The sequence below is a fragment of the Candidatus Erwinia haradaeae genome, from assembly GCF_900699015.1.
GTDB lineage: Bacteria > Pseudomonadota > Gammaproteobacteria > Enterobacterales > Enterobacteriaceae > Erwinia_E > Erwinia_E haradaeae_E.
The window spans coordinates 1-115,343 of record NZ_LR217737.1 but is presented as its reverse complement, the minus strand read 5'-3'; the positions used below and the strand labels follow the sequence as shown (position 1 = coordinate 115,343).

70 protein-coding genes, 1 tRNA gene and 2 pseudogenes (1 of these 73 running past the window's edge) are annotated in these 115,343 nt (G+C 30.9%); 36 read left to right on the top strand and 37 right to left on the bottom strand.

What is annotated here, in order from left to right:
• The 3 genes from lepB to coaE form a co-directional block, all read right to left on the bottom strand.
• Positions 1-8, bottom strand: the beginning of a protein-coding gene (gene lepB, locus ERCIPICE3303_RS00365) for a signal peptidase I (RefSeq protein ID WP_157990787.1). 943 nt of this gene lie to the left of the window's left edge; only the first 8 of its 951 coding nucleotides appear in the window; the start codon lies at positions 6-8; the stop codon falls past the left edge of the window.
• Positions 9-36: 28 nt separating this feature from the next.
• Positions 37-1,836: a translation elongation factor 4 gene (gene lepA, locus ERCIPICE3303_RS00360; protein ID WP_157990786.1), complete on the bottom strand. Its 1,800-nt coding sequence runs from the start codon at positions 1,834-1,836 to the stop codon at positions 37-39.
• A gap of 766 nt (positions 1,837-2,602) precedes the next feature.
• A complete protein-coding gene (coaE, locus tag ERCIPICE3303_RS00355; RefSeq protein WP_157990785.1) occupies positions 2,603-3,223 on the bottom strand; it encodes a dephospho-CoA kinase in 621 nt (206 codons plus the stop codon).
• Between the two features lie 1,255 nt (positions 3,224-4,478).
• On the opposite strand from coaE, the gene ERCIPICE3303_RS00350 reads away from it, so the two are divergent.
• Entirely contained in the window at positions 4,479-4,676 is a 198-nt protein-coding gene (locus ERCIPICE3303_RS00350; protein WP_157990784.1) for a helix-turn-helix domain-containing protein, read from the top strand.
• Between the two features lie 374 nt (positions 4,677-5,050).
• Complete coding sequence (locus tag ERCIPICE3303_RS00345; RefSeq protein ID WP_157990783.1) at positions 5,051-6,187, top strand: IscS subfamily cysteine desulfurase; 1,137 nt, start codon at positions 5,051-5,053, stop codon at positions 6,185-6,187.
• A 600-nt stretch (positions 6,188-6,787) separates the two neighbouring features.
• Here ERCIPICE3303_RS00345 and nuoN read toward each other — a convergent pair.
• From nuoN to bamE, 16 genes and pseudogenes are all read right to left on the bottom strand, one after another.
• Entirely contained in the window at positions 6,788-8,230 is a 1,443-nt protein-coding gene (gene nuoN / locus ERCIPICE3303_RS00340) for an NADH-quinone oxidoreductase subunit NuoN (protein WP_157990782.1), read from the bottom strand.
• Between the two features lie 6 nt (positions 8,231-8,236).
• The gene (gene nuoM / locus ERCIPICE3303_RS00335; protein ID WP_157990781.1) at positions 8,237-9,757 is read right to left on the bottom strand and encodes an NADH-quinone oxidoreductase subunit M; all 1,521 of its coding nucleotides are present in this window, start codon (positions 9,755-9,757) and stop codon (positions 8,237-8,239) included.
• 128 nt (positions 9,758-9,885) lie between these two features.
• Complete coding sequence (nuoL, locus tag ERCIPICE3303_RS00330) at positions 9,886-11,730, bottom strand: NADH-quinone oxidoreductase subunit L (RefSeq protein WP_157990780.1); 1,845 nt, start codon at positions 11,728-11,730, stop codon at positions 9,886-9,888.
• Positions 11,727-12,029, bottom strand: coding sequence for an NADH-quinone oxidoreductase subunit NuoK (gene nuoK / locus ERCIPICE3303_RS00325; RefSeq protein ID WP_157991270.1), 303 nt, complete (start codon positions 12,027-12,029; stop codon positions 11,727-11,729). The genes nuoL and nuoK overlap by 4 nt, the downstream gene beginning before the upstream one ends.
• Before the next feature lie 2 nt (positions 12,030-12,031).
• Positions 12,032-12,580, bottom strand: a complete 549-nt coding sequence (nuoJ, locus tag ERCIPICE3303_RS00320) for an NADH-quinone oxidoreductase subunit J (protein ID WP_157990779.1) — start codon at positions 12,578-12,580, stop codon at positions 12,032-12,034.
• A 12-nt stretch (positions 12,581-12,592) separates the two neighbouring features.
• Complete coding sequence (gene nuoI / locus ERCIPICE3303_RS00315) at positions 12,593-13,135, bottom strand: NADH-quinone oxidoreductase subunit NuoI (protein ID WP_157990778.1); 543 nt, start codon at positions 13,133-13,135, stop codon at positions 12,593-12,595.
• Between the two features lie 14 nt (positions 13,136-13,149).
• Positions 13,150-14,094 (bottom strand): NADH-quinone oxidoreductase subunit NuoH, encoded by a 945-nt coding sequence (gene nuoH, locus ERCIPICE3303_RS00310; RefSeq protein WP_157990777.1) that lies wholly within the window; start codon positions 14,092-14,094, stop codon positions 13,150-13,152.
• Positions 14,095-14,123: 29 nt separating this feature from the next.
• Positions 14,124-16,847, bottom strand: coding sequence for an NADH-quinone oxidoreductase subunit NuoG (gene nuoG, locus ERCIPICE3303_RS00305; RefSeq protein ID WP_157990776.1), 2,724 nt, complete (start codon positions 16,845-16,847; stop codon positions 14,124-14,126).
• 133 nt (positions 16,848-16,980) lie between these two features.
• Positions 16,981-18,252, bottom strand: a pseudogene (gene nuoF / locus ERCIPICE3303_RS00300) (NADH-quinone oxidoreductase subunit NuoF); the annotation flags it as partial.
• Positions 18,249-18,764 (bottom strand): NADH-quinone oxidoreductase subunit NuoE, encoded by a 516-nt coding sequence (gene nuoE / locus ERCIPICE3303_RS00295; protein WP_157990774.1) that lies wholly within the window; start codon positions 18,762-18,764, stop codon positions 18,249-18,251. The gene nuoE and the pseudogene nuoF, both read right to left, overlap by 4 nt.
• A gap of 1 nt (position 18,765) precedes the next feature.
• The gene (nuoC, locus tag ERCIPICE3303_RS00290) at positions 18,766-20,538 is read right to left on the bottom strand and encodes an NADH-quinone oxidoreductase subunit C/D (RefSeq protein WP_416046615.1); all 1,773 of its coding nucleotides are present in this window, start codon (positions 20,536-20,538) and stop codon (positions 18,766-18,768) included.
• 160 nt (positions 20,539-20,698) lie between these two features.
• On the bottom strand, positions 20,699-21,373 hold the full coding sequence (locus tag ERCIPICE3303_RS00285; RefSeq protein WP_157990773.1) for a NuoB/complex I 20 kDa subunit family protein: 675 nt from the start codon (positions 21,371-21,373) through the stop codon (positions 20,699-20,701).
• Positions 21,374-21,382: 9 nt separating this feature from the next.
• A complete protein-coding gene (ndhC, locus tag ERCIPICE3303_RS00280; protein ID WP_157990772.1) occupies positions 21,383-21,826 on the bottom strand; it encodes an NADH-quinone oxidoreductase subunit A in 444 nt (147 codons plus the stop codon).
• 1,412 nt (positions 21,827-23,238) lie between these two features.
• A pseudogene (locus ERCIPICE3303_RS00275) lies at positions 23,239-23,439 on the bottom strand (amino acid kinase family protein); the annotation flags it as partial.
• Positions 23,440-24,793: 1,354 nt separating this feature from the next.
• On the bottom strand, positions 24,794-25,507 hold the full coding sequence (purC, locus tag ERCIPICE3303_RS00270) for a phosphoribosylaminoimidazolesuccinocarboxamide synthase (RefSeq protein WP_157991268.1): 714 nt from the start codon (positions 25,505-25,507) through the stop codon (positions 24,794-24,796).
• A 2,788-nt stretch (positions 25,508-28,295) separates the two neighbouring features.
• Complete coding sequence (gene bamE / locus ERCIPICE3303_RS00265; protein ID WP_157990770.1) at positions 28,296-28,670, bottom strand: outer membrane protein assembly factor BamE; 375 nt, start codon at positions 28,668-28,670, stop codon at positions 28,296-28,298.
• A 302-nt stretch (positions 28,671-28,972) separates the two neighbouring features.
• Between bamE and tusA the strand changes: the two genes are divergently transcribed.
• From tusA to cysE, 4 genes are all read left to right on the top strand, one after another.
• Positions 28,973-29,221 (top strand): sulfurtransferase TusA, encoded by a 249-nt coding sequence (gene tusA / locus ERCIPICE3303_RS00260; protein ID WP_157990769.1) that lies wholly within the window; start codon positions 28,973-28,975, stop codon positions 29,219-29,221.
• A gap of 3,155 nt (positions 29,222-32,376) precedes the next feature.
• Positions 32,377-32,829: a protein-export chaperone SecB gene (gene secB, locus ERCIPICE3303_RS00255; protein ID WP_157990768.1), complete on the top strand. Its 453-nt coding sequence runs from the start codon at positions 32,377-32,379 to the stop codon at positions 32,827-32,829.
• Positions 32,830-32,837: 8 nt separating this feature from the next.
• Entirely contained in the window at positions 32,838-33,887 is a 1,050-nt protein-coding gene (gpsA, locus tag ERCIPICE3303_RS00250; RefSeq protein WP_157990767.1) for an NAD(P)H-dependent glycerol-3-phosphate dehydrogenase, read from the top strand.
• Positions 33,888-33,923: 36 nt separating this feature from the next.
• A complete protein-coding gene (cysE, locus tag ERCIPICE3303_RS00245) occupies positions 33,924-34,745 on the top strand; it encodes a serine O-acetyltransferase (RefSeq protein WP_157990766.1) in 822 nt (273 codons plus the stop codon).
• 858 nt (positions 34,746-35,603) lie between these two features.
• Here cysE and pfkA read toward each other — a convergent pair.
• Positions 35,604-36,566: a 6-phosphofructokinase gene (gene pfkA, locus ERCIPICE3303_RS00240; protein ID WP_157990765.1), complete on the bottom strand. Its 963-nt coding sequence runs from the start codon at positions 36,564-36,566 to the stop codon at positions 35,604-35,606.
• A 328-nt stretch (positions 36,567-36,894) separates the two neighbouring features.
• Positions 36,895-37,797: a CDF family cation-efflux transporter FieF gene (fieF, locus tag ERCIPICE3303_RS00235; RefSeq protein WP_157991267.1), complete on the bottom strand. Its 903-nt coding sequence runs from the start codon at positions 37,795-37,797 to the stop codon at positions 36,895-36,897.
• 3,084 nt (positions 37,798-40,881) lie between these two features.
• Here fieF and ERCIPICE3303_RS00230 point away from each other — a divergent pair.
• The 3 genes from ERCIPICE3303_RS00230 to dut all read left to right on the top strand — a co-directional run bounded on the left by ERCIPICE3303_RS00230 (position 40,882) and on the right by dut (position 44,738).
• A tRNA-Leu gene (locus ERCIPICE3303_RS00230) sits at positions 40,882-40,966 on the top strand.
• 163 nt (positions 40,967-41,129) lie between these two features.
• Entirely contained in the window at positions 41,130-43,985 is a 2,856-nt protein-coding gene (locus ERCIPICE3303_RS00225) for a valine--tRNA ligase (protein ID WP_157990764.1), read from the top strand.
• A gap of 297 nt (positions 43,986-44,282) precedes the next feature.
• Positions 44,283-44,738, top strand: coding sequence for a dUTP diphosphatase (gene dut, locus ERCIPICE3303_RS00220; RefSeq protein WP_198411031.1), 456 nt, complete (start codon positions 44,283-44,285; stop codon positions 44,736-44,738).
• A 692-nt stretch (positions 44,739-45,430) separates the two neighbouring features.
• Here dut and ERCIPICE3303_RS00215 read toward each other — a convergent pair.
• On the bottom strand, positions 45,431-47,152 hold the full coding sequence (locus tag ERCIPICE3303_RS00215) for a potassium/proton antiporter (RefSeq protein WP_157991266.1): 1,722 nt from the start codon (positions 47,150-47,152) through the stop codon (positions 45,431-45,433).
• 1,029 nt (positions 47,153-48,181) lie between these two features.
• On the opposite strand from ERCIPICE3303_RS00215, the gene ERCIPICE3303_RS00210 reads away from it, so the two are divergent.
• The 4 genes from ERCIPICE3303_RS00210 to ERCIPICE3303_RS00195 all read left to right on the top strand — a co-directional run bounded on the left by ERCIPICE3303_RS00210 (position 48,182) and on the right by ERCIPICE3303_RS00195 (position 54,878).
• On the top strand, positions 48,182-49,198 hold the full coding sequence (locus ERCIPICE3303_RS00210; RefSeq protein WP_157990762.1) for an AI-2E family transporter: 1,017 nt from the start codon (positions 48,182-48,184) through the stop codon (positions 49,196-49,198).
• Positions 49,199-49,489: 291 nt separating this feature from the next.
• Entirely contained in the window at positions 49,490-50,491 is a 1,002-nt protein-coding gene (locus tag ERCIPICE3303_RS00205) for a zinc-binding alcohol dehydrogenase family protein (RefSeq protein ID WP_157990761.1), read from the top strand.
• A gap of 869 nt (positions 50,492-51,360) precedes the next feature.
• The gene (sbcB, locus tag ERCIPICE3303_RS00200) at positions 51,361-52,797 is read left to right on the top strand and encodes an exodeoxyribonuclease I (RefSeq protein ID WP_157990760.1); all 1,437 of its coding nucleotides are present in this window, start codon (positions 51,361-51,363) and stop codon (positions 52,795-52,797) included.
• Positions 52,798-53,561: 764 nt separating this feature from the next.
• On the top strand, positions 53,562-54,878 hold the full coding sequence (locus tag ERCIPICE3303_RS00195) for a basic amino acid/polyamine antiporter (RefSeq protein ID WP_157990759.1): 1,317 nt from the start codon (positions 53,562-53,564) through the stop codon (positions 54,876-54,878).
• Positions 54,879-56,420: 1,542 nt separating this feature from the next.
• Here ERCIPICE3303_RS00195 and prmB read toward each other — a convergent pair.
• Complete coding sequence (gene prmB / locus ERCIPICE3303_RS00190) at positions 56,421-57,353, bottom strand: 50S ribosomal protein L3 N(5)-glutamine methyltransferase (protein ID WP_157990758.1); 933 nt, start codon at positions 57,351-57,353, stop codon at positions 56,421-56,423.
• Positions 57,354-59,010: 1,657 nt separating this feature from the next.
• Here prmB and rsxA point away from each other — a divergent pair.
• From rsxA to rsxG, 5 genes are all read left to right on the top strand, one after another.
• Complete coding sequence (gene rsxA / locus ERCIPICE3303_RS00185; RefSeq protein WP_157990757.1) at positions 59,011-59,592, top strand: electron transport complex subunit RsxA; 582 nt, start codon at positions 59,011-59,013, stop codon at positions 59,590-59,592.
• Positions 59,592-60,116: an electron transport complex subunit RsxB gene (rsxB, locus tag ERCIPICE3303_RS00180; protein WP_157991265.1), complete on the top strand. Its 525-nt coding sequence runs from the start codon at positions 59,592-59,594 to the stop codon at positions 60,114-60,116. The genes rsxA and rsxB overlap by 1 nt, the downstream gene beginning before the upstream one ends.
• Positions 60,117-60,155: 39 nt before the next feature.
• The gene (gene rsxC, locus ERCIPICE3303_RS00175; protein WP_157990756.1) at positions 60,156-61,580 is read left to right on the top strand and encodes an electron transport complex subunit RsxC; all 1,425 of its coding nucleotides are present in this window, start codon (positions 60,156-60,158) and stop codon (positions 61,578-61,580) included.
• A gap of 414 nt (positions 61,581-61,994) precedes the next feature.
• Positions 61,995-63,062 (top strand): electron transport complex subunit RsxD, encoded by a 1,068-nt coding sequence (gene rsxD, locus ERCIPICE3303_RS00170; protein WP_157990755.1) that lies wholly within the window; start codon positions 61,995-61,997, stop codon positions 63,060-63,062.
• Positions 63,063-63,066: 4 nt separating this feature from the next.
• Positions 63,067-63,699 (top strand): electron transport complex subunit RsxG, encoded by a 633-nt coding sequence (gene rsxG, locus ERCIPICE3303_RS00165; protein WP_157990754.1) that lies wholly within the window; start codon positions 63,067-63,069, stop codon positions 63,697-63,699.
• A 946-nt stretch (positions 63,700-64,645) separates the two neighbouring features.
• On the opposite strand, the gene gntU is transcribed toward rsxG, so the two are convergent.
• Entirely contained in the window at positions 64,646-65,986 is a 1,341-nt protein-coding gene (gntU, locus tag ERCIPICE3303_RS00160) for a gluconate transporter (RefSeq protein ID WP_157990753.1), read from the bottom strand.
• Positions 65,983-66,537: a gluconokinase gene (gene gntK / locus ERCIPICE3303_RS00155; RefSeq protein WP_157991264.1), complete on the bottom strand. Its 555-nt coding sequence runs from the start codon at positions 66,535-66,537 to the stop codon at positions 65,983-65,985. The genes gntU and gntK overlap by 4 nt, the downstream gene beginning before the upstream one ends.
• Positions 66,538-68,467: 1,930 nt before the next feature.
• On the opposite strand from gntK, the gene atpB reads away from it, so the two are divergent.
• The 10 genes from atpB to groL all read left to right on the top strand — a co-directional run bounded on the left by atpB (position 68,468) and on the right by groL (position 77,780).
• Entirely contained in the window at positions 68,468-69,292 is an 825-nt protein-coding gene (gene atpB / locus ERCIPICE3303_RS00150; RefSeq protein ID WP_157990752.1) for a F0F1 ATP synthase subunit A, read from the top strand.
• Between the two features lie 86 nt (positions 69,293-69,378).
• Positions 69,379-69,618 carry a F0F1 ATP synthase subunit C gene (gene atpE / locus ERCIPICE3303_RS00145; RefSeq protein WP_157990751.1) on the top strand — a complete coding sequence of 80 codons (240 nt, stop codon included), beginning with the start codon at positions 69,379-69,381 and terminating at the stop codon, positions 69,616-69,618.
• 108 nt (positions 69,619-69,726) lie between these two features.
• Positions 69,727-70,200, top strand: a complete 474-nt coding sequence (atpF, locus tag ERCIPICE3303_RS00140) for a F0F1 ATP synthase subunit B (RefSeq protein WP_157990750.1) — start codon at positions 69,727-69,729, stop codon at positions 70,198-70,200.
• 11 nt (positions 70,201-70,211) lie between these two features.
• Complete coding sequence (atpH, locus tag ERCIPICE3303_RS00135; RefSeq protein WP_157991263.1) at positions 70,212-70,745, top strand: F0F1 ATP synthase subunit delta; 534 nt, start codon at positions 70,212-70,214, stop codon at positions 70,743-70,745.
• A 13-nt stretch (positions 70,746-70,758) separates the two neighbouring features.
• Positions 70,759-72,297 (top strand): F0F1 ATP synthase subunit alpha, encoded by a 1,539-nt coding sequence (gene atpA, locus ERCIPICE3303_RS00130; RefSeq protein WP_157990749.1) that lies wholly within the window; start codon positions 70,759-70,761, stop codon positions 72,295-72,297.
• A gap of 55 nt (positions 72,298-72,352) precedes the next feature.
• Positions 72,353-73,222: a F0F1 ATP synthase subunit gamma gene (gene atpG / locus ERCIPICE3303_RS00125; protein WP_157990748.1), complete on the top strand. Its 870-nt coding sequence runs from the start codon at positions 72,353-72,355 to the stop codon at positions 73,220-73,222.
• Between the two features lie 159 nt (positions 73,223-73,381).
• A complete protein-coding gene (gene atpD, locus ERCIPICE3303_RS00120) occupies positions 73,382-74,764 on the top strand; it encodes a F0F1 ATP synthase subunit beta (RefSeq protein ID WP_157990747.1) in 1,383 nt (460 codons plus the stop codon).
• A gap of 78 nt (positions 74,765-74,842) precedes the next feature.
• Complete coding sequence (locus ERCIPICE3303_RS00115; protein ID WP_157990746.1) at positions 74,843-75,295, top strand: F0F1 ATP synthase subunit epsilon; 453 nt, start codon at positions 74,843-74,845, stop codon at positions 75,293-75,295.
• 510 nt (positions 75,296-75,805) lie between these two features.
• The gene (locus tag ERCIPICE3303_RS00110) at positions 75,806-76,096 is read left to right on the top strand and encodes a co-chaperone GroES (RefSeq protein ID WP_157990745.1); all 291 of its coding nucleotides are present in this window, start codon (positions 75,806-75,808) and stop codon (positions 76,094-76,096) included.
• Positions 76,097-76,142: 46 nt separating this feature from the next.
• Positions 76,143-77,780, top strand: coding sequence for a chaperonin GroEL (groL, locus tag ERCIPICE3303_RS00105; protein WP_157990744.1), 1,638 nt, complete (start codon positions 76,143-76,145; stop codon positions 77,778-77,780).
• Positions 77,781-78,122: 342 nt separating this feature from the next.
• On the opposite strand, the gene ansA is transcribed toward groL, so the two are convergent.
• Positions 78,123-79,160 carry an asparaginase gene (ansA, locus tag ERCIPICE3303_RS00100; RefSeq protein ID WP_157990743.1) on the bottom strand — a complete coding sequence of 346 codons (1,038 nt, stop codon included), beginning with the start codon at positions 79,158-79,160 and terminating at the stop codon, positions 78,123-78,125.
• A gap of 107 nt (positions 79,161-79,267) precedes the next feature.
• The gene (gene sppA, locus ERCIPICE3303_RS00095) at positions 79,268-81,133 is read right to left on the bottom strand and encodes a signal peptide peptidase SppA (RefSeq protein WP_157991262.1); all 1,866 of its coding nucleotides are present in this window, start codon (positions 81,131-81,133) and stop codon (positions 79,268-79,270) included.
• Between the two features lie 2,754 nt (positions 81,134-83,887).
• Between sppA and tcdA the strand changes: the two genes are divergently transcribed.
• On the top strand, positions 83,888-84,679 hold the full coding sequence (gene tcdA / locus ERCIPICE3303_RS00090; protein ID WP_157990742.1) for a tRNA cyclic N6-threonylcarbamoyladenosine(37) synthase TcdA: 792 nt from the start codon (positions 83,888-83,890) through the stop codon (positions 84,677-84,679).
• 691 nt (positions 84,680-85,370) lie between these two features.
• Here tcdA and purN read toward each other — a convergent pair.
• The 5 genes from purN to rpiA form a co-directional block, all read right to left on the bottom strand.
• Entirely contained in the window at positions 85,371-86,015 is a 645-nt protein-coding gene (purN, locus tag ERCIPICE3303_RS00085) for a phosphoribosylglycinamide formyltransferase (RefSeq protein ID WP_157990741.1), read from the bottom strand.
• A complete protein-coding gene (gene purM / locus ERCIPICE3303_RS00080) occupies positions 86,012-87,052 on the bottom strand; it encodes a phosphoribosylformylglycinamidine cyclo-ligase (RefSeq protein WP_157990740.1) in 1,041 nt (346 codons plus the stop codon). The genes purN and purM overlap by 4 nt, the downstream gene beginning before the upstream one ends.
• A gap of 290 nt (positions 87,053-87,342) precedes the next feature.
• The gene (polA, locus tag ERCIPICE3303_RS00075; RefSeq protein ID WP_157990739.1) at positions 87,343-90,138 is read right to left on the bottom strand and encodes a DNA polymerase I; all 2,796 of its coding nucleotides are present in this window, start codon (positions 90,136-90,138) and stop codon (positions 87,343-87,345) included.
• A gap of 971 nt (positions 90,139-91,109) precedes the next feature.
• Entirely contained in the window at positions 91,110-91,982 is an 873-nt protein-coding gene (gene lgt / locus ERCIPICE3303_RS00070; RefSeq protein ID WP_157990738.1) for a prolipoprotein diacylglyceryl transferase, read from the bottom strand.
• A gap of 229 nt (positions 91,983-92,211) precedes the next feature.
• Positions 92,212-92,871 (bottom strand): ribose-5-phosphate isomerase RpiA, encoded by a 660-nt coding sequence (rpiA, locus tag ERCIPICE3303_RS00065; protein ID WP_157990737.1) that lies wholly within the window; start codon positions 92,869-92,871, stop codon positions 92,212-92,214.
• A gap of 1,446 nt (positions 92,872-94,317) precedes the next feature.
• On the opposite strand from rpiA, the gene tadA reads away from it, so the two are divergent.
• From tadA to apaH, 7 genes are all read left to right on the top strand, one after another.
• Positions 94,318-94,794, top strand: a complete 477-nt coding sequence (tadA, locus tag ERCIPICE3303_RS00060) for a tRNA adenosine(34) deaminase TadA (RefSeq protein WP_157990736.1) — start codon at positions 94,318-94,320, stop codon at positions 94,792-94,794.
• Between the two features lie 1,723 nt (positions 94,795-96,517).
• Positions 96,518-100,411 (top strand): phosphoribosylformylglycinamidine synthase, encoded by a 3,894-nt coding sequence (purL, locus tag ERCIPICE3303_RS00055; protein WP_157990735.1) that lies wholly within the window; start codon positions 96,518-96,520, stop codon positions 100,409-100,411.
• Between the two features lie 238 nt (positions 100,412-100,649).
• Positions 100,650-100,904 carry a 30S ribosomal protein S16 gene (gene rpsP / locus ERCIPICE3303_RS00050; protein WP_157990734.1) on the top strand — a complete coding sequence of 85 codons (255 nt, stop codon included), beginning with the start codon at positions 100,650-100,652 and terminating at the stop codon, positions 100,902-100,904.
• A gap of 12 nt (positions 100,905-100,916) precedes the next feature.
• Entirely contained in the window at positions 100,917-101,468 is a 552-nt protein-coding gene (gene rimM, locus ERCIPICE3303_RS00045) for a ribosome maturation factor RimM (RefSeq protein WP_157990733.1), read from the top strand.
• 38 nt (positions 101,469-101,506) lie between these two features.
• Positions 101,507-102,259 carry a tRNA (guanosine(37)-N1)-methyltransferase TrmD gene (gene trmD / locus ERCIPICE3303_RS00040; protein WP_157991261.1) on the top strand — a complete coding sequence of 251 codons (753 nt, stop codon included), beginning with the start codon at positions 101,507-101,509 and terminating at the stop codon, positions 102,257-102,259.
• 59 nt (positions 102,260-102,318) lie between these two features.
• On the top strand, positions 102,319-102,666 hold the full coding sequence (rplS, locus tag ERCIPICE3303_RS00035) for a 50S ribosomal protein L19 (protein WP_157990732.1): 348 nt from the start codon (positions 102,319-102,321) through the stop codon (positions 102,664-102,666).
• Between the two features lie 1,049 nt (positions 102,667-103,715).
• The gene (gene apaH / locus ERCIPICE3303_RS00030) at positions 103,716-104,540 is read left to right on the top strand and encodes a bis(5'-nucleosyl)-tetraphosphatase (symmetrical) ApaH (protein WP_157990731.1); all 825 of its coding nucleotides are present in this window, start codon (positions 103,716-103,718) and stop codon (positions 104,538-104,540) included.
• 1,593 nt (positions 104,541-106,133) lie between these two features.
• Here the strand turns inward: apaH and rho are convergent.
• The 5 genes from rho to mnmG all read right to left on the bottom strand — a co-directional run bounded on the left by rho (position 106,134) and on the right by mnmG (position 114,959).
• Positions 106,134-107,393, bottom strand: a complete 1,260-nt coding sequence (gene rho / locus ERCIPICE3303_RS00025; RefSeq protein ID WP_157990730.1) for a transcription termination factor Rho — start codon at positions 107,391-107,393, stop codon at positions 106,134-106,136.
• Between the two features lie 392 nt (positions 107,394-107,785).
• Positions 107,786-108,115, bottom strand: coding sequence for a thioredoxin TrxA (gene trxA / locus ERCIPICE3303_RS00020; RefSeq protein ID WP_157990729.1), 330 nt, complete (start codon positions 108,113-108,115; stop codon positions 107,786-107,788).
• A gap of 253 nt (positions 108,116-108,368) precedes the next feature.
• Positions 108,369-109,667, bottom strand: coding sequence for a phosphopyruvate hydratase (eno, locus tag ERCIPICE3303_RS00015; RefSeq protein ID WP_157990728.1), 1,299 nt, complete (start codon positions 109,665-109,667; stop codon positions 108,369-108,371).
• 90 nt (positions 109,668-109,757) lie between these two features.
• A complete protein-coding gene (locus ERCIPICE3303_RS00010) occupies positions 109,758-111,395 on the bottom strand; it encodes a CTP synthase (protein ID WP_157990727.1) in 1,638 nt (545 codons plus the stop codon).
• 1,644 nt (positions 111,396-113,039) lie between these two features.
• Positions 113,040-114,959, bottom strand: a complete 1,920-nt coding sequence (gene mnmG / locus ERCIPICE3303_RS00005) for a tRNA uridine-5-carboxymethylaminomethyl(34) synthesis enzyme MnmG (RefSeq protein WP_157990726.1) — start codon at positions 114,957-114,959, stop codon at positions 113,040-113,042.
• Between the last annotated feature and the right edge of the window lie 384 nt (positions 114,960-115,343).

Sequence of the window (115,343 nt, the reverse complement as noted above, 5' to 3'; positions counted from 1 at the left end):
TGCGCCATCTTATATCCTCTAACCTCATAATACCCTCTATCTGCGATCTTTATTAAGATTCATCATTGCTAGGAAGACTTCCTGGGATAACTCAATCTGCCCGATCTTTTTCAACCTCTTCTTTCCATCTTTTTGTTTCTGTAACAATTTTTTTTTACGACTAATATCACCGCCATAGCATTTTGCAAGAACATTTTTTCTCAATTGCTTCACTGAAGATCGAGCAATAATATGACTACCAATAGCCGCCTGAATAACAATATCAAACTGCTGTCGCGAGATAAAATCTGAAATTTTATCTATCAAAATACGACCGCAACGATATGCATCATTACGATGAACCATTAAAGATAGAGCATCAATTCGATCACCATTAATAATCAAGTCAACACGAACAAGATCGGCAATCATAAATTTTTTAAAGTTATAATCTACTGATGCATATCCTCGTGAAATAGATTTAAGATGATCATTAAAATCAAGAATAACTTCAGACATAGGAATGTCATAAGTTAAAGACACTTGAAGACCATGATAAACCATACTAGTTTGAACACCACGTTTTTTAATACACAGCGTGATAATATTACCCAGATACCTCTGAGGAACTAAAATATTACACTCAGCAATTGGTTCACGAAGTTCTACAATTTGGTGAGCTAACGGCATCTTAGCAGGATTATCTATATAGATAATCTCTCCGCTAGTCATCTTTACTTCATAAACTACCGTTGGAGCTGTAGCGATCAAATCAAGATGATACTCACGCTCTAAACGCTCACGAACGATTTCCATATGAAGTAAACCAAGAAAACCACAACGAAACCCACATCCAAGAGCAATAGAGTTTTCTGTTTCATAAACCAAAGAAGCATCATTTAAACGCAGTTTTCCTAGAGAATCTCGGACAGATTCATAATCATGCGATCTTAGAGGAAATAAACCAGCATAAACTTGTGGTTTAACTTTTTTAAAACCAATCAGAGCTTGATCAACACCATGATGCGCTAATGTCAACGTATCCCCTACTGGTGCACCTAAAATATCTTTAATTGCACAAACTAACCAACCCACTTCTCCACAATTCAGACAATCAGTATCTTTACGTTTTGGAGTAAAAATTCCTAAACGATCTATCATATAAACCTGACCAGTACTCATTACCTTGATTTTTTCCCCTTTACGCAAAGCACCATGTTTAACACGGACCAGTGAAACAACACCAAGATAATTATCAAACCAAGAATCAATAATGAGTGCTTGCAAAGGACCACTAGGCATACCTTGCGGAGGAGGAAGATCACGCACTAAGCGTTCTAATACATCAGGCACCCCCATACCTGTTTTTGCTGAACAGCGAACAATATCATTTGTATTAATTCCTATAATATTATTGATTTCTTTTAAAACTCGATCTGGATCTGATAACAGCAAATCTATTTTATTTAAAACTGGTATTACTAATAAATTCATTTCTATAGCACTATAAAAATTAGCTACAGTTTGAGCTTCTACTCCCTGTGAAGCATCAATAACAAGAAGCGCACCTTCACAAGCAGCTAAAGATCGAGAGACTTCATATGAAAAATCTGCATGACCAGGAGTATCAATAAAATTTAATTGATAAGAGCAACCATCTGCTGCTCGGTAAAAGAGAGTAACACTCTGTGCTTTAATTGTAATCCCACGCTCACGTTCTAAATCCATAGAATCTAAAACTTGCGCGGCCATCTCACGCTTACTCAATCCACCACATAGCTGAATCAAACGGTCAGAAAGTGTTGACTTACCATGATCAATATGGGCAATAATAGAAAAATTTCGTATATAATTCATATTTTATATAAAGTTTCACAATTCTTGTTCTTGTCATACATAAGAAACAAACTTAAAACCTTGAAGGTTTTCTAGTAATCAAAATTCTTCAATCAAAAAAATGGAATCAGTGTGAATAAAATTATTAGGTAGTAGAATATGTAGTACTTAAAAAAATAGATGATCTTAATCTAGCTCTATCTATAAAAATCTTGATTTTAACATTAACAATAACTTAAGCAATATTCTGGTCCATAATTATTAATTTATCCTATACATCAATGATAAGACTGGATAATAAATAAATCACTACCTCCTAAGTTTCTTTCATAGACTACTAATGGTAAAAACTCAAAACTTAAATACTTCTTAGTAAATAAATTATAAAATATGGAAGCTTTATTAAAAATCATCTTATCTAGACATAAACTTTTTTTAATCATTAATGGAGAGCCAATACTCATACTAAAAAGGAATATTATTATCTAAATTTAATCATCTGACTTCATCACACAAAACTATGATATTATTCAATAATAATCTTAGTCATTCAGAAATGTTAAATAACAAAAACTAGGATATCACATCTAATATCTAATACGATATAATAGATTATACAATGAACATAAAATACATAGATTATTTTATATAGACTTTATAGATATTTGGATCCTGATCATCTAGGATAAAGCATCCAATCAATAAACAAAAATGATTAGCAATCTTTAATTAGATATTACCTATATCGATAGGTTAAAATGAATCTATTCTACATTAATATATGAAATTATAATGATACGTGCTTATCCCTATTTGAAGATAAAAATAAATAATATCCATGTAATAAAAGAACCTTTGTTTTAAGTGTATCTAATGAACCACTATTATCTATAATATCATCTGCTATAGCCACTCGTTGAGACCGACTAGCTTGAATAGATAAAATTTTTTCAATCTCTTCAGACTTCATATTACTACGCATCATCGTTCTATGTACTTGAGTGACAGAATCTACATCTACTAATAAAACTCGATCAGCATAACTTTGTAAGCTGTTTTCTACTAATAATGGCACAACCCATAAACACCACGGCGAACGTGAACACGCTAATTTTTTACGAGCTATCTTACGTATAACAGGATGTAAAAGATTGTTAATCCATTCTCTATCGTTATCTGAATTGCAAATTTTTTCACGTAGTACAAAGCGATTAAGAACACCATTTCGCATTAATATTTCATCACCAAAATATGCATGAAGTGCTAATAAAGCTGGCTGACCAGGAGAAAGTACTTGACGGGCAATAATATCCGAATCTATTATATCAATACCCATCTTACCAAACATTTGTGCAATAGTACTCTTTCCACTCCCTATGCCTCCAGTTAAAACTACGGTATAACACATAGATCATCATTCTCTATTATTAATAAATAGCCATTAATACGATAAACACAGTATAAGTATTTATATTAAAAGTGATACATCAATTTATTAATTTAAAGAACCCTTTCCATTGATACTATTACTGCATGATGACGAAGAATAGAACGGATCTTCACTTACTAAATTCATACAATATTAAAAATTAACTACTTATCATCCTATTACTAAAAAAACTAGTCTTAATTTCTATTCTATAGACTGTTGTTTCTGAAAACTATTCCCCTAATCGTAAAACTATACATTTAACAGGTTAATTATAGAATTTATTTCTTATTACATGATCTATATAATATATATTCAACATAAGTATAGTATTTCTATTCTATTTCTAATAGGATACCGATCAAAGTAAGATCAAACTGTCTTTTCAGGAATAGTCTTTATTATAAAACTAATAATAATCTGTTTTTACGTAGATTCTATTTAATATATCGTAGCCCTCTATCCATACTTCTCTTAGAAAAACCACAAAATAAGTTAAAAAATTTAAATTACTGATTCTGATATGAATATTCAGCATACAACTTTTAAAAAAGAAAGATAATGAATTATCTGCTATCTTCTACTTGTGAAGATAATAAAAATAATAATATTCTTAATTAGTCTTAATTAATAATATTATTAGATGATCTGTATCCCATTAGCTCTTTATAATTTTATATAATATAAAAAATAAAATTGTAAATGATTCAACATACTGCGAAATATAAAATGAATATTAATATCAATAATATCTAACCTCTATTCATGAAACTCTGGCAATAGGTAATGATACACTATCTCAATCATAGTCTATGGATCTTTTCTTGTCTAATAACTAAAATATAAGACCTTAATTACGTTCAAGCAATTAGGTATTTCTTGATTTAGTCCAGATAGATTATTAAGAAGATTAATAATCTATAAACTGTCTCTTCGGTAATAAATACAGATAGATAAAGAGAATCGAATATAAATAACATAAACCACTAGATAGTAATCATTCCATTCAAAATATTATTAATTTTTTAAAAAATATTTCATTGATTATAGTTATCAGACTATTCATACTCAAGATATTATCATTAATACCAAAATGCTACTAAAGATATAATATATAAAATATTTGATAAATTTAATAAGGAATATTAAACTAAAAATACTCCTACACATATGTATAAAATTAAAATTGAGACTATACATACAATGATACTAATATCTAAAGGCCACATATGCTGTGACTGCTATTCTGGATATTACACTACATACTAACGAGTTGCCAGTATCCTTAACAAATATTTCAGAACGACAAGGTCTATCGTTATCATATCTTGATACACTGTTCCCATGTCTACATAAACATAAACTTCTTACTAATGCACATAGGCTCGGGGAAGGCATGATCTTGGTCAATCAGATGATATTATCACAGTAGGTGCGATTATTATTTCTGTAGATGAATTAGTTGATGCCACAAAATATCAAGGTACAACAAGCTTTCAAAGTAGATCCGAGTCCTGAACACATATATTTGAGAGCTAAATTAGTGAACACATCAATGATTTCCTTAATCATATGACTTTATCTAAGCTAATTAAGCATTAAGACATTTGAAACATAGCTGCTAGACAAAATAAACATATCATACAAAACTCAATAGAATAAATAATCATATCTAATAGGACCTATACTCGATACCTCAATATTTTGAATAGATAACCCGTTTCTCAGTCCCTTCTTATAAGAACATTATAATGATAATATGAATAAATAAAAAAACATAAAACCTATCGTAGCGGATACTAAGCAATGAAATTACCCATTTATCTAGATTATTCATCTACTACACCGACTGATCCTATCGTAGTAGAAAAAATGCTACATTATCTTACTGTAGATGGTATTTTTGGTAATCCTGCCTCACGATCACACCGTTATGGATGGCAAGCAGAAGAAGCTGTGGATATTAGTCGCCAGCAAATTGCAGAACTGTTATGCGTAGATGCGCGTGCAATTATTTTCACTTCTGGAGCTACTGAATCTAATAATTTAGCGATTAAAGGAGCAGCTTCTTATTACCAATATAAGGGTCGACATATTATTACATCTACTACTGAACATCAATCTGTACTAAATACCTGTAAGCAATTAGAACGCGAAGGATTCGTGATCACTTATCTTCAACCACACTATTCTGGAAATATAACACCTCAACAATTAGAAACTGCGATACGTCATGACACTATCCTGGTATCCCTGATGCATGTCAATAATGAACTTGGCATTATACAAGATATTTCTTCTATAGGAGATATATGTTATAAATATGGAATTATTTTTCATGTTGACGCAGCTCAAAGCGCTGGGAAAGTACCTATCACACTAAACAAGTTAAAGATTGATCTTATGTCAATCTCTGCGCATAAGATTTATGGACCCAAAGGAATTGGTGCACTCTTTATACGCAATAAACCACCTGTGCATATTACTACACAAATCCATGGAGGCGGACAAGAGAGAGGCATACGTTCTGGAACACTACCAGTACATCAAATTGTTGGAATGGGTCAAGCCTATCATATTGCAAACAACACAATGTCTTCTGATATGAAGCGAATAAGAACATTACGTCATCGATTATGGAAAGGGATTAGCCATATTAGATCTATTTCTATAAATGGATCATTAGATCATAACGCAGGACATATACTCAATATAAGTTTTCGAAATATCAACCCAGAAATACTTATGATTAATCTACAAGATCTAGCGGTTTCAACTGGGTCAGCCTGCCACTCTTCCAATATAGTTCCATCGCATGTATTAAAAGAAATCGGAGTTAGCGATGAAATGGCACGAAGCTCTATTCGGTTTTCTCTTGGTCGATTTTCTACTATAGAAGAAATTGATTATGTTATCAATCTAATCAATCAAGTGATGCAATAAATCTAAACAACATTTATTGAAATGAATAACTTTTTGTATTACTATTTTATAGATTTGACTAAAAATCTTAAGGCGTATAACAATAGAAAATCTATACTATACTATTACCATATCTCTATATGGTTATTTGCAATTTATATACAAGATATCCTTTTTATAAAGGACCTATTCCTAGTAAATAAATAAATATACAAAAAATATAGAAAAGAATAAACAAACAATCGTATTTATTGAATATAAAATAGAATTCAGATCAACATAATTCTAAATGCTAATCTAAAAAAGAAATCTATTCCTAAAAATAATCTTTACAAAAATGAATAGAAAGGATAAAAATAAAAAAATTAAACTTATTTATAACTAAGAAAACAGCTATCTCTATGCAAACATTACATCTAATATATATCTGGATAAAATAACAACCTTAATATCTTCTTCTATTCTAATATCAATGTGATTTTCCAAATAACACAATAATCCATTACTAATAGAATCAGATTCTTATGAAATTTTTTTATAAACAAAAATATTTAAATGTTTTCAATCAACTCTCGCTTTCTTATTTCATATTAAAACCTGATTCTCTGAAAACTAAACTGCTTATTTTACTAAAAAAATTAATAATTCTGGATAAATCCCGTAGATCAAAACTAAAATAACTGACAAAATTACTATCATACCTACTAAAGCAGTAGACCAAGAAGTGAAAGAAACGGAAGGATTCAAAAAATTAGAAGAATCTGAATAGAGATTTACAATGACACGAAAGTAAGAATAAACGCCAATAGCACTACCTACGATCAACACACCAATTAGCCACCACAAATGCATACTTAAAGCAACAATCATAATATAGAACTTACCGATAAACCCTACAGTTATGGGCATACCTGCTAATGACAACATCATTACAGTCATAATTCCAGCAAGCAAAGGATCTCGCCAAAATAGACCACGATAACAATCAAGTGATTGATTACGCGAATCATCCGATGAAGAAGATATTAAACTAATTATACCAAAAAGACCTATACTATTCACAAGATATCCAGCAAAATAGAAACGAACAGCCTCTTGTGCAAACTGAGAGAATTGTAGAACAATAAGTGGTAGTAATAAAAATCCTAGATGAGAAGTGGACGAATAACCTAATAGACGCTTAATATTACTCTGTCTGCTTGCCATCAAATTACCACATAATATAGATGCTACTGCAAGCATAGTGAATACAGTGCGTACAGTTTGTGCATGCATTAGTGGAGAAGAGATAAATAAACGAATTAAAACACAAAAAATTGCAATTTTACTAGCACTGGATAAAAAGTTTACAACTGAAATAGGTGCACCCTCATAAACATCTGGAGTCCATAGATGAAATGGTGCTAAAGACAGCTTAAAACTAAAACTAACAAGCATACAACCCAGTCCAGCCATAAGTAATGGTTGGGACAAAAAATTAGGATGTACATCAACTCCTAAATTTTTAAAACTAAAACTACCTGTATACGAATATATTAATGCCATACCAAAAAGCAAAAATGAAGATGCTGCAACAGATAATATCGTATATTTTAGTGATGCTTCCAAAGAACGTCGATTTAAAGTAGTGTATCCTACTAATCCAAATAACGGTAGTGACATTAATTCCATTCCAATAAAAAGAGATACCAGGTTGCTTGAACTAGTCAACACTATACCACCAATTGTTGATACTAGAACTAAAAGGTAAAATTCTTCCCGATTGCCTGGATAGGAAATAAGCCAGTGATAAGAAAAAATACAAGTTGATAAGCTTGATAAAATTACTAAAACAGTATAAAAAATTGTATGATAGTCCATCTGGAAAAATGGAATAGAATCTATATTCTGAGAAGGAGTGATAAAATACAAAGAACATAAAGCAATCACTAGACTACTGACTACCAACATAAAGGTTATAAAATGATTTCTCTGGAGTGCGATGGTCAAGAGAACTATTATTACTGCCATTCCGAGAATACATAATGGAAGAAGCATCGTAAATTGTTGGATAAAACTTGTCATAGCAACTTACAACCTTATAATTGAAATAGCAGTGGTCAACCAATTATGAATATTGATTATTGAAGCATCAGACATATCCAATATCGGTTGAGGATAAATACCTAAACATAATGACAATATTACAAGTGCTAAAATCATTAGATATTCTCGCGGTGACATATCTGACAAGGATATTAATGAATTAGCTACTCCATAGTAAATTCGTTGCATCATAAATAAAGAGTATACTGAAGCAAATATTAAACTCAATGCCGCAATAACACTAAAAATAGGAGAATGGTAAAAACTGCCAACTAAAATCATAAATTCACCAATAAAATTACCGGTCCCTGGTATCCCAAGATTAGCCATAATAAAAAATAAAGAAAATCCTGGTAACCATTTTATACGGGACCATAAACCACCCATATTTCGCATATCACGAGTATTCAAGCGTTCATAAATTTGCCCACATAAAATAAACAATGCAGCAACGGACAGGCTGTGCGCGACCATCTGAATTACTGCCCCTTGATACGATATATAACTATCACTATAAATTGCTATTAATAAGAATCCCGTATGAGAAATAGAAATATAAGCAATCAAACGCTTAATATCATATTGCGAAAAAGCTACAAAAGCACCGTAAAAAATACTAATAACTCCTAAAGACATAGCAATAGGCGCAAATTCAGAAGAAGCATGAGGAAACAATGGTAACACAAAACGAAGCAAACCATAGGCAGCGGTTTTCAATAAAATTCCTGCCAAATCAACTGAACCACATGTTGGACTCTGAGCATGAGTATCTGGTAACCAACCATGAAAAGGTACAACTGGCATTTTTACCGCAAATGCAATAAAAAAACCAATCATCAATAATTTTTCAATACCAGGAAGCATCGGAGTATTTAATAAATATTCATAATCAAAAGTCAACTCACCTGTAGCATGATAGTGAACTAGAGCTAATCCTGAAATAGAGATTAACATAAATAATCCACTCAGCTGACTATAAATTAAGAACTTAGTTCCAACTTTAACACCTATTTTACTAACTGAATCTTCATGACCCCATATTACTATGAGTAAATACATCGGTACTAACATAATCTCCCAGAACAATAGAAATAAAAACAAATCAATAGACAAAAATACACCAATTACACCAGATAAAATCCACAATAAGTTAAAATGAAAAAAACCGTGTGATTTATTAATTTCATTCCATGAACAAAGAATTGCTAATATTCCTATAAAACTTGTTAGAACTATCATAATTAATGATAGGCCATCTAAAGCTAAATGAAAATTAATTCCAAAACGTGGAATCCATGGAACAAAAAACTGCAACTGCCACTGCGGATATCCCCGTGTCTGCAACATTACCTCACTAATATGAGAACATAATAACAGAGACAATATTAACATTAGACCCATAACTATTAAAGCAATCCATCGTGGAAATGACTTTCCAAGTCTTTCGGAATACCAGCAGAAAACACCGCCAATAAAGGGTAGTGCAATAAGCCAAGGCAATAGCATAAATGTATCTTTCCTATTATATTTCTAAAAAAACAACTCTTTCTATGTAAAATAATATTTCTTTTTATTTTTTAGAGAAAAATATCTACTATAATACCTAATTATGATATAAATAGATCTTATCTTTACTATATAATTAGAAAAATAATTAGTAATAGCGCACCAGAAATTATGGAAATAAGATACCAAGACAGGAAACCACTTGCGCTTAATATCCAACTCTTTTGTCCAGCAATAAGCAAAGAAGCTGGAATACTGATTAACGTATTTAACGGATCACCTGATACAAGACGGGAAACCCAAAAATAACTATTTACAAAAACTCGCTTATATAACCAGTCAAAACCCCAAGCAAAAAACCACCACATAGAAAAAAGACGACCTAATCTACTATGAGCTATAATATTAACTAAATTAGGTTGACCCAACCAAAGCAAAGCCGATATCAAGAAACCTGATATTACCACCAAAGCTGAAATCAACTCTAAAATATACTTATCACTAGTAGATAAAACACTTGTTCCTGGAAAAACGCTTGCAAGCGGCAAAGTAATCCACGAACCAATAAATGTGGAAAGAATTAATAAAATAATTAGTGGAAAATGATGAGCAATACCTTGACGTTTTTTTATATAAATCAGTTTTTCTTTACCATGAAATACCATAAAAATCATTCGAAAAGTATAGAGAGCAGTTATTAATTCTCCAATCAATCCTACAATCACTAGTTTAAAACTACCTTGAGCTAATGCCCCAGCCAAAATTTCCTCTTTGCTGAAAAAACCTGAGGTTAAAATCGGTATAGCTGATAAAGATGAACCACCAACTAAAAAACACATATAAACTAAAGGCATACGATGACGCAACCCTCCCATTTTCAAAATATTCTGCTCATTCTGACAACCAAGAATAACTGAACCAGCAGCAAGAAATAATAACGCTTTAAAAAAAGCATGGGTCATTAAATGGAATATTGCTGCCTCCCAGGCTTGTACTCCTAGTGCAAGAAACATATACCCAAGCTGACTCATAGTTGAATATGCTAATATACGCTTAATATTATTCTGCACTAAAGCAGATAAACCAGCTAAAAGTAATGTAAACGCGCCTATTCCACCTATAAAATTTAATATACCTGGCGTAATGAGAAAAAAGGAATGAGTACGAGCAATAAGATAAACCCCAGCTGTAACCATAGTAGCAGAATGAATTAATGCAGAGACCGGAGTAGGTCCAACCATTGCATCACTCAACCAAGTCTGTAAAGGTATCTGAGCAGATTTTCCTATTGCAGCACCTGCTAACATAATAGTAGCCAAGGATAGCATATCATGATGATCAAAAGCAGCATAATGAATTGGAAGTAAGGATACCATTTCATGCAAACTTAATGTACCTAATTCGTAATATAAAATACATAATGCAATTATAAAACAAATATCACCTATACGAGTCATAATAAACGATTTAATTGCCGCTGCGCCATAAGTAGAATTAGAATAATAAAAACCAATTAACAAATAGGAACAAAGACCAACGCATTCCCATCCAAGATACATTAATAATAAATTATCTGCTAACACCAATACAGTCATACTAGCCATAAACAAATTAGTATAAGCAAAGAAACGAGCATAACCCTCGACCCCTCTCATATACCAAGATGCAAATAAGTGAATAAAAAATCCTATACAAGTTACGATTGATAAAAGAGTGAGTGATAACCCATCTAGTGTTAATTGAATATCAATCTTAAATTGTTGCACTTGCATCCAAGTCCACAACACCTGGTGAAATACCGGATAACCTTGACGTAAAAAATCAAGACCAATATAAACTGTAGTGATTGCTGATAAACCAACAAATGATAAACCAACAATTGCGGTTACATTGTCTGCCCATCGACTACCAGAAAAAGATAATAATAAAAAACCAATTAAAGGAAATAAAATAGTTAAATAAAGAAAGTTCATCCACGCATCTCACTAAGAGTGTCAATATTAATATTCTGAGTATGACGATATAATTGTAACAAGAGCGCTAAGCCGATACTACTCTCAGTTGCAGCAAGAGTAATCGCAAAAATAAACATTATCTGACCATCAACCTGTTGCCAATAACTACCCGCTACTACAAAAGCTAATGAAGCAGCATTCATCATAATTTCAAGAGAAATTAATATAAAAAGTAAATTACGACGCAACATAACACCTATCAAACCTAGGCAAAATAGGACACTAGCTAAAATCAATCCATGATGTAGATACACGATCTTTATCTCTCCTGCTTAGATTTTACTAGGTTAGATACATGATTGCATGTAATAGCATCTGTATGCGATTCACGGCCAATATGATGAGCTACAACCAACCCAGACAATAAAATCATAGACACTAATTCTACAATTAGTAGATAGGAGCTAAAAAGCTCTATTCCAACCTGTTTTCCGTCAATAATCGTACTTACGATACTTTTATCTCCTATGGACAAAATAGCATAAATTAAAATCCCAAATAAAATAATTGACAGAAGGCATGGACCAAAATAGATATTTAATCTTTGCCAATCTATTTCCTGTTTATTTTCAGATCTCCCTAAATTTAACATCATAACTACAAATACAAAAAGAACTAAAATTGCACCAGCATATACTATAATTTCTAGTGCACCAGCAAAATAAGCACCTAATGAAAAAAATACACCAGATACAGATAAAAATGAAACAATAAGATATAATAAAGCATGTATGGGGTTATGATTCTTGATAATACAAATAGTGGATAACACTGCTACTAAACTACATAAATCAAATAGATACTCCATGCTTGACTCCTGTCAAGGCAACAAATTTTTAACTGAAATTGGTTGAACTTCAGATTGAGCAAAACCTTTATCTTTACCATGAATCGCCAAGCCTGTTATCCGATAAAAATTATACTCCGGATATTTTCCTGGACCAGAAATAAGCAAGTGTTCTTTTTCATAAACCAAATCCTGACGCTTAAATTCAGCTAACTCAAAATCTGGGATAAGCTGCAAAGCATGAGTGGGACAGGCTTCTTCACAAAGGCCACAAAAAATACATCGAGAAAAGTTAATACGAAACCATTCCGGATACCAACGACCATTCATCTTCTTGGATTTTTGTAACGCAATACAGCCTACTGGACAGACTACAGCACATAAATTGCAAGCTACGCAGCGTTCTTCTCCATCCGGGTCACGCGTTAAAACAATCCGACCACGATAACGCGGTGGTAAATACACAGGCTCATCTGGATACATCAGTGTTTCGCGTTTTGAAAAAATACGAGCAGCAGTCATCCAAATACTACGAAAAATGGTACCAAGACCAATCATCAGATCTTTTACTCTCATTAAAACCCCTTATCCTACGATTTACATAAAATTACCCAGGCAGTGACTAAAAGATTTAAGAGTGTTAAAGGTAGACACACTTTCCATCCAAACGACATTACTTGGTCATATCGTGGACGTGGTAACGCAGCACGAATTAAAATAAAAATCATAATAAAGAAAGCTGTTTTTATTAAAAACCAAAAAATCGGTGATAACCATGGCCCATACCATCCACCAAAAAATAATGTGACTATCATAGAAGAGACTGTAATGATACCAATATACTCGCCTACAAAAAAAAGACCAAACTTCATTCCAGAATATTCAATGTGATAACCATCCGCCAATTCTTGTTCAGCTTCTGGCTGATCAAATGGATGACGATGGCAAACCGCAAGACTAGAAACAAAAAAAGTTAAAAAACCTAAAAATTGTGGGATAATATTCCACATATGAATTTGACTATAAACAATCTGGAGCATATTAAAAGACCCAGCCTGTGCCACTACTCCCATTAAAGATAACCCCAAAAACACCTCATAACTTAAAGTCTGAGCTGCACCTCGCATAGCACCTAGAAGTGAATATTTATTACGACTTGAACAACCAGCTAATAATATCGCATAAACTGACAAACCTGCCATCATTAAAAAGAACAAAAGACCAATGTTTAAGTCTGCTGCCATCCAAGTAGAAGTAATTGGTACAATAGCCATTGCCATTAATAAAGAAGTAAAAGCAATCATAGGTGCTAAAATAAAAATAAAACGATCACTAAAAGAAGGAACCCAATCTTCTTTAAAAAAAATTTTAATCATATCGGCGACTATTTGTAATGACCCGCCCCATCCCACTCGATTTGGCCCATAACGATTCTGGAAAAGAGCAAGAAGACGCCGTTCTCCAAAACTCATCCATGCGCCACATCCAACAACAACTAATAAAATTAATATAGATTTCACTATAAGGATAGTCATAACATTCACTTATCTAATGAACTAACTGATTAGAGCACACGACGCAAATTACTAATATCCGCTCCGCGTAAAAAAACCCCTATACCTGGAAAACCTAAAGGCAAACCTACTTGCCCCCACTGTAATTGACTTGATAAAGATACAGGAAGACATATAGTCTCTCCGTAACAAGTAAATTCTAGCAACTCACCTTCATGTACTTGAAGAATCTCCGCATCCTTAAAATTAATCATCAAGTAAGGCTTAGGCATACGTTGCTGGATGACTGAGGACTTCTGAGTCATTTCATCACTTCCAAATAAATGAAAGTAAGGCGATATACGCCAAGACTTAACAGATCTTACAAAGCTTTTAGGAATATTTGTAAACCAGTCTAATCTTCGATTCTGTTTTTTAAAAATCAGCTGACCTGGATCCCCATTACGCAGATGCCCTCCTACTTTATCTTGAAATTTATTCCAAGCCTGCGGAGAATTCCATCCTGGAGACCAAACAAACGGAATATGTGATCGAAGGGCATCTGGTTGATTATTTCCTTCCATGGAAAAAGCAAACATAGTATCCAGATCCTGAGGTTGACGTGGCTCATGAACACTAATATCCGAACGTATTGCAGTGCGTCCACTAAATCGATGAGGTGAACGCGATAACTTTTGACCGAAAATCCGAAAATCAGCATTTGGTGCAGCCTTTTTAATGCCAGCTAAAGATGGAAAAGATAAGATACAATCATTAATTATATCATCTAAGTTATACAATGCTGTCTTCGAACCGTTCATAGCACATTGAATGAAATGAAGCCAACGCCAACTTGCTAAAACCTCAATTTTATCATTATAATAAGATGGATCATATACCTGAAAAAAACGTTGAGCACGTCCTTCGTAATTAATTACTGTGCCATCACTTTCTGCAAAACTAGCACTAGAAAAAACTAAACTAGCTCTATTAGTTGTCCGAGTATACTGATGATCTAACACAATCACAGCCCGTGCATTACTCAATGCATCATCAACAATATATTTTGGAGCATGACGATATAAATCATTTTCTAAAATAATAACTGTATCTGACTCACCAGACCCCAGCTTTTTCAAAGCCTGATTTAATGAGTGACCACCCATTAGACCTAAACCTAAACTGTTAGATGCAGATGAAACTAAGCTAATCCCTACATTCAATAAACGCCTACTTAATGCTTTAGCTATATTAGCTGCTGCCTGAATAATTTCTGCACTTCCAGAATGAGTGCCAGTAATAATTAATGGTTTTTTAGCACTAATAAATGTCTGAGCGATCATTTCAACATAATTAGATACGTTTTTATCAAGATCAGGCACTGGTGGAGCACTATCATCTAACCTATGAGCAATGGCAAATGCAAAACGAGCCTGATCTTCTACCGGTGCATAGTAAGTCCATTTTGCAATATCATCTAATCGAGTAACATCAACATTAGTTAAAAAAAGAGGATATCGAGCTCCTAAACCAATATGACCAATCGCAGCACTATGCCATCCTAATACGTTTCGTTGCAAGGCAAGTTCACTAGCTTTACCTTTGACTGCTTGACGTACTGATAACGCCATGCGCGCACTAGTCTGAGTAAGATCCTCACCTAAAATAAGAATTGCATCATAACTTTCAATCTCACGTAATGATGGAGTATGAATTCCACTATTACGCAAGATTTGAAGGATTAAATTTAAACAAGACTGCTCCCCTTCGGGCATTCCAGAAGAAAAGTTCTCCTTCCCTACAAGAGAAAATAATGCAAAATTACTTTCTATGCTTGCACGAACTGAACCAATACCAATAACTTTTTTCGATTTACACAGCATAGTAGAAGCAAAATGAACCGCCTCATCGCTATTTAATGCAATTACACCATGACTATCACGCTTGATTGCAGAACGCGGCCGATCTTTTAGATTTACGTATCCATAACCAAATCGACCTAGATCACAAAGAAAATACTGATTTATCATGCCATGATAACAATTGTCAATACGACGAAGTTCACCATAACGCTCACCTGGACTAATATTACAACCAATACTGCACTGTTGGCAAATGCTAGGCGCAAATTGCATATCCCATTTACGATTATAACACTCAGAATGAGTTTTATCAGTAAATACCCCAGTAGGGCAAATTTCTACTAAATTACCTGAAAATTCACTATCTAATACACCATCACTAATACGACCAAAATATATATTATCATGCACACCATATACACCTAGATCATTTCCATCAGCATAATTATTATAATAACGAACACAACGATAACAAGAAATACATCGATTCATTTCATGAGCAATAAATGGACCTAAATTCTGATTATAATGTGTTCGTTTTGTAAATCGATAACGACGTAAACTGTGACCACTCATCACCGTCATATCCTGTAAATGACAATGCCCCCCTTCTTCACATACTGGACAATCATGCGGATGATTAATCATCAGTAATTCTATCATGCTTTTTCGAAATTCTTGTGCTTCAGTATCATTAATAGAAATACAGCTTCCATCATCAGCAGGGGTCATACAAGACATTACTAGCTGACCGCGAGAATCTGTGGCACTTTTGTATTTCTTGACTGCACATTGCCTACAGGAGCCAACACTACCAAGAGCTGGATGCCAACAAAAATAAGGAATATTTAATCCAAAAGACAAACAAGCATGTAACAAATTATCTGAACTATGTACCTTATATTCTTGTCCATCTACATAAATTGTAGACATAATACACCTGCTGCTATCAAGCTAATATAGTATTAACATGTTATGCTTATAAAAAGCGCCCTATTCAACTAACACAAATTTAAGATAGATCTCTGTAATGCTATGAGTACATACCGTGTATTTATTCTAATGTTATACCGGCTTCAAACTCCTGTCGAAAATACTTAATTGCACTCTGTAGAGGCTCTACTGCTCCCGGAGCATGAGCGCAAAACGTTTTACCTGGCCCAAGATCAGAACAGAGTTGTAGTAAAGTTTCAATATCCCCATTCCGCCCTTTTTTAAACTCCAAAGCACGTAAAATCTTCACAGTCCATGGTAAACCATCTCGACAAGGTGTACACCATCCACAAGATTCACGAGAAAAAAACTCTTCTAAATTTAAGACTAACGATACCATATTAATTTTATGATCTACTGCCATTGCTAACGCTGTTCCTAAACGACTCCCAGCCTGACTGATGCTAGCAAATTCCATTGGTAAATCTAAATGCTTTTCAATTAAAAAATCAGTACTTGCGCCACCTGGTTGCCAGGCCTTCAGTTTTAGACCAGTACACATACCACCAGCATACTCTTCAAGAATCTCTCGCGCTGTAGTACCAAATGGCAGTTCCCATACGCCTGGTGTTTGTACTCGACCAGAAAATCCCATCATTTTAGTTCCTGAGTCAATACTACTCTTTGAGAGACCCTTATACCAAGAAACACCATTAACTAAAATTGCAGGAATATTCGATAAAGTTTCAACATTATTGACGCAAGTTGGCTTGCCCCACACACCTACTAAAGCTGGAAATGGTGGTTTAGAACGTGGGTTAGCACGTCGTCCTTCTAAGGAATTAATTAATGCAGTTTCCTCGCCACAAATATAACGACCTGCTCCCATATGCACTATAATTTCCAGATTAAAACCACTACCTAGAATATCTTTTCCTAGAAAACCAGCACCAATAGCTTCTTTAATTGCTCGCTGTAAATTCACTTCTGCCTCAACATATTCACCTCGTAAAAATATATAACTACGGTGTGCTTGCAAAGCAAAAGAACTAATTAACATACCTTCTAGTAACTGATGTGGTAATTGCTCCATTAATAAACGATCTTTATAAGTACCTGGTTCCATTTCATCCGCATTACATAATAAATATCGAATATTCATAGATAAATCTTTTGGCATCAAACCCCACTTCAGACCAGTAGGAAATCCCCCTCCTCCTCGTCCTTTTAACCCCGACTCTTTTACAATCTGAACAACTTCATTAGGTGTCATGGTGCGTAAAGCAATTTCTGCACCACTATAACCATAATTTTTACGATACTCCTTTATCCAGATAGGCTGGTGATCATCCCTTAATCGCCAAGTCAAAGGATGTGTCTCAGCATCGCGTAGCACCTGCCTCATACGTATTGCTCCAGTAACTTAGAAATGTGTTCTGACATAACGTAAACATAAGTATCATTATTTATCATTATTGTTGGCCCTTTATCACAGTTTCCAAGACAGCAAGTTGGTAAAAGAGTAAAACGTTTATCTTTAGTTGTCTCTCCTGAATATATACAAAGATATGACTCTAACGCGCTTTGTATACCCTTATAACCTGTCATATAACATACTACGCTATCACAATATCGAATAACATAACGACCAACTGGAGTCCGGTAAATATGACTATAAAAAGTTGCAACTCCATCTAGGTCGCTAGCCGAAATACCTAATACTCTAGAAATAGCTTCAATCAAAATGTCAGATACCCATCCACGGTGTCTTTGTACAATGCTGAGCGCTTGAATTGAAACCGCACGAGCATCTTCATAATGACTCATTTCCTGAATAATAGCATTGTATTCCACAAGGCTAAGTTCAGAACAATTAGCTTCATACATTGTTTTAATTGGAATTCTTTGTCCATACATTTTATCGATCCACATCTGACATAACAAAATCAATACTTCCAAGATAGACAATGAGATCAGATACCAAACTACCATTAATCACTGAAGGAATCTGTTGGAGATGCGGAAAACTTGGCGTCCGTATGCGTGTACGGTAACTCATTGTACTACCATCACTAGTTAGATAATAGCTGTTAATCCCTTTAGTTGCTTCAATCATTTGAAAGGACTCATTTGGAGGAATAACTGGACCCCATGAAACTTGTAAGAAATGAGTTATTAAAGTTTCAATATGCTCTAGTGTACGTTTTTTAGGTGGTGGTGTGGTCAAGGGATGACTCGCCTTAAATGGACCTGATGGCATATTTTCCAAACATTGCTCTAATATACGGATACTTTGGTACATCTCCTCTACTTTTAACATAACACGTGTATAGGCACAACTTAGTCCATTACCAATCGGTACTTCAAAATCAAATTTTTCATAACCCGAGTAAGGACGCCATTTACGCACATCAAAATCCAAGCCTGTCGCACGTAAACCTGAACCTGTTACCCCCCATTGCAGTGCTTCTACTAAAGTATACGCAGCTATACCTTTTGCGCGACTAATCAAAATAGAATTCTTTAAAGTAGATTTTAAATAAATCTTTAAACGCTTTGGTAACCAAAGTAATAGCTTGCGTAATAAATCACTCCAACCAGCCGGCAAGTCCTGAGCAACACCACCAATGCGAAACCAAGACGGGTGCATACGAAAACCAGTAATAGCTTCTACTAAATCATAAATTTTTTGACGATCAGTAAACGCCAAAAAAACTGGTGACATAGCACCTACATCCTGCATAAATGTAGAAATGTAAAGCAAATGACTATTAATACGAAAAAGCTCAGATAACATCACACGAATCACTTCAGCACGCTCAGGTACTGTAATACCAGCCATTTTTTCTACTGCTATCACATATGGAAGTTCATTAACACAACCACCTAGGTATTCAATACGATCAGTATAAGGAATGTAACTATGCCAAGATTGTCGTTCGCCCATTTTTTCAGCACCACGATGGTGGTAACCAATATCCGGCACACAGTCAATAATCTCTTCCCCATCAAGTTGCAAAACAATACGAAAAGCTCCGTGAACTGAAGGATGATTAGGACCAAGATTAAGGAACATGAAATTTTCATGTGCTCGAGAAGATCGAAGACCCCAGTCTTCCGGCTTAAAAATTAGGGACTCCATAGACACGTCTTCTTTATCTGTTGTAAGCTGAAAAGGGTCAAATTCAGTAGCACGAGCTGGATAATCTTTACGGAGGGGATATCCTTTCCAGTCATGTGGCATAATTAATCTTGTTAGGTGAGGATGATCAATAATATCAATACCAAACATCTCCCAAGTTTCTCGTTCATACCAATTTGCATTAGAAAAAATATGGCTAATAGTTGGTATACTTAAATCGCTTTCTAATAAGCCAACTTTAATCATAAGATCATAATTATCTTTAATAAAGATAAAATGGTAAAAAATCGAGAAATCTGCTTTTGGTAATCCAGTACGATAAACTCTATGACGCTCATCCATTCCATGTAAGTCGTATAACATAATATATGGTTTAGCTAACTCATATAAAAATGCAATGATGTCAATAAGCTGTGTTTTTTGAACCCACGTCACCACTAAATCCATTTGTGTTTCTTGTATACTAAAAACATGTTTACCGAATCGGTTATAAAGATTTTCAAGTATAGGATTATTCTGATGGCTATCTTCTTGAGATAGTGGATTCATAGAGGTTGTCGTAGTTAAATTAATCATAACTAGCTCATCATTATTATTCATCTAACTAATATCACTAATATCGCTCACGCCATATAAATATTATGTATAGATTAATATAAAATCTCATTCTAAGATTATTAGTCTACCATAGAATGGTATATTTAATAGTTTAAACATGATCTGGCGTTCTCAGTGTAGTAACAGCAATACGTTCTGCATTTTTTCTATCTCTTTCAGGCTCAAAATTAGCACGATAGACACCCTGATCATCAATTACAGATGATAATGGTCTTCGTTCTTGTTGAATGGATTGTTGTAACAGCAAAAGAGCCTGTATATAGGCCTCTGGACGAGGAGGGCATCCTGCGATATATACATCTACCGGAAGAAATTTATCAACACCTTGTACTACTGAATATATATCGTACATACCACCAGAGTTAGCACACGATCCCATGGAAATCACCCATTTAGGCGCCAACATTTGATCATAAAGACGCTGTATCACCGGAACCATTTTTATAAAACAAGTTCCTGCAATAACCATAAAATCTGCCTGACGCGGAGAAGAACGAATCACTTCTGAACCAAATCTAGATACATCATGAACAGACGTAAACGCAGTAGTCATTTCAACATAGCAACAAGATAAACCAAAATTAAATGGCCAAAGAGAATGCTTGCGCCCCCAGTTAACAAGATTATGTACAGCATGTTCTAACTGTCCGAGATATACGTTTTTATGAACGTATTTATCTAAAGGATCATCTACAATCTCCTGTGTTTGAAACGGATGGCAATCATCTTCCTTTTTTAGATTGGGTCGAGTCAAAATATAGTCCATTTTTAACCTTTACTTTATGTCTTGACTTTTCTTAACGTGCGAAATAGTAGTACATACAATATTGAAGTTTCGGTAGGAGGGAGACCAGTCCAATGCTTTACTTCGCACTAGGTAAAATAAACTAATAATCAATACTACCACAAAGAGGCTAGCTTCAATAAAACCAACCCAGCCACTTTCTCGAATAGAAATTGACCATGCATAAAGATAGAGAGCTTCAACATCAAAGATCACAAAAAACATAGCCACTAAATAAAATTTTGCTGATACACGCAACTGCTCGCCTCGAACAGAGGAAATACCAGATTCAAATGGTGTATGTGTATGCCTACCCCTTAGAGTACTACCTAAAAACCAAGATCCCAAAAGCATGATAAAACAAAGAATCACAGAAGAAAAAATAAAACTAAAAAAAGTCCAATTATCGCTAGAAACTACTATAGATTGTGACATAACTTTATTATCGCTATAATATATAAATTATATATCAATATATCCATACCTAAATACTCACTTTTCACAACAATATTGTTAACATATAAAACAGATTAACAACTTAATTGAATAAAAATTAGAAACAAGAAATTACTTTTGAACTATTATAATATGTATCATTTCAAATCAATATTAATTCACTTTTTATAGAGATAATTGAAAAGATACTAGTCTTTAGTAAAGACTACTAGTTAAAACAATAAAAGTATATAGATTATGCTCCTAACAATAAAACATTGTTTTTTACCATAAATATTTTATCTATTTTAGGTATATTTAGCCTCTTTGATAAATAACTTAAAATTTTTATAAAAAATTAAAGAACACTTTATTAATTAATATGCCATATTATTAAACGTAATTATTATTGATATATACAGATTTCATTAAAAATATAAAAAATATTATATAAAAATAAGCATTATAACTAAATTATAAATCCAGCAATAATAACTAAGATCCATGATATAGATCATCTATCTTGATTCACATAAAAAGTCGATTAAGACTATTAAAATCGATAATATATGTATTCATATAAAATATATAGTATTTAACAACTAAATATTTAATTCAAAATTCTATATACGATAGTAATCACAATTATCTATATCATTATAATATATAATATAATCAAACCTACATCAGTAAACTCTAGAAGGAGTTTTCTTAATATAGAAAAATACTTTTTTAAAAAATAACTTTTTTTTAAAAACATCAACACCACTGTGTAGAAAAAGTAAAAATTAAAATTTAAAATGATCAGATCATCTTACTCTAATCCTGCAGTATATAGTGGTTTACCTATAATATAAATTCTATGTTATTTTCTCTTCTAAGATCTTTCTATGCAATATCTACATGATCTTTTCAGTATTATAACTATGAATTAAATAACAAAGTGTAGGCCTACTGAACCTATAACATATCATGAAACATATCAAACAACTCTAATAATCTTCACATCTCTTTTCTAAAATAATAAGATCTAGTAATCTTATTATCAACACTACTTGTCAATACAAGGTTCTCCTCTATCTCTAGATACCAGATAGAAGACAAATTATCTAACAAGTCTTTAGTAAGGATTCTCTTTTTAGAAAATCTTCTATGAGTAAAATCTAACATCAATAACAAAATTACTTTAGAAAAATTATAAGATCTAAATAAACACTATGATATATGAAAATCCTGAATACTTAATCAATATAATAATAATTATACAAAACATTCATGCTACGCAGTGTTAATAAAATTTACTTATTATGTCAAGTGATCAAACGAACAAACAGGAAGGACATTGGTCTTGTTTCTTGCTATCATCCCTTCTATTCATAGATGAGAGACTAAATCCAACAAATATTGACATATCACTGCGTAATACTGATAATTAATGTTGATGAATGCAATATTTTCACATCAAACATAATCATAACAACAACTTCTTTAAATTTTATTTCCTCAATAAATTTTGCAGAAGAGACTAAATCTGGATTAGTAATACAAATACCTAGCATATCTGTCCAAATATTCATTCTATTTAAATGAAGGACTTTACCAAACATAGTTGCAGTATAATTACTTTAACCACGACTAAGCATGGCAGTTTTGCCCCCTTTCTTCTTGACTAATAAATCCTTATGTCACAATTAGTAATTCTCTATTTCATGACTTTACGCAGTTATGAACTCACTACCGTAAATCTGAAACACTTTTATCTACACAACCAAATCAAGAATTCCTACATATTATTCTTTATGCATCCAATCCCCCTCTTCCGAAATTAATTCTGATAAAAACTCCAAAAAAAGAAAAGTAAACGCCATCTTACCATAACTAATTAACTCATCAATTAACTCCAGAGATACCTTTCTTTCTGATAACTCAGAAAAACTGACAACATTGTTCGTAATAGATTCAATCTGATTGTAGGGAGCTTCCTATTTTTCATTTTTTTATGATTCCATCTTGAATCTTGAATATATCATTAAGTGGAATAATTCCAGAATTTTTCTTTCTACAATTAACGTCATAAACTAATCTGTTATTTCTTCAGATATAGAAAAACCACCCATCGTATATTTCTATTATCTGAGAGAATAACGGCGATTTTATGTATAGTAATATACTAATATAGTCAGAAGAACTGTTGTCACTAAAGTTTTCTGCAATCAAGTTCTGAGATATCACAAGACATATCTTGGTGTTTGGAGCAACCAAATAACCTGAACACAAGAAACCATAACAATAAAGATCAAAAAAATAAAAGATAGGATTATCTATGAACTCTATCAAATCAATATATCTATATTTGGAAAGTACTTCTAATGCAAAAACTCATCACCAAACAAACCCAAAATACTCTATAAATTTATTATGTAATATTATAAGTTGAACTTATAGATAATTGTAGAAAGTAATTAGATAGACTAATTAAATTATACAAAATTCTACCATAATGATTATGCTGGCTTATAAATAATCAATGTTGTCAACTCTTTTGCGTCTTTGATATGAACATAAGCTCATAGTTACAGTCCAGGTGCCTGATATATCAATATCACTCATTATAATGAATAGTAGTCTACCGCCTTAATCTCCTCATACCCATTAATTATTTTTATAAAAACACTCAAATACAATAATTGGTTTCATTATAAATATTTATCATATACACTCTCTTTTACTTATTAATCACTATGTTATTAACATGATATTAATAATATGAATACTTTAAAACTGAATATAAATTTAAATATCTACAAAATCTTTTATATATATAAAAAACATGATCATCACTGCAATATATACAACCTATCTCTAGTACTACCAATGAAAAAGATAAGATCGCTTTTATCTAAGGATATTCCAAATAATAAATCAATCTAAAAATAGATCATATAGAAAAAGCAAGATTTATAAATGTTAATCCAGTATTACACCCAAACGATTAGCTACATCTTCATAAGCAGCTATTAAACCAGACAAACCATAACGATATATATCCTTATCCATTTTATTTAAAGTAATCTTATCCCAAAGACGTGCACTATCGGGTGAAAACTCATCACCTAATACTACTGTACCATGAAAAATTCCAAATTCTAATTTAAAATCTACTAAAATCAACCCTATGTTATTAAACAATCTACTAAGAAGATGATTTATCTTAAAAGATAAACTTTTTATATAAGACAGATGATTGACATTAACTAAATTTAATGTCTCACAATGAGACTCATTAACTAATGGGTCATGCTTAGCATCATTTTTTAAAAACATCTCAAAAATTGGAGGATCTAAAACCTCTCCTTCTACTAAGCTAAAACGTTTTACTAAAGATCCAGCAGCACGATTACGTATAACACATTCTAACGGAATCATATCTAAATTTTTCACCAGAATCTCGTTCTTAGAGTAAAGAGCTTCTATATGCGTTAGTATCCCGGCTTTCTCTAACATTGACATGACAAAATAATTTAACTTATTGTTAATCATACCTTTACGATCAAAATATTCAAAACGGTTACCATCTAAGGCGGAAACTATATTGCGAAACTCAATTATCAATAAATCCGGATTATCAGTAATATATACCGTTTTTACTTTTCCTCGATATAACTCATATTTCTTTTGTATCATGTACACCTGCCTCCAAATAGGATGATGATTTTTAATATTATATTTTAAGTATTTTCTCTCTGAAATATTCTACTCAGAATGTATTCTCTATCAAAATCTTACGTTATAAATTCTATCAATAAGCTATCTAAAAAATTAATTAATGAAAGAGTTTTATATAGTTTGAGAAACCTGATTTATCTTATCTTAAAATATGTAGAGTCTAATAAATATTGATGGCGCTGATATCTAATAAAATACTAAAACTACGTATTCTGTGAAATCAATATACACAGAATAAGCAATAAAAAAACCAACTAATACCCCTATATTTTAGTCAGAATTCTTACACAAATATAATTTTACAGAACAAATCAAGCGTCCTGATATTAATCAAATTATCATTCTAAGAATTAAGTAAAAATGATTCAACCATCAGTGAAATAATAGACTTTATTTAACTGATCGTTCTTCCTTGAGAACAGCATTACATTTATGTCTCTATTTTCATATATTGGATTAATTATCCATATTTTAGATCTATAAATAAAATTACAGATGCAATATTGATAAATCTTATTATCAAATAATTCATTCATTAGATATGATTTAAATGAATCAAATTTATCAATATCGTTCATCTAATTTAGTATTATGTCTGCTATAAACCTCTATATTTCTACATCCGATCTTAAATTAGAATATATTCTAGTTTTTACTAGAAAATTTATTTTATCAAACATTGATTAAACCTATAAATAAATACATATAAAAATATATTAATATATTGAATATCAATATACTTATGGAAAAACAAACTATTCCTATTCAATAAAATTTAATCTTCAACCTTTAAGTAATTCAGGTACTCATCATTAAAAAATATTTAATCATACTTATTATTAACCTATAAAATTTATCCTAAATAATTATAGCAATATATTGTTATTTAACTAAAAGAATAGATTATTTTGTAATAAAATAACTATAAATTACTTTTCATGACTCGTTTACATATTTAGATTATATATCTATAACTTTAATTATGAATAAATCTTTACATAAAATTTTTGAAAACAGTTTTCTATAGAAACTATTATATTTCAGTTGAAACGTATATAAAAATAGTACTGAGTTATGACTTATATACAAATCAACGATCTTATCCCCTTTAAAGTCAATCTAAAAATATTAATCCCATAAAGAAAATAATAATAAAAAATCTATTCACGTTCTCTGTATAAATATAATTTTAATTTAGTGAATATATCTTCAATTTTTTTAAATCGCATATAAATCCTGAATTAACATCAATCTATAACTATTCAATACATTAATTAAGATATTTTATAAACGACATATACCGATTAAATATAAAGCAAACTAAGTGTCTGGACCAAACATGGTCAGAAAAAAATACAACTCGAACCCGTTAGAGATGTCATTGAAAACCGTAACACGTCCATTTCTATTAATCGTAGTCGGGTTTTCTACCTATTTTATTAGAAGAAGATTAGATTCATTATAGATAATGACTGATAGCGATTCACTTACCTCTAATTTAGACAGCGATCTTATAACAACTTATTTTTCTTTGCTAAATGAAAAGTTGGGATATTTCACGAGCTGCAATATTAGTGATCACAGAGATAAAACTATATCCGTTTAACTGAAAAAAGCTAGTTCAGCAAGATTATCGCTACTAACTAAAATAAAATTTTCTTTAATCAGAAACTGTGGTTAAGTAATCCATGATAATTTTCCAATATTTTCTTTAATTCTGATTATATTATTAATGCAAGTTAACCACTGAATAATAATGGGTCACATGCCTATACCAATTCAAGAAGCATATTCTATAAAAATTTTCAGTAAATTAGTATTTTCAGCAATACATCTACGATGATGACAAAAACCTTCTTTGGTCTGGCAGTTATCATCCAAAATCAGAGTTAAACAACCAGATATACCAGTGTTTTTAAGAAATTTAGTTAAACAATACCCTTGGGACTTGAACAAGAACCAGTTCTAAAAATCACTAACATACGATTATCTGCTAACTCTAGAGAAAGAAGAATTACGTTATAACGCTCTTTATCAAGTACAGTAACCGTTTAGCCTGTAGTTTTCACAATAACTATAGATGATGCACGATTCATAAAATAATAATTAATAAATCCTTTTAGACTCATACGGAAAAATCTTACCTTATCTATTTATGGGTGTAAGTAATGCAGTTTTACTGCCTAAAAAGATTGCTAACCACTTTTAGATAAAAAGAAAACTATAATATTTTATAAAAAATAAAAATAATGATCTGATCCCTTCGCACAAATAATATGACTATCCTATCAGATTATTTGATCTAGATAAAACAATTGCACTTAAACATTAAACAAAAATTTATTCCCTTACTAAAAATGTAAGTTTTTAAAAAATCAATCATAAATGTGACTGAAAAATAAAGATAGAATTTTAAAATTCAAGTAAATCATTCATACTATGAAATATAGATTTCAAATCTAATTATGATTAAACATTTTAACTGATTTTATTTAAAAATTTACTCCATTTGAAACAAAATATATCAAGGATGTGTAATCATAAATTATATAAAAGAAGAATACACATGCAAATCACTCAATCCAACTCTAGAATTAATTACAAATAATCAATATAAAAATATTGATTTTGGAATCATATTGTATTCTATATTATCTAGTATAATATAAACTAAGAAAATAATACTTAATAAATAAACATTTTAATTCAGATCCGATTAGATAGAAACCTTAAGCCAATTAAATCAAGAGCTTAAAATTGATTTTTTTAAATCAGTATCTTTTATTAAGGTAGATACCTTATTATCCATACTAATCAAATGATCATTTTTATCAAAAATTAAAATTAAAATTTGTTGATGCACCGGTTGATATCGTGATTCTTGCCTACAAACATAATGCCAAATATTACTTTGTAATGAATGATTAATTATTGATTTACCTAGTATATACGAAACCTGCTGTTTAGTCATACCAATACGGATTCTGGTAATACTTTCAGTTCTTAGGCAATCTCCTTGATTAATATCTTGCCTATATAGAACCTGATCCAGGCTAGAACAGCTAGCAGTAATCATCAAACAAAATATTGGAGCAATCCAAGCATTATAGCTTATCATATATTGTATTCCTTTTAATCTAAGGATCTTGTTTTCTAGCTACTACTCGTCTAAACTAGATGATTTTACAATCTGATTAGAAGTACACATTTTATTGATAATAAAATAAATTGAATGATGCTTTGAATATTTCAATATTATTGAAAACTAAAATTAACTATTCTTCTCTATTATGTGTATCTACATGCAACTTTAGATCCATATCTAAAATATATATCTACATTCTAGATATAGATTTAATCAAACAGTGTTGAATAACCTTATATAATCTGTGATTATAACAACATTAAAGAGAATAATCGATGCATAACTTATATAGTTCCACTCATATAACCCTTGATACTCAAGGTTTACGTTGTCCAGAACCAATTATAGTGATTCGTCAAGCTATTCGAAATATAGAAGATGGTGAAACTCTATTTATTCTTGCTGACGATCCGTCAACAACCCGTGATATTCCTAACTTTTGTCGCTTTATGGGACATAATCTCATAACTAAAAAAACTAAAAGAATACCATACCAGTATCTCATAAAAAAAGGATTAATATAAATTATATTATCCACCATAAAATCACTATTTATAAAATATTAAATATTAACTAAACAAACCTATTACTTCTATCTATAATAGAATTTATAATTTTCATAAATCTTATAATTAGCAAGACAAACAGGATTAATAATTCAAACCTACATCTGACATTCTTAATATGTCAAATTGAATTCAAATTTAACTATATCTATAAATAAACAACTTATATAAATAAGATCAAATCGATAGAACATATCAAAAATAAATCTCAAAATATTTTAAATACAACCTTAAATAATTTAGTATTATCTTTTTATTTTAAGAAAAGTTTTAATTACGATTACTACTCATACAAAATATTTTTATTATAAATAATAGATATATTATTTATCATCAATGAACATCTATTTCTCATATATTGTTAAAATGAACAATAAACACAAATATTAAAGTATTGTTATTTTCTCTTATTTCTTACCATATTATTATACATATTCTTTATAGAATCCAGATTCTAAAAAATCATACAACCTAACTCGATGCATCTCAACATACTCGATGAAAATATTACTCCATAATATTATTAATCACCAGATAACCACTTCATTCTACTAAGAAAGCTACCAAACCTTCTTTTAATACTAAATAGATAAATATCTATCAAATTTCTTTGAACATAGTTTTAAGATACTAACAAACGTGTTACCTAATCAGTAAAAACTAACCAATATCACTATCTTTATCATCAGAAATTATACAGAATCACTTATCTTGTCATACTAATTTAAATACTAAAATCAATCAACGATATGAAATATTACAAAAAAATAAAAATAATATATAATAGCAACTATATGAGTTTATAGTAAAGACAAAAAAGAAAGAATAAAATTCTTCTATTCAGTATATCTAAGACAATATCATTACTAATGACAATATTATTGAATAATGATACTAAAAATTATTGTCTAGCAGACTTTAATGAACTAAACATGCAATATACTACTAAAAGATATGCACCCTCTATTTCATATACCACATATTAAAAATTACTTCACCCAATTATAATATATATTTACATCAAAAATTATAATTACATCTACTATTTTCACACTTAAAAATAAACCACTCAACCTAAAATATTATACAATGCACTAAAAAATAAAATTACAATATGATACCAAACTACATTAGTTTTATAGTATTAAAAGTATTTAACAAATATACATTCTTCCAATAAGATTAGAATCTGCCATATTTACAGATAAATCTATAGAACAACACGTAATCTAGTCACATTTGACTATACAAAAATTATAGATAAATCTAATCGTAATTCAAAATTAATATTTTTTTTTCTAATATCCTTCACTACAAAATAAATTTTCAAAATAATTTTCTGTAAAAAATCTAAGTTTAAAATTAAACTCATGGAATAACTTCTGATTCTATAAATTTCTATAAGAAATCAACATTCTATGTCCAAGATATCTATATGTGATATTATTCAATATCAATCTTACTCATAATAATTATAGACCTTGATTCGGAATCCTTTAATAGATTAAGATTATTGATCCTATTCTCTATTCTATCAATAGAATTGATATATAATAACGAATAGAAAATAAATATAAACTATCTATATAATTAATTCATAAAAAATAACATCTAATACGTTTATAATGAAAAGTATTACTAATATTGTTTACTAAAATCTCAAAATATTAAAATTTTAGATAACTTTATTCAAGTCACTATTACAAAAACAATACTAAAACTATATAAATTATAAACTATTTATTCAATACCATATTAATAAGAAATGCAAATACAACATCAGCTAAGACCAAAATATTATTTTTAATAACAAAAATACAATCATGACTACAGACTCTAAATTCTAATACCTAAAATCTAGTAGATATTAAAATATAAATTATGTAATTTATTTAATAATTTATTAAATAAACTTTTAAAACACTTCAAAATATAAAATAAACTTATTTAACAATATTTATAATCTAGGCTCAGTCAATCTCTTTCATGTAGCACTACATTATTCTTAATACCGTTTCTTTAAATCCAATCACATCCTAATATACAAACAAACTAAAAAATCTACTAACCTACAAATGATAATGATCATCAAGTTTTAAATAATAGCAAGATTACCTAATATCCCTTATCACCTAATTCATACATTAACTCTCTATTTTTAACATATGCAAGATAGATATAACACTTGCATACTATTTAACTATAAAAATAATTGTTGATCTAAGCTATAATAATGATTACTGATCAACATCGACTATCTCATAAATCTTTCACTGATATTCCTAAATCAGCTGATTGTCTTCTCAACTAGTCTAAACATATCTTAGTCTATATCATTTAACAAAATTATATCACTAGATAAAAATAATTAAAAAATAGAATATTTATTCTAAAATATAAATAAGCTATTAACATATATTATATTAGAGTACTATAATGATTTCAACCATCTAAACTTATCAGGCCAACCATAAATATCTTACATCTGATACGCATATAGACATACAGAGTCAAAATCTAACTAATTTTACTATAAATATAAAGAGATAAATATGAAAAAACCACATATATCCCTAATAAATCTAGTCTACATCTCAAAACTTAATACTCATTATTCTTCTTACTCAAAATCAAAGATATCGATATAGCAAATCAATTATCTATATAGTTAATCATACAATTAGAAATTTAACATCAACATAGAAGGATGCAGAAGATTTAAATTTTAAAATCTGCATCTCAAATAATTATTTTATACCGCTAGTATGACATCACTATATATAAACTATGAATAACTTAAATAATATAGATCTTATTAAGAATAATTAACTCCAAATCACATTCTTTACTGTTACTAACTTATAAATAGGTGGCTATATAACTATTAAAAAAGAAAGCAACTAGATTAAATAATCTATATAATATCTACAAAAATGTACTACTATATAGTTAATTTCTCCACTAAAATTAACTAATCTACCATTAAAAATGAATATCACTAATCCTTACATGGTTTTTGTAAAGTTAAAAATATTAAATATATACAATCTATTACATATTATAAGCTCCGCTATAGATGCATAACGCAGTATTAACTATTAGAGTTAGATTCTATGATAGAACGACAAGCTCCCGACATATCTTTCCAAATTCAACGAATTTACACTAAAGATATCTCCTTTGAGACACCTCATTCACCACAGATATTCCAGCAAACCTGGGAACCCGAAGTCAAAATACATGTTGAAACAAACTCAATTCAATTATCTGATAATACATATGAAGTCTTGCTACGCATAACTGTGAATGCAACTATTGTTGGGAATACTGCTTTCTTATGTGAAGTACAGCAAGCAGGTATCTTTTTTATAACCCATGTTGAAGATAAACAAATGGCATACACCCTTTCTGTATGCTGTCCAAACATTATATATCCTTATGCTAGTGAATGTATTGCAAGCTTAATATTACGTGGAACATTATCACCTCTAAATCTCGGACCAATAAACTTTGAGAAACTATTTATGGAATCTCTTAATAAGCCAAATACTACCGTAGTGACCTAGGGAAAATGATGCATAACTCTAATGCCGTTATGAGCATTATCGGATCTGGTTGTTACGGCACTGCATTAGCGATTACTTTAGCCCGTAAAGGCAATACAGTGCTATTATGGGGACGTAATCGATCTCATCAAGATCAGTTACAACTCAACCGCTCTCATCATAATATCCTTCCTAATACACCTTTTCCATCAACTTTAATAATTGAAAACGATCTTAAAAAAACCATAGAAGGTAGCCGAAATCTCCTATTAGTTGTACCTAGCCATGCATTTGGCGAAGTTTTATGTTACATCAAACCCCACCTTCGTTCTGATTCTCGTCTAGCATGGGCTACAAAAGGCTTAGAAAAAAAAACTGGTAGATTACTACAAGAAGTAGCACACGAAATACTTGGTGACCATATCCCTTTAGCTGTGATCTCAGGGCCAACTTTTGCGAAAGAAATGGCGGAAGGCATGCCAACTGCAATTACATTAGCCGCGACAGATTCTGTTTTTGCTACAGAACTCCAACAGATTTTGCATTGTGGCGCAAACTTACGGGTATATAAGAATACCGATTTAATTGGCGTTCAACTAGGTGGTGCAATTAAGAATATTATTGCTATTGGAGCCGGCATCTCTGATGGTATCGGTTTTGGCGCAAATACACGAACCGCACTTATAACTCGTGGTTTAGCAGAAATGGGTCGCATGGGTACAGCTCTGAATGCTAATCCTTCTACATTTACAGGCATGGCAGGACTAGGTGATTTAGTTCTTACATGCACAGATAACCAATCACGTAACCGACGTTTTGGAATTATGATAGGAACAGGAAAAAGCGTACAAAATGCAATACAATCAATTGGGCAACTCATTGAGGGCTGGTATACAACAAAAGAAGTCAAAAAACTAGCTTTACGTTACAATGTAGAAATGCCGATTACAGAACAAATTTATCAAATTTTATATTGCGGTAAAAATGTAAAAGAAGCAGCTTATTGTTTACTACAACGACAAAAAAAAAATGAATATCATAATAAATCAGATAAAGATGATTCAATATATAATTCATGAAAAAACTATAATAATTTTATGAAGGAGAACATAGTAATGACATGCATAAAACCTGAAAACATTTGGCGTTATATCAGAATAGAGGCGCACAAACTATCTGAATGTGAACCGATGTTGATCAGTTTTTATCACGCCATGCTTTTAAAGCATAATCATCTTGAACATGCATTAAGCTATATTCTTTCTAAGAAGATCTTGCACTCATCTATATCAGAAATGTCAATACAAGAAGTAATAGAAAACGCTTATAACGAAGATCCATCAATAATCATTGCTGCTGCACATGATATTCATGCAGTACGTCATCGCGACCCTACTGTCGACAAATATTCTACACCAATACTATATTTAAAAGGGTTTCATGCTTTACAGATCTATCGGATTACCCATTGGTTATGGATGCAAGGTCGCCGAGCTCTTGCCATCTATCTTCATAATGCGATGTCGGTCTCATTTTCTGTGGATATTCATCCTGCAGCACAGATTGGGAAAGGGGTAATGTTAGATCACGCCACTGGTACTGTGATAGGTGAAACAGCAGTGATTGCAGATAATGTCTCAATTCTTCAATCAGTCACACTTGGTGGAACCGGTAAAATTAATGGTGATCGTCACCCAAAAATCCGTGAAGGAGTTATGATCGGTGCGGGAGCTAAAATTCTTGGTAATATTGAAGTAGGGTGTGGAGCGAAGATCGGAGCAGGATCTGTAGTATTGCAACCAGTTCCTCCTCATACTACAGTTGCTGGTGTACCAGCAAGCATTGTTAGAAAATCAAATAATGATATACCATTAATGGAGAGGAACCAACACTTTAACGGAGTAACACCAGGCTTCGAGTCTGGCGATGGAATTTAATCAATCTATCTTTTAAAATTCCATTTTTGTCAATCAAAGAATAAGCTTATACAAACTAATTTAGTCTAGATCAATCCATTAAACACTAAATAAATCATCTCTAAACATCGTTATATCACCCTCTCATTAGTCATTCTACTGAGAGGGAAATAGTACAATTAATGAGGACTAACTGGATAATGAATATTACTCTATGATCAAATCAATTCTCTGGCTAGATAAGATGTAGCCCTTACTGTTCTTCACATTATATAAATTAATATAATCTAATTTTTCTAATTATAAAAACTTATCAAGTCATCAGCTAATAATATATCAATATATATTACTAATATAGTCTAGCATACATTCTAGTTATCTACCAAAGATAACATAAACAAAAATGACCCTTGAAGTGTCATACTATTATCCTTTACGTATGAAGTATTCTTTTCTAATTAAATAAAAAAAATAACTCATCTAATGTTCCCACAAATTTATAGCTAATTTGATCAATTAACCTTGAAATTTAAAAGAAATAAACTATAGATAGTAACTTAGAACTTTATTAGTTTAATAAAAAGAAGACATAAGCACTACCAACCTAATATCTATAAAACTACCTTCTAAGTAAAAATTAGAAATTATAATTGTTCTTTCTCTTAAACCTTTTATTATCTAAAGTGGATTAGAAGATATTAATAGATATAAAATACTCTACTCTCTTTTCTTACTTCGAAAAAATAAATAACTATATCCTCATACAATTTATCAACAACCTGCCTTTCCTAAAAACACTGAAATACCTCACTTATCAAATATTTAGGATTCCTCTCAGGAATCCTAAAATTCTATAATATATTACTAATGTCATTAGTTTTAATATAGTTTTTTAGCAGTCTCCAGCCAATCACCTTTAAATGAACGCTTGATATTTTCAATAGCATCAATCAGATTATGATGCACCATTTTCTCATTTTGAATACCTATACAACATCCTGCAAACCCCTTTAATAACAACTCAGTAGCATATGCACCCATTCTAGATGCAAGTATGCGATCATAGGCTACTGGAACTCCACCTCGTTGAATATGCCCCAATACAGTCACACGTGTATCACGTTTAGTTTCTTTTTCAATATATCCTGCTAGTATATTTATATCACATATATGCTCAGTAATTGCCACAATCGCATGTTTTTTCCCTTTAGCAATGCCAGCTTTAATTTCATGAACAAGATCTTCACGAGTATTCATTCTTTCTGGTAAAACAATAAATTCACACCCACCTGCAATTGCAGCTGCTAAAGTTAGATCACCACAGTGACGACCCATTACTTCAACAATTGAAATTCGTTGATGTGAAGAAGATGTATCACGTAATCGATCCATAGCCTCTACTACCGTCTCTAAAGCAGTGAAATAACCGATTGTATAATCTGTTCCAGCTATATCGTTATCAATAGTTCCTGGCAAGGCAATACACGGAAACCCCATTTCAATTAAAGATTTAGCACCAAGATAAGAGCCATCACCGCCAATAACAACTAAAGCGTCAATACCACGTTTTTTCATATTCTGAATAGCAATACTACGAACCGCTTTAGAACAAAATTCTGGAAAACGAGCAGAACCTAAAAATGTACCACCACGATTGATCATATCTGATACGCTATATCGATCAAGAGTTATCATCCTATCTTGGTATAGACCTAAATATCCATCGTAAATCCCAAAAATTTCAAAACCAGCACTCAAGGAAGTTCGCACTACACCGCGAATAGCTGCATTCATTCCTGGGGCATCTCCACCACTAGTTAAGATACCAATCTTATTAATCATGCAAACCTCATAAAATGTTAGTCAAACTCATAAATACTAAAAAATAGACAAAATCTTCATATAGAAGCTATAGATATAGAATACATAAAATAAAACTAGTAGATTAATAAAGTATTGACTAACCGAATAAACAATATTGTCGTGCTATCTTAGATAATCTTTTATTGGTGATAATTGCCTAAATAACTTCAAATAATTCAAATACTATTACTATAGTCATATTAAGTACTACTCTTTTACTTAAGATAGAGGATTTGATTACAAGTCACTATTGAGATAACGCAACGATGTTTCTCATTCTTAAGAACAGACTGTTATAGAAAATATTTTATTTTCCAAACGTACCTTGACGCTGTTTATCTACTACAGAATGCGGATCCTGATGAATCAGGACATCAGAACTAGGAAATGTATCAAGTAGTGCTTTTTCAATCTGATCAACGATCTTATGAGCCTCATATAATGATAATTGATCATCCATTTCTAAATGGAGTTGAATAAACCGTATAGGACCAACCTGACGAGTACGAATATCATGTGCTCCACATATACCTGGCCACATTGAAATTACATCAATGATAAGCTGATACTCTTTAGGCGGCAAGGATCGATCAAGTAAAGCTTGTATAGCCTCATAAGCCATACGCCCAGAAGAATATAAAATCCAGATTCCGACATATAACGCACATAATGCATCCGCTCGGTAAAATCCATACCAGCTTAAAGCTATCGCTAAAAAAATAACACTATTCATCACTATATCTGACTGATAATGTAACATATCTGCACGAATAGCTTGACTCTGAGTACGCCGTATAATACGGCGTTGAAAAACAACTAAAACTATTGTAGAAAGTAACGATATCAGAGTAACAACTACCCCTACTAGAGGTTCTTTTAGTACTTGAGGCGATGTAAAATGATGAAATCCAGCAAAAAAAAGAAAAAAAGCGGAGCTACAAATAAATATGCTTTGCGCAAGAACCGCAAGAGATTCAGCCTTACCATGACCAAAAGTATGTTCAGCATCAGGGGGTTGCACCGCATACCGTACAATTAGAAGATTTGTCAATGAAGCAGCAATATCCACTAAAGAGTCCACTAACGCTGCTAGCATACTAACAGATCCAGTATACCACCAAGCACAAAGTTTAATACATAACAACAGAAAAGCGAGAAACGCCCCCGCTATAGCCGCTGCAAAAACCTGCCGTGCGTATTTAGCATTCATGGCAGCTACCACCCGATAAAACCTATTTATTATCTAAACCTATATAAAAATGATTATTTTATACATATCATCTATGAATCTAATTAAATCAGCAATCTTTTAAACTAATCTATATAGTTAATGTAATAACTGAAGACATCACCAGACCTCAACCAAATCAAAAAACTAACATATTTAGTCGATCCTAAAGATCTTATTAGATTAGTTAACTACTTAACTGAATCAATTATTCTCTAATTATGAATCTAGATAAAACTCAATATACTTTTAATATCAACTTTGTGAGAATATAGAAAAGACAACTAAAGAAACTCATATTATTTACTATTAAATATCAATCAAATATTGATCTATCTCATACACTATTATTTAACATAGTAATGCCGATAATCATTGTTCTTACCTCTAAGTAAATATCTTATTTTAGTACTTTTAAAAACTTATAAAAATATTCTTTTAAAGAATCTTATTTATAATAAAATTATATAATCATTATTGATTTAATTAATAAAATATAAATATTTAATACGAAAATTACTCTTATTAATACTTATTACATTAACAACAAAAACATATAAAATTATCTCTCACTTCTATAGAGAATTAAATAGATACATCACTATCTCATAATTACTAGAAAATAAACTTTAACGTAGCTTACTATCTTAAAATATATATTAACTGTATTTTATATTGTAAAATTTATTTCATTTTAGCAGAAAGTAGTATAGAGTTGAACTAATCAAATATATTCTGAAAATACTAACAATCCATTTTATATCTGAACTAATACCTATCATAAACTTTTATGATATTATATTCAATCTTCATCTTACCATGAAGATTATAACCGATTCTAACAATTCTTAATCGTCTATAAACTTATCTATCTAAACTAAAATAAGTAAATATAACTATATTACACAATAACAATCTCAATCTCTTTAGAGCAAAGATATAAATAAACTTAAAATAAATCAATAAAAATAAGTAGAATACATTATTCGCAGAATATATATTACTCATTTTTACGAAAGGACAAAATTAGAAAACACTTACTATCAAAGTTATAAAAATACTGCACAAACTATTCTATTCCAAATAGAATTTCAATATAAATACTACACATATATATTATTTATAATAACTCATAAGTATTATAAAAATTATCACTTCTTGATAAAAAGATCACCTAAATTTAATAATGAAATTACTTTAATCATTATTGTTTTTATCAATTCAATATAATAAAAATATCTACAATCATTATATGAAATATATTATTATTAAAATATCGTAATACTAAAAATGATCAATCAAAAAATATTTAGTCAAGAAATCTTAATATCATTATAAATCACCTATATTTACACTGTTCTACGATAAGATTTAATCTAAATATCATGAATATAATCACCGCCCCTTTCTCTTAGCTGAACAACACTTTTATTAGATTCACTCCAACTATAACAATAAGCTTAATCAATATGATCCTAAAAATCAAGATTCATTCATATCACTTACTGATCTAATACACAATATGATTGTAGATGCGATCTAAATAAGAATCAAGTATATCGAATATATCAAATAATCTAGATATTATAGTGTGATTATACTTATAAATAACCAATACTCACCCTTTCTATAACCATTCAAATTAATCAAGATTTCACTATTAGTTAATCTTACTTTAAAAACAATAAAATCTTTCTGATATATGACAAATCAAATTTTTTTTCTACATAAGATCATTGACCTAAAATATAAAAGCATTATAATAACAGAATACTAATCAAAAGCATTCAGACCCAAAATATATTTCTACATTATTATCTTAAATACCTAATTAAATCTTATTTGCTTCAGGCTGAACTTATCTATATTCAGAATTAATTCCTCTCAAATTCAATAAAGAATAAGATTCAGACATTCATGCTGATCAAAATAATATTTTTTATACTTACAAAGTATATATAAACTACATTTAGTAATAAAATTTTAATAATAAAAGATTAAATAATTAATGTTTAAAATATTTAATACATCTAAAGCTATTTCCTTTTACAAAAAAACTGTTAACAAATAATGATATTATAAAAATGATAACCATGTCTAAATATAGACAATATTCTCACTAACTTACTTTATAATATAGTAAAGAAAAATCTTAATAATATAACAATGTTGAATAACATGTAATCAGAATACTATGCTTCGTAATTAGACTTATTTTATAAAATTTCTATTAATCTATGTTTGTACTAACATGTAAATGACAATCTCAATCAGCAATAATCAAATCTAAAACTCTATTTTATATTACTTTTCTAAACAAAAAATTCCGTTCTTTTATAAAATCACCTAATTAGTTTATTATCAATCTATATGACTATAGTATAATCAGAAGAGACGAATTAAATGATCTTTATCTTTAAAAGAAGCTATTTATTTACACTAAAAATCTACAATTTAAAAATAAAAGAAAAATATCATCAAATCAACCCATTAAGTTACCTTTAATATAAAAAATCTCTATAATCTATGATTAAATTCTAGATAAATTAACTCATAATGAATATAAATTTCTAATCTAAAATGTGAATCTATAAATAATTTCAATATTACCGTTGTCCTATTTAACAATATCAAGCAAGTTTACATTAATCTACTGACCGATCTTCTAATAAAAATAAAAATATAATGAAATAAAAGTATAACCTAAATCGACATAAACCAAGTGCTATAATAATCTTATTTTTCTATTTTTCAAATCAACAGAATTATAAACAACATACTAGATCATTGATACAATTAAGATATTAGTATGTCTATTACCCAATGCTTATTATTATAATGATGATGATAACTATTGAAATCTATGATTTTTAATCAAAACACATACAATCATCAATATTACATGCAATACCTGTTAACCCTGCTATGAGAGATAAGTAGTCATCTTTCTACATAAAAACAATATAAATATATACATTAAGAGCATATGATATATTAATCTTAAAGAAAGTTGCATCTATCATCAATGAACTATATTATAGAATAATGTCTTACATAACCTTTGATGCCGAAGTGGCGAAATTGGCAGACGCAGTTGATTCAAAATCAACCGCCGAAAGGCGTACCGGTTCAAATCCGGTCTTCGGCACCATCATACATTCTTATAAAATAGAATATAGAATTTGATATACATAACACATCCTAAAATATTAATAAAACTTTAGTTAATTAAGTAGCATGATATATTGTTAATGATATAGAAACGCTAAATTAACTAATCTAAATTAATTCAACAACTTTCGCCAAATAAAAAAATGGACAAAACATATAACCCAAAAGACATTGAACAACCTATATACGAGTTTTGGGAAAAAAATGGCTATTTTAAACCACACGGCGATGTTTCCAAAGAAAACTTCTGTATTATAATGCCACCACCAAATATTACTGGTATCTTACATATGGGGCATGCATTCCAACAAACCATTATGGATATAATGATCCGATATCAGCGAATGCAAGGGAAAAATACACTTTGGCAAACAGGGACCGATCATGCAGGGATAGCTACACAAGTAATAGTTAGCAAGATGCTTTCAGAAAAAGAAGGAAAAAATTTTCAAGAATATGGACGCAATGCCTTTGTTCAAAAGATCTGGGAATGGAAAAAACAATCTGGTTCTGATATATCTAAACAAATGCGCCGATTAGGTAACTCTGTTGATTGGGAACGCGAACGTTTTACTATGGATAAAGACTCGTCAGATGCTGTAAAAGAAGTCTTCGTCCGTCTATACAAAGACAAACTTATTTATCGTGGTAAACGCTTAGTTAACTGGGATACAAAATTACATACCGCTATTTCTGATTTAGAAGTAGACAGTATAGAACAAAACAGCTTTATATGGTATATCCGCTATATGTTGTCAGATAACATTAAAACCAATGATGGGAAAGAGTACATAACTATTGCGACTACACGACCAGAAACAATACTAGGCGACACAGCAGTAGCTGTACACCCTACAGATAGACGCTATCAAGATCTAATCGGTAAATCGATTATGGTACCCCTTATTAACCGTCGGATTCCAATCATTGCCGATGAGCACGCAAATAAAGAAAAAGGAACTGGTTGCGTTAAAATTACCCCAGGCCATGATTTCAATGACTATATGGTTGGCTGTCGCCATCAATTACCAATGATTAATATCTTAACATACGATGGAAAAATTCGTGACTACGCCACAGTATTTGACACTAAAGGAAAAAAATCTGATATTTACGATCCTGCACTTCCATTGGAATTTCATGGACTAGAATGCACATCTGCTCGAAAAGCCATTATTCAATCTCTAGATAGACTCGGCTTAGTAGATCAAATCAAACCACATCATCTTATGATACCACATAGCGAACGCAGCGGTGTAGTCATTGAACCCATGCTTACTGATCAATGGTATCTACATACAGCACCACTAGCTAAAGTAGCAGTGGAAGCTGTTCAAAACGGTACCATCCAATTCATTCCCAAACAATATGAGAACATGTATTTCTCTTGGATGAGAAATATTGAAGACTGGTGTATATCACGGCAATTATGGTGGGGACATCAAATTCCAGCATGGCATGATAGATATGGTAATTACTACGTGGCCCGTAGTGAAGAAGAGGCTCGAAAAGAAAATAATCTTAGCATGGACATAATCCTCACGCAAGAAGAAGACGTATTAGATACTTGGTTTTCCTCTAGTCTCTGGACCTTTACTAGCTTGGGATGGCCTATTTCTATCAAAACTCTTCAAACATTTCATCCAACTAGCATACTGGTAAGCGGATTCGATATTATATTTTTCTGGATTGCTAGAATGATCATGCTAACAATGCATTGTATTAAAGACGCTAATGGTACACCGCAAGTACCGTTTAAAACTATTTATATCACAGGTCTAGTACGTGATGAAAATGGTAAAAAAATGTCTAAATCAAAAGGAAATGTTATTGATCCACTAGAGATGATTGATGGGATTTCTTTAAACGATATGTTAAAAAAACGCACAAACAAGATATGGAAACCAGAGATAGCAGAAAAGATTCATGCAATAACTAAACAAAATTTTCCATATGGCATAAAACCATATGGCGCGGATGCATTACGATTTACGTTAGCAGCATTAACCTCTACTGGACGTGATATTCACTGGGACATGAAGCGACTAGAAGGTTACCGACACTTCTGTAATAAACTCTGGAATGGTAGTCGATTTGTTTTAATGAATACAGAACAACATGATTGTGGATTTAATAATAAGGAAATAATACTATCAATTCCAGATCGTTGGATTCTTAGTCAATTTAATAACACAATACAAGCTTATCATACTGCAATGGATAGTTATCGTTTTGATTTAATTACAAACCTATTACATAAATTCATATGGCATCAATTTTGCGACTGGTATTTAGAATTTACTAAAATAATCCTGCGTGATGGTTCTGAAACCCAATTGCGAGGAACCCGTAATACACTAGTCTACATACTAGAAGCCTTACTGCGCTTAGCCCATCCGATCATTCCATTTATAACTGAAACTATCTGGCAAAGAATCAAAGTCATCCAAAACATTCACGATACTACTATTATGCTACAACCAATACCCCAGTTCTCTACCAGATTCATAGACGAGATAGTAATAAAAGATATTGAATGGGTTAAAGAAGCTATTATGGCGATCCGAGATATGCGGAATACAATCAGTCTGCCTCCAAATCAACCACTTCATCTTCTTATTCGTAGCAAAAATAAAGATGTTCTGCGTCGTGTAAATCAAAATTTTAAACTACTGAAAACCCTATCACATCTAGATGAACTCACTGTTGTGCAAGAAGGTGAAGAAACCACATCAAACTTTAGTAAATTCATCCATGACGCTGAGCTACTCATACTCAAAAAGCATACTCAAGATAACTCTATTGAAATAGACCGCCTAAAAAAAGACATTATAAAGATAGAGATAACCATAAAAAAAATGAACGCTAAACTAACTAATAAAGGATTTATAACTCATGCTCCTTCCTCAATTATATCACAAGAACGTCAGCGATTACGAGAATTTGAAATAGAAAAAGATCGACTAATTAAAAAACAAATTATGATGATATCATCATAAAACAGCTCTCTAATCTATTATTCTTATTTAACTTTCTCTATTAATAATACTAAATAATTATATGAAATTTAACATAAAAACATGCATTCTTTTTTAATTATACTGCAAGCTAATCAATATTTATCCAAATACGGAACATAAACTTATATTGATATATATGATTTGATAAAATCACCAATTAAATCATAGAATATTTTTCTAGAATTAGATTCTAGAGTCATTTGAGAAAATAAACGATATAATAAACATATATAGCGTATAATAAATCCTTTATCATAAAGACATTGCCGGAAAAAGATCATGGAAAAAATAGATATTAAAATTTTAAATTCACAAATAGGTCTGAAGTTTTCTATTCCAACTTATGCTACTACTGGTTCAGCTGGTCTAGATCTAATTGCATGCATTGATAATGCAATCATATTAGAGACTGGTAGCACTCACTTAATTCCAACAGGTATAGCTATTCACATTTCCAATCCTCATCTAGCGGCAATTATCTTACCAAGATCTGGACTTGGTCATACTTATGGTGTTGTACTAGGTAATTTAGTGGGGTTAATTGACTCTGATTATCAAGGAGAACTGATGGTATCACTATGGAATCGAGGGTTACAACCTTTTACAATCCAACCTGGAGATCGTATTGCACAAATGGTATTTCTACCTATCGTTCAAGTAACATTAAATCTAGTTCAAAATTTCCAAGAAAGCAATCGTGGCACAGGTAGTTTTGGTCACTCTGGTCGTTAACCGTCATATTTAATAAGTTATAAACCTGTCATGCTTCTCAAATACTTACAAGTTAATTCAAAAAGTTATACATTAATAAAATTAATCTATTGGATAACATAAAAAAGTGTTTAATATAAGATATGTAATATTCTTATAATACTACTCAATAATTTATAAAAAACATAAATATTTTTGCCACTCTACAATGAAATTTCTCTTACTATCCTCATCTATCTTAATATGTTTGTTGTATTGAAGTACGCAATCGATTAGAATATATAATTATATAAAATAAAACTAAGATAATTAACATCTATCTATTCATGAATAATCCATACAATCTATCAGTCCATTCTACTGCTAATTTTAATAATATTTGAGAATGTATAGCATCAACATATTGCCTCTTATTTCATTATGAAATTTCTAGCCAACACAACAAAAAGAGCTTCAAAAGACGAAAAAGAATCACATATGATAGATTTGTATAATCTCATTTTATATATCATATATTCAAATTAGTGATTCAAAATTTAAATAAAATCACACTTAGTAAATAAAAAATTGTTATTAGTGTCTATGCTAGAATACATAAAATGCAAGATTTAAATATCTACTCTTATTTTCTCTAAAAACTTAAAAAAATCAACATCTGAATTTTAACTGTATAAAAAGAATTATAACAAACCGTGAAAATCTAGTAAAATTAATTACTCTGCCTGAACTCTAACACCAATCTTAATAATTTCATTATCTGATTTTTCTGCTACTGTCCAGATCATATCTTTCCACTCAATTTGATCTCCTACAACAGGAACTGCACTAATCAAGCTAGTTATCATATTACCAAGTGTTTGTTCTCTATCCATATCTTTATCTAATATTATACCATAAATTTTTGCAACATCCTCTAACCGAGCATTCGCCTCTAGAATAAAATCACCAAAAAACCTCTGATCTAATGATACAGGAGGCGATTGACTAAATAACTTACCTAATGCTGCAAGATCACATTCACGACCAATAACACATAGTATATCATTTTCTTTCAGACATGTACTACCAGAAGGATGAAGCAAACGATTGTTACGAAAAAGAGCCGAAATTCGTGTATCATGAGGCATATATAAATTACGTAAAGAAACACCAATACACCAATTATCCGAACTAATTTGATATATTAGCTGTTCCCATGGGCTCTCAGGATGAATATCTAACCCTACCCTAGAAATAGGAGACGATAGTGGTGGTACTATAACCCGTGCTCTACGAGCAGCCCAGCTTAATGATGTACCCTGAATCATGAGTGAAACAAGAACAACAAAAAAAGCAATATTAAAAAATAATGTTGCCTGAGGCAACTCGGCCATCATGGGAAAAACCGCAAGAATAATCGGTAATGCGCCTCTGAGTCCAACCCAGCTAATAAACACTCTCTCACGGATATTAAAACCATGAAAAGGTAGTAAACAAAAAAGAATAGAGATAGGTCGAGCAAACAAAATTAGATTAATAGATAATAGTGTAGCAGGTATAGCAATACGCCAAAGATCACGGGGATTTACTAACAAACCTAATACAAGAAACATACCAATTTGACTTAACCAAGCCATACCATCAAAAACCTGAAGTATGCCATGACGATTACGAATCGGACGATTTCCAAGGATAAAACCGCACAAATAAACTGCCAGAATACCGCTACCTTCTAAAGTAGTAGTAAGTGAGAAAACAAAAATTCCACTACTTACCGCCAGTAATGGATAAAGACCACTTGCCAATGAGACTCTATTAATCATCTGAACTAAAGCCCATCCACCACCTAATCCAAAAAGAATACCTAACCCAAATTGCTGAATAAGATGAAACATAAAAATCCAATTCAGTCCAGTTTCCCCTTTCTGCAGCATCTCAATAAGAGTAATCGTTAAGAAAACAGCCATAGGATCATTACTGCCTGATTCAATCTCTAATGTAGAACTAACTCTTTCATTCAGACCTTTGCCACCTAAAAGTGAAAAAACTGCTGCAGCATCCGTAGACCCAATAATAGAACCAACTAAAAAACCATTGAGCAAATTTAGACCAAAGAGCCATGAAGCAGCGATACCAGTTAATCCTGCAGTAATCAAAACACCAACAGTTGATAATGACAACGCTGGACCTAAAGCTACCCGAAAAGAACTAGCCTGTGTACGCATACCACCATCTAACAAAATAACAGCTAAAGCAAGATTACTAATAAGGTAAGCAGCTGGGTAATTATCAAATGCAATCCCTCCAATACCATCTGTTCCAGCCAGCATACCAATAGCAAGAAAAATCACAAGAATAGGAATACCAAGCCTTGATGATAATGAGCTTAGTAAAATGCTTGTAGCGACCAATACTGAACCTATAATGAAAAGACTGTAAATCGCTCTGGATTCCAATAGATACATCTCCAGTAAAAAACTAATAGTAATTTAATGTTTTTAATATTTTTAACATATAAATGTTCTTATACCTTTTCATTTAGAATCAATAAAAACATCAAAACAAGAAAATAAGTATAAATAACCTTTATGAATAAAAATATTAGATAATTCTTCTACTAACAAAATAAATGATCTAAACGAGTTCTAGGACATAAACATGAAAAACTTGCTATTTTATAGAAAACAAAACCCAATTACATCGAAAATAACAACTAATAGTCAATCTTTGTTGGTAGAAAATATTGAAATAATTATTTGTGTACTGAAAGGCCTGCATTCAAATACTTTGACATCATGATTGTTAACAAACCATGCACGATGAGCATTTAAAAAATTATCCATTAAATAAAGAAAATTTAATAATAATATATGATATTTTTAATAATTTTCAAAAATATAAAAATCTTAACAAGCATCCTATTCTTAATCTCTTTATCTTAAAAATAATTAAAAAATAAATATAATGATAATTATAGCACGCCATATAAAAGAGATTTAAATGATAATCAACCTTGTTGATATCAAATCAATAATTAAGAACTTATTTAACTATCAATTATTCTTATATTATAAGTTGACCCATACAGGAAATACTCCATTCTAACTATATTATTTAATACACAGCTAACTAGTAAAATATTGATACTTATATGATTAATCTTATAGCTTCTCTAACTCAGATATATAATTCTTATACAAAAATAATGTCATCTAAATATTATGAAGAATCTATATAAAAATATAATTAAAATAGATCAAAAAATACCAAACATCTTAGTTAAAAAATAATTCAAATAGTATAGTAATACTAGAATCGCTTTTGTTGTAGAATAATGTTAAAAGCTCTTTCTATCTGAAAACTGATTATTATATGTATTGCTACAATCAATATCTGTTTCATACATAATCAGATTCACATCTTTCATAAAAAAGACACAACGTACACTGTTGACCAAGGATGTCTCTTTCAGGCAGGATTAATTAATGGAACTCAAGTGCTTAGATTATTTTATACTTTGTCAAATCACTAGCTTTATTCTAGTACTGACCGCATTATTTGCTATCTTTCCATTACATTTACTGCCCTGCTTCTTGTCTGGTTTTATTGTATATGAAACTATTCTTGTGCTAACTCCTCTAATCGAGCGATTAGTACAAGGCCGAATTGCTAGATGGATCAGTATTATGTTTTTAAGCATGTTAGTAATATTAACATTAGTAATAGGGATTACTAAACTTATTACCTTTCTGTTACACGACTTCCAAAATCTTGCTACGTTTCATGTTACTGCCAACAAACTACTAGAAGATGCACAGCATACACTTTCTCCTGTTATAGCAAAATATCTTCCTTTAGATACTAATGATCTACAAAACCAAATTACATCGTGGTTGCACACCCATCTAATTATGCAAACTTTTGGTAAAAATGCAGCACATATTATTGCCACTATGTTCATAGGAATGGTACTAGGAGCCATCATTTCTCTACGTCATGACAATATTCACCGTCCTTATGCACCACTAAGTTCTGCTATACTAAATAGATTACGAATCTTAACAAAAGCATTCCATACTGTAATCTTCGCGCAAATTAAAGTATCATTAGTTAATACGGTATTAACAGGAATCTTTCTTTTTGGGGTTCTTCCTCTATTCTTACTACATTTCCCATTTGCCAAAACTATTATAGTATTAACTTTTTTCTCTGGACTATTACCAATAATTGGAAATTTAATCTCTAACACTGCAATTGTTCTAATTGGGCTTTCTATATCTCTAGAAGCTGGAATCATTTCCCTTACCTACCTTATACTAATTCATAAGTTAGAATACTTTATTAATGCACAAATCTTTAGCAGTCGTATTGACGCTCAAACTTGGGAAATTCTACTTGCAATGCTTATTCTTGAATCTACTTTTGGTATGTCTGGTGTAATAGCAGCGCCCATTTACTACGCTTATCTGAAAGCTGAACTACGTAATAGTCATTTAATATAAAAATGTGTGCTATATCTAAAATATAATTTAGCTGTCCTAATAGGACTTCGGTGCTCTATTCTTTTCCATTAATCTATAAAAACATCTCCAAAAACATATTTATAAAATCCTTATCAGCATCTAATAAAACTGTGATTTATCTTTGTGTTAGACTATTGCATTACCTGAATATAGTCATCACACATCAGATTATTCAAAATTTTAAAATATTTTACATAAGCATTCAATATTGTGATAAGATCTCAATCTTTATGTAAATAATCCCTATATTTAACATGTATTATTCCAATAATGAAACACAAAGCCATTGCCATTAACCCAATATGTTCAAATCAATTTATTGAAATACCGCAAGCTAAACTCTATCCTAATCCATATGATCTTTTAGTGAAAGTTAAAGCTATCTCTATTAATCCAATTGATATTAAGATTTTTAAAGAAGCTCAACAAACAAATCTTGAAGATCCACGTATACTTGGTTGGGATGCAAGTGGTATCGTCCTAGATACAGGTAGTCAGGTAAAAAATTTTAAAAAAGGAGATCATGTATTCTATGCTGGTGACTTAAAACGACCTGGAAGTAATGCAACATTTCAATTAGTCGATGCACGTATTAGCGGGTATAAACCGAAAATACTAAACTGGGAAGAAGCAGCCGCAATCCCTTTAACAGCCTTAACAGCATGGGAGGGCTTATTTGATCGCTTACATATTCATCATAGTGATCAAACTAAAATCTTACTTATTATTGGTGGAGCAGGCGGAGTAGGATCACTAGCTATCCCATTAGCTAAACTATATAGCAAAGTAAAAATAATTGCCACTTCTTCACGTGCAGATTCAATGGAATGGTGTTTTCACCGCGGAGCAGATTTGGTGATTAATTACAACAATATATCTACGGCACTTCAAAAACATGGACTTAAATACGTAGATTACATTTTTTGCCTAAACGATATCGATGTTCACTGGCCTGCAATCAGTGAGATCATTGCTCCTCAAGGTCACATATGTACTATTGTGTCAAACAAAAATCCACTCGATCTAAGAGTGATTAAAACAAAAAGCGTAGCGCTACATTTTGAATTTATCTATACTCGAAGCCTGTTTTCTACTCCAGATCTCTCCTGTCAAGGGGACATTCTTAATACTATATCACAAAGTGTAGATGAAAAAAAACTTACCTCTGCACTAAAGAAAACTCTACATGGATTCAGTATAAAAAACCTCTTAAAAGCACATAAATTAATAAAAGACGGTCATATGATTGGAAAAGTAGGAATAGTTTTCTAAAAATCAGTCCTACAATACAAATTAGAACCAATTCATCCAAAACTACGAAATTTTCAGTGCAATCATATATTTTCTAGAATCTACTCAATAAGTGATTACTGATTCTTCTTTAAAGCACATAATTTCTATAACAAATCAGATCTAATAAATAGAATCTTTCCAATAACTCTATCCTATATTCATTCATCAACCTGAATTAACTCATCTCTATTAACAAAGAAATATATTGTTTAAACCAAATATGACTGATCTTTATTCATAAACGAATAAAAAGTCATGCATTATCCAAATCATTAACTCACATAAAAACTACTCTGAAAAAGATTATTAACTCTTACTATCATAGATATATGATAAGATCAAAATAATAGATGAATAAAATATTCAATTTTGTTATATTTTCTCATCTGATTATCATGAAAATTTTACTGATCTATATCACTGAGTAACGAATTTAGAAAGACCTAGATTATAACTAATCTTAAAAAAGAGAATCCATTACATAATAGAGATATCATGATCAGAAGCGTATAACTTGATATAGAATAAAACTAATGAAATAAATATCAGGATTACATTCTGTCGTGCTGCAACAGAATTATACTTCGTTCTAGAAAATCTGTTCATTTGTATAAAGTCAAATTCATCTTAACATGTTATAAAAGTAACTCTACCTATTTTGAGTAATGAGTAAAACTATATTAACTAGTCATATTAAAATCAAGATTTCATATAAGAAACCCATTTATTTCACCTAATGATTTTTAAAAAAATCAAGTGATAATTGTTATCTATTCTGTATAACTTTAACAAAGTGATAATTACATCTAATTATAGATCAATCTATTCTTAACCATAACTTTTATGATATGAAAACAACACCAATAGAACCAACACTACTATTTTATGACTATGAGACTTTTGGAAAAAATCCATCACTGGATCGACCAGCACAGTTTGCTGCTATTCGTACTGATATAAATTTCAACCCCATTGAAGAACCAAAAATTATATACTGTCAGCCTTCACTAGATTACCTACCACAACCAGAAGCTGTACTTATTACAGGAATCACACCGCAAATTGCGTACGATAGAGGTATTAATGAATCAGAATTTAGCAAACAGATTTATAAAATCTTTAACGTTCCGAATACTTGCATAATAGGTTATAATAACTTGCGTTTTGATGACGAGATTAGCCGAAATCTCTTCTATCGTAATTTTTATGATCCTTACTCTTGGAGTTGGAAAAACAAAAACAGCAGATGGGATTTACTAAATGTAATAAGAACATGCTATGCTTTACGACCAAAAGGAATAAAATGGCCTATAGATTTAGATGGATTTCCTAGCTTCCGACTAGCAGCGCTTACTCAAGAAAATGGAATTGCACATAATCATATTCATGATGCTAAAGATGATGTCTATGCTACAATCGAGCTAGCTAAACTCATCAAAAAAAAACAACCAAACCTTTACCATTTTCTATATCACCACCGAAATAAAAATCAACTTAACAAATTAATTAATCTACGAGAAATGAAAATTATAGTACATGTTTCAAACACATTCGGTAGAAAACGTAAGTATACTAGCTTAATTTCTCCACTAGACTGGCATCCCAAGAACAAAAATACATTGATAACCTGCGATCTAGACAGCAATATTGCTCCCTTATTTAAAATGAACTATCATGAATTGCGTGCACAACTATATGGACATGATAAAAACTATCTTGAAATCGTTCCAATCCCACTGAAACTTATCCATCTTAATAGATGCCCGATAATTACACCAGCCAACACGTTACGACCAGTAGACTCTACACGTCTTAACATTAATACCGAACATTGTGTAAACAACTTTAAAAAATTACAGAAATACCCTCAAATACGTAAAAAAATCATTGAGCTCTACTCAGAACAACCACCATTTCAACCACTAGATGATGTTGATGCACAACTTTATCAAGGTTTTTTTAACCCTATTGATCAATTATCTATCCAAATTATACGCAAAACTCACCCCACAAAACTATCTACCCTAAATCTATCATTTCATGATAGACGACTTTCAAAACTATTGTTTCGTTTTCGTGCACGTAATTTTCCATCCACTCTGGATGCTATAGAAAAACAAATGTGGCTTAAACATCGTCGCACCATACTTAATCAAAAATATTTTAATCAATACATAGAAAATATATATTCTCTATTAGAGCTATATAAATTTAATCAAGATAAAAAAACAACCCTAGAAGATCTTTTGTCCTATACGAAGGAGCTTCAAGCACATACACACTAATACTATATTTAAAAATTATCAATACTATGAATAACATACATTTTACTATAAGCGATCTATCTATAGTAATAAAAAAGAGAAAATTAATAGAAAAAATCAATATATAAAATCAACTGTAATTAATAATACTATCTCATGAAATCTAACTTCTCTTCTATAAAAATCTACTTATAAATAATAAAGTAGGAGATAATGAAGATGATTTGATTAGTCATAATATTCTTTTACTGTTAATTTACAAATTAATATTATATCGATTGTCCGTTCTAATGGTTAAAGGTACCCAGTATGCTGCAAGCATGATAATTTGTCATTCCACAATCAAATAAAGATAGAACCAAATTAAAAAATTTTTCAAACTTTTAAGAAAACCTGTCACATTAGTATTTTCTATAAAGAATAATATTGACTCTTTAATAAAAAAAACAAGATAATTAACAAGTTATAGAAAATATAATTGAAGAAAGAAATTAAGGAAATTTATATACATTATGACCATACCATATAAACTAAACTGAATTTTAGTGAGTAGACTAACAAAACAATTTAATTGTTTAAACTATAAAATCACAATTACATCTAAAGATTTCAATATCTATTATTCTATCACTGTTTCTCTGTTCAAAAAAGAAAATTGCTCCAAATCAACATACTACTTTAATGATAAATTAATCTTAAAGTAAAATTAATGCTAAACTATTAGTATCATCCATTAATTATATTAAAATTTTCACATTAACTAGTACTTTATATCTGAGGTATTTTTGGATAAAAAATTAGGATTGAGTGCTCTTACTGCACTGGTTTTAAGTTCAATGCTAGGCGCCGGTATTTTTAATTTACCACAAAATATGGCAGCCGTCGCCAGTCCAGCTGCACTTCTAATAGCCTGGACTATCACTGGAATAGGAATTATTCTTTTAGCATTAACATTAATCCTTCTAAGAAAATTAGAGCCTCACCTAGATGGTGGAATTTTTATTTACGCTCAAGTAGGTTTTGGGAATTTAGTTGGTTTTTGCTCCGCCTGGGGATATTGGCTATCTGCTATTATTGCGAATGTAGCTTATCTAGTTATTATTTTTTCTTCTATAAGCATGTTTAGTGATTCTACAGACTATGTTATCTTTGGAGATGGTAATACCTTCTATTCTCTCTTTGCATCCTCTGTATTATTATGGCTAATTCACGCATTAATTATACAAGGGGTAAAAACTGCAGCAAATGTTAATCTTATAGCCACAATTGGAAAACTTCTACCTCTAGGGTTATTTATTTTACTAGCTAGCATCAATTTTAAGTATTCTTGCTTTCAATTAGATTTTATCGGTCATGCATTAGAAAAACCAATTTGGCAGCAAGTAAAAGATGCTATGCTGATCACTCTGTGGGTATTTATTGGAATTGAAGGTGCAGTAGTGATGTCACAGAGAGCACGAAATCAAAATGATATTGGCTCCGCTACATTACTAGCAGTTCTAGCCGCATTAGGTATTTATATGATGGTGACACTTGAATCTTTAGGTGTTATATCACGCACAGAGCTATCGGTTATGCATAATCCATCTATGGCTGGATTAATGAATCACTTGATGGGTATCTGGGGCACTATTATTATAGTAGTCGGCCTAATTCTTTCAGTATGTGGAGCATATCTAAGCTGGACTATTATGGCAGCAGAAGTTCCTCTTATTGCTGCAATTAACAAAAGTTTTCTTATGCCAAGTCTAAGTCTTCGGAACTCTTATGGAGCGCCAACTGTCTCTCTTTATCTTACTAATAGCTTTGTACAAATTGGGTTGATTCTCATTTACCTCACTAATTGTGACTACAATATTCTCCTTACTATTGCATCAGAAATGATATTATTACCTTATTTACTTGTAACAATGTATCTTTTTAAAATAGCTCTAAGATTAAAGAAATTAGGAATTGCTATAATAGCAACTAGTGCAAGTTTTTATGAAATTTGGTTATTATATGCATCAGGACTCACCAATCTTCTTTGGTCGATATTACTATACATACCAGGTATACTAGTTTTTTGCTATAATTACTGGAAAAAAAACCATAAAATATAGCCTTTTCATTCAAAATAATAAATTAAAAAAATTTTCTAACTATTCAGATCTTGAGAGTTAATAAATCATCCTTCTATAATAAATATCTACAATTACTTATACTCTTATTACAGAAATTAATAATAATTATTGAATGATAAATGATAATTTATACACTAAAGAGTTTTAGAAAAGTTAAATTTATTAATTATTAAATTTCTTTTAGAATCTTATTACATAAATAAATTATAATAATAATTATAGAACTAACATAATATTTTATAAATCACAGTTTGTTTTCAGAATTAATCACTAAAATTAATAGAAATAACTTTGTCTATTTTAAAGTTTATGATATTTATAGTGTCCATCCTTATTTTGAATTTATTATACAAATAATGATGTTACTCATGTTATAGTATCACCTAATAAGTAAACTTATAGCCTTATCTATAAAATTGTAAATAATAAAATATTAATATTATACAAATAAATATAATATAAAAATTATTAATTAAATTTACTACTTTTAAGGTATTAAGTTTCTCTATTTAATATATAGATCAATATCACTTAAGAAAATTTAGATACCAATATATAAATATCGTGTACTATAGAACATATATCTTCTAATATTGGAGACTTATTATGATAGTATATACTGAATTTCTCCTCTTGCATGCAACATATGATATGATTGAGATTTTATCCTCCCGTTCACAAGAACTCTAGTCTCTCTTACATTTCAAACTAAATCCTATCGAGCCAATTTAGTAACTATAAGAAGTCAATACCCCTTCTTTATTCAGTATTGCTTATATAAAGCAGCTTCATATTTTTACCACTTCTTATCTAACATAATAGACCTATCTCTAACCTATCTTGACTAGTTAATACTGTTAGTTGATACTATTAACTATGAAGATCATATAAAAATAACAATAATGCAGATTACATATCATTCCCATATAAAATACAACACTAATATTTATTGATCAATAACAATAACGTAATCTAATATTATAAATCTATAAAACATATTTGATGTATTAAAAATATTATTTATTCCTATTTAAATATATATTTAGCTTAGTTTATTTATAAAAACTTTATAATATAAATTGTTATCAAATATTGATATATATGATTCTTTAATTGTATTAAATTTAATATTATTTAATAATTACTAATTATTTAGTAACTAAAAATATAAATAACTAAAATACTTTACTAATCTTGAGTGATGAGAGACTATTGATATGTAGTAACCATTATAATGTATAATAATGGTTTTCATAATAAGATATACTTAGTGACAGCATAACCTCTTTAATTTTATCCTATTATTATTATGTCTTGGAGACTATTCTTCATACCAATGTCTTTATTAAGAAACAATCTTTTTCACCTTTATTCAGAATATTATATTCTAATCTTCATGTTAAAAGAAATAAAAAAATAAGTGTATCTAAAATAGAGTTATAGTTGTAATCAACAACTTGAAATTTATAATTAATGAAGATAATATATAAACATTTTAATAATTCATATTATAAAGAATTATTAAACGTTAAATATTGGATATAAATTAATCATATCAATAATCTGTTCTTTAGTCATCATGAATACGCCATCCCCACCCTGATCAAACTCTATCCATGTAAACGGTATATCTGGAAACTGTGTAATTAAATCCGACATACTATTTCCTACTTCACAAATAAAAATTCCATGAAATGCTAAGTAATCTTTCAGACTTCCTAATATACGAAGTACTAATGTCAAACTATTATCTCCAGTAATTAGACCTAATCTAGGTTCATGTAGATATTCATGCGGTAACGATTTAAGATCTTTTACATTAACATACGGTGGATTCGCGATAATTAAATCATAATGTTTATGAGGCATATTAGAAAACAAATCCGATAATATTGGCGTAACATTCTTCTTTACTCCATGCCTGCAAATATTTTTTTTAGTAATAGCTAACGCATCCTCTGAAATATCTACAGCATCAATCTTAGATTCAGGAAAAACTAAAGAGCAAGAAATAGCTATACAACCACTACCCGTACACATATCAAGAATCTTTTGAGGTTTATCAGAAATAAGACCAGCAAACTCCTGACTAATCAACTCTCCAATAGGAGATCGCGGTATGACAACACGCTTATCAACATAAAACTCTTGACCACAAAACCAAGACTTATTAGTAAGATAAGAAACAGGAATACGTTCATTAATTCGACGCTGAATCAGCTTAATCACACGCTTTCGTTCGCTATAAGTAAGCCGTCCACTACACATATCTCGCTGACTATCTATCGGTAAATAAAGTGCAGGAAACACCAGTTGCACTGCCTCATCCCAAGCATTATCTGTTCCATGACCATACCAAAGATTAGCAGCTGAAAAACAAGTGACTGACCAACGAAGTAAATCATGGATAGTCTTAAGATCTTGAGCCGCTTCATTGAAAAAAACTTGCTCCATGTTTCCCTCCTAGTTTCATTCTATTAAGCCTGAAATTTCTTTAATAACAATCAATTTACAATAGACATGCCTCTATATTTAGATACAATAAAATAATATAGTTTAACATTAACAACTAATTCATTTATAGTAATTAATACATATGGTTACATTATAAAAATAAAATGCCGCACGTAAATTAACGATAATTTATTCATATCTATAATCTTTTATATATTATATCATCCACACTATAGAAAAATTAAGAACAGACACTTAATACAACATAATACAAACAAACTTTCTAATATAATTCTGGTTTATATACAAATAAAATATTTAAATATACATTAAAATCTTCAGATCAGTAAATCTATCCACGTACAATTACAGAAAGGATCCATGAAAGAACCTAGAATAAAATAAACTATGATAATAGAGCGATCTTAATATACTTCATCTCTAATTAGTTTTATCTCCATTAGTAATGAAATATCTTATTCTTGGATAAGAATAAATCTGTTAATATACTCTCTTTTCAAGACAATTTAATGTATTAATTACCTTCGAGATCTATCTGCTAATAAGATATATAACATATAAGATTGAAAGTATTCCATCTACTTATATAATAGAAAAAGATAATCGAAATACAACTCAATTCTATAAAACGAGTTTTCCTTTATGATCGCTATTATTTCATTTTCATACTGATCTTTATGTTTCCAAGATAAGTAAAGAAACAAAAAAAAATCATAAGACCTTTAAATTCAATAAAAATAGAAATTTTAAAAGAGTAGATAAAAAATAAAAATCTATTTATTTTAATCCAACATCAATATAATTTATATTCAGGCATAACACTTGTTGCATATATTCACCTTCATATATATGATATAAAATAAAATCATTACAAGCTTCATCACTAAAACCTATACGTCACTTATAATCCATGCTACAAAGAGATAAAAGATCTCACAACATAAATAGTTAGATTTTAGCTTTATCTACAATAAAAATTAGATTCTAAAATAGAAGTATTGCTTTTCTCTTATCTCTCAGAAATAGAACACTTACTATCAATACCAGCTATTTAATTTTATTAATTCACATTAGAATATTAACTAGGTATCATATAAAGTAATATCTAGATATTATGATCTATAGATTAATAATCAAATAACCACTTGAATTTAAAATTTTATTTATTTACTTTAAGCATTAGAAATATTGCCTATTTGTTTTTCTGAGATAGTAAGCTACTAAACAATGAAAGAAGATAAACTAACTTAAACCCATTATAACAATGCTGTAATCCCGTATTTATTTATGACATTCATTGAAAATAACAAAGCATCATCGAATGATATAGGGCACTATTAATGATGTATAACTAATATAGATCTATCATTCAAGTACCCAATACAATCAGTAAGGCAAAAGACAATATAACACAAAACTTTATCTTATCTTTGATAGAATCAAACTCCATCTTTCTATCACAGAACTAATAATATATCTTGTTATATCTGATATAATACAGAAGCCTTAATTATTAATCACATTTAACATTAACAACCATTACAATTCTCATTGTAAGAATATAAAATTATTCAGTTATAGAGAACACAACTTGTATCTAGAAATAGCACACGTTCCTGCTATATCGAGGTGTCACATGACCAAATACTTGCTTCTTTTTATTAGCACAGTGTTAATGAATAATTTTGTATTAGTAAAATTTCTTGGACTCTGCCCATTTATGGGAGTTTCTAAAAAATTAGAATCTGCGATTGGAATGGGACTAGCTACTACATTTGTCATTACAATTTCTTCAATTCTTTCTTGGCTAGTTAATCATATAATTTTAATACCACTAAATCTACACTATTTGCGTACAATAACATACATTCTAATTATTGCTAGTGTTGTACAATTTACCGAGATGCTTGTTCACAAAACCAGCCCTACCCTCTACCGAGTTCTTGGTATTTTTCTTCCACTAATTACAACTAACTGCTCTGTGCTAGGCGTTCCACTATTAAGTATGAATTTCCATCATGGTTTTATGGAATCAACTATCTATGGATTCAGTGCATCTATTAGTTTCTTGCTGATCATAGTCTTATTTTCTAGTATAAGAGAGCATATAATATGTTCAGATATTCCAGAACCATTTAAGGGTTCATCTATTACACTTATCACTGCTGGTTTAATGTCAATGGCATTTATGGGATTCAGTGGTCTAGTAAAATCATGATTCATATTATATGTATAGCCATAGGAGTGCTCAGCACATTAAGTCTAATATGTGGCGGTCTACTTGGATACGCATCCAAGCGTTGTCTAGTAGAAAAAGATCCTATTATCAATGATATTGACACCTTGCTCCCACAAAGTCAATGTGGACAATGTGGTTATCCTGGCTGTCTCCCTTATGCGAATGCTATTAGTGTTCATAATGAACATATAAATAAATGCGTACCAGGCGGTACTGAAACCATGCTACAAATAGCAGAAATACTGAATATTGAACCAGAACCTATAGAAGATAGCATCACAAAACAATATCAACATAGTATTGCATGGATTAATGAGAACAACTGTATTGGTTGTACTAAATGTATGCAGGTCTGTCCAGTAGACGCTATTATTGGGTCAAAGCGAGTAATACATACAGTCTTTAGTGATATCTGTACTGGCTGTAAGATATGCATCTCTCATTGTCCGACTCATTGTATTGAGATGCGCCCACTTACTACTAAACCTCATTATTGGCAATAAAATATCTCTTGTCTCAACAAAGTTTCTTCGGTAAAAGCAATGTGGAATATATTTAAAAAAGTTAAAAAAAATAAAATATGGGATTTTCCAGGTGGAATTCATCCATTAGAAATGAAAGATCAATCTAATAACATACCTCTTCGGCAAGTCCCATTGCCAAAACAATTTATTTTACCACTGAGACAACATCGTGGTCCCGAAGGTGAAATTAATATTCAACCTGGAGATATTGTATTACGAGGCCAACCCTTAACAATCGGCGATACTCAAGCTTTACCAATACATTCTCCAACATCTGGAACTATTATTAAAATACAAACACATTTGACAGCCTTCCCGTCTCCTCGATCAGAAATATGTGTATTTATTGAACCAGATGGGCAAGACCGCTGGTGCAGAATATATCCACTTAATCAATATCAAAACTTTAAACGAGAAGAAATAATACAATTCCTATATCAAGCAGGCATAGCTGGACTTGGAGGCGCTGGCTTTCCAACAGACAAAAAAATACGACATAATATCAAAAACATTCATACGTTAATTATTAACGCTGCAGAATGTGAACCATATATTACTTCTGATGACCGATTAATGCAAGAACACGCCTCAGAAATCTTAGAGGGTATTCGTGTACTAGCATGGATTCTAATTGCAAAACAAGTTCTAATAGGCATTGAAGATAATAAATTAAAATCTATTGTTTCTCTGCAAAATGCGATGAAAAATAATACTGATATAAAGATCTGTGTTATACCAACTAAATATCCATCGGGTTCCGCTAAACAACTAACAAAAATTCTAACCGGAAAAGAACTACCTAATACAAGTCATACTTCTGATATTGGTATTTTAGTGCAAAATGTTAGTACTGTTTTTGCAATAAAACGCGCTATAATTAATGGAGAGCCTCTCACTGAACGTGTAGTAACGCTTACAGGAGAATCTCTTACCAATCCAGGCAATCTCTGGGCACGACTTGGCACACCAATTAGTCATCTTCTAAAACAAACTGGATTTACTCCTGAAGATCAACAGATCATAGTTATAGGCGGACCACTTATGGGTTTTACCATAGCGGTTGACACTGTTCCAATAGTTAAGACAATTAATTGTATTTTTACCCCCTCTTCCAGAGAAGGTGTTAAAAAAAAGATAGAACAAAACTGTATTCGTTGTGGAATTTGCGCTAATGTCTGTCCGGCGTTGTTGCTTCCACAACAACTATACTGGTTTAGCAGAGGAAACGAGCACGAGAAAACCAACCAATATAATATTAACGAATGCATTGAATGCGGTGCCTGTGATTACGTATGCCCTAGCAACATTCCATTAGTACGATATTTTCGCCAGGAAAAAGAAGCGATTCAATTAAATAACTTAGAAAAACAACAATCCTCTCTCTCTAAAATCCGTTTTGAAGCTCGGCTAGCGAGACTCAAAAAAAGAAAAGATAAAATTTAGAAGATTTTACATAGAATAGTATATGTTAAAAACTAATTAATTCTACCTATATAAAACAGAAACCGAAGTACTACAAATCAATCAGGAAAATCAATACAACACAAAACGATATAAACTATAGCATGATCACTAAATAACAACCCATTAAATAATTTACCGTGATTATCTAATCTGGTATTCCTGTTAGATAAAAATAAAAAATAACAATATTAGAAATCAAAAATACAGAAACCAAGACGTGACCTCTAACTTATTAAAAAAATAAATATACAAACTTAAACTATAAAAATTGATAAGAAATAGAATGATATTCTTTTATTCATGTGTAGATAAATACATCGAAAACTAACCGTTTATTTTTTTTAGAAATCGTAAAAATATTGATATTAAACATCCTTTAGGACACCAACTGACATGGGTTTTCATATTGTTAGCTCCCCTTATATACATAACGACAACAGAACTAACCGTATAATGCTACTTGTCTTGCTTGCTGCACTACCTGGAATTATTGCACAGATTTACTTCTTCGGTTGGGGTACTCTGATACAAATATTGATTGCTAGTTCCGTTGCTCTTATAACGGAATCATTTATTCTTTACCTTCGTAAATATCCAGTATATGAGACACTAAAAGACTATTCAGCGATCTTAACTGCCTTACTACTTGGTGCTAGTATTCCTTCTCTAGCACCATGGTGGGTCATAAGTATTGGTACACTTGGTGCCATAATAATTGCAAAACATCTCTATGGTGGCTTGGGACAAAATCCATTTAATCCCGCTATGATCGGCTATGTAATGCTTCTTATCTCATTTCCAATACAGATGACCAATTGGCTACCTTTGAATAATTTAGACCATATCAAACCTACTTTTATTGAAAGCCTAGATGTCATTTTTCATCCTAATTCTCTTGATCAATTAATCACTATGCCACAATTTCAGCCAAAAATTGATGGCTTTAGCCAAGCAACACCATTAGATAACTTTAAAACTAATCGCCACTTCCTTCCTATACAAAAACAGATTGCAACACAATCGATTCATAAAAATAGAATATCGATCAATTTAGAGTCAGGATGGATAAATATTAGTTTCCTATTTGGAGGTCTCTTCTTATTAATAACACGTACAATTTATTGGCATATCCCACTAGGATTTATTGGATCACTCACTCTTTTTTCTACATTAGGACACCTGTATGACCCAGAAATGTTACTTCCACCAATGATACATCTATTCTCTGGTGCTACAATGTTAGGTGCATTCTTTATTGCCACAGATCCAGTTACTGCTTCTACTACTAATTATGGTCGCCTAATATACGCTATATTAATTGGTCTAATCACATGGCTTATTCGGAGTTATGGAGGATATCCAGATGGGATAGCTTTTGCAGTATTATTAGCAAATATTTGCGTACCTTTGCTTGATTATTACACCAAACCTCATACCTTCGGATACTCTCAAAGGAAGTAAAATTATGCTAGATGCTATACGAAAAAACAGCTTAACATTAGCAATTTTTACTGCAATCACTACAGGCATTACAGCCATGATTCATGGTCTCACTTCTCCTATCATTCATCATCAATCTATGCTAAAAAAACAAGAACTTTTAGATCAAATTATACCACCTCAATTATATAATAATCATCTACAAAACACCTGTTATTTTGTATCCAATCCAGCCTTAGGAAATAATGAATCGCACCATCTATATTTAGCGCGTATGAATTCAATACCCGTTGCTGTAGCAATTGAAACTACTGCTCCAAACGGTTACTCAGGCAATATTCAGATGATTATAGGAGCTAGTTTTGATGGCATCATATATGGAACTCGTGTTATAGAGCACCACGAAACTCCAGGACTAGGAGATAAAATTGAATTACGTCTTTCTAATTGGATTACCAGTTTTAATGGCAAAAAGATTATCAATCACAAAGACAATTCGTTTGCAATAAAAAAAGACGGAGGAGATTTTGATCAATTTACTGGGGCTACAATTACCCCTCGTGCAGTCGTGAATACAGTTAAAAGAACAGTTATTTATATTAAGAGTTTACCTAATCAACTAAATTCACTGCCAATCTGTCAAGAACAAAACCAGTAAAGAGATACTACTTGACCTATGTTACATATTCTTATTGATACATATAAATTCTACTTATTCTTTTCAGTCTATAAAGACTACTAAAAACATAGATTTTCATGAAGCTAATGAAGAAATCACTTTATTCTTGCACAAATTGATAACATAGAATTAAGATTCTAAGTAAATATAAGAATTTACTGATATCTAGTATATTTTACTTTAATAAATATTAAAAATATTAAATTATTATAAATTTGAGATACACGCCCTATGACAATTTAATCATTCAATTATAGACTGAATATGTAAGTTATATGTAATACAATACGATTGTTATCGATATAAAAATCATTTTATAAAACTAATCCATGGTAATATTATTATATAAACTAATCTATCTAACTATCCTAAATATTAAAGCATAATACTTGAATCTTATGAATTAAGAACCCCATTTTACGCATTAAATATAACAATATTTATACATTTTCAATCTGTTAAGAAAACACATATAAAAATGTTTATTAAAAAATAATTTTATATATTCACTCTAGTATAAGTATTTCCCATATATTAAAGTTTTTATTAACATAAACATAGATAAAATCTGGATAATTTACCATAAAAATAATACTTACAGTCCATAGTAGAACTAATAATGGAGAACAATCATAGTTATTGTAATTAACTGAATTAATCTTAGTTTCAAGATCTAGTTCATTTAATCAATGATTAAGAATTACTATCTCCCACAAACTCTACTATTCAATGATTTCAGCGTACTATTCTTTATCAAAAAATTAGTTTTATCATAATACGATTGTTTTCCTAATAAATTGTACAGTATAAAAAATAAATATTTAACAATAATACTTTTAGAGTAATACTTAATGCTTAATAAAAAACATACAATCTAAGAATATATTTCAGAGAAGATATATTGATTGTTAATTATCCAGTATTATTATGAAAAAAAATAAAAAGCCATCGTACCAACTATCGACCCTACTAATCCTAATATAGTCTCCATGATAGTCCATGTCATTAATGTTTCACCTTCACTAGCACCAGTAAAACGACCAAATAACCAAAAACCAGCATCATTCACATGGCTACAAACAATCGAACCACCAGCTATGCAAATAGCTAAAGCTGCCATTTTTGCATCAGAATAATGAAATAACTCAATCACTGGCATAACAAGACCAACTGTAGTAAGACATGCCACTGTCGCAGATCCTTGAATAATACGTACTGCACCAGCTAATATAAAACATGATATTGATACTGGTAATCCAATACCAGTTAGTAAATTACCAAGTGCTGGACCAACACCAGAATCTATTAATATCTGCTTAAATACACCGCCAGCCCCAATAACTAAAAGAATCATACCCGCAGGCTGTAAGGATGTAGTACAAATCTGTATAATCTTTCTTTTACTAATACCTTGATAAGGGGCTAACCCGTAAATAGCTACCAAACAAGCCAGTAAAATAGCTGTAAATGGATGCCCAATCAACTGAAACCACGCATATAAACGAGTGTCAAAAGAACTCCACTGCGAACCAAAAATTTTAACTCCCACTAAAATAAGAGGCAACAAGAGTAATGTTATACTCCAGCCAAATGAAGGAAGTTTTCTAATATCTAACTTAGGCTGCTCATCTAAATCCAATTGAATAAACGTAACATGCTGACTAACATAACGACCAAATACAGGACCTGCAATTAACATACCTGGAAGTGCTGCACACAAACCTAAAAAAAGCATCCAGCTAAAATCTACATGCATCTGTGATGCTAATAGCATTGGCGCAGGGCCCGGTATAAGAAAAGCAGCAGCAGCAGCTACCCCTGAAAACAAAGGAATTACTAATTTCACTAAATTTTCACCAGTACGATGTGCTACTGCAAATGCAATATTAATTAAAAGAACAACTGCAACTTCAAAAAATAAAGGAAGAGAACAAACTAACCCAGCAAAACCCATAGCATAAGGCGAACGCTTGACACCAAAATACTTTATTATATATAACGCAATTTGATTAACTACACCACATTCATATAATATTTTTCCAAACATTGCACCTAAAGCTACAACAATAGAAAGAAAACCAAGAGTACTTCCCATGCCTTTTTGCATAGTATTTGCAATTGTTTCTAATGGCATGCCAGATAAAACCCCTGCAAAAAACGAAACTAATATTAATGCTACAAAAGCGTGCATACGTGCTTTCATTACCAAAAATAATAAAAAAAACACCGAACCAACTGCAGTTAATAATAAACTAGATGTATTCATTCAACACCGCTTATTTTATGTTTTGTAATAATTTCTTGAATAGTTTTTAATGTGATAGTAATCACGTCATGCAAAGATGGATGAATATCAATAGACCATACATCTTTTTCTTCATCTCCAGGAGGTTCTAAAATATCGAACTGAGTACGAAGCATCTGCGGTTGAAAAAAATGTCCTTTTCGTGCTTGAAGGCGTGACTTAATGATATTAAAATCCCCTCTAAGATAAAGAAACACAAGATTAGAATGGCCCGATCGTAAAATATTACGATAACTTTTTTTCAATGCAGAACAAACAATCAATGAGATCTTATTAGTACATTGCATAGCAAATGCTGCATCGTTAATAGCGTCTAACCATGGACGACGATCATCATCATTAAGTGGCAAACCTGAAGCCATTTTTTTTATATTAGACCGAGGATGAAGAAAATCACCGTCAAGAACAGCAGCATTCAGTTGAAAAGCAAGAGTATTCGCAACAGTAGACTTACCACTGCCAGATACACCCATGAGTATAAAAAGATGATGATATAAAGAAACTGGATACATTATTTTTACTCCGGTATGATCCTCGACCACATGCTCGAAGTTATTACCGATCATAATGTTAAGGTCAATAAAGAAGATAAAAACACTGATATGAACTATCAGGAAAATTTAAAAAGAATATCTGTAAATCAAAGTAACAAATACTATCAGATTTTAAAAAATCAACTAAATAAATTATATTTCGCTATTACAATAGATTCTTGCCCCATAAATTTAATATATTCAACATTAATTTTATAATACATAATAAAGTACTATTTACCATAAACTAATCAATAAATCCTGTATTTATAGAATTATTATATCATATAGACCAGTGATTAGAGTTAATCTAACTCTAGCAATTCTATTTTTATTTTTTTAATTTTTCAATAATTTATGTTCTAAATATCAATTATATTTAGTTTTTATATAACTGACTATAAATCTTCTACTAGAATAAAAGGTATCGAATCATTGATGGAATCTTCTCATATCTTAGGTCACTCAAAAAACTATTTCTCGTTTCTAAAATTTTATGTATCATTTTAATATAACAATGTAAAGATCTACAAACATATCGACATCACAACAAAAGATCATGGATCATATTACAGTAATAATATGAGATATAATGTATCGATATACAGCCCAATCTATAACTATTTAAATAATGAGGTACAAATTAAGATAGCCTATCCAATTATTTATTCAGAATAAATGATAACAATCTTAGTATATGCATACTCCTCTTTACTTATCTCTTCTTAAATGAAGATTATAAAAGATATAACACTAACCAATAAAATAACTATGCCCTATTTTAATATAGGGACAAGTTACATAAAATCAACGAAAATACTAAATAAATGACTAACATATAATTATTCTTCATTACCTAAACCATCTCGATTCCCTCAACTCTAAAACATACATTTATATAATTAAATAATAAATATTAAAAATAATCTTATTTCAATTCATGTTGTTATATAATCAATAAGTCAATCTAATTCGCATTAAATTTAAAATATTATAATTGATTAATTTGATATAACTAAGATTCACTTTTTAATCATCCTTAGTTCAATATCCCAATATGATACTGACTTAAATCTGATCCCTAATTTTAATAATTAATAATTAGAGAGTAGAGTAGTAACAAACTAATATTTAGATCACGATTTAATATGATTCCATTAATAAAATTAATAAAATAATACTGAAGAATCATCGAGAAATCAAATCAATCTATTAGACATAGAAATCAATCACATCTCAGTAATATTGATGATAAAATAACTGAACTGACTTAATAAATAACACAAGTAACATTAATATAAATTCATTACATAATTAATAATTAATAATGAAATTAGTATTCAAAAAACGTAGTAATTGAAATCTGAAATGATTTATTCATCAAAATCTACTGCCTATCAGCATCTTAACGATTTATCTCAACATAAATACCATTAAGCTCCTCATATGATCTTTACAGTAGGTTTGTACTAAGTAAAAATAAGAATTCAACTATCATTAATCAAAATATAAGTGTCTTACGTAATGTTGTTCCCGTTATTCTTCTATAATTAATTAATGAAAATCTAACTCAAGAGCTAGAACAGGCTTTGTTCTAGTTAAAAACTTTGTTATCCTTAAGAATATATAAAAAATTATAAATCGTTAACCTAAAGAAGAAAGTAAATAACTCCTAATTACAAAATATATCAATTTATTAAATTAAGTTTTTGATGAATAATATCAAATAACGATGACTAGAAATCAATAAACAGTATATCAAGACAGAATGAATGAAGATAAGTATGAATTGAAGATTATTAATGAATATAATAATATTAATTAGAATTACCTAAAAAATATCTTTATACTTTATTAAGTCTAAATGCTTCGATCAACTCACCATTAATAAGGCAGGGTAAGGTAAACAATGTCTGCAGAAGAAGTCTCTACATCACCGAAGGAATATATCACTCATCATCTAGAACATCTTCAAATAAATCTGCATAATCTAAAAATTATGCACGAAAATGATGATACAACCACATTCTGGATCTTAAATATTGACTCTATATTTTTCTCTGTTGTATTGGGTGTATTTTTTTTAACTCTATTTCGTTATGTTGCTAAATCAGCAACGAGTGGCATACCTGGAAAATTACAGACCATCATTGAATTAATAATTAATTTCGTCGATAAGAACGTACGCGAAATATACCATGGAAAAAGTTCAGTAATTGCTCCACTAGCTTTAACGATTTTTGTCTGGGTTTTCCTCATGAATTTTATGGACATATTACCAATAGATCTGCTTCCATTAATTCAAGAGTATTTCTTCTCTAACCTGCCATCATTACGAATTGTCCCTTCTGCAGATGTTAATATCACTCTTTCTATGGCAATAGGAGTATTTGTTTTAATTTTATTTTATAATATTAAAATCAAAGGAATAATTGGTTTTAGCAAAGAACTAATACTTAAACCCTTTAATCATCCAGTTTTTATTCCAATTAATCTAATTTTAGAGAGCGTCAGCCTATTATCTAAACCAATATCTCTAGGCTTACGACTATTTGGCAATATGTATGCAGGAGAATTGATCTTTATCTTGATTGCAGGCTTATTACCATGGTGGTCTCAATGGCTCCTCAGTGTGCCATGGGCAATCTTTCATATTCTTGTCATTTCTCTTCAAGCCTTCCTGTTTATGATGCTGACCATTGTCTATCTTTCAATGGCATCCGAAGAACATTGAGTTTGTATACTCAAGTAATATGGCTCTATAAAAATCTGTTACTCAACATAAATATTTATTGTTTAAAATATAAAATGGAGATTTTGATGGCAAACCTTAATATGGATCTAGTATATATGTCTGCTGCGATTATGATGGGTTTAGCAGCTATTGGCGCTGCAATTGGTATTGGTGTATTAGGAGGAAAATTTATGGAGGGTGCTGCACGTCAACCAGACTTAATCCCACTCCTCCGCACACAGTTCTTTGTAATTATGGGTCTGGTTGATGCTATTCCAATGATCGCAGTAGGACTAGGGTTATACATGATGTTTGCTATTGTATAATAAGCATCATTTTATATGGTCTGGTGCTCTAATCTTTCCATAATAAATCATGCCAGAACGCTAATGTCATAAAAAGAAATAGTTAAATTTACTACAAGGTGTCTTTCGATGAATATTAATGCCACTATCTTTGGCCAAACTATCGCATTTATTATCTTCGTTGGATTCTGTATGAAATATGTATGGCCACCACTAATGGCCGCTATACAGCAACGCCAGAACGAAATCGCTAACGCGATTTCTTCCGCCGATCGTGCTAAAAAAGATCTGGAACTGTCAAGAGTTAACGCAATTAGCCAGATTGAGAGAGCAAAAAATAACGCTCAGGCTATTCTAGAAGAAGCATATAAAACCCGCACTCAGATTCTAGACGAAGCAAAAAACACCGCCATGAAAGAACGTGATGGAATCCTGACTCAAGCTCAAGCGGCACTTCATACAGAACGTCAACGTATGCATGAAGATTTGCGACAACAAGTTGCAACGCTTATTATGGAAGGAGTTAAAAAAATAATTGAACACTCATTGCATGAAGAAGATCACATAGATATCATCAATAAAATCATCGATGAACTATCATAATGAAAACTCCAATGATCAACTCCATGACGCTAGCTCGTCCCTATGCGCAAGCAGCATTTGATTATGCTGTCATGAAAAACCGCCTAGATCAATGGCAAAACACATTAACCTTTACTACATTAGTAGTATCCTGTCCATCTATTAAGGATTTAATATCAGGACCTTTAGCACCTACCGATTTATCTGAATTATTTATAAAAATATGTGGTGATCAACTTGATAAACCCGGTCAAAATTTTATAAGGATATTATCTGAAAATAAACGTTTATTGATTATACCTACTGTATTAGAACAATTTATTCAACTCCGTACTAAATACGAATCAATTATTGAAGTTGAAGTGTTATCTTCTAGTAAACTAAGTAATATTCAGATAAGTAATATTAGAGTATTAATGGAAAAATATTTATCAAGTAAGATTAAGCTAAATTACACTATTGACAAATCTTTAATAGCAGGCCTGATCATCCGAATAGGTGATATAGTCATTGATGGTAGCATACGAAATAGAATTGAACAGCTAACTAAGATCCTTCAGTCTTAGAGGGGAAGAGTAAATGCAATTAAACGCCACTGAAATTAGTAAATTAATTAGAGAACGAATCGACCAATTTAACATTTTAAGTACAACTTACAATCAAGGTACCATTATTTCTGTAAGTGATGGCATAATTCGAGTACATGGCCTAACTGATGTAATGCAGGGTGAAATGATTAGCCTTCCCAATGATTGCTATGCTATTGCACTAAACCTAGAGCGCGATTCTGTCAGCGCAGTAGTGATGGGCGTGTATACTAATCTATCTGAGGGTATGACAGTTAAATGCACAGGACGTATTCTCGAGGTACCAGTTGGATATGGTTTATTAGGTCGTGTTGTTAACACTTTAGGGGCACCTATTGATGGAAAAGGAAGTGTTTCACATAACGGTTTTTTACCAATAGAAACTGCCGCGCCTGGTGTGATTGATAGGAAAATGGTTGATCAACCACTTCAGACAGGATACAAAGCAATTGATACAATGATCCCCATTGGACGAGGTCAGCGTGAACTAATCATTGGTGACCGTCAAACTGGTAAAACTACAATTGCTATTGATGCAATCATTAATCAACGTGATTCTGGTATAAAATGTATTTATGTTGCGATTGGTCAAAAATCATCTACTGTTGCAAACATAGTACGAAAACTTGAAGAAAATAATGCCATATCTAATACAATTATAGTTGTGGCTACTGCATCTGAGCCTGCCTCTCTACAATATCTGGCACCATACGCTGGATGCACAATGGGCGAATATTTTCGTGACCGCGGCGAAGATGTACTAGTAGTCTATGATGATTTATCGAAGCAAGCTGTTGCTTACCGACAAATATCTTTACTACTTCACCGCCCTCCAGGTCGTGAAGCCTTTCCTGGTGATATCTTTTACTTACATTCCCGCTTGTTAGAACGGGCTGCCCGTGTTAATGAGGATTATGTAGAGCGAGCTACTAATGGTCAAGTCAAAGGTAGAACTGGCTCTCTAACAGTATTGCCAATCATTGAAACCCAGACAGGAGATGTATCTGCATTTATACCTACAAACGTAATCTCAATTACCGATGGTCAGATTTTCTTGGAAACCAGCTTATTTAATTCTGGTGTTCGCCCAGCCATTAATCCGGGTATCTCAGTCTCTCGAGTAGGTAGTACAGCTCAAACTCCAATTATCAAGAAATTATCCAGTGGACTTCGTACTGCGCTAGCACAGTACCGTGAACTTGAAGCGTTCTCACAGTTTGCTGCCGATTTAGATGAAGTTACTCGAAACCAGCTAAATCACGGTCAAAAAATCACTGAACTACTAAAACAAAAACAACACTTACCAATGTCCATAGCAGAACAAAGTTTAATACTGTTTGCTGCAGAATACGGATTTTTAAATGACGTAGACCTACGGGATATAGGCAGATTTGAAGCAGAACTTCTAGGATATGCTCATTGCAAGTACAGAGAATTATTAAATAATATCAACGAATCTGGCATCTTCAATCATGCAATAAAAGAAAAAATAAGCCATCTATTAGAACAATTTAAAAAAACTCAATCCTAGCAAAGTCCTACTTGCTTATCTTAAACAAAAAAAATAGAACTTTGCGGAGAATTTTATGTCTAACGCAAAAGAAGTACGTAATAAAATCCTATGTGTTCAAAATACACAAAAAATTACTAAAGCAATGGAAATGGTTGCAGCTTCAAAAATGCGTAAATCACAAGAAAGAATGTCTATGAGTCGTCCTTATGCAGAATCTATACGACAAGTTATTAGTCATATTACCTCAGCAAATTTAGAATACAAACATCCTTACTTAAATATGCGACATGTTAAATCCAAAGGATATTTAGTTATATCCACTGACCGTGGATTATGTGGGAGTTTAAATTCTCATCTTTTTAAGAAACTATCTACAGATATAAAAGTTTCATCTGATAAAGGAATAGCTAGCAAGCTAGCTATTATAGGCTTAAAAGGCGGACTGTTTTTTAGATCAGTCGGTAGTCAGATAGTAGCACAAATACAGGGCATTAATGACAAACCTACCCTCTCTGATTTAATAGGTCCTGTTCAGGTTATGCTAAAACTATATAATAAACAGCACATAGATCAGTTATATCTTGTCAGCAATAAATTTGTCAACACTATTTCTCAATCCCCACAGATAGTACAGCTACTACCTTTATTTCCTGAAAAAAATACTATCGATGTAATGCAAAATAGAGCATGGGACTATCTATACGAACCCGATCCAAAAACACTACTAGATATATTACTACAACGCTATATTGAATCTCAAGTATATCAAGCTGTCGTAGAAAATTTAGCTAGCGAACAAGCAGCAAGAATGTTTGCAATGAAAACAGCCACTGATAACGGTGAAACTCTAATCAAAGAATTAAAACTAGTATACAATAAAGCACGACAAGCCGGAATTACTCAAGAGCTCACCGAAATTATCGGAGGAGCTGCTGCAGTATAGCTTTAATCTAAAAAATCAAGACACGTAGAACTAGATTAACAGTACAACACTCAAACTATGATAAACTTCTCATCTCCTTGAGAAACTAGCTCCTAGCGCACTCACCAAGGTTTAACTAAATTCGGTGAAACTAAATCAGACCACAATAGAGGAATAAAAATGACTACTGGGAAAATTATTCAAGTAATCGGCGCAGTGGTAGACGTGGAGTTCCATCAAGATACTGTACCAAAAGTATATAATGCACTTGAAGTATATACCCGTCAAACACGTCTAATCCTAGAAGTACAGCAACAATTAGGAGGGGGTGTCGTACGTACTATTGCCATGGGTTCATCAGATGGCCTAAAACGTGGACTAACAGTGTTAGATCTGCATCATCCAATTCAGGTACCAGTAGGAAGTGCTACACTTGGTCGAATAATGAATGTACTTGGTGAGCCAATCGATATGAAGGGAAGCATTGGTGAAGAAGAGCGCTGGTCTATTCACCGACCAGCGCCTGCTTATGCAGAACAAACTAGCTCCCAAGAGCTATTAGAAACTGGAATCAAGGTAATTGACTTGATGTGTCCCTTTGCAAAAGGTGGTAAAGTCGGACTATTTGGTGGTGCAGGTGTAGGCAAAACTGTTAACATGATGGAACTCATTCGTAATATTGCAGCTGAACACTCTGGTTTTGCCGTATTTACTGGTGTTGGTGAAAGGACTCGAGAAGGAAATGATTTTTATCATGAAATGATTGAATCAAAAGTAATTGATAAAGTTGCTCTTGTATATGGACAAATGAATGAACCCCCAGGAAACCGTCTTCGCGTTGCTTTAACCGGTCTAACTATAGCTGAGAAATTTCGCGACGAGGGGAAAGAAGTCCTATTATTTATTGACAATATTTATCGTTACACTCTAGCTGGAACAGAAGTATCAGCACTATTAGGACGCATGCCTTCTGCAGTAGGATATCAGCCTACACTAGCAGAAGAAATGGGTATGCTACAAGAACGAATTACCTCAACAAAAGCTGGATCAATTACATCTGTGCAAGCTGTTTATGTTCCTGCAGACGACCTAACTGACCCATCACCAGCTACAACTTTCTCCCATTTAGATGCCACTGTAGTACTAAGTCGTCAAATTTCTGCATTAGGCATATATCCAGCAGTCGACCCTCTAGAATCTACTAGCCGTCAGCTAGATCCTTTTGTTGTTGGACAAGAACACTATGATACAGCGCGCGGACTTCAATCTCTATTACAACGTTATAAAGAACTGAAAGACATTATTGCTATTCTAGGTATGGATGAGTTATCAGAGGAAGACAAACTAGTTGTAACGCGAGCCAGAAAGATACAGCGTTTTCTTTCCCAACCATTCTTTGTAGCAGAAATATTTACTGGCTCTCCTGGCAAATACGTATCTTTAATAGATACTATACGTGGATTTAAAGATATTATGGGAGGTAAATATGATCATCTTCCTGAACAGGCTTTTTATATGATAGGCGTTATTGAAGAAGCTGTAGAAAAAGCCAAAACTCTTTGATAGTATTACAAAAATAAATTCGTTCTAGGTATAACAATACACAGAAACATCACATCCATTTTATGCTAGGAGCTTTCTATGATCTCAAGTTTTAAACTAGATGTTGTAAGTGTAGAACTAAAAATATTCTCTAATACCGTACAAAGCATTCAAGTTTCAGGTAGCGAAGGCGAGTTAGGCATTAGACCATATCATGCGCCAATATTAACAACAATTAAACCAGGAATGGTGCGTATATTTCAACAAAATGGTGAAAGAGAAATAATATATCTCTCCGGTGGTATATTAGAAGCGCATCGTAATGCAGTTATTATTCTAGCTGATACTGCAATTAGAGGACATGATTTAGATGAAGAACATATACTCCATGCACAACAACAAGCTATAGAAACTATAAAAAAACATCATAATGATATAGATCTACTAAAAGCATCTATCGAACTAACGAAAGCACTAGCACAATTACGTGTTATTGATCTAATTAAAAAAGAAAATATAAATATAAAAAATCTGTCCAATAATCATCAATGATTATTCTTAATTACGTATCTCTAAGTGAAAAAAATTAGAAGCCTTCCTGTTAATCTCATTGGATCCTTAATATCCATCTGTATCAAAAGGCTCAGCCATCAATTAAAACATAAATATATAATACAAAATTTAGTTTGTATTGCACACTCTGATTTACGTTCCACCCCATAGCTATACAAACAATCTCAAAATTTTCTCATTATAATTAAAAATATAATGATGATTACTCAGTACTTTCCTTACATGTTACTTAATTCAGTGATATGCTTACCACTTTTAACGAAAATACCAACACTCACCCTAATAGTGACCCCTTACATCAAAATTAAAATATATACTACCTCAAGATGTAATTAGATAAAATTATACGATCTTCTTTTTATCTAAACAAAAAAAATTATTGAAGACCCCTTGAAAGACTGAAAAAAAGACCATATTTATGATTACAAGAAGGTTGTAAACCTATTTTAATCTTAAATTAATTAAATTAATGCTCGAGGAGAATTAAAAATGAATATTCGTCCATTACACGATCGTGTAATAATAAAACGTGAAGAAATCGAATCTAAATCTGCAGGAGGGATTGTATTAACTGGGTCCGCAGCAGGCAAATCCACCCGAGGCAAAGTCTTAGCAGTTGGTAATGGGCGTGTACTAGAAAATGGTAATATAAAACCATTAGATGTTAAAATAGGTGACATAGTCATCTTTAATGAAGGATACGCAGCAAAAACAGAGAAAATTGATAATGAAGAAGTTCTCATTCTTTCAGAGAGTGAAATTCTCGCTATTATTGAATAATAAAACACGCCATTGACGCAAATTAACAAAATGGAGAAAAAATAAAATGGCAGCTAAAGACGTCAAATTTGGCAATGATGCTCGCGTAAAAATGTTACGCGGTGTAAACATACTAGCCGATGCAGTGAAAGTTACGTTAGGCCCTAAAGGTCGCAATGTAATTCTAGATAAATCTTTTGGTGCCCCATCTATCACCAAAGATGGCGTATCTGTAGCTCGTGAAATTGAACTTGAAGACAAATTTGAAAATATGGGCGCACAAATGGTAAAAGAAGTCGCATCTAAGGCTAATGATGCTGCAGGCGATGGAACTACTACAGCTGCCGTTCTTGCTCAATCGATTGTGAATGAAGGTCTAAAAGCTGTTGCAGCCGGTATGAATCCAATGGATTTAAAGCGTGGTATCGATAAAGCAGTAGTTGCGGCTGTAGAATCACTTAAGAAGCTATCATCACCTTGTTCTGATGCGAAAGCAATTGCTCAAGTTGGTACTATATCAGCTAACTCCGATGAGACTGTAGGTGCATTGATTGCAAAAGCAATGGATAAAGTAGGTAAAGAAGGTGTTATTACTGTTGAAGAAGGAACCGGTTTACAAGACGAGCTAGAAGTTGTCGAAGGCATGCAGTTTGATAGAGGTTACTTGTCTCCATATTTTATTAATAAACCTGCTACTGGCTCTGTAGAGCTTGAATCTCCTTTTATACTCCTGTCAGATAAGAAAATTTCTAATGTACGAGAAATGCTACCTCTGCTAGAATCAATAGCTAAGGCAAGCAAACCATTATTAATCATTGCAGAAGATATTGAAGGTGAAGCGTTAACAACATTAGTGGTTAATAGTATGCGTGGAATTGTTAAAGTGGCAGCAGTCAAAGCACCTGGTTTTGGCGATCGACGTAAAGATATGCTACAAGATATTTCGATTCTTACTGGTGGTTCTGTAATTTCAGAAGAAATTGGAATGGAACTTAAAAATACAGTCCTAGAAGATTTAGGGCAAGCAAAACGTGTATTAATTAGTAAAGATACAACAACCATTATTGATGGAGCAGGAAACAAGCTAGCTATTTCAGGTCGAGTAACTCAAATTAATCAACAGATTAAAGAAGCGACATCAGATTACGACAAAGATAAACTAAAAGAACGCATGGCCAAGCTTGCAGGTGGTGTAGCTGTATTAAAAGTAGGCGCAGCCACTGAAGTGGAAATGAAAGAGAAAAAAGCACGCGTAGAAGATGCTTTAAATGCTACTCGCGCTGCCGTAGAAGAAGGTGTAGTTGCTGGTGGTGGTGTAGCTCTAGTACGAGTTGCATCAGAACTCTCACAACTTCGTGGTCAAAATGAAGACCAGAATGTAGGTATTAAGGTTGCCCTTCGTGCAATGGAATCCCCAATGCGCCAAATCGTTGCCAATACAGGCGCAGAGTCATCTGTGGTTACTAATACTGTAAAATCAGGATCAGGGAACTACGGTTACAATGCTCAAACTGAAGAATATGGAAACATGATTGAACTCGGTATTCTTGATCCTACTAAAGTAACGCGATCTGCACTACAGTATGCAGCTTCTATTGGTGGGCTGATGATTACAACTGAATGCATGATAACTGATCTGCCTAAAGGTGAAACGCCTGAGGCGGGACCAAGTGGAGGAATGGGCGGTATGGGTGGAATGATGTAATTGTATCTTAAAAACCACCCTCCATTGTTCATGGAGGGTGGTTTTTTATTCATTCTGTGCGAATCATCATAACTAAATTTTCTATAAAATCAAGTTCATCAGATAAATAAAAAATTCATAGTTATTTGATCTAAGAGACTAAAGCAAGTCACTCAAGCAAATACACTGAAAAACTCAACAAAGATTACCTTTATTCTCTCTATAATAAGAGAATTAGATTTGCATAAACAACAACTAGCAACTGTAAAACTAGAAGTTTGATTGGATCTAATAGATAAGATGTTACACCGTATTTTTTATAAATCCTATATTGTACATTATCTCTAATCATTCATCTATATATCAAAAATACTCACTGTTTTGTTCTTTATCAATAGTCAATTCACCACGAAGATTCTGTTGCATAAGATACCGAATATCTTCACTCTCTAAATCCTTACTGAGAAGATAATATAACTTAGCCAAGGCCGCCTCTAGACTAAGATCTGCTCCCCCAACCACACCTGCACATTCTAATCCATGCCCTGTCATATATCCTCTCATATTCACGTTACCAGATAAGCACTGTGTTACATTAACAATAACAATACCACGCTGAGTAGCTCCCTTTAACTCTTTTAGAAACTCTTTATTTTGAGGTGCATTGCCCATTCCATATGAGCGAATAATCAAGGCTCTCACAGATCCTCTAGTAAACGAGCGTACTATTTGAGCAGATATACCTGGATAAACTGTAATAATTCCAATAGATTGTGAGATAATAGGGTGGACTACCAAGTCACCCTCTACTAAAGGTAATGCCTGAGTATGCGAAACCCTAATCTTTGGACCCACTTTTAGTAATGGTGGAAAATTAGGTGAAGCAAAAGCATTAAAACGATCAGCATGCACTTTAGTAGTCCGATTACCACGATATAGAGTATTATTAAAAAATAGCGTTACTTCGTTAATTGGATATTTAGCAGCAATAAACAGTGAATTTACTAAATTATTCTGCCCATCTGACCGAAATTCCTCAAGTGGAATTTGGGATCCTGTTACAATAACTGGTTTAGTTAGATTCTCTAACATAAAAGAAAGAGCAGAAGCAGTAAATGCCATGGTATCCGTGCCATGTAAAATAATAAACCCATCATAATGGTTATAGTTATGATAAATATCATTTGCAATTATTTGCCAGTTGCTTGGTTTGATATCTGCAGAATCGATAAGAGGATAATATTCATTCATAGTAAAATTAGGCATGGTAAATTTATGAGAATCTAGCATGTTAACCAACTGATTTTTTAAATAACCTGATACAGGAATACATCCATTCTGAGAACGTTGCATACCAATCGTACCCCCTGTATAGGCAACATAAATGGATTTTGTTTGCATTAATATTCTCAAAGATGACTTTTAAAGAAATCTTAACTATGAATGAATCTCTATCACACAAAAACAGACCAGGTTTTATGATCTTTTATTTTTTAATAACCAATAAATTACTTGATATCACTACGACAGCTCATACAAAGAGCATAACAACTCTTTGGGTCATAAATAAAATCTCCAAGACTATATTTTTTAGTTATGTCTCTAATTATATCTAATAATTCTGTTGATGAGCTTGCATCTAATAAATGGATGAAAAAAGCTAAATTCGTAGGAATCTCAACTTGACTAAATAAAATATCTAATAATCCTGCTCTATTCTGATACAAACTAATCTGTGGATTAGTTAATTTTGCTAATTCTGCAGCTTTTATTACTGCATCATCAAAATCTCCTAATGAATCTACTAATCCATTATCTTTTGCCTCGCGGCCAGTCCATATATGCCCTTGTGCTATCCTTTCAACCTCATTCATAGTTTTGTGACGTGAATCAGATACTAAACTAATAAATTGTTGATAGCCATGCTCTATTCGTAATTGCATCATTTTCTGTACTTCTTTCGGTAAAGACTTAGTATTATCCACTTCGGCTAAATTAGACGTTGCCACACCATCAACATGTATACCAATGGCGCCTAGTGAATTTTCCATAGTATTTATGATACCGAAAATACCAATCGAACCAGTGATTGTACTTGGATCAGCTATAATATAGTTTGCTGGTGTTGAAACCCAGTAACCACCTGATGCTGCCATACCTCCCATAGAAACTACTACAGGTTTACCCGCATCGCGTGCAGCGACTAACTCTTCACGAATATTTTCAGATGCTGTTACAGTCCCTCCTGGACTATTAACACGGAAGATAATAGCTTTGATTTTTGGATTAAGACGTGCAGATCGAATTTCTAATATACTAGCTTCACTATTAAAGCTCCCGGTCTTCGTCTCATGATTCGTGATAACACCACTAGCCATGATAACTGCTATATTAGCATTATCACGACTAGTATTTTTAATCTGATAATCATAAATACTGATACCATGATAATTTTTTGTCTTTTCATTCCATCCAAATATATTGATCATGGCCTTATCAATAAGTGAAGACGAAGCCAGCTCATCTACAAGATGAGTGTCTTTAGCATACTTAGCAAAATCACCGTGTAAGTTTTCTAATCTATACACTTGCTCCTGTGCACTAGGAAAGATTTGTTTTATATTAAGATGTCGATTCTCAGATAAAGTACATAGATAATTATTCCATAGTTCACCTAACCATATTCTGTCTACCTCGCGAACCTCTGATGACATATCATCACGTAAAAAAGGTTCTACAGCAGATTTGTATCTACCAACACGGAATACGTGGGAAGTAATTTTTAATTTTTTTAACAAACTATGATAATACATACTATTTTTAGAAAAACCATGTAAATCTACTTCTCCATTTGGAGATAGATAAATTTTATTAGCAAAGCTTGCAAGATAATACTGAGCTTGACTATAGCTCGATCCAATAGCAAAAATTGGTTTTCCACTATTTCGAAATTCACGAAGAGCTTTACCAACATATTGTAACGATGGCTGATCACCACCAGAAAAGTGATGTAAATCAAGCACCATACCGGTGATCTTAGAATCATCTTTAGCTTGACGAATAGTAGATACTATATTGAATAATGAATTTTCCTTAATATTTTCACTATTATTTCCAAATATCTGTCGGCCTACCTTATTGAAAAACTTATTGCTATTAGTCGGCTTATCTACTAAAACACCATTAAGATTAACAATAAGAGCCCCCTTATTTAACTGGGCAATTGTATTCAGTTTTTCATATTGTAGCCAAACCCCACAAAATACAAAAACCAAAAGAATACAAATAAAATTAAAAATCACTTCACGTATCAAAGTCAGAACTCGCCAGATCCAGTGAAAAATTTTAATAATAATTTTCCATATCATGTAAATTAGTTCTCCATCAATAACCTTATATTGCTCGACACCATGAAAAAATAAAAGCAATTTAGTAATTTAAAGTAATTAACAATCAACCTTCTTAATATTCATATATTCATAATAAATTACATTGTAATACATGAGATTATAGCTTTATAACATATCTTTATCTTATTTAATAAGACGCATACATAAACAATCACAGCACTTAGCGAGATACCACGAATATCTAATAATAAACATGACTGGAGAAATTCTCTACTATTATCTAATGTAATATTATCATGATTTTTCAGTAGACATTCAAATATGAAGAGATAAAATAAAAGAATGTTAATGCTATAAAAATAGAATTATAAATCTAATTAATTGGCTATACTTATACTATAAATGGTCACCAAACCTATACTGAATCAGAATATAATCGATAGAAAATCCATTATCTTATATCAGTAAAATCAAGTTAGCAGTCTTTTTATCCAATAATGAGTAAAAAATAATACTGCTATCTTCCATAAACCGACTAGCTAATTAGATCGTAATCTAGAACAAAGATTATTTCTTATTATAGACCAAATAAGTTAGGTAATTATAAAATAAACAATTAATTTCGAATTATATAAAAATTTTTTAGTTTAGCATCTATATGCTCTTAACTAATTTTTATTAGAACAAGTACATTCTATATAATATAAAAATTAATGTAATGAAATTAGTAAAATACTAAAATACTAGATTATCCATAATTGTATTTCATAATCTTATTTCTCTCAATAATTAAGATTCGCATCTTTGATGTACCCCATTAGATACTAAAATCTTTATATATTACGAAGAGAAAACACATATGTACTCATTTATGATATACATAAAAACTTTACTTCTCATAGAGAGTATTATGAATACTATCAATTTAATAAAACATTATGATATGAATTTTTTATTTTTTTTATATACCTTTTTGCCTAACTCAGGTCTAATAAAAACATATATTTTATTTATTAATAAATATTCATTATAAATATGGTCTACAGGCAGTAATAGAAGTATTTTAAAATAAAAATTTGATATAAAATATAAAATCAAATATAATTTGATTTTATATTTAAAATAATATCTAAAATTCTAGAGAATACATCTAAACAACACTCATACTTATCCACTATCTATTTCAAATTACTATGATGTAGATCCTCTTAATCTCGTTTAAATCATACTGATTTAACGAAATAATATTCACCATCGTACTAATAATATATGAATGCTAAAGTAAAATCACATTAACTGTTTAACTATAACTGCTCATATCTATGATATCGTAACTCTGTAATTATATTATCTTTGTATATAAATTATATACAATAAGATGTATATAAAATACTCATAAACTCCATATCTTAAAAAAATCAGATTTGATAAAAGGAAATCCAGGAGTGATTTGAATATAATTCAAACAATATTTCATAAATATTTGGTATCATTAAAATAGTCTCTAATTCTTCTTTCAAAGTTCATAGAAAATCTATATAAAATAATATTACATATTATACAGCACTTTATAGAAAAATATACTTCTATAATTAAATTATAATGGATATGATCACTTTATTCTACTACTAGATGAAATCGATTCATATACATTTATCATCTCTAGAACAATCGATACGTATCTTATGCATTATTAAATATACATTTAATCTCTATCCTATGAGTCATAAAATATTCCATAATTTGGATATATAAAAGATAACAGTATACAGTACCGTATTTATCAAATCACTAATTTTAATTAACATCTATATCTTCACGTGCGTTATAAGAAATAAAATCACCTGATTCTTCTCATAATATATACTTGCATCAATCTACTCTAGATACATCATAAAAAATGAATACAATGACAACACTTTTAAACGAAAATAATTCATAGTCATAATAATACAGATGATCGACAATATGATTTTCTCATAAAGGAATGAGATACAAAAAGGAAAAAATTGCAATATTATATTTATAATAAATCTGTCAATGAAATTACATTTAAACAAAATAGAAAGTGTTATATACTAACATAATTTTTAAACAAATTAATTCAGTATATTTACATTTCTATAGATATTTTGATACAACGTTACAATAATTATGTATAAATAATCAATACTTTATATTCTTATCTTATTTACACATCTCAGAAAATAGTGATTTCTGTTATACAATAAAACCATATATTATCAATATATAAAAAATAAAATAACTTCAATTTAGCATTCTCACGCAAACAACTGTAATTTAAAACATCGATCATTTTATCAAAAATAATTCATACTTATATACTAATCAACACAGAAACTTAACTGAGTAGATTAAAATGAACGGTAATTTCAAATCCTACAAATTTTATAGGAATAAATCCACTTCTATTAATAAAACAAAAAACTTGTGATGAATACAACATCGCTATTGTAAATAACAGACAAGTATAAAAAATAAAAAATAAGTAATTGATCTAAATCCCATGATGACATATAGAAACAGTAAAAATAAACTATAAAATTCAAGATTTATTCTGATCGTAAGTAAAAAATATTAAAAATAGATTTTTAAAACCCTTATCAAAATAAATAGAATCTTACTGCACCCCGATAACAGTATTATAATTATATATTTCAGTTAATAATAAAATATTCAATAAACAAAATAAATACTCAAAATTATTAATCATTTTTATTACAATTTCTCCAACAATCTTTGTTAAAAGGAAAAATAATGAAGACACTATCTCTTTCCTGGAAAGAACGTTTTTCTGGGGTATCACGTGTATATGGAGAAGCTGCATTATCATTATTTTCTAAAAAACATATATGCGTCATAGGAATTGGGGGTGTAGGATCATGGGTAGCTGAAGCACTAGCACGTAGTGGAATTGGAATGTTAACTCTAATTGACATGGATGATGTGTGTATTAGTAATACTAATAGACAAATTCATGCAACCAAGAAAAATTTAGGAAAACCTAAAATTCAAGTCATGGCAGAACGTATCTTAGAAATTAATCCTGAGTGCGATGTAACCTATGTTGATGATTTTATCACTGTGAGCAATGCTCCTATGTTACTAGATAATAATTTTAGTTATGTCATTGATGCTATTGATAGCGTTACAGCGAAGGCGGCCCTGTTAGCATGGTGTCGTCGTAATAATACACCAGTAATAACTATCGGTGGAGCAGGTGGACAAATTGACCCACTACAAATCCAAGTTTCTGACCTAACAAAAACGATTCAGGATCCATTAGCAGCCAGCTTACGTGATCAACTTAAACATAATTTTAATATTTTACCTAACAGTAAAGGTAAGCTTAATATTGATTGTGTATTTTCAAGTGAATGCTTACGATACTTACAGAAGGATGGCTCCATATCTAATTCACGTGGTAATATGAAAAATCAAAAAACAATAGATTGTAAAAATGGGCTAGGTACAGTAATGATGGTTACTGCCACTTTTGGATTGATTTCTGTATCACATATTTTTAAAAAAATGTTGTACAATGCTTAAAACCTTATCTGATCAGATCTAATGATATTTATCCATACTACCGTTCAATAAATTAATAAACAGATAGAATCAAAGATCAGATAAACAAGAATGATAGTTAACAGATCAAGAATCAAATCAAAAGAACATCTTTAACCAAAGATGTAGATCTTAATTTAATTCTATAATTAAAATTATAGACATAAGGAATAGACAACTTTTCTCTATTGTATAACATCCACAGATCACATGAACCAATTATTAACTTTCTTCCTACTAAAATATCACCTAATATTAAGAGTCATACTCTCTTTTAATTATCTCTATTTTAAAATATATATCTTTTATAATCTAAAAGATTGATTAATCTAATTTATGATTGACAATCATCAATTTCTATTTATAGTCTAATTACAATTAATGTAAGTGTACAACAACATTAAAATATCAAAAACTAATTACTAATCAGCTATCTCAAAATACTAGATTAGATTTCAACGATCACCTATATAGACACACCTTGTGACTTCTATAATTCAAGTAATATATTCAATACAGTTATTACTATAATAAATTCTTTTACGATTTCTGAAATTAATATAATTATATCTTTCAATTATTAAAAACTAGTTTTATTTATAAAATAAAACCATAAAATAAAAAGAAAGATAACGTAATATATACACTATATTACATGATCATATATTACAATTCATAAAAAGATCTTTGGATATCCTGATTTAGGCAACCTCTTCCCATCTAACCAAGCTCTACCATTATACATAACTAAACGATCATTAATAAACCAATTAATCGCTTGAGGATAAATAACATGTTCCTGGTCTTTAACTCGTACAGTTAAAGAATCTATAGTGTCTCCTGAAAAAACTGGGATTTTAGATTGCAACACAACCGGACCTTGATCTAGGTGTTTAGTAACGAAATGCACTGAGGCACCATGCTCATAATCTCTATTCCTAATAACTTTTTGATGTGTATTCAACCCAGGATATCGTGGCAGAAGCGATGGATGAATATTAAGTATTTGACCAGAATAATATTCAATAAATTCTATACTAAGAATGCGCATGTAACCAGCTAAAACAATTAGATGTGGATGATAGTAATTAATTTCATGTATGAGCTGATGATCAAATTCATCTTTATTGGTATATCTTGATTCTAAAATTACATGAGTAGGAATCATAAAATTACGAGCTCTATTCAAAGCGGTGGCTTCATGTTTGTTACTAAAAACAGCAACCACTTGACCTGAAATTAACATATCACGACACGAATCCAAGATCACTTGTAAATTACTACCATAACCAGAAGCTAACACAACAATACGCTTCATTTATTAATTACTACACGTTCAACAGAACTAGAAGACTTAATAAAACCCATCTTCCACGCTGTCTCTCCAGCGTTTCTCATGATCTCTACAACCTGATCTAATGAAGAAGGATCCACTATAATTACCATTCCAATCCCGCAGTTAAAAGTATGATACATTTCAGAACGATCGATACAAGAAGACTCTTGAATCCAACAAAAAATAGATGGCCAGTCCCAACTTGCCTCCTCTATTACAGCTTGAGTATTAACTGGTAATACACGAGGAATATTATCTAATAAACCACCACCAGTCACATGTACAATAGCATGGACATTAACCTGTTTAATCAAAGTTAGAATACTCTTTACATAAATCCGTGTTGGCTCTAAAAGAAGGTCTGCCAGGGGTATTCCATTAATGACAGTAGTACTTATACTAATTTGATGATACGCTAAAAGCTTATGTACCAATGAATACCCATTAGCATGTAGACCAGAAGAGCCAAGAGCAACAAGTATATCACCATCTTCTACCTGATGACCATCAATAATATCCTCTCTCTCAACTACTCCTAAAGAAAAACCTGCTAGATCACAATCCTTCCCATTATACATACCTGGCATTTCAGCAGTTTCACCGCCAACCAAAGAACATCCAGATTCTAAACAACCTTTAGCTATACCTATCATTAGACGAGAAGCAAGATCAATATTTAACTTACTCACAGCATAATAATCTAAAAAAAATATTGGTTCACCACCTAAAACAAGTAGATCATTCACACACATTGCAACCAAATCGATTCCAATAGTATCATAAGATTTTAACTGCATAGCTAAGCGAAGCTTAGTACCAACTCCATCAGTACTAGAAACTAAAACTGGATCACGATATTTTGTTGGTAAAGAGCACAAAGCAGCAAAACCACCTAACTCACTAATCACCTCTGGGCGACGAGTATTCTTTACTATACCTTTCAGACGACTAATTAATAGATTACTAGTATCAATATCTACACCAGAATTTTTATAACTAAGAACAGTAGTGTCACTCACAATGCCATCCCCTCAATTTGATGTAGATGAAATAAACAAAACTTAAAAGCTCTATACTTGAGATACAGAAATAGATAAAAATTAATAAAAATGATCTTTATAACATGAAATTTACAATATTTGAAGTTTAATTTTAAACAAAAACCAACATTATTTAAACAATAAAAAACTCAATCTCAAAGAGAGCATTACTATATATTTATAAAATCCTGAATATTAAGTTAATTTAACTTAAACAATCTGTACACTACTCAAATATTAATTTCACATCTTTCAGGAAAGATGTGACATTAATGAGCTTGATCCCAATTAGAACCTATACCAATATTAACAGATAAAGGTACATCAAGCTTAATTACGCCTTCCATTAACTGGCGAATCTGAAAAGAAGTTTCTTCTACCACACCTTTCCATACTTCAAAAACTAATTCATCATGTATCTGCATAATCATTTTAACTTTGAAGGAATCTTGTTTTAGAAACCAAGCATCTAAACTAATCATTGTTTTCTTAATAATATCTGCTGCAGTTCCTTGAACAGAGGCATTAATAGCAGAACGCTCAGCCGCCTTACGGCGTATCGTATTATTAGATGTAATATCTGGAAAATAAAGACGGCGTCCATTTAAAGTTGATACATATCCATTTTGAACAACTTCTCTGCGCATATGGATTATATGTTTCAATACTTTTGGGTATCGTGAAAAATAACGATCTATATATATTTTAGCTTCTTTTAGGCTAATATTTAAATAACGTGACAAACCAAAAGCACTCATACCATACATTAAACCAAAATTAATTGCTTTCGCAGTGTGACGTTGTTTTTTACTAACAGCCTCCATAGTCACACCGAAACATTCTGCTGCTATGGAACAATGAATATCTTGTTCTTTAGTAAGGGCTAACAAAAGATCCTGATCCTGCGATAAATGGGCTATAATGCGTAATTCAATTTGTGAGTAATCGGCTGATAAAATATAATAATCTTTTTCTGCAATAAATGCCTGTCGAATTCGACGTCCATCATGATTACGTACTGGAATATTTTGTAAATTAGGGCATCTAGATGAGAGACGACCAGTCACGGTGGTAGCCTGATAATAAGAAGTATGAACCCGATTGCTATCTGGATTAATCATTAAAGGTAACTTATCAGTATAGGTAGATTTAAGTTTAAACAAACTACGATATTCTAAAATAATCTTGAGTAAAAGGTGTTTGTCTGTTAAATCTGTTAATCTTTTCTCATGATCAGATAAAAGAGAGTCTGACTTATTTTTAATTGATATTGTATTCTTCAAAGAAGGTAAAATTGCTTCGATCTGTTTTGATGACAATAAATTAAACGATCTTCCTACTAATCTATGTGCTTTTTTTTGTAAATCAGTTAAGCGCTCACTGAGTTCATTTGAATGCATAACTAAAATATTTCGATCAATTAAAACTCCATTATTCTCCAGTCTCGAAATTACAGGTACAAGAGCCATTTCCACTGTTTCAAAAATATTTTTAAGTTCTGAATGTTGCTCTAGTTCTTGCCATAATTTAACGTATAATTTTAGTATAACATCAGTATACTCTGCTGCATAATAGGTTGCTATTTTTAATGGTATTTTATATAAATTAAGTTTATTGCTATGTGTACCACTTATCTTGTTTGATGTTATTGGTTGATAATTTAACCAAGATCTTGCTAGCACAAACACATCGTCACTATGACATCTACTATTTAATACGTATGATGCTATCATGGTATCAAACAATATACCTTTTAATGTAATATTAAACTTCTTCAAAATCCTCTGAATAGATTGAAAATTATGTCCAATCTTTATTATGTTTTTATCTTCCAATAGAGGTTTTAAACATTCAAACACATAAGAACACTCTAACTGAATTGATGTATTCAAGTTACTATGCGATATTGGTAAATAGGCAGCATGACCCGAAGAAATCGAAAAAGATAAACCAATAATATTAGTTTTTAGTTCACCTAAACAATCAGAATGAAAGGAGAATGCAAATATTTTTTTATTCTTGATTTTTTTTAACCAACACAAAAATATTTTTTTATCTAAAATGCTTTCATAATTAGATAAAGACACTCTATGAAGAGATTCGTTTAATTGAGTCTCTTCCGATACAATAGAAGAACTATTTATAACTATTTTTTCTTTCTGGATGCGAGCTGACCACCATTCATCTTCCTTTAAGTAAACAATCCACTTTCTCAGGTCATAATCTATAAATAACTTCATCAACCCTTCTATAGAAGGCGTTCTCTTGACTAACTGATGATTAGTCCATTCAAGTGACAGATTAGTTTTAATAGTTGCTAATTTATACGAAAGAAAAGCCATTTCCTTATTTTTTTCTAATTTTTCTATTATCTTTTTAGTTCCCCGAAAAGAGAGTAAAGCAACTTTTTCAAGATCTGAATAAATCTCAGTTATTCCACCAAGCTCTCGCAGCAGAAACTGAGCGGTCTTGATTCCAATCCCCTCTACTCCTGGAATGCTATCAGACGAATCGCCCATTAAAGCAAGCAAATCTATAATCAGTTTTGGAGGAACACCATACTTGTCTAAGATTTCTTCCGGTCCCATAATTTTATGATTAGTCGAATTAATTAACTTGGTATCTACAGTGACCAACTGAGCCATATCTTTATCGTTAGTGCTAATCAATACATTAAAACCATCCTTTTCTGCCTTAAGAGCCAGAGTGCCAATAACATCATCGGCCTCAACACCAGGAATAACGCACACGGGTATCCCCATTAATGTAAGAATCTTATATAGCGGATTAATCTGTACTTTTAATTCCTTAGGCATAGGTGAACGACGTATTTTATATTCCGAAAAAAGACCATCACGAAAAGTTTTACCTTGTGCATCAAAAATCAAAGCAACATGGCTTGGTCTATATTTTAAAAATAGACTTCGTAACATGTTTAATACACCGCACATCGCGCCTGTTGGAAAACCAGAGCTATTAGTTAAGGAAGGAAAAGCATAATAAGCACGATACAGATAAGAAGATCCATCTACTAAAATCAACAATTTTTTTTTAATTTTAATCATAAATCATTAATATTATCTTTTGTTTTGATCTTACTAGAACTAGAAATCAAAGATGAAATACAATAACTCGTAACTCAGTAAATTCCACCTAATCAAATATATTAATTATTCTCATAATCCCAGAATTTACAGTTTATAAATGAAAGATTTTAGATAATTATTTGTACTAAGTAACCTATACAGTACTTCATATTACCAGTATTATTAAATAATACTATAAGTCAACGACATTAATATGATAATATAAAAACATCATTCTTATTCTAAGATATGTTACTTAAATGGTATATTTTGATATATAAAATGACAAATCCTTAGCATATAAAAGATTAATGTAGAAAATGTGAAAATAAAATTAATTATGGTATATGATATATATATTCTTATAATCTTCAATTTAATAATAATCTATATACCTGAAATTTTCTAATACTAGAATACATAGATTCTAGTCGTTTTAATAACAAAGTGATTAATTAAACATTGATGTCTTTTTTTCACATAAATATATAATCCTCTATCTAGAATAATAACCTCTATAATTAAAGCATTACACTACCTTGAAATTCAATAAGTAAATGATATATATAAAAAATCTGTATTTTAAGAAATATAACATACTTGATTCCATCAACTATATTATATAGTTATCCATTAATATACCACTCTATATATTTTTACTAAATATATTGTATAAATAAATCGATGAAACATAAATTAGGTTTCTCAATCAAGAAAACTTCTTTAAATTCTGTACATTATTATTTTCATGCTATTCAAAATAACTACATTCTTTTTTTCAAAAAAAATAAAATTCACTATATATAAAAAATTAAGATATAATTATATAAATTTTAAAAAAAACAAAAAATAAGTGCATATGAATAATAGAATTAAATTAAAAATATCAATAAAAAGAAGATTGATTGGAATGAATAATATTTGATAAAACTTATAATAAGTATTGCAAATTAATCATGATTTGTAAATAGATAATAACGATATGATCTAATAATAATAATTATCCCTACAATCATCATCGGAATAGATAATATTTGACCCATACTTATTCCATAGTATAAACCTAATTGTGAGTCAGGTTCACGAAAAAATTCAGAGATTATACGAAGAACGCTATAGCTAATTAAAAATAATCCAGATACAGAACCTAAGGGACGGGATCGACTAATAACAAACAAATTAAGAATAATAAATAACAATACTCCCTCTAGCCCCATCTCGTATAATTGAGAAGGATGGCGAGGCAAGCTACCATAGGTCACTAGTAAATTCTTCCACTCTTCATGTATTTGTATTAAGCTTATATCTGCACTTTGTGAACCAGGAAATAACATTGACCAAGGCAAATCTGGATTTACTCGCCCCCACAGCTCACCATTGATATAATTACCAAGACGCCCTGCACCAAGACCAAATGGAATCATCGGTGCTATAAAATCTGAAACTTGCAGAAAATGACGTTTTGTTCGATAAGAAAAAACCAGTATAGCTAAAACAACTCCAATCAAACCACCATGAAAAGACATCCCTCCATTCCATACTTTAAAAATATCTATAGGATGATCAAGAAAAAAAGGAAGATTGTAAAATAACACATAACCTAAACGTCCTCCAAAGAAGACTCCAAAAAAACTAATATAAAGTAGCAGATCTATATCTTCTTTTGTCCAAATACGAGGAGAACAGGAAATGCGCCGTCTAGCAAGCCATCGTACAAATATAAAACTAATGAAGTACATTAACCCATACCAATGCAAAGTAACTGGGCCAACATAAAAAATTACTGGGTTAATATGCGGAAAAGATAAATAATTCTCACTCATTAAACATTATGACAATAATAAATATAATGAACCATAATTTAATATACCAATAGTTTTTCTAATAAAAATAGAGGATTACGTTATAGACAGATCAAGTTAAAGTTGATTAAAGATCATATCTTATTTTAAATATATCTTGTTCATTAGTAAATAAAACTATATGATAAAATCATAATATTTAAAAAATAAAAATTTTTATCATATGATGAATGAATAGATATCTAATAGATTATTTTGTAAGAATCTTTACGCCGTTAGAAGTACCAATCAACGCTATATCTGCTCCACGGTTGGCAAATAGACCAACAGTCACCACACCAGTAAGAGAGTTAATCTCTGTTTCTAAGTAAATTGGATCACTCATATCTAAATGGTCAACATCAAGAATAATATTACTGTTATCAGTAATGATATTTTGGCGATATCTAGGTGATCCACCAAGTCCAACCAATTTACGTTCTACGTATTTACGTGCCATAGGAATTACTTCAATTGGTAAAGGTACACTACCTAAAACCTTCACCTTCTTAGATTCATCTGCAACACAAATAAAACGATCAGAGACTGCTGCAATAATCTTTTCTCTTGTTAGCGCTGCTCCTTTACCTTTAATCATTTGTAGCTGACTATTAATTTCATCTGCACCATCAATATAGAGAGATAAGAAATTAATGTGATTCAGATCTAAAACGGGAATACCATAAGCCTCTAACTTAGCACTCGATACTTCTGAACTTGATACCGCACCAACAATCTGATATTTTATTGATGCTAGTGCATCAATAAAATACTCAGTTGTAGAACCAGTACCGACTCCAACAATCATCCCAGGCATAACATATTCTAATGCAGCCCACCCAGCAGCCTTTTTAAGGTTATTCTTCATCATGATCCGTTTCCAGCTTTTTCTACGATATTCAGAGTAGATTATTGCTTTTAAGACTGCTTTATAATTACTTTCATTAATCTCATTCTTACAGAATACACTTTATGTTATCTAAGGTTGTTGTTTGCCCTATTCCTCACAAATCACAAGTTCTTGACAATTATAATACTACTTACTAACTTTTGATGTAGATATTCACAAAATACCAAAATTAGGAATAAAAATCATAAATACTAAATCAAAACACTACCTTAATATTAGAATAAATTTAAGAGATATCATGAGAATATTAGTATTGTTGTAGAAAGTCATAATACTCTATTGTAATCTCATTTTATTACTTTGAAGTCATATTTAAACATAGAAGAAAAAATTAATTGTATGACATATATGAATCAAGATACATTTAAATACATGGATTAATGATCTATCTATGATTTGAGATTATTTATAATTATTCTCTCACAATACATACTAACTTATCCTATTTCACTTTAATCAAAATAACATTGACACCAATCTATCAGAATTATTATCAATGCAGATTATACGCTTATCCTTTATGATAAAAAATCTAAAATATTATAGAATCTATTCAAATCATTATAAATTCCAATTATTAAAAAGACTTTATAGTTCTCCGTTATAAACTATTATTTTTTACCTTCATTATTTTAATTGTTAGAATATTGTAATACCTCGCTATTGATAAAATCAATATTGCTATACTTTTATATTTTAAAATAATACATTAATTTATCATAAAGAATAAATTATATTACAATCATCCCTTTATCTGAATAAGTATTACTCTATGCATTTTTTGATATTAGTAAATAAAAATAACATACATATATATGATATCAAAATATCATCACCTATACGAAATTTAAAAAACTTATAAATTGCAAGATCAGTATGAAATACATATATTATATATATAAATGATAACTTAACATAAATCTTTATAATTCAGTATAAAATACTACTAAATCTTATAAAATTAATTAAGAATATATCTGAAATGGATATACTGATTCTCATCACAAACTAATAATATATAATAGAATTCAATATCTTTTTATCCAATTAGATTATAGAGAATTAATAATACTTGTTATACTCCATTCTTTTTCTTGATATATAGTTACTTTAAAATACTAACTTACTATTTATTCTATTAAATAGAATGATTTAGGATAAATATATCATTAAGTCTACTTTACTATTGAGAAAAACATAAAAATAAATGACCTATAGAAATTGCTATCCAATCCTCCATTCAAATAAGGATTTAATATAAATTAAAATAATAGTATAATATAACATTATACACACTATAGCCTATTTTATTATACATCTAAAACATTCATCTTATATGATAAAATATTTTTCTATTAACTATCAATAGATCAATGAATGATATTCATTTTTATATTGGAAAACATATTGACTAACGATTATGACTTACATTGGATGCAGCATGCTCTCTTTCTAGCGTACTACGCGCAAGATCATGGTGAAATTCCCATTGGATCAGTATTAGTGCTCCACAATCATCTTATTAGCAAAGGGTGGAATCAACCAATTAAACTCCATGACCCCACCGCACATGCCGAAATAATCTCATTAAGAGAGGCAGGAAGAGTCATGAAAAATTATCGTTTAGAAGATTCAACATTGTATGTTACTATTGCACCTTGCTTGATGTGTGTTGGTGCTATCATACATAGTCGGGTTAAAAGACTAGTATATGGCGCTTCTAATACAAAGTATGGAGAAATTCATATTGAAAAATATATTAAAACAAAACTAAAAATAAACTATAATATTCAAATTAAGTCTGGGATTTTAGAAAAAGAATGCAAAGCAGTACTAAATCAGTTTTTTCTATATCAACGAACAAGAAAAAGCATTCTTACTTAGAAGTCTATTTATATTAAAATTTATTTACCAATAAATAATAAATAGTATTTGTTATTATTCTTTATTGAGCGATCAAAAAATAGAAGATAATCTAATATTTTAACATATTAGATTATCTTCTATTTTGTTCTTTTTATATAATTTAGGCAATAAAATATTTATTCTTCTGGATTTAAATAATTTTTAAACACTATTTCTTTTTCTCTTCATACAAGAAAAAATTGTGATTTTTACTTATACAATCTTTATAAGATATTATATGTAAACCTACATTACAACACATAAAATAAGTTAGTACTTTAATAACTATTGATCTTAATCCTTACTTATATGCCAGGATTTTTATTTAAATAATAACAACTATTATCATCCAACACTATCACTTGAATGAATAAAAATGCTGAATGCATAGCTGTTCTATGAAAATCTAGCATAAATTCTAATTTATTTACATGTAAATATCTTAATAATAATAAAAAATAAATACTATTATAGTATAATACAAGATGAGAATACCTCTAAATACTTGAATTAACTTCTACCAACAATAAGATCAATTATGATATAAAAGATACTTCTATCGAAGTAATAATATCTAACTAATGAACACCCTCTCTAACCGCTTGGTTAAACAATAAAATAATCCATATAACAAAAATATTAGATTTAAAGAGATAAAAACACTAAAATATAAAATAACTTTAGCATCTTATTTAACATGAAAATTAAAACCATGCTAAAACTTTATTGATAAAATCTGATATTATAAATCTTTACATATAATACTATAATGATATAGATCAAAATAAATTTTACTACTAACCTTATAATCTTCTGGATACAATATTTATTGATATTTATGCAATATGACTATTACGATTATATCGTCTCCTAGCTCTAATAGAAATATTAGTCTTAGATAATTGTAAGCAAATACATCATAAATATGTTTAACAATACGTTATTGCCTTTCTATATAAACATAGAATCTGATTTATAATATCTCTGAGCAACTATCTACTTAATGTAAATATTCATTATCAAACAACCATAAAAAATATTATTACTTTAATCTCTTCTATATGTGTTGGCTCTTATATCATAGAAAATCCTAATTATAAACAAGAGAGACTATACACAATCAACCTCAAGTCATAGACATGATATCATTGACTTATTATGATATGTGTTAAATAGATATAAAAATAAATATTGATAGATCAATATCAAAAATAAACTATACTATAAACTGAACTGTAGTTAATTGAAAACTTATTAACTTGAAATATAAGATGTATAGCATTATTCAAAAGAAGACGGTAATTATATTCAATTAATCACAAAATATAATAAACTCCCAATCTTTTACGCAAATACTACTATTCTATTATTTTCTATCTAAAAGATTCTCACCTAATTCAATTAGAATAAGTAATATCACCTAACTAAAATCAATGATCATGATAACAGAAATAAATAAGAAAATACTATAATAATCCACACTAAAATCGTCAATCCATATATCAATAATAATTTATAATAGACGATCTAAATCAGATTTAACCTAGAATATTTAGTTGTAAAATATACCTTTACTCTTAACAATAATTATAAATATATATACTGAACAAAAAATTTTATACAAAATTCAGAAATTATAAAATCATCTATATTGAGATAAACAGTAGTTCGTATTTCATTTTTTCACGATAAGAGACCTTTTATGATGGAAATTTTACGTGGGCAACCCGTTTTATCCGCAATGCTAATGAAAAAATTACTAGTATTATTTCAAAAATCGAATCTTCCTATACAACATATTTATGCTGAGTATATTTATTTTGTTAAAATTCAAACGTCCTTAAATATTAAGGAAAAATTACTTTTAGAACGACTATTGCAACACAGTACTTCACTTTTCAAAGAAAATATTCCAAATGGTAAATTATTACTAATAGCTCCTCGTATTGGGACAATTTCTCCATGGTCTTCTAAAACTACAGATCTCGCCAAACACTGTGCTTTAACTAAAGTCATTCGAATAGAACGCGGTAAAGCCTTTTATATTAAATCCAAAAAATTAAATCAAAAACAGTGGAACTATCTAGTATCACAATTACACGACCGAATGATGGAAAGCATTTTTACTGATTTTCAACATATCAAAGAATTATTCACTGAACATAAACCTGCTCCCATGCAATACATTAATATCTTAGATGAAGGACGAAAAGCATTAGAGGAAGCCAATATCTCTTTGTCTCTTCTATTATCCGAAACAGAAATTAAGTATTTAATGACAGAATTTACAAAACTCCATCGGAATCCAACAGATATTGAACTTTATATGTTTGCTCAAGCTAATTCTGAACACTGTCGTCACAAAATCTTTAACTCTCATTGGAATATTGATGGAGAAATACAGTCCAAATCACTCTTTGAAATGATACAGAATACTGTAGAAACAAATCCAAATTATATTCTTTCAGCATACGAAGATAACGCAGCTGTTATGGAGGGATCAGTCTTAAATCGTTTCCATGCTAATATACAAGGTCATTATGATTTTCATAAAAATAATACGCATATTCTAATGAAAGTAGAAACGCATAATCATCCCACTGCCATCTCTCCATGGCCAGGAGCTGCTACTGGGGCTGGTGGCGAAATTCGCGATGAAGGAGCTACTGGAAGAGGAGCTCAGCCTAAAGCTGGTTTATCAGGTTTTTCTGTATCTAATCTTCGTATTCCAGGATTCGAACAACCATGGGAAGAAGATTTTGGTAAACCGAATCATATCTGCAGTGCCTTAGAAATCATGATAGAAGCTCCATTAGGAGCAGCATCCTTTAATAACGAATTTGGACGCCCTATTCTAAATGGTTATTTTCGTACTTATGAAGAAATAGTAGATAGCCATAATGGCCGTGAATTACGTGGATATCATAAACCTGTTATGCTAGCAGGTGGATTCGGTCATATTCTCGAAAATCATATAAAGAAAGGTTCAATTAACCATGGAGATAAATTTATTATTTTAGGTGGTCCAGCCATGAATATTGGGCTAGGTGGCGGCGCTGCCTCTTCCGCAGCTTCTAGTCGATCTGATGTAGATTATGATTTTTCATCTGTACAACGTGAAAACCCAGAGATGGAACGCCGATGTCAAGAAGTCATTAATCATTGCTGGCAACTGCAGTCGAATAACCCAATTATATTTATTCATGATGTTGGAGCTGGAGGCCTGTCTAACGCCTTGCCGGAAATGGTAAACCACGGATTATGTGGTGGTCGCTTTTATTTACGTAATATCCTAAATCACGAGCCTGGAATGAGCCCATTACAAATATGGTGTAACGAGTCTCAGGAACGTTATGTCATAGCAATTTCTCCTGAGAATTTAAAACTATTTGACACTATATGTCAACGAGAACGAGCTCCTTATGCAATAATTGGAGAAGCAATTACAGAAAAAAAAATATCACTCATTGACAGTTATTTCAATACTACTCCTGTTGATATACCCCTTGCTGTTCTTTTAGGAAACATACCTAAAAGCACACGCAATGTAACCAGCTTAATAACAATAGGGTTACCTTTGATACGTGATCAAATCTCTCTATCTGATGCTATATATCGTGTACTTCATTTACCTGCAGTTGCAGAGAAGACTTTCTTAATTACGATCGGCGACCGCTCTGTAGGTGGTTTAGTCACTCGTGATCAGATGATTGGTCCATGGCAAATACCCATCGCAAATTGCGCGGTAACCAACGCTAGTCTAGATCACAACTGTTATCATGGTGAAGCAATGGCAATCGGCGAGCGGGCCCCAGTGTCTTTGCTAAACTTTAAAGCATCTAGCCGCTTAGCTATCGGCGAAGCACTCACAAATATTGTGACAGCACAGATTGGCTCCTTAACGCGTGTGAAATTATCTGCTAACTGGATGGTAGCAGCTGGTCACCCCGGTGAAGATGCGGGCTTATATGCCGCAGTAAAAACTGTTTGTGAAGAATTATGTCCTGCGCTTGGTATTTCAATACCAGTAGGTAAGGATTCTATGTCAATGAAAACTGAGTGGTATCACAACAATGAAAAACAAGAAGTAACCTCTCCATTATCGCCGATAATTACTGCATTTGCTTACGTAGAAGATGTACGGAACACTGTCACACCACAGCTACAAACTAATGACAATCAACTCATTTTTATTGACCTTGGTAATGGTGTGAATGCTCTTGGTGCCACTGCCCTCACACAAGTATATCGTCAACTAGGTAAGCAAACTGCTGATATACGTAACACCAAACAGCTCGTAAATTTTTGGAAAGCTATCCAAACACTAGTTACTTTTAAAAAACTGCTCGCATATCATGATCGCTCAGATGGCGGCTTGCTAGTTACATTAGCGGAAATGGCTTTTGCTGGTCACTGCGGTGTTTTAATTGACATTAAAAACCTTAGTAGTGATATCTTTGCAACACTATTTAATGAAGAACTCGGCGCTGTCATTCAAATATCTACACGTGACTTAGATGAAGTTCAACAAATTTTATCAGAATATAAACTAAATAATTGTAGTTATGTCATAGGTCAAGCAGTAAGAGGGAATCAATTTATAATTTCTAGTGGTCAGTCAATCATATATAGAGAACGTCGTACTACTTTGCGTGCATGGTGGGCAGAAACAACCTGGAAGATGCAACGCTTACGTGATAATCCAGACTGCGCAGATCAAGAACATCAAACTAAATTAGATAACTACGATCCCGGTCTAAATGTATCTTTAACTTTTAACCCTCAAGAAGATATTGCATCAATATTAATAGCTACCGGCATAAGACCCAAGGTAGCAATCTTACGTGAACAAGGTATCAACTCACATGTCGAAATGGCTGCTGCGTTCCATTATGCCGGATTTGAAGCAATTGATTTACATATGACCGATCTAGCAGAAAAAAGGTCTACATTAGACGATATACAGATATTAGTTGCTTGCGGGGGTTTTTCTTATGGAGATGTATTAGGTGCTGGATCAGGTTGGGCAAAATCTATTTTATTAAATAACCACATGCGTGATCTATTTGAATCCTTTTTTCATCGACCAGAAGTTCTAGTTCTCGGTGTTTGCAATGGCTGCCAAATGCTTTCAAATCTACGTGAACTTATACCTGGAAGTGAAGAATGGCCTTATTTCGTACGTAATCAATCAGAATGTTTTGAAGGGAGATTAAGTTTAGTAGAAGTATTAAAAAGCAGATCCCTATTGTTTGATGGTATGGCAGGTTCAAGAATACCAATAACCGTCGCGCATGGCGAAGGTTATGCGTTAATACAGAATAAAACAAATCTAATACAATTAGAAAATAAAAATTTAATAGCTCTAAGATTCGTTAACAATTTTGGCTATCCCACTCAGAAGTATCCTGCTAACCCAAATGGCTCCCCAAATGGGATTACTGCCATTACTAATGACAGTGGTCGTATTACAATTATGATGCCGCACCCAGAAAGAATATGCCGTACAATTAATTACTCATGGCATCCTGATGCATGGGGGAAAGATGGTCCCTGGATGCGAATATTTCGTAATGCTCGTAAACAGCTTGGTTAAATAACCTATAATAATATGTTGATATTATAGTATATAGAATATATAAAATATTGAAAAATAAGGTCTTTATATAATGAAGATATATGTCATAGTAAGTTCCTATTGAAGGACAAAGAACTATTTTAGATTAATTATAGTTTTTTTACACTAAAACAATCAACAAAGTGATCTTTTATATTATAATAAAATCTTCATTCTCAGAATGAAACACTTAATTCATTTTACTACAGAGGGTGTTATGGTAACAATTCGATTAGCACGTCATGGTGCAAAAAAACGTCCGTTTTATCAAGTAGTTGTCACAAATAGCCGTTATCCTCGTAATGGTCGCTTTATTGAAAGAGTTGGTTTCTTTAACCCCATCGCCTCTGGTCATGCTAAGCCACTTCATTTAAATATAGAACGGATCAACTATTGGATAAAACAGGGGGCATCTGTATCTGATCGTGTTCAAATGCTGATCAAAAAAATTAAAAAAATATTATCAGATTAACCTATTCCCGAAATGAAAAAAAAAATAACTACAGAAACCCCGTCTAATCCATTAATTATTGCGATAACAGGTTCTACCTATGGCGTCTATGGCTGGGTTAAGGTATTTCCCTCTACCGAAAATCCAATTAGTATATTTCAGTATCAACCATGGTTCATTAAAAAAACAAATCGTTGGAATATTCTAACTCTAGAAAAATGGAAATATCACAATCATGATATTATTATTAAAGCACAAGGCATTGATAATCGTGATGCTGCAGTCGCCCAACTCACTTGTTGTGAAATCATAATGGACTCTACAAAACTACCGAAATTAAAAGAAGGAGAGTATTATTGGAAAGACATTATAGGTTGCCAAGTAATGAACCTAAAAAATAACATACTCGGCGAAGTTAGCAGTATAATAGAAACAGGATCAAATGACGTTTTAATTATTAAAACCGACCAGAAAACAGAGCAAAAGTCAAAAGAGCAACTAATTCCCTTTTTATATCAGAAAGTAATTAAAAACATCAATCTTCCTGCCCGAACTATTCATGTAGATTGGGAGATAGAATTCTAATGAATTCTGTAGATAAGTCTTGTCATAAAGACATAAGAATATGGATTGGTATTATCAGTTTGTTCCCTCAAATGTTCCAACTTATTACTAATTATGGAGTTACTCGCCGAGCATTTAAAACTGGTCTGCTATCTATTCATACCTGGAATCCACGTGATTTTACCAGTGATAGACGCCATACCGTAGATAAACGTACATATGGTGGCGGACCGGGAATGCTGATGATGACACAACCATTACGGGATGCTATTTATGCAGCTAAAAAAGCAAGCGGAGAAGACGGGAAAGTGATATATCTATCTCCTCAAGGTCGAAAGTTAAATCAAAAAGGAGTCCATGAGCTTGCAACAAATAAGAAATTAATTTTAGTCTGTGGTCGATATGAAGGGATTGATGAGCGTCTTCTTAACACAGAGATAGATGAAGAGTGGTCTATTGGAGATTACGTACTAACTGGGGGTGAATTACCTGCTATGGTAATTATTGATTCTATATCTCGATGCTTACCTGGAATCCTAGGAAAAAAAGAATCAGCCGAACAAGATTCTTTTTCAAATGGCTTATTAGATTACCCACACTATACTCGTCCAGAGATTCTAGAAGGAATTAGAGTACCATCTATATTATTATCCGGCCATCATACCAATATTAGGCGATGGCGCCTTAAGCAATCCATAGGAGCTACATGGCTGAAAAGACCTGATCTTTTAGAGAATAGACCGCTAACTACAGAACAAAAAATCTTGCTCTCTGAGTTTAAAAATGAACACATCGCAGATAACAAAAAATAAAATATACGTCCATCTGTTATTCTACAACTATCCATATACTTGAAATAAGGCATTTTACAATGAAAGATGTTATTAAACAAATTGAAAAAGAACAAATACAGAAGCATATACCAATATTTCGCCCAGGTGATTCTGTAGAAGTTATGGTTTGGGTTTTTGAAGGCTCCAAGAAACGGCTACAAGCATTTGAAGGCATAGTCATTGCAATTAGAAATCGTGGACTTAATTCATCATTCACAATACGAAAAATATCTAATGGTGAAGGCATAGAACGTGTATTCCAAACCCATTCACCTATTCTTAATAGTATTACTATTAAACGTCATGGAGCTGTACGTAAAGCAAAATTATACTACTTACGCACACGCACTGGTAAATCTGCTCGAATTAAAGAGCGTCTGAACTAAACATAAAAGAAACTTATGTAAATAACTAGAAATGAAGAATAGTGTTTATATTAATTCTTAAATTACATCATCTATATATATTACGTACAATCTGGTAGTTCTTATATAAGAAATAAAGAATAATAGACTTTTCAACAATTAAATTGTTAAGAATCTTATATTATTCTACAATGAATCTAAATAATTTATTAATAAAATAGAAAAGATTATTTTTCAAAAAACATATGAAAATCTAACATACAAGATATAAAAAATGCATGATTCATCATATATTCATTATTCAGAAGCAATTCTCTTATGATTTTAAGGTTACCACTATATCTTATGAAGTATTATAGTATATTATAAATAATAAACGGTAATAAAAATAAATGATCTAAAATTTTTTTCTAAAAAATAGAATCTGTATATTATATTTACTGTGTCTTCAGTACATAATATATTGATCATTAGATCATAATATAAGTCAGATATATTGCAACATATTCTCAGTCTACTTTACGAGAAGATAAGATTAAAATCTTTATAAGAAAATAATAAACAAAAAATTATAAATATACAAAAATATTTTGTATTAAAATCTATCCTAACTCTAGTAATCAGAACATATTTTATTAATAAAATTGACTTACTTAACATGAATAATATAATTATATGAATATTTAAAAAAATAAAACAATACTTTTATTTATCTATCTAATTACATTTCATTCCCTTTAATCATAAAACTGAATTAGACTTATTATAAAAGAATAATCTATGAATAATTTTTCTTAGAGAGAATAGAAGTAACAAGTTATATTGTATACTATACATATCATATATATTTATTTATCTTAGTTCCTATAGTAATAGATTATTTTTCTTAAAACGATATGATTATCTTAAAAATAATCAATGGTATGGATTCAAAAAAGAGTTCATTTAAAAAACGACTAATCTTATTTGTAAGATAAGTGATATAATAAATACTAATAGATTAATATAGTCCATAGCTCCAATAAATAGATAGATATGAATATAGCCTTATTACTACTACGGTATCTTATATGAGTACTTATTTAATTGGTGATGTTCATGGTTGTTATCATGAACTTAAATTACTTCTTTCTCAAGTAAAATTCAATCCTAAAATAGACAAAATTTGGTTCACTGGTGATTTGGTTGCAAGAGGTTCTCATTCTCTTGAGGTTTTACGCTTTATACGAAGCTTAGATAACTCTGTTAAAATAGTTCTTGGAAATCATGATCTATATCTTTTAGCAGTATACGAAGGACTCAAAGAACCTAAAACTACAGATCGTCTTGATTATCTACTGGAAGCCTACGATATCGAAGAGATTATAGATTGGCTTCGCTTTCAACCTCTTTTGCAAATTGATGAAGAACGAAAAATTATCATGTCACATGCAGGGATTACACCACAATGGGACATTCAAACTTCTGAGTTATGTGCTCAAGAAATCAAGAAAGCGCTTCAAGGTGAAAACTACCGCCCCCTCCTTAATGCTCTAAATAATAACCTATCCAATTACTGGTCACCTATGCTTACTGGTATTAAACGGTTATGTTTCAGTGCTAACGCATTAACCCGTATGCGATACTGTCATCCTACAGGCCAATTAGAACTAACTAGTAAACAATTACCAGACCACTCCTGTTCGACCTTAATACCATGGTTTAGAATGCCTTTCGCTATTAAACCTGATTATACTATAGTGTTTGGTCACTGGGCCACACTTAATGGAGTAAGTATACCAACGGGTATAATTGGTTTAGATACTGGCTGCTGCTGGGGTAGACACCTCAGTATGCTTCGATGGGAAGATAAAAAAATGTTTAAACAACATTCACTATCTTCTGCATACTCATGAAAATCTATAAAATAAATTCATATAAAAATCTATTAAGATTCTATCAGGGCAACTTACTCTCATATTTATTTAAATTAATCTTATCATAAAATGATTTATATCTATCAAACTACATAACAACATTCTATTATTTAATATTTTAAAGTAAAAAATTGATTTATAAATAATATTTACTAACAGTTTACCAAAAAACTATTATATACATGTGACGCTAGTCAATCGATAACACTATCTACTTAAAATAGATTCAATTATCTATCTCTTGTCATAATAACAACTATAGTAAAGATAGGATTCATGCATCCCCTGAAAGTCGTTAAAAGTATATAAAAAAATAAAACATTACACTGACTTTATATCAGTGAATACAATGCAATAATAGAGTCAGAAGTTATCTATTATCTTTTTCTAGTAATCTAATCATAACTATAGTAAGTCAATACATTGATGATCGATAATTGTAATAATTTATTTTTCTTCAAAAAACTATATTCACTGTATTACTATTCACTTTGCATGTTATACCTAATACTATACAGATGTGAACTCTTATTAATAGTAAGATTATTTTGTAAGATTAAACTTATAAAATACACACTATTGAATAACTTTAATAAGACCTATCTATATAAAAACAAAGATTATAAGACAAACTATATAGTATAAATGAGAAGATTATCGCTAAGACAATTAAAAGTCTGTTAAAGCGATCTCATGCCAAACTACAATGATTATTCAATGATTGCTATCATATAGATAAAATTAGTAATCTCCTAAAAAATAAATGATTCATCAAAGAGACCAACACTCAGAAATCACATATGTTGATATCACAAAGATTAATATACTCTTCTAATCTAATAACGAGTATGATCATAATCACTGTGTTATTATATCCAATACAATATTATCTTATTTTTATAATAAACTAACAATTAGCTCTACCAATCATATTTCCTTCAAATGAAATAAAAAAAGATCAATGATTATTCGATTGTATTTTATAATAAAATACAATCTCAGATCAACATAAAAATTTATTAGAGTAATTCATTGGAATATAAAAATATTTTATACGATTCATAATACGAATTTTAGTATAATTATTAGCCCTATCAAACTAGAAGAACATGAAATAAAATGTCGGATCTTCTAGAACTCATAATAATATTCATTACCCATAATAAATAACAAGGACTAAATTAAGTTATAATAAAATCTAGCTCTATGAATATAGATCGTCGAAATTAATATAGAATCAAAATGAACTTATTGACATTGTTTAACTTAAGATTACTTGATTAACTCGCTAATAATCTTAGTGTCTTATAAAACAAATGAGTAATTATATATTATTAATAATATAGTAAGTTTTCCCATTATTGCATAATAAATGCACTATAGAGCTATGTGAAATGACATATCATATATAGTATAAAAATTACTGACTTAAATATAATATCTGATAATATTTTTTAGATATCATCTTATTCATCTACCCTGTAGCGTAATTCTAAATATTACGATTTCTAATAAATACATGCATTGTTCAAATATTAGAATAACAATAGAACCTTAACTTATATATTTGATTTATGAACGCTTCATCATATCAAAAAATTCATCATTTGTTTTACTCATAGATAATTTATCAATTAAAAACTCCATCGCATCAATTTCTCCCATGGGGTGAATAATTTTACGCAATATCCACATTTTTTGAAGCTCCTCTGATACAGTTAACAATTCTTCTTTTCTAGTACCAGATCGATTATAATCGATAGCAGGAAATACGCGTTTTTCAGCAATTTTTCGTGCTAGATGTAGCTCCATGTTACCTGTACCTTTAAACTCTTCATAGATAACTTCATCCATCTTAGAACCAGTATCGACCAGAGAAGTAGCGATAATCGTCAAACTACCCCCTTCCTCTACATTACGTGCAGCACCGAAGAAACGCTTTGGACGATGTAATGCATTAGCATCTACACCACCAGTCAAGATTTTACCAGAAGCTGGAACTACAGTATTATAGGCTCGGGCTAATCGAGTAATAGAGTCTAAAAGAATAATTACATCTTTTTTATGTTCCACTAGTCTCTTAGCCTTTTCAATAACCATTTCAGAGACCTGAACATGACGTGATGCAGGTTCATCAAAAGTTGACGCTATTACCTCGCCTTTTACTAAACGCTGCATTTCAGTTACCTCTTCAGGCCGCTCATCAATCAATAAAACCATTAAAACACATTCAGGATGATTAAAAGCAATACTTTGTGCAATGTTTTGTAGTAACATTGTTTTACCAGCTTTTGGAGGCGCGACAATTAAACCACGTTGACCACGTCCAATAGGAGAAGCCAAATCTAGTACACGAGCAGTCAAATCCTCAGTAGAACCGTTACCTGTCTCCATTCGTAATCGAGAGTTAGCATGTAGCGGAGTTAGATTTTCAAAAAGAATTTTATTACGTGCGTTTTCTGGTTTATCATAGTTCACTTCGTTAACCTTTAGCAAAGCAAAATATCGCTCTCCCTCTTTTGGAGGTCGGATTTTTCCTGAAATAGTGTCTCCTGTACGTAAGTTAAAACGCCGGATCTGACTAGGCGAAACATAAATATCATCTGGGCCAGCAAGGTAAGAACTGTCACTAGAGCGCAGAAAACCAAATCCATCCTGCAGTATTTCCAGAACACCATTCCCAAAAATATCTTCGCCGCTTTTAGCGTGCTGTTTAAGTATAGAAAAAATAATATCCTGTTTACGCATACGCGCTAAATTTTCCAACCCCATCTTCTCACCAAGAGTGATCAGGTCGGAAACCAGCGTATTTTTTAAGTTGGTAAGATTCATAATGGTGGGTTCTGAGTTTTAAACTTGAGGATGTATCTTGAATTATTGTGTAATAACTAGCAGGATTCTTTATCTAAAACCTATTAAGATAAGATTCTAATCTTAGAATCTACCAATAATAGCTCAAAGACAAATAACTATTCAACGAAAAGCAATAATAAAAAACTAATCATATCAATCTTCAGCGTCAGATGGCAAAAGATGAGTTATCATGAAATTATCCCTATGATATTTAAACTTCTTACTATCTATAAATTCAGGGTGACTATTTTTAATAAAAATACCAATGCAAACTTATAAAACATTACCATAGCACGCTTCATTCTAATCGTCTAGATTTCAACAGAAAAATCGCATGATAATCCTAAGAAGACAATATCTCTCTTAATATATTACTGTAAATGTGCATCTAAAAAATCACTTAGCTGCCCTTTAGACAATGCACCGACTTGGGTTGCAATGACCTGTCCTTCTTGAAAAAGAAGAAGAGTTGGAATACTCCGAATACCATATTGTGGTGCCGTACGTGGATTTGTATCAATGTTTATTTTTGAAACAATTAGTTTTCCTTCGTATTCAATAGAAATCTCATCTAAAATAAGGGAAAACATCTTACATGGACCACACCATTCTGCCCAAAAATCAACTAATACCAATCCTTCGGATTTTAAAACATTCTGTTCAAAACTACTATCAGTTAAATTAATAATTTTATCGTTCATTTGTATCTCCAATAAACCATTTGATTATCACAATTAACGTTAATAACACAACATTATATAGATATAGCAATCATTATTTTATTTAATAATTTTATAGAGAAAATATTTAAATTTTAATAACTCTACAACTATCATTCTTTAAACTAGAAAGAAATTCTTTTCTTTCTTACAAAAACCATCAACCAACAAAAATATAACATATAAAAAATATCGTTATAGAGCATTATCTTCTTAAATATCATAACTAATTATATCATATTTTTCCTTGAAAGTCTTTTTTACCATGGAAGAATGCACGATGTCCTAAAATCTCTTCAATACGAATCAGTTGATTATATTTAGCAATGCGATCAGAACGACTCATTGAACCCGTTTTAATTTGACCAGCAGAGGTTCCAACTGCTAAATCAGCGATCGTTACATCTTCAGTCTCACCAGAACGATGAGAGATAATTGTCGCATATCCTGCATTTTTTGCGATTTTAATAGTCGATAAGGTCTCAGTTAAAGAACCAATCTGATTTAATTTAATTAAAATAGCATTAACAAGACCTTTATTAATACCGTTCTGAAAAACAATAGGGTTAGTTACAAATAAATCATCACCTACAAGCTGTATCTTGTCACCTAAAATTTTAGTTTGATATAAAAAACCTTCATAATCAGATTCATCCTGACCATCCTCAATCGAAATAATCGGATATTGCTTAGTTAAGCTCTCTAAAAAATGTGTGAATTCTTCTGAAGAAAAAGATACTTTTCTGTCATTAAGTAGTACATATCGACCATTTTTATAAAATTCAGATGCTGCACAATCTAAAGCTATAGCGATGTCTTTTCCTAGTATATACCCTGCTTTTTTTACAGCCTCTGCAATAAGATCTAGTGCTGCAATAGTAGATTTCAGATTAGGAGCGTAACCACCTTCATCTCCTACAGAAGTAGGTATCCCCTTAGACTTAAGTATTTGTGCTAAAATATGAAAAATTTCAGACCCCATACGGACTGCTTCTTTTAAAGAAGCTGCACCAATAGGCTGAATCATAAATTCTTGTATATCTAGATTATTATCAGCATGCTTGCCACCATTAAGGATATTAATCATTGGTAAAGGCATAGAGAATTTACCTGGATTATTTGTAAGTTCAGCAATATGCGCATAGAGAGGCATTCCCTTTGAAGCAGAAGCAGCTTTAGCACTAGCTAATGATACAGCTAAAATAGCATTCGCGCCAAGGCGCGATTTATTTTTAGTTCCATCCAAATCAATCATTATCTGATCAATACGTGCTTGATCTTTGGCATCACGTCCAAGTATATTCTTAGAAATCAGTGTATTAATAGAATCTACTACTTTCATAACACCTTTTCCTAAAAATCGTTTCTCATCACCATCCCGTAATTCTAAAGCTTCTCGGGATCCAGTAGAAGCTCCTGATGGAACTGATGCAAGTCCAACGAATCCACCTTCTAAATGCACTTCTGCTTCAACAGTCGGATGGCCTCGTGAATCAATAATTTCTCGGCTAATAACTTTTATAATTTTGGACATTAATCTATCTCAGAACTAAGTAAATGAAAACGAGAAAAGTATCTCGACCGTGTTATACTTACATAATACTTGAAATACATTGTAGTATCTTTATTTTTTTATCTTTTTCTGATGCAAACTCGCTGCATGAATAAATCCACTAAATAATGGATGAGGGTCTCGAGGGGTAGAAGTAAATTCCGGATGAAATTGACAAGCTAGAAACCAGGAATGGCTTGGTATTTCAATAATTTCAACCAACTTGTTATCTCCAGAATAACCTGCCACACGCAACCCAGCTGATTCTATTTTTTTTAAAAATCTCTTATTGACTTCATAGCGATGTCGGTGACGCTCAATAATAATGCTAGAGCCATACAACTGACGAGCTAAACTACAATCAGCTAGTTGACATTCCTGGTTACCTAATCGCATTATACCACTTAAACCACTTTGATCGTTATCCTGACTAACAAAATCCTCTTCGTCATAGCATTCAGTAATGAGAGCTACAACCGGGTATTGACATTGAGGAAAAAATTCAGTCGAATGTGCATCTTTCATATTTGCCACATTACGAGCAAATTCCATTAAGGCTACCTGCATTCCTAAGCAAATACCTAAATAAGGAATATCATTTTCACGAGCATATTTCGCTGTTATGATCTTACCTTCCACGCCTCTATAGCCAAAACCACCAGGAATCAGAATAGCATCTAAATCTTTTAATAAACCTACTCCCTTAAATTCAATATCTTCCGAATCAATTAATTTTATATTAACTGTAGTACGATTAGTTAAACCACCATGCTTTAAAGCTTCAATAACTGATTTATAAGCATCTGGTAATATCGTATATTTTCCTATCATTCCTATATTAATAGCACGATTAGGATTAGATTCTTGATAAACAACCCGTTCCCAATCTTCTAGATTAGCTGGTGGTGTATTTAAATTAAATCTCTTACAAATATAATCATCTAACCCCTGTGATTTTAAAATACCTGGAATTTTGTAGATAGAATCAACATCTATTAGCGAAATAACTGCTTTTTCTGGTACATTACAAAATAAAGCAATCTTAGACCGCTCATTTTTAGGAACTGGATAACTAGAACGACAGATCAATACATCAGGTTGAATTCCAATTGACAATAGTTCTTTAACTGAGTGCTGGGTTGGCTTAGTTTTCACTTCACCTGCTACTACCATATATGGAACGAGTGTTAGATGGATGTATATTGTATTTGCACGACCAATATCACCTGCCATCTGTCGAATAGCCTCAAGAAATGGTAATGATTCAATGTCACCAACAGTACCCCCAACCTCTACTAATACTATATTATATCCTTCACCACCTATAGTTATTTTTTCTTTGATGGCATTAGTAATATGAGGGATTACTTGAACAGTTTCCCCCATATAATCACCGTGTCTTTCTTTACAGAGAACATCTGAATAAACACGGCCTGCAGTAAAATTATTACGACGAGTCATACGTGTACGAATAAATCGCTCATAATGACCAAGATCTAGATCTGTTTCTGCACCATCACCGGTTACAAATACTTCACCATGCTGAATGGGGCTCATGGTTCCTGGATCAACATTAATATAAGGATCAAGTTTTATAATAGTAATTGGTAAACCTCTGGCTTCAAGAATAGCTGCTAATGAACCAGCAAAGATACCCTTTCCCAAAGAAGAAACAACCCCACCTGTTACAAATATATAGTATTTTGTCATGCTCAACCTGAGAGTATTGATTCTAAAAATAATATAATAAATTCTGATATCATAGATAATGAAGATCCAAATTTCATTTTTAAAAGATATAAATAGTGGATTCCATACTGATAAGCAATATTAATATACTTATATATATTAATATGGATCCTTTTGTATATGATAAATCTAAATTAAAGATTAGATATAATCTAAGGATTATGAGATTAAAGTATTTTAATAGCATTTAAATTGAAATAAATCTAATTTCTATAAAAATAGAAACAGATCAATAATGGAGATGTATAGATATTTTTAAGATTATTATTTAATCATATAAAAATAGTAATTTAATAAGATACTAAAAAGGACTGAATAAATACTATTTATCTCATTTTTTTAATTTATTAAAAATTCATTACATTAATAATGTTATCAAATAATCTAATATTCTTTTTTTCTGTATTTAAATATCTAGTGTATTAATATAATTAATAACTGATAGATACGATATTATCGATATCGTATTCTTAATTATTTTACTATAAAACATATATGTTCATTTAAAATTTGATTGGATCTTAAAAAGATAAAAAATTATATCCTCATGAATTATAAATTATCTCATATTATTCTAACCTATTTAGAAGACCATTATATAAAAATAATACATACAATTTATTTCATATTAAAATAATTATCTTCTTTACATAACAGTAAAATATTTTTTTGAAACAGTTATATACTAAAAAGTGTAGTCTATAAATTTAGTATTTAAAATAAATAGAATCATTGAATATATATAAAATGTTTTCCTTACCAATAAATTTACTTAACATGCTATTAAGCTGGAAAGAAAGAACAAATCATTAAATACTAACGGAATTAATAAAAATTTCTTATCTTATTAAGACCAAAACTAAATAAAAATTATTTATTAGAAAAATAAAGAAATTATCTTCAATTTAAAATTCAAAATTTAGAATATTTGTGAAAACTTAAATAAAATAAATGTTATCCGATAATAAAATATGCACACTAGCTATCCACTCTTAATGTAAATATGAGTCACTATTTGCTTAATACTATTATAGTATTTAATCAAAATTTACTATTTACAATCTAAGAATATAATTTTATTTAAAAATTTTAATAAACTTTGATAAAATATAATTAATAGTTATTACTATATGTCGTCTAAAAAGTTTTTACATATCTTACAATAACAACATTAAAAAAATAAAAAATAGATGAATAATTATCCATTATTAATTTACAATAATTGATTTTTATCAATCTTCCTTGTCTTAAGGAAGAGATAATAACTTTAATTTACTTAATAAGATAGTAAAGAAATCTTAATTATTTGAAAATCTTTTAAGATTAAAAGATATAAAATTGATCGATATCAAAAATATTGTAACTAATCACAGAATTTATAAATTATAAATAAGCTCTGATATACAAGACTACTACTTAAGTTAAATAAAATTTTTTTAAAATAATAAACATGTTATATTTATCTATACTAATACATTACTTATAAAATTATATGGGATGACAGTAATCTTTTTCTAGCAAATAAATGAAAGAAATTTATATTTTACAGTAAATATTTCAGTTTGCTACCTATATAGGAGATACAAATTTCATCGGTGAAAAACTTTAAGCACATACGTTATCTGAGTAACAATCTTTACTTTTACCTAATAAACGCTCTCGTTTTTTTAGAAAAATAATCAATATTGAAATAGTTGCTGGCGTGATACCAGGCATGCGTGATGCCTCACCAATTGATGTCGGTTTATAAACTTTAAGCTTAGAAACCGCTTCAGTAGAAAGCCCACTAATTTGTTCATAATTAATATCAATAGGCAATAAAGTTGATTCATAACGAATCTGTCTATAAATATCTCGTTCTTGTCGAATAATATAGCCTTCATATTTAATTTGAATTTCTACCTGTTCTGCTACTTGTTGATCAGTTACAAACGGACCAAATTCGTTGACAGTCATTAGCTTTTTATAGGTGATTCCAGGACGTCTTAATAAATCTTCACAACTAAGATTACTGTTTAATTTTCCTTTTATCAAGGTACTCTCAATAACAGATTCTATATGACTAGATGGTAATTTAATAGAACGAAGGCGTTGCCTCTCTTTCTCAATGTTTTCTAGTTTATTGTTAAAACTCTCCCAACGCATATCATTAATTAAACCTAATTTTCGACCAATTTCAGTTAAACGTAAATCAGCATTATCTTCACGCAATATTAAACGATATTCTGCACGAGAAGTAAACATACGATAGGGCTCAGTAATACCATGCGTACATAGATCATCAACTAAAACACCTAGATAAGCTTGATCACGTCTTGGTATCCATCCGTCCCTACCTAGTGAGAACTGACTGGCATTCAAACCAGCCAAAAGACCTTGGGAAGCAGCTTCCTCATAGCCAGTAGTGCCATTAATTTGACCAGCAAAAAATAATCCTTGAATATACTTACTTTCTAGTGTTCTGTTTAAATTAGATGGATTAAAAAAATCATATTCAATAGCATATCCTGGTCGTGTGATATGTGCCTGTTCCATACCTTGTATCGATCGAATCATCTGTATTTGTGTATTAAATGGAAGGCTAGTAGATACACCATTTGGATAAATTTCATTACTAGTTAGTCCTTCTGGTTCTAAAAATATTTGATGTGAATTTCGATTAGAAAATCGCATCACTTTATCTTCAATTGAAGGGCAATAACGGGGTCCAACTCCTTCAATCTTACCACCGTAGATTGGGCTGTAATGGAGGTTATCACGAATAATTTCATGTGTTTTTTCATTAGTTTTAGTTATATAACACGGTACTTGTCTAGGAAAAGGATGCAGATTTTCTAAAAATGAAAAGCAACGAAGTGGATTATCGCCAACTTGAGGCAATAACAAACTAAAATCAATAGATCGAATATCGATTCGAGGGGGGGTTCCTGTCTTCAAGCGCCCAACCTCCAAAGGCAATTCACGTAATCGCGCTGCCAGTAAAGAAGCTGATGAATTACCAGCACGACCTCCAATAGATGTTTTCATACCAATATGGATCTTTCCATCCAAAAAAGTACCAACAGTTAAAATAACTGCTTTAGAACGAAATTTCACTCCTATTTGAGTGATCACACCAGTCACTTGATCATTATTAATTAATAAATCTTTTACATCTTGTTGTAAAATCAACAGATTAGATTGATTTTCTAATGCATGACGCACTGCCTGACGATATAAAATTCGATCAGCTTGAACTCTAGTAGAATGTACAGCTGGCCCCTTACTTAAATTCAGTGTTCTAAATTGAATCCCAGCTTGATCAATAGCCTGTGCCATTAGCCCACCCAATGCATCTATCTCTTTAACAAGATGTCCTTTTCCAATTCCCCCGATAGCTGGATTACAAGACATCTCTCCTAAAGTATCAATATTATGGGTTAACAGTAACGTTTTTTGTCCCATGCGAGCTGTAGCCATAGCTGCTTCGGTACCAGCATGACCACCACCGATTACAATAATGTCAAAAAACTCTGTATAAAACATAACACAATACCTCTCTGTACCCAAACAATATTGAATTTTATTATAAGATCTTTTTAGATTATTTTAAATTAAAAAAAATTACAATTCTAATTATTTCGATAGAAAAGAATTTCTATAAATAAACTATCTTTTAAAGATAAAAACATAATAATTATTATTAAAGTAGATCTTTTCTGTGGGTAAGTTGAATTTCATTTTACTAATCAATACTTTAGTTCATTTAATTAACTGTGCATGACCTGTGAATTATTATAATATTTATTTAGAATAAAAGGATTTTATCCACAGGCAGTATTAAAAGTTAAATCTGATTTTTTATATACTAATCCATCTTTTATATTGATAGAAGATACACTCTTAATCTATTGCACATACTGTTTATAA

Excerpts from the sequence above, each read along its gene's own strand:
- lepA (WP_157990786.1), bottom strand. The coding sequence starts at position 1,836 with ATGAATTATATACGAAATTTTTCTATTATTGCCCATATTGATCATGGT.
- coaE (WP_157990785.1), bottom strand. The coding sequence starts at position 3,223 with ATGTGTTATACCGTAGTTTTAACTGGAGGCATAGGGAGTGGAAAGAGT.
- ERCIPICE3303_RS00345 (WP_157990783.1), top strand. The coding sequence starts at position 5,051 with ATGAAATTACCCATTTATCTAGATTATTCATCTACTACACCGACTGAT.
- nuoN (WP_157990782.1), bottom strand. The coding sequence starts at position 8,230 with ATGACAAGTTTTATCCAACAATTTACGATGCTTCTTCCATTATGTATT.
- nuoM (WP_157990781.1), bottom strand. The coding sequence starts at position 9,757 with ATGCTATTGCCTTGGCTTATTGCACTACCCTTTATTGGCGGTGTTTTC.
- nuoL (WP_157990780.1), bottom strand. The coding sequence starts at position 11,730 with ATGAACTTTCTTTATTTAACTATTTTATTTCCTTTAATTGGTTTTTTA.
- nuoJ (WP_157990779.1), bottom strand. The coding sequence starts at position 12,580 with ATGGAGTATCTATTTGATTTATGTAGTTTAGTAGCAGTGTTATCCACT.
- nuoI (WP_157990778.1), bottom strand. The coding sequence starts at position 13,135 with ATGAGAGTAAAAGATCTGATGATTGGTCTTGGTACCATTTTTCGTAGT.
- nuoH (WP_157990777.1), bottom strand. The coding sequence starts at position 14,094 with ATGACTATCCTTATAGTGAAATCTATATTAATTTTATTAGTTGTTGTT.
- nuoG (WP_157990776.1), bottom strand. The coding sequence starts at position 16,847 with ATGTCTACAATTTATGTAGATGGACAAGAATATAAGGTACATAGTTCA.
- nuoE (WP_157990774.1), bottom strand. The coding sequence starts at position 18,764 with ATGTATGGACAAAGAATTCCAATTAAAACAATGTATGAAGCTAATTGT.
- nuoC (WP_416046615.1), bottom strand. The coding sequence starts at position 20,538 with ATGAATCCACTATCTCAAGAAGATAGCCATCAGAATAATCCTATACTT.
- ERCIPICE3303_RS00285 (WP_157990773.1), bottom strand. The coding sequence starts at position 21,373 with ATGGACTATATTTTGACTCGACCCAATCTAAAAAAGGAAGATGATTGC.
- ndhC (WP_157990772.1), bottom strand. The coding sequence starts at position 21,826 with ATGTCACAATCTATAGTAGTTTCTAGCGATAATTGGACTTTTTTTAGT.
- bamE (WP_157990770.1), bottom strand. The coding sequence starts at position 28,670 with ATGATAAGCTATAATGCTTGGATTGCTCCAATATTTTGTTTGATGATT.
- tusA (WP_157990769.1), top strand. The coding sequence starts at position 28,973 with ATGCATAACTTATATAGTTCCACTCATATAACCCTTGATACTCAAGGT.
- secB (WP_157990768.1), top strand. The coding sequence starts at position 32,377 with ATGATAGAACGACAAGCTCCCGACATATCTTTCCAAATTCAACGAATT.
- gpsA (WP_157990767.1), top strand. The coding sequence starts at position 32,838 with ATGCATAACTCTAATGCCGTTATGAGCATTATCGGATCTGGTTGTTAC.
- cysE (WP_157990766.1), top strand. The coding sequence starts at position 33,924 with ATGACATGCATAAAACCTGAAAACATTTGGCGTTATATCAGAATAGAG.
- pfkA (WP_157990765.1), bottom strand. The coding sequence starts at position 36,566 with ATGATTAATAAGATTGGTATCTTAACTAGTGGTGGAGATGCCCCAGGA.
- fieF (WP_157991267.1), bottom strand. The coding sequence starts at position 37,797 with ATGAATGCTAAATACGCACGGCAGGTTTTTGCAGCGGCTATAGCGGGG.
- ERCIPICE3303_RS00225 (WP_157990764.1), top strand. The coding sequence starts at position 41,130 with ATGGACAAAACATATAACCCAAAAGACATTGAACAACCTATATACGAG.
- ERCIPICE3303_RS00210 (WP_157990762.1), top strand. The coding sequence starts at position 48,182 with ATGGAACTCAAGTGCTTAGATTATTTTATACTTTGTCAAATCACTAGC.
- ERCIPICE3303_RS00205 (WP_157990761.1), top strand. The coding sequence starts at position 49,490 with ATGAAACACAAAGCCATTGCCATTAACCCAATATGTTCAAATCAATTT.
- sbcB (WP_157990760.1), top strand. The coding sequence starts at position 51,361 with ATGAAAACAACACCAATAGAACCAACACTACTATTTTATGACTATGAG.
- prmB (WP_157990758.1), bottom strand. The coding sequence starts at position 57,353 with ATGGAGCAAGTTTTTTTCAATGAAGCGGCTCAAGATCTTAAGACTATC.
- rsxA (WP_157990757.1), top strand. The coding sequence starts at position 59,011 with ATGACCAAATACTTGCTTCTTTTTATTAGCACAGTGTTAATGAATAAT.
- rsxC (WP_157990756.1), top strand. The coding sequence starts at position 60,156 with ATGTGGAATATATTTAAAAAAGTTAAAAAAAATAAAATATGGGATTTT.
- rsxD (WP_157990755.1), top strand. The coding sequence starts at position 61,995 with ATGGGTTTTCATATTGTTAGCTCCCCTTATATACATAACGACAACAGA.
- rsxG (WP_157990754.1), top strand. The coding sequence starts at position 63,067 with ATGCTAGATGCTATACGAAAAAACAGCTTAACATTAGCAATTTTTACT.
- gntU (WP_157990753.1), bottom strand. The coding sequence starts at position 65,986 with ATGAATACATCTAGTTTATTATTAACTGCAGTTGGTTCGGTGTTTTTT.
- gntK (WP_157991264.1), bottom strand. The coding sequence starts at position 66,537 with ATGTATCCAGTTTCTTTATATCATCATCTTTTTATACTCATGGGTGTA.
- atpB (WP_157990752.1), top strand. The coding sequence starts at position 68,468 with ATGTCTGCAGAAGAAGTCTCTACATCACCGAAGGAATATATCACTCAT.
- atpE (WP_157990751.1), top strand. The coding sequence starts at position 69,379 with ATGGCAAACCTTAATATGGATCTAGTATATATGTCTGCTGCGATTATG.
- atpF (WP_157990750.1), top strand. The coding sequence starts at position 69,727 with ATGAATATTAATGCCACTATCTTTGGCCAAACTATCGCATTTATTATC.
- atpH (WP_157991263.1), top strand. The coding sequence starts at position 70,212 with ATGATCAACTCCATGACGCTAGCTCGTCCCTATGCGCAAGCAGCATTT.
- atpA (WP_157990749.1), top strand. The coding sequence starts at position 70,759 with ATGCAATTAAACGCCACTGAAATTAGTAAATTAATTAGAGAACGAATC.
- atpG (WP_157990748.1), top strand. The coding sequence starts at position 72,353 with ATGTCTAACGCAAAAGAAGTACGTAATAAAATCCTATGTGTTCAAAAT.
- atpD (WP_157990747.1), top strand. The coding sequence starts at position 73,382 with ATGACTACTGGGAAAATTATTCAAGTAATCGGCGCAGTGGTAGACGTG.
- ERCIPICE3303_RS00115 (WP_157990746.1), top strand. The coding sequence starts at position 74,843 with ATGATCTCAAGTTTTAAACTAGATGTTGTAAGTGTAGAACTAAAAATA.
- ERCIPICE3303_RS00110 (WP_157990745.1), top strand. The coding sequence starts at position 75,806 with ATGAATATTCGTCCATTACACGATCGTGTAATAATAAAACGTGAAGAA.
- groL (WP_157990744.1), top strand. The coding sequence starts at position 76,143 with ATGGCAGCTAAAGACGTCAAATTTGGCAATGATGCTCGCGTAAAAATG.
- ansA (WP_157990743.1), bottom strand. The coding sequence starts at position 79,160 with ATGCAAACAAAATCCATTTATGTTGCCTATACAGGGGGTACGATTGGT.
- tcdA (WP_157990742.1), top strand. The coding sequence starts at position 83,888 with ATGAAGACACTATCTCTTTCCTGGAAAGAACGTTTTTCTGGGGTATCA.
- purN (WP_157990741.1), bottom strand. The coding sequence starts at position 86,015 with ATGAAGCGTATTGTTGTGTTAGCTTCTGGTTATGGTAGTAATTTACAA.
- polA (WP_157990739.1), bottom strand. The coding sequence starts at position 90,138 with ATGATTAAAATTAAAAAAAAATTGTTGATTTTAGTAGATGGATCTTCT.
- lgt (WP_157990738.1), bottom strand. The coding sequence starts at position 91,982 with ATGAGTGAGAATTATTTATCTTTTCCGCATATTAACCCAGTAATTTTT.
- rpiA (WP_157990737.1), bottom strand. The coding sequence starts at position 92,871 with ATGATGAAGAATAACCTTAAAAAGGCTGCTGGGTGGGCTGCATTAGAA.
- purL (WP_157990735.1), top strand. The coding sequence starts at position 96,518 with ATGATGGAAATTTTACGTGGGCAACCCGTTTTATCCGCAATGCTAATG.
- rpsP (WP_157990734.1), top strand. The coding sequence starts at position 100,650 with ATGGTAACAATTCGATTAGCACGTCATGGTGCAAAAAAACGTCCGTTT.
- rimM (WP_157990733.1), top strand. The coding sequence starts at position 100,917 with ATGAAAAAAAAAATAACTACAGAAACCCCGTCTAATCCATTAATTATT.
- rplS (WP_157990732.1), top strand. The coding sequence starts at position 102,319 with ATGAAAGATGTTATTAAACAAATTGAAAAAGAACAAATACAGAAGCAT.
- apaH (WP_157990731.1), top strand. The coding sequence starts at position 103,716 with ATGAGTACTTATTTAATTGGTGATGTTCATGGTTGTTATCATGAACTT.
- rho (WP_157990730.1), bottom strand. The coding sequence starts at position 107,393 with ATGAATCTTACCAACTTAAAAAATACGCTGGTTTCCGACCTGATCACT.
- trxA (WP_157990729.1), bottom strand. The coding sequence starts at position 108,115 with ATGAACGATAAAATTATTAATTTAACTGATAGTAGTTTTGAACAGAAT.
- eno (WP_157990728.1), bottom strand. The coding sequence starts at position 109,667 with ATGTCCAAAATTATAAAAGTTATTAGCCGAGAAATTATTGATTCACGA.
- ERCIPICE3303_RS00010 (WP_157990727.1), bottom strand. The coding sequence starts at position 111,395 with ATGACAAAATACTATATATTTGTAACAGGTGGGGTTGTTTCTTCTTTG.
- mnmG (WP_157990726.1), bottom strand. The coding sequence starts at position 114,959 with ATGTTTTATACAGAGTTTTTTGACATTATTGTAATCGGTGGTGGTCAT.